We start from the raw sequence: 110501 nt of genomic DNA, 5'->3' as shown, positions 1-110501 counted from the left end.
GCCTCCTCCGCCAGCTCCGCCTGGACCTGCCGCTGGGCCGTCTCGTCCTTCTGCAGGCCGTCGAGGAAGCTGTTGAGCTTGTCCTCCTGCAGGCGCAGCGCGGCCTGGAGCTGGGCGGCCTCCTGCTCTTCCCGCGCCAGCCGGGCCAGCACCTCCTTGAGGGACTTCTCCTTGGCGGCGAGGTCGCCCTGCAGACGGTGGATCTGGTCCAGGCGCTTCCGCTCCTGCAATCGCGCCCAGGTCAGGAGGCGGCCGCGCTCCAGCCAGGCGTCGGGGTCCTTGAAGGTGGTGTAGACGCCCAGGTCGCCCAGGGGCCCCAGCGCCTGCATCCAGCGCACCTGCTTGCGGAGGTCGCCCTGGAGCTTCAGCACCTCGCCCTGGATGCGGGCCTGCTCGCGGCCGATGATCTGGACTTCGCTCTGGGCCTGGTCCCGGCGCAGCCGCGCGCCATCCACCTGGGCCTTGGCCCGGTCGCGCTGGAGCGCGATACCCTGCATCTCCACCAGCACACCCTTGCGCCGCTTCTTCAGGGCCTCGAGCTGCTGGTCCACCTGGCCCAGGCGCCCCTGGATGGCCGCCAGTTTCTGGCGCAGCTCCGCCGGATTCTGGGTCCCCTGGGCCGCCAGCACCGGCGGCAGGAGCAGCAATCCGACGGCGGTGCGCATCCGCTTACTTCCGCCCCCCGGCCGGCAGCAGCATGGCCAGCGCGCCCAGCACCAGCGGGCCGCCGATGGACAGGGGCAGCGCCAGCGGCGAGAAGGGGTCCGAGGGGAGCTGGGCCATGGGCAGTAGCCGCACGAAGACCTCCAGCACCTTCACCTGACCCGCGCTCCAGCCCAGGTCCTGGCCGAAGTCCAGGAAGAAGCTCAGGCGCGGGCCCAGCTCGCGGAGCAGCAGCGTGAGCAGCAGGGCCAGTCCGGCGCTGGACTTCAGGAGCCGCGACAGGAGCACCGCCCACAGCAGCATCTGGAGGCCCAGCAGGAGGCCGTGGAGATCCGCCCGAAGCAGCTCTGGCGGCCAGGCCTGGCCGATGAGCCGCCAGCTCAGGGCCCACACGGGGAGGAGCGCCACCTGGGAGAGGAACAGCCCGTGGGCGAAGCCCAGGCCCGTGCCCGCGAAGAAGCCCTTCAGCCGCTCGCCGCGGGAGGCGGCGGCGGTCCACTGGCTCACGGGACCGAAGGCGCCCAGCAGCACCACCAGGGACACCAGCCAGTACATGACGCCCTGCAGGCCGCCCAGCGCGTAGTCCTTCAGTGACTCCGCCCCCAGGGGGACCGCCGTGCCGAAGACCACTACCTGCGACCCGTCGGGCCCCTGCTGCCCGCGGATCGCCATGAACACCAGCCCCGCGAGGAACAGGCAGACCAGCGTCCAGCCGATGCGCAGCTTCGAACTTCCGAAACGGTCCATGCGAACTCCCGGGATGGGACGATCATACCGGGGCCGACGGAGACCCCGCCGCCGGGATGGCCTTCGGCACGGCGATTCAGGTCCGTGGGTTCCAGCCGGGGACAAGCCTTCCCCGTTTTCATCTCCGTGGATCTCCGTTCATCTCCGGCCAGACTTCTTTTCTTCAGCCGGAGATGAACGGAGATGAGCAGAGATAGGCAGAGATGAACAGGAATGGCTTCGTGCCGGAAGCCCCCAGGCCTACCGCGCCGCTGCCACCCGCGCCAGGTGCGCCTTCACCTCGGCCAGGCGCTCGGGCAGCACGGCCACGAACACGGTGTCATCGCCGGCGAGGGTGCCCATCTGGCCCGGGGCGGGATCCGCGTCGAGGCTGAGGCCCAGGGCCTGGGCGTAGCCGGGGGCGGTGTTCAGCACCAGGAGGTTGGGCGGGACTTCGTGGATCGTCACCTCGGGGAGGATCTGGGCTGTCGCCTCCACGCGCCGGTAGCGGCCCTGGACCTTCTGCACCCCCAGCCGCTTGAGGCGGCGGGACAGGGTCGACTGGGTGAGCTCGTGGCCCTCGGCGGACAGCCGATCCAGCAGATCGCTCTGATCCGCGATGGGATGGGCCTCCAGGAGCTGCAGGATGAGCTGATCCAAGTCCATGCATGGAGATTGCATGAAATTGCATGGAATTTCAAGCACAGAGACCTCTCGTCACACAAAATCAAGAAATATCACTTGCATCGCGGGTTCCAAGCTGTGCATATTATGCAATCGTTCGCATGGTTATGCACACCCATGCACGCATATGCACGAGGTCCCCCGCATGTCCGCTCCCGCCGTCCCGGCCCTGCTCCCCACCTACGCCCCCTATCCCTTCCCGCTGGTGAAGGGCGAGGGCGACCGGGTCTTCGACGACCGGGGCCAGGCCTGGTGGGACTTCTACGGCGGCCACTGCGTGTGCGCCACGGGCCACAGCCACCCCAAGGTGGTGAAGGCCGTGGCCGACCAGGCCGCCTCGCTGCTCTTCTACTCCGCCGCCGCGGCCCTGCCCGTGCGGGACGCCGCCGCCACGCGGATCACCGCCTTCTCGGGCATGGACTCGGTCTTCTTCTGCAACAGCGGCGCCGAGGCCAACGAGAACGCGCTCAAGGTGGCGCTACTGCTGACGGGCCGGAAGACGCTTGCCGCCTTCGACGGCGGCTGGCACGGCCGGACCACCCTGGCCCTCTCGGTGACGGACGACCCCAAGATCACCCAGCCCTTCGCGGACAGCCTCACGCCCTGCCTGCGACTTCCCTTCGGCGACCTGGAGGCCCTGGCCGCCGCCGACTTCTCCGAGGTGGCCGGCGTCATCCTCGAGCCCATCCAGAGCATGGCCGGCATCAAGACCGCTTCGAAGGCCTGGTTCCAGGCCCTGCGGGCCAAGTGCGACGCCAGCGGCACCCTGCTTATCTTCGACGAGATCCAGACGGGCATGGGCCGCATGGGCACGCCCTTCGCCGCCCAGTTCTATGGCATGCGGCCCGACCTCATGACCTCCGCCAAGGGCCTGGCCTCCGGCGTGCCCATGGCGGCGCTCCTCATGACCGCCGCCGTGGCCTCCAAGCTCAAGGGCGGCGACCTGGGCAGCACCTTCGGCGGCGGCCCCCTGGCCTGCGCGGCCCTGCTGGCCACCGTGGACGTCATCGAATCGGAAGGGTTGATGACGCAGGCCTCCGAATCCGCCACGCGGCTTCGGAAGGAATTGAAGGGCTCTGTGGTCGAGACCGTCCAAGGCGAGGGTCTGTTGCTGGGCCTCCGTACGCCCCACGCCGCGGCCCTCAAGAAGCACCTCATGGCGCAGAACATCCTCCTGGGCGGCTCCGGCGATCCCCAGGTGCTGCGCCTCATGCCGCCCCTCAACGTCAGCGGCGAAGCCCTCACCGCCCTCGTCGCCGCGATCCAGTCCTTCCAGCCGCAGTAAAGGCTGGCAACCGCGAAAAGGGCGAAAGGACACGAAAGGGAAACGCCATGCAGCCGCCAGTCCGCCACTAGCCCACCCTCTTTTTTCGCGTGCCCGCAGGGCTTCGCGCCTTTCGCGGTTCCTGTTTCCTTCTCCCGCTTTCGCCGTTCCCGTTTTCCCGAGGTTTCCATGAAGCACTTCACCCGCATCGCCGACCTGGGCCCCGAGGGCGTCCAGCAGATCCTGGCCAAGGCCGCAGCCTGGAAGAAGACCCGGCCCGGCGCCATCTTCGCGGACCGCATCCTGGGCATGGTCTTCTTCAACCCCAGCCTGCGGACCCGGGCCAGCTTCGAGGCGGCCATGCTGCGGCACGGCGGCCACGCCATCGTGCTCGAGGTGGGTGCCGGAACCTGGAAGCTGGAGGACCGGGACGGCGCCGTGATGGATCAGGACCGGGCCGAGCACGTCCGCGAGGGCGTGCCCGTGCTGGGCCGCTACGTGGACGCCCTGGCCGTGCGGACCTTCAGCCACGGCGACGGCGACGACATCGACGAGTTGGATCCCGTCATCAACGCCTTCCGGCGCTTCAGCACCGTGCCCGTGCTCAGCATGGAGAGCGCCCGGGAGCACCCCCACCAGGGCCTCGCCGACCTCCTCACCATCCAGGAGGCCCATGGCACGACGAAGGTGCCCGTCACCCTCACCTGGGCGCCCCACATGAAGCCCCTGCCCAAGGCCGTGCCCAACTCCTTCCTGCTGACGGCCGCCGCCTGTGGCGCCGAGATCCGCGTGGCCAACCCCAAGGGCTACGAGCTGGCGCCGGAAGTGCGGGCGGAGGCCGAGAAGTACGCAGCGGCCACCGGAGGGAAGATCGTCTACACCACGGACCAGGACGCCGCCCTCGAAGGCAGCGCCGCCGTCTACGCCAAGGCCTGGGGCCCCTCCACCACCTCTGGCATTCCCGCCGCCCCCATGGCCGACCTCGCCACCTGGATGCCCACCGCCGCCCACATGCAGAAGGCCGCCAAGGAGGCGATCTTCACCCACTGCCTGCCCGTGCGCCGCAACCTCGAAGTCCACGACAGCGTCCTGGACGGCCCCTGGAGCCGCGTGGTGGACGAGGCCGAGAACCGCTTCCACGTGCAGCGGGCCACCATCCACCACCTTCTTAACGCCTGATCTTCCGTCCGATCCTGGAGTTTCTGATGCCGCTCTCCCCCAATCCCTACGCCGCCCTCAAGGAAGCCTCCCGCTACGTCCGCCTGTTCCGCGGGAAGACCTTCGTGGTGAAGGTGGGCGGCGAGGTCATCGCCGAGCCCAAGATCCGCAAGGCCTTCTGCGAGCAGATCGCCCTGCTGTGGTCCTTCTCCATCCGGGTGGTGGTGGTGCACGGCGGCGGCGCCGAGCTGGACGCCGTCTGCGAGGCCATGGACATCCCCGTGCAGAAGGTGGCGGGCCGACGGGTGACGAGCCCTGAGGTGCTGGACGCCGCCAAGATGGTCTTCGCGGGCCAGGTGCACATGGACCTTCTGGCGGAACTGCAGGCCGCCGGCGTGCCCGCCGTGGGCCTCACGGGCCTCGACGCCGGCCTGCTGAAGGCCACCAAGCGGCCCCCCGTGCCCGTGGTGCCCGACGGCGCCACCGAGCCCCAGCTGGTGGACTACGGCCTGGTGGGCGACATCGACACCGTGGATCCCCACGTGCTCAGCCACCTGCTCGAAGGGGGCTTCGTGCCCGTGGTGGCGCCGCTTTCCGGAGGGGAGGACGGCGCCATCTACAACACGAACGCAGACACCATCGCCGCCAGCCTGGCCACGGCCCTGGGCGCCGAGAAGCTCTTCTTCCTGCTCTCCGTGCCGGGCCTGCTGAAGGACGTGGCCAAGTCGTCCTCGCTGATCCCCCACGCCACCGTCGGGGAGCTCGCCTCCCTTGAGGCCAAGGGCATCATCAGCGGTGGCATGCGGCCCAAGCTCGCGGCCGTGAAGGCGGCCCTCCAGGGCGGCGTCTCCAGCGCCCACCTGGTGAGCGGCACCACGCCGGACGGCCTGCTGGCGGAGATCTTCACCAACGAGGGCAGCGGGACGATGATCGTCCCCGACGCCCCCACGGCCGGAACCAAGCCATGAGCCCCGCCGAGCTGCTCACGCTCCTGGTCGGCACGCCCAGCGTGTCCGGCGAGGAGGGCCCCCTCGCGGATCTGGTCCAGAACCTCCTGGCCACCCAGGGCTTCAAGGTCCAGCGCCAGGGGAACAACCTCTGGTTCAGCTTCGGAAAGCCGGGCGGTGCCCGGCTGCTGCTCAACTCCCACCTGGATACCGTTCCGCCCTGCGCCGGCTGGGAGGGCGATCCCTTCACGCCCGTCTGGCACGGCTCGCGGCTCCAGGGCCTGGGCGCCAACGATGCCAAGGGCTGCGTGACGGCCATCCTGCTGACCGCCTTCGATCTGGCCCAGACCCACCTCGATGGCGAGGTGGTCGTGGCCCTCACGGCCGAAGAGGAGACCGGCGGCCAGGGCATCGCCACCATCCTCGACCAGCTCGGTCCCTTCGATGGCGCCGTGGTGGGCGAGCCCACGGGGTTGCGGATCTGCGCCGCCCAACGGGGCATGCTCCTCCTGAAGTGCACGGCCCGGGGCCAGAGCGGCCACGTGGCCAACGCCCAGATGCTGGGCGCCGAGAACGCCATCCACAAGGCCGCCCGGGACATCGCCAAGGTCGCGGCCATGGAGTTCCCGGCCCACCCCCTGCTGGGCAGCCAGAAGGCCCAGGTCACCCAGATCAGCGGCGGCCTGCGGCGCAACCAGGTGCCCGACGCCTGCGAGTTCTTCATCGACCTCCGCACGGGCCCGGACCAGGACCACGACGCCCTGTGCGCCGACTTCCAGCGGCAGCTGGAGAGCGAGGTCGCCATCCACTCCAAGCGCTACCTGCCCAAGGGCACGGATCCCCAGCACGCCATCGTCCGCGCCGCCCTCCAGGCCGCGAAGAAGGCAGGCCCCGTGGGCTCCGGCACCACGTCCGACTGGGCCTTCCTCGGCGGCATCCCGGCGGTGAAGGCCGGCCCCGGCGACACCTTCCGCAGCCACAGCCCCAACGAGTACCTGACCATCCAGGAACTCGAGGCCGGCGCGGATTTCTATGCCAAGCTCGTTCCCGCGTTCTTCAAGATGCAGGTGCAGCCATGAGGCCGGAAGCCACCACCCTCTGGGCGAAGGACATCCCCCTTGATGCGGCCATCCACCGCTTCACCGTGGGCGAGGATCCCGAGACCGACCTGGCCCTCCTGGCCTGGGACGCCCTGGGCAGCGCCGCCCACGCGAAGATGCTGGCCGCCACGGGCCTCATCCCCGAGGCCGATGCCGTCTCGCTGGTCCGGGGCCTTAGGCGCATCGCCAACCTCGCCAAGCAGGGGGCCTTCCCCATCCCGCCCCACATGGAGGACGGCCACACGGCCATCGAAGCGGACCTCACGCGGCACCTGGGGCCCGTGGGCGGACGCATCCACCTGGCCCGCTCCCGCAACGACCAGGTGATCCTGGCCCTGCGCCTCTACCTCCGGGACAAGCTGGTGCGCCTGGGCCTGCGCGTGGCGGACCTGGCCGAGGGCTTCCTGGCCTTCGCCAAGGCCCACCAGGACACGCCTCTGCCGGGCTACACCCACCTGCGCCGGGCCATGCCCAGCACCTTCGGCCTCTGGGCCACGGCCTTCGCCGAGGGCCTGCTGGAGGAGCTGGAGGCCCTGCAGGGCGTCTACGGCCGCCTGGACCGCTGCCCCCTGGGATCCGCCGCCGGTTTCGGCGTGCCCCTGCCCATCGACCGGGCGCTCACGGCGAAGCTGCTGGGCTTCTCGAAGGTGCAGCGCAGCCCCATCGACGTGCAGAACAGCCGGGGCCGCCACGAGGCCACCGTCCTCCAGTGGGCCGCCTCCGTGGGCGGCGTGCTGGAGAAGTTCCTGTGGGACGTCTCCCTCTACAGCACCGAGGAGTTCGGCTTCCTCAAGCTGCCGGACGCCTTCACCACGGGGTCGAGCATCATGCCCCAGAAGAAGAACCCGGACGTCGTCGAGCTGGCGCGCGGCCGCTGCCGGGAGCTGCGGGGCGCCGCGGGCCTGGTGGAGCAGCTGGCCTCGGGCCTGCCCTCCAGCTACCACCGCGACTTCCAGCTGCTGAAGCAGCCGCTCATCACTGCCCTGCGCCACGCCGAGGACCTCTTCACCGTGTTGACGCCCCTGCTGCCCGCCCTCCAGGTGAAGGCCGAGGCCGCGACCCAGGCCTCCAGCGACGAGCTCTACGCCGCCCACCAGGCCTACGTCCTCGTGCAGGGGGGCCTGCCCTTCCGCGAGGCCTACCGCAAGGTGGCGCAGCAGATCCAGGACGGCACCTTCGCCCCGGACCGCAGCGCCCTCACCGCCACCCACCTGGGCGGCGCCGGCAACCTGGCCCTGGACGCCCTCGACGCCGACCTCCAGGCCGCTCGCGGCTGGATCGAAGCCAAGCAGAAGCAGCACGCCGACGCCGAAACCGCCCTCTGGACCGCCTGAAAGGATTCCCCATGAGCCAGCTCGCCGTTCTCGCCTTCTCCGGCGGTCTCGACACCTCCTTCTGCGTGCTCTACCTCAAGGAGCAGGGCTACGACGTGGCCACGGTCACGGTGAACACGGGCGGCTTCTCACCCGACGAGCTGGCCCGCATCGAGGCGGCCTCGCCGAAGCTGGGCGCCGTGAGCCACACCACGGTGGACGCCCGGGCCGGGCTCTTCGACGGCTACCTGCGCTACCTGGTCTACGGCAACGTGCTGCGGGGCCAGATGTATCCGCTGTCCGTCTCCGCCGAGCGGGTCTGCCAGGCCAAGGCCGTGGCGGAGCTGGCCAAGGACATGGGCGCCGCTGCCATCGCCCACGGCTCCACGGGCGCCGGCAACGACCAGGTGCGCTTTGACGTGGCCTTCCGCGCCCTGGCACCCGAGCTGGGCCTGCTCACCCCCATCCGCGACCTGGCCCTCTCCCGGGCCGAGGAGATGGCCTACTGCGCCGACCGGGGCGTGATCTTCCCCCCGAAGACGAAGGACTACTCCATCAACGAGGGCATGTGGGGCACCAGCGTGGGCGGCCGCGAGACCCTCGACCCGTGGACCTCCCTGCCCGAGGCGGCCTTCCCCGGCGGCGTCATCGGCACCCTGGCCCCCAAGTCGCTCGTCATCGGCTTCGAGCAGGGCGTGCCCGTCTCCCTGGACGGCAACAGCATGGACCCCGTCAACCTCATCGCCCAGCTCAACGCCGTGGGCCGCCCCTACGGCATCGGCCGGGGCGTGCACCTGGGCGACACCATCCTGGGCATCAAGGGCCGCGTGGGCTTCGAGGCCCCGGCGGCGCACCTGCTCATCGGCGCCCACCGGGAGCTGGAGAAGCTGGTGCTCAGCGGCAAGCAGCTGTTCTGGAAGGAGAGCCTGGGCAACCTCTACGGCTCCCTCCTCCACGAAGGGCACTTCTTCGACCCCCTGGCCCGCGACCTGGAGGCCTTCCTCACGTCCAGCCAGGACCGCGTGAGCGGCGAGGTGCGCCTCACCCTGCACCCCCGCGCCTTCGTGGTGGAGGGCGTGCAGTCCCCCTACTCCCTGATGGACCCCCGCATCGCCACCTACGGCGAAGCCAACAAGCTCTGGACCGGCGAAGAAGCCGCCGGCTTCGCCAAGCTGTTCGGGGTACAGCAAGTTTTGACGCTTAAGGCAAAAAGCAACTGATTCACGACTAGGACAGATTTTTCAGGAACAACTCACGCGGAGGGTCGCAGAGAAAACAGAGAACGCGGAAAAAGACAGGGACTCATTCCTCCGCGCCCTCCGCTGTCTCTTCTTTTCTCTGCGAGCGTTTTTCTTTCTTCGCCGTATCGTGGCCATTTTTGAAAGGCCCCCCATGCGCATCCACGTCGACAAGCTCGCCTCGGTCACCCGCAACCTGCGGCTGGGCCGGACCCTCACCCTCGGGCCGGAGATCCTGCTGGAGGAGGGCTCCGTCATCGCCTGCCGCATCCGCGGCGAGAAGACCACGTACAACCAGCTGGAGGATCCCCACGGGCGCATGAGCACCCTGCACGACGGGGACATCGTCGTGGGGGCCCTGGGCCACCGCAACGCGCTGCAGGGCTACGAGGGCGTCATGCCCGAGTCCCTGAAGCCCGGCGACACGGTGAACCTGCTCAACATGGGCGGCGTGCTCGGCAAGTGCCTCTCCCACAACCCAGACGTGGGCAAGCCCTTCGAGCTGGAGGTGCTGGGCCAGGTGCTCGTCTTCCCCGAGTTCCAGTCCCGGGCCGGCCAGCCCGCCCACATCCGCATGGGCGCCCTCAAGGGCACCAGCCTCTCGCTCCACTGCCCCGTGGTGTACGTGGCGGGCACCTGCATGAACGCGGGCAAGACCGCCGCGGCCTGCGCCAGCATCCGCGTGCTCAGCCGGGCGGGCTACCGCGTGGGCGCCTGCAAGCTCACGGGCGTGTCGCTCATGCGCGATGCCCTGGCCATGCGCGACTACGGCGCGGAGGTGGCCCTGGACTTCACCGACGCCGGCAGCGTCTGCACGGATGCCGGCAGCGCCGCCGCCATGTCGCGCATCATCTTCTCGGAGCTGGCCACGCACGGCGTGGACGTCATCGTGGCCGAGACCGGCGACGGCATCATGGGCGAGTACGGCGTCCAGTCCATCCTCGCGGACCCGGACCTGAAGGCCCTGGGCGGCGCCTTCCTTCTCTGCGCCAACGACCCCGTGGGCGCGGCGGGCGGCGTCCACTACCTGAAGTCCGCCTTCGGCATCCAGACGGACCTGGTGGCCGGCCCCGCCACGGACAACCGCGTGGGCGAGCGCTTCATCGCCACCCTCGGCCTCCCCGCCCGCAACGCCCGCGCCGACGCCGAGGCTCTCGGCAAGTTCGTCCTCGGCCTCGTCGAGCCCAAGATCTCGGCCAAGGTTTGATCGGCCATCCCACCGCGATTGGCGTTCTTCTTCTCCAGGATTGGCCATGACCTCAGTTGATGTCCTCATCCTCGGCGCGTCGGGCTACGGCGGGGGGGAGCTGCTGCGCTGGCTCTCCATGCACCCGTCAGTGGCCACCCTGCGGGGCACGGCCCGCAGCCACGCGGGCAAGCCCTTCCACGCCCAGCACCCGAATCTGCGGGGGCTGGCGGAGGGCACCTTCGAGGCCGCACCCGACTGGGCGGCCCTGGCCCAGAGCCCGAAACCCGTTCTCTTCTCGGCCCTGCCCCATGGCGAGCTGGGGAAGCTCTGGCCGGAGATCGAGGCGGCGGGGAAGGATCACGACCTCCTGGAGCGGCTCACGGTCATCGATCTCTCCACGGACTTCCGGCTGGATCCCACCTGGGTCTACGGCCTGGTGGACTGGAAGCCCGGGCGCATGAAGGGCGCGAAGCGCATCGCCAACCCGGGCTGTTTCGCCACGGCCCTGCAGCTGGCCCTGCTGCCTCTGGCCCAGTGGAAGCCCGCCTTCGTGGCCGTCACGGCAGCCACGGGATCCTCGGGATCGGGCGCCGCGCCCAGCGAGACCACCCACCACCCCACGCGGGCCACGGACTTCCGCGCCTACAAGATGCTCAGCCACCAGCACGAGGCCGAGGTGCTGCGCACCTTGGCGGCCGAAGGCTGGGAGGCGCCCCTCAGCTTCGTGCCGCAGAGCGCGCCCATGGTCCGGGGGATCTTCGCCACGGCGCAGTTCCCGCTGCCCGCGGGAATCGAGCCCTCGGCCCTGCGGGCCCACTACGAGGCCTTCTACCAGGACCGGTTCTTCGTGCGGATCGTGGACGGATCGCCCCGCGTGGCGGCCACCACGGGGAGCGCCTTCGCGGACCTCGCGGTGGCGGCCAAGGGTGGCCACGGGGCCGTGATGGTGGCCCTCGACAACCTCGGCAAGGGCATGGCCGCCCAGGCCGTGCAGAACCTCAACCTGGCCCTGGGACTGCCGGAGTGGACCGGGCTGAAGGTGGCCGGAGGCTATCCGGGATAAAGCGGGTTCCCCTGCAAGAGGCGGGACCCGCGCTAATCCAAGAGCGAGGCGCGCACCCCGGCAGCGATCGCGTCCACGACCTTGGCCATCCCCTGCAGGTACGGGGAGCGCTTGACCGTGACCGCGAGCTGGAGATCGAGCCCCACGACCTCCACTTCAACGATGCCCGCGGGCCGGGTCCGCGCGAGCAGGCGGCGGGGCATCAGGCTCAAGCCGACCCCCTCTTTCACCAAGGCGAGCTGAAGCCGCGCATCCTGCACTTCCGCCGCGAGGTCCAGGTGGCCGCCCTGGCGCGCCACCTCAGCCACGAGCCGCCGACGCGCGTCGCAGGGTTCCGGGTTCAGGATCCATGCCTGGCGATCGAGGCCCTCGGAAAGCCTCCCCTCGGCGACGAGCCGTGAGGAGGCGATGACGGCCAGGCGCTCATGACAGAGGGTGCCCGCATCCTCCCCTGCGGTCTCTCCCGACAGCAGGATCGCGGCATCCAGCCGCCCACGCCGGAACTGCTCCGAGAGGTCATCGCTCCATCCGGTCGCCAGCAGGATCGACACCCGCGGGAAGCGCTTCCGGAGGTCCTTGATGATCCGGGCGAGGCCGTCATCGGCCAGGCCGTTCGTGACCCCCAGCCGAAGACGGCCCTCGGGTTCGGAGTGCCCCAGCCGGCTCTTCATCCCGGCATACGCCGCGAGAATCTCGCGGCAACGGGCCAGCGCCTCGACGCCGGCGGGGGTGAGCCCGGACGGTTTCAGACGGCGATCGAGCAAGGCTACCCCGAGTTCCTGTTCGAGCCGCTGGATCTGCCGGGTGACGGCGGGCTGGGTCAGCGGCAACCGTTCCGCCACCTTCTGGATCGATCCCTCCTCGGCCAGGAGGACGAACGTGCGCATCTCATCGAGCATCATTCCATCCATGCATAATTATTTTAAATATAATGAATTTGAACAACATGCAAGCCAATGCCATCTTTGCCGTGGAAGTCGCATAAGGAGAAGCAGATGAAAGCGATCCTGCTCCACGGCGAACCGGGTGCTGCCCGTTTGCAACTGGTCGACCGGCCGGTCCCTGAACCGAAGCGGCACGAGGTCATCGTGCGGGTCAGGGCCAGCGCGCTGAACTACCGCGACCTGGAGATCGTGCGTGGCACGTACCACACCTCATTCGCGCTTCCGCTGATTCCCCTTTCCGATGGCGTGGGGGAAGTCGTGTCCGTGGGAGAGGGCGTGACGCGCGTCAAGATCGGGGATCGCGTGTGCAGCGCCTTCTGGCAGCGCTGGGTCGCCGGAGGCTTCGATATGGCGGAGCCCTCGTACCAGCTCGGCGGCCCGATTGATGGGATGCTGGCGGAATACGCGAGGTTGGACGAGCAGGCGGTCGTGCTCGCGCCAAGGCATCTGAGCGATGCGGAGGCAGCCACGCTGCCGTGCGCGGCCGTCACCGCCTGGCACGCCCTGGTCACCGAGGGTGCCCTGAAGCCCGGCGAGACGGTTCTGACGCTGGGAACAGGAGGCGTCTCGCTCTTCGCGCTCCAGTTCGCGAGGAGCGCGGGTGCCCGGGTCATCGTGACATCGAGCAGCGATGAGAAGATCGAGCGCGCCAAGGCGCTGGGAGCCTTCGCCGGCGTCAACTACCGGCGCCACGAGGACTGGGCCGGAGAGGTGCTGCGCCTGACGGACGGGCGAGGCGTGGATCACGTCCTGGAGGTCGGCGGACCAGGAAGCTTCGCCCAATCCCTGCGGGCCGTGCGGCTGGGCGGGCAGATCAACGTCATCGGCTATCTCGGCGGAACAGAAGGCACCATCAATCCGCTGGACATCTTCCGGCGGCAGGCCCGGGTGCGGGGCATCCCCGTCGGATCCCGAGCCTCCTTCGAAGCCCTGGCCCGCGCGATGGAAGCGCAGGAGCTCCGACCCGTCATCGACCGGATCTTCCCGTGGACGGAAGCCGCCGATGCCTTCCGGTACCTCGCAAGCGGCGCCCACTTCGGAAAGGTCGTCCTGCAACACGACGCCCCGTCTTCCTGAAGGGTGGGGCCCCGGGCCCGGACCATCGATCATGATCGACCTCTGCGTCCATTTATAGACATCCCTGGGCCTTGTGGGATGATGATTGACCCTTTCCGGAGCGTCTATGAATCCGTCCCTTCTCACCCGTGAAGCCCTGGGGCAGTTCGCCAGCGCGAGCCGTGCGGCCTTCGAAGCGGAGCTGAAGACCCTGGTGGAGATCCCCTCCATCAGCGCCGATCCGGCCCGGCAGGGCGACGTGCGGCGCGTGGCCGAGGCCGCCCGGGCGCTCTTCGAGCGGCACGGGGGCAAGGCCGAGATCCTGGAGACCAGCGGCAATCCGCTCATCCACGGCTGGTTCGGGGAGGATCCCAACTGCCCGACGATCACGGTCTACAACCACATGGACGTGCAGCCCGCCAATGAGCCCGAGTGGACGGCAGAGCCCTTCACCTTCGTGGTGGACGGCGACACCTACCGGGGCCGTGGCAGCACGGACGACAAGGGCCCGGCGGTGACGGCCTTCTTCGGGGCCCTGGCCGCCCGCAAGGCGGGCGTGCCCCTCAACATCCACTTCCTGTGGGAGACCGAGGAGGAGATCGGCTCCCCCAGCTTCGAGGGCGGCCTGAACCGCCACAGGGACCGCCTGAAGACCGACGCCATCGTGGTGAGCGACACGGTCTGGATCACCCGCGGCAAGCCCAGCACGCCCGCGGGTCTCCGCGGCCTCAAGGGCTTCCGCCTCACGCTGGAGACCGCGGACCACGACCTGCACAGCGGCGTGGTGGGCGGCGCGGCCCGCAACCCCCTGGCCGAGCTCATCAAGGTGGTCGCCGCCATGATGGACGGCGAGACCGGCAAGGTGAAGATCCCCGGCTTCTACGACGAGGTGGTGAAGCCCTCCAAGCAGGAGCTGGAGGAGTGGGCCCACGCGGGCTTCAGCGTGGAGACCTTCAAGAAGGACCACATGATCACTGGCATGCGCACGGAGGATCCCATCAAGGTCATGAAGCGCGTGTGGGGCCGGCCCACCATGGAGGTCCACGGCGTCGTGGGCGGCTACACGGGCCCCGGCATCAAGAGCGCCGTGCCGCCCCGGGCCGAGGTGAAGCTCTCCTGCCGCCTGGTGCCGGACATGGACGAGGCGAAGACCATCGAGCGCGTCCGGGCCTTCGTCAACGAGCACTTCCCCGATGTGCAGTTCCACGAGGAGCACGGCCTGGCCCCCTTCAAGGGCCACGTCACCGGCCCCTACGCCGAGGCCATCAAGGACGCCTACCGCTTCGCCTTCGACGCGCCCTGCTCCTTCACCCGCGAGGGCGGCAGCATCGGCGCCGTGAAGACCATGGAGGACATCCTCGGCTGCGAGGTGTTCTTCCTGGGCCTCAGCCTCCCCAGCCACGGCTACCACGCCCCCAACGAGAACTACGACTGGGAGCAGGCCTCAGGCGGCATCGCCGCCTTCGCCCACTACTTCGAGACGGTGAGCGGGATCAAGGGCTGAGCGCCCTTCCTTGCGAAAATCGCCGGCCGAATGGCCGGCGATTTTCGTCAGAAGGTGCCCTGCACCAGCCCCCCGTCCACCAGCAGGCTCTGGCCGGTGACGTAGCTCGCGGGGGTTCCGCAGAGGAAGGCGATGACGGCGCCGACCTCGCCGGGGTCGCCCAGGCGGGCGGCGGGGATGGCGGCGGCGGTGCGGGCGTAGTACTCGTCCATGGAGATGCCCTCGGCGGCGGAGCGCAGCTCGGCCAGGTGGACCTGGCGGTCGGTCATCACGTGGCCGGGCAGGACGGCGTTCACCGTGATCCCGTCCGCGGCGGCCTCCTGGGCCAAGGTGCGGGTGAGGCCGGAGAGGCCGGCTCGCAGCGTCGAGCTGATGGTGAGCAGGGGCGTGGGCTGCTTGGCCACCAGGCTGGTGATGTGGACGATGCGCCCCCACCGGGCCGCCCGCATGCCGGGCAGCACGAGGCGCGAGAGGCGCACCACGTTCATGAGCGTGGACTCCACCCCGGCGGCCCAGTCGTCATCGGAAAGTCCGGAGAACCCGGCCGCCTTGGGCCCGCCGGTGTTGGTCACGAGGATCTCCACGGGGCCCAGGGCCACCGCCGTGGCCTGGTGCCAGCGGGCCAGGTCTTCGGCCTTCGCCACGTCCGCGGCCAGGGCCAGGGCGGGCACGCCCAGGGCTTCCAGCTCGGCCTTCACCGCCGCCAGGGCCTCGCCGCCCCGGCCGCAGACCGACACCGCGCAGCCCTCCGCCGCCAGGGCCAGGGCCGTGGCGCGGCCCAGCCCCTTGCTGCCGGCCGCCACCATGGCCACCTTGCCGCGAATGCCGAGATCCATGGGTTCCTCCTGGACTACCGGGATGGGGGTGGCGTCGGGTTTCCGGGAAGCAGAGGGGCGGACGCGGCCGGCTCCGCGCGCCGGGGCGCGGCGGGCGGCGGGCAGCCCTGGGCCTGGCCCAGGCCCTTGAGGTAGGCCCGCCGGGTCAGGCCCGCGGCCACGGCCTCGGCCACCAGCCGGGAGTGGCGCTCGGCCCCGCTCAGCTTCCGCACCCAGCCCCGGAAGGGGATGAGGCCCTCGGTGGTGTGGCGCACGGCGCCCACGGCCGCGCCGCTGGCCTCGGCCCGCCCGCGTTCACCCAGGCTCGGATCCGCCGTCGGAGGGGCGTCCAGGTCCGGCGGCAGGGCCGCGTCCAGCTGCCGCACCTCCGCCACCAGGCCGGCGCAGGTGGGATCCGTCGGTGGTCCGTAGGGGGCCTTCTGGGCCGCCAGCAGGATCGGCGGGATCTTGGCGCGCACCAGGTTGAGGTCGCCCAGGGGCGCCGTGGCGGCGCCGGAGAGGCCCCCGGTTTCGGGCTTGGCGCAGCCGGAGAGCGCCAGCATGGCTGGAAGGACCAGCAGGGCGACGACCGGGAAGAGGGCGGGCTTCATGGCGCCCAGCATACCGGCTCAGCGATTCGGATGCCCCCTGATGGCCCCCGATGGCTCTCGGCACGCCACTGCTACCCTCGGAGGATGCCCGCCCTGGAACTGGCCTCCCTCACCAAGCGCTTCGGCGACAAGACGGCCGTCGAAGACCTCAGCCTGTCGCTGGAACCCGGCGCCTTCCTGGGCCTGCTGGGCCGCAACGGCGCCGGGAAGAGCACCACGCTGAAGATGGTCACGGGCCTGCTGAAGCCCACGTCGGGCCGCATCCGCGTGCTGGGCCTGGACCTCGAGGCCGATCCCCTGGCCGTGAAGCGCCAGATCGGCGCCATGCCCGAGGACATGGCCCTGCTGGACATGCTCACGGGCCCCCAGTACCTGCGCTTCGTGGGGCGGATGTACGGGATGCCGGACGCCCTCATCGACGGCCGCCGGGAGGAGCTGTTCGACGCCCTGGACCTGGCGCCCGGCCCCAAGACCCTCATCGCGGACTACAGCTTCGGCATGAAGAAGAAGGTGGCCCTCTGCGCGGCGCTCATCCACGGACCCCAGGTCGTCTTCCTCGACGAGCCCTTCGAGGGCATCGACCCGGTCACCAGCCGCACCATCAAGGACATCCTCCAGAGCCTGCAGCAGCGGGGCGTGACGCTGGTGCTCACCAGCCACATCCTCGAGGTGGTGGAGAAGCTCTGCCCCCTCATCGCCATCCTGGACGAGGGCCGGCTCAAGGGCTTCGGCCCCCTGGACGAGCTGCGCCGCGGCGGCGAGAGCCTGGAGCAGCTCTTCGTCGATCTGGTGGGCGGCGGGCAGAAGGGGGCGCTCTCGTGGCTGTGAGCCCTTTCCGCGCCCTGCTGGCGGCCCATGGGCAGGCCACCTGGAACCGCTCCGCCCAGGAGCTGGGCCGCCAGGGGGCGTGGGTGCTGGCCCTGGTGGTGGGGATCCTCGCCGCCTTCGCGGCCGTGAGCCTGATCCTGGGCGGCGGGGCCCTGGGCTGGCTGCTGGGCAGCCGCCTGGATCGGCCCATCGCCGCCACCCTCCTGGGTGCCGTGCTCGCCTTCTTCGGCTTCGGCGGCGGCCTCATCGGCGGCGTGCTGGGCGGGGCCCGGGAGCTGGCCTGGGAGGCCTACCGGGGCTTCCCCCTGCGGCTGCGGACCCTCTATCTGGCGGAGCTGACGGCGGGCCTCGTGGACATGCTGCCGCTGACCATGAGTCTGGCCCTGACCGGCCTGCTGCTGGGCCTCGGCCTGGCCGCGCCCCGGACCCTGGTCCTCGTGCCCCTGGTCCTCGTCGAGACGCTGCTGATGATGCTGGCCCTCCAGCTCCTCGTGGGCGGCCTGGCCTCGGCCCTGGTGAAGCGCCTCCGCGTGGCCCTGACGGCCCTGGCCGTCCTGGCCTGGCTGGGCTCCACCCTGATGTCCCCGGGCCTGCCGAAACGTGGATCGGGTGCCGCTGCCGGGTCGGCGGCCCGGCCCGTCCAGGCCGCCCAGATCGAGCAGGTCCAAGCCCTGGGGCGGGGCGCGGCCCGGGTGCTGGAGGCCCTGCCCACCCACGGCGCCGCCCGGAGCCTGGCGGAGGCGCGGGCGGGGCACTGGGGCGCGGCCCTGGCCCTGCACCTCTACCCGCTGGCCCTGCTGGCGCTGGTGATGGTGCTGGGCGCCCGCCTCATGGCGCGGGAAACCAGCGGGGCCCCGGCCGCCGCCCCGCAGACTCGCGGCCCCGACCGCCTCTGGAGCTTCCGCCATCCCGCAGAGGGCCTCGGGCGGCTTCACTTCCAGACGATCATGCGCAGCCACCTGGGCCGCTTCGCCTTCCTCATGCCCCTCATGACCGTGGTGCTGCTGAAGGGGCCCTTCGCCCAGTTCAAGGCCAACCCGCTCTGGACCGTGCCCGCCGCCTTCGCCTACCTGTCCCTGGTGGCCAACAACTTCGTGTTCAACCAGTTCGGCCTGGACCGGCACGGCGTGAAGGGCCTCCTGCTCCTGCCCGTGGGCCCGGAGGACCTGCTCAAGGGGAAGCTGCTGGGCCTGGCCGCCCACCAGGGGCTCCAGGCCCTGGTCCTCGCCGGCCTGCTGATGCTGCTGGACCACGCGGGCCCCATCCCGCTCCTGGGCGGCATGCTGCTCATGGGCTGCATCTTCCTGGCCCAGACCGCCGTGGGGCAGTGGACCTCCACCTGGGCGCCGCGGCCCATGGCCATGGACAGCCTCAAGAACAACAGCATGCCCTTCGCCCTGGGCCTGCTGAGCATGGGCACTTCGGCCGTCTGGGCCGGCCTCTTCGGCGGCGCCTACGCGCTGCTGGCCTGGATCTCGCCGCGGCTGCTGGTGCCGGGCATGGCGCTGCTCTTCGGGCTGGTGCTCACGGCCCACCTGCTCCTGCTGCCCGCCGCGGCCGCGGCCCTGGACCGCCGCCGGGAGAAGCTGGTGGAGGCCCTGGGATGAACCCCGAGGCGCTGCGTCTCGCCGCGGAGCTGGGTGGGACTGTGCTCTCGGCGCCCAGCGCTTCCGGGGGCGGCAGCCTCATCCTCGTGGAGCGGATCCAGGCCCACGGCCTGCCCCAGGTGCTGGTGCTGGGCCGGACGGCGGAGGATCTGCGCGCGCCGCTGGAAGCCGCCGATGCCGTCCAGGCCCGGGGCTTGGCGGTGAACGTGCTGGGCCTCGTACCCGCGCCCGGCTGCGACCTGGCCGCTGCCCTGGACCTGCATCGCCGCCGCCTTGGCGCCCTGGTCTGCGCGCTGGACGCGGGCCTGCCCTGGCTGGACGGCAAACCCATGCTGGTGCGCCGCCTGCCGGGCCGCATCGCCCGCGATCTTCCCGTCGCCCTGCCCAAGGCGCCCATGGGCCCCCTGGAGAAGGCCGAATTGAAGGGCTTCCTGGCGGACTGGGACAAGGATCGCCGCAAGATGACCTTCCGCCGGCCCGAGTGGCGGGAGGCGCCGGATCACGAACTGCACGGCGGCTTCGAGACGGACCTCTGGCCCGGCGTGCCCCTGCCCGAGGGGGCCGAGCTGCGCGTGCCGCCCCTGGTGCTGCCCGAGGCCACGGCCCTCACGAACGCCCTGCGCGCGGCCCTGCGCGAGGCCACCGGCCAGCCCGTCCCCTTCCTGCCCCTGCCCGGCGATCCCGCGCCCCTCCACGCCCTGCGCGCGCTCACACCCGAGGCCACGGCCTTCCGCGGCCCCGTCCGCGCCTGGGAGCTCGCCTTCGAAGGCCTCTCCCGCCTGCCCGCGCCACCCCACTTCTGCGCCCGCTGCTGATCGGGGAGAATCAGCCCGAAAGATCGAACCGCGAAAGACGCGAATCGCCCTGCGGGCGCGCGAAAGGCGGACGATCCGGCTTCCGCCTCCACGCGCGGGGCGGGTCTGGCGGCCTTCAGGAGCCGGCAGTCCCGCCCCGCGTGTGGCCAGACGCGCCTCGCGCGCCTGGGGGCCGGAGGCCCAGGCGGCCCATCCTCGCCGCGTTTCGCGCCCTTTCGCGTCTTTCGCGGTTCCTTGCTTTTCTGGCCGAGTCGGGCCCATCACCAGGAAGATGTTCTGGGCACCGATTGCGGTGATGAAATCCCAGGCGCAAAGGCCTTCACTCTAGAATCCAGGGAAGCCTTCCCCCCGCAGCCCCATCCCCGGAAGCCCCATGCCCGACCGCATCGGCAAGTTCGAGATCCTCCGCACCCTGGGCCAGGGGGCCATGGGCGAGGTGTTCCTGGCGCGGGACACGACGCTGGGGCGCGAGGTAGCCCTCAAGACCATCCGGCCCCAGGCGGACGCCGAGGCCCTGGGCGACCTGAAGGCCCGCTTCGCGCGGGAGGCCCAGTCCGCCGCCGGGCTGCACCACCCGAACGTGGTGACCATCTACGAGTTCGGCGAGGCGGACGGCCTGCTCTACTTCGCCATGGAGGTGGTGGAGGGCCCCAGCCTGGAGAGCCTCCTGCGCCGCCAGGCCCTGGCGCCCCGGGCCTTCCTGGAGGCCATGGCCCAGGTCTGCGACGGCCTCCAGGCCGCCCACCAGAAGGGCATCGTCCACCGCGACATCAAGCCGGCCAACATCATGATCGCCCGCGAAGGCGAGCGGCCCGTGGCCAAGATCCTGGACTTCGGCGTGGCGAAGTCCCTGGGCCAGGAGGCCACCCAGACGGGCATGGTGGTGGGCACCCTGGCCTACATGGCCCCCGAGTACCTGAGCCGGGGCCAGGCCACGCCCTCCGCCGACCTCTTCGCCGTGGGCGTCATCCTCTACGAGGGCCTGGCGGGGCACCGCCCCTTCCAGGGCGACACCAACGGCTCGCTCATCTACTGCATCCTCAACGAGCCCACCCCCGACCTGGACATCGAGGCCCTCGACGGCCTGAACCCCGCCCTGCGGGACCTGGTGGCCCGGGCCCTGGCCAAGGATCCCCTGGAACGCTTCGGCTCCGCGAAGGAGCTGGGCGAGGCCCTGCGCGCCGCCCTGGATCCCGCCTGGCGGCCTCAAGATCAACCGACTGTCGCCCTTCCCCATCCGGCCAAGGCCGCCCCCCGGCGCCGTGGGACCTGGGCCCTGGGGCTGGCGGGCCTGCTGGCCGCGGGGGGCGTCGCCTGGTGGGCCCTGCGCCCGGCCCCGCCGAGGAACGCCGCCCTGGACGATGCCGCCTTGAAGGGAGCCGAGGCCCTGGTGGACAGCGACCCCCTCAGCGCCCTGCGCATCATCCGCGACGTGCTGGCCCAGGCCCCGCCCGGCCAGCGGGTGGACCCCGACGCCCTGGCCCTCCTGCTGGTGGTCCAGTACCGCGCCAAGGACCTGGAAGGCTTCCTCGCCACCCTCAAGGACGCCGAGGCCCGGGGCGTCCCCGCCGCCGACCTCCTCCAGAACCGCCGCTACAAAGCCATGCTCACCCAAGACCGCAAGGCCGGGCGACTGCCGGCGGAGCTGAGGGCGCGGCTGCTGAAGGGGGATTACGGGGCGTGAGGGCCGGATGGGCCGGTCTACCGTTCAGGGCTAGATTTCGACCGTCCGGACGATTTTCTTGAAGTTACAGGACAAGCATGTCTACATGATGAGAACTGAAAGATTCGCTCCCCACAGATTACTCAACCTTCCGTTTCAGCAGCTTCGCTGCCTATTCCTGCTTATTCATCTCAACACTATGACATTCAGTCAGCAGTTACTACCCGACCAACTTCAAGAGTTGCACAAGCTTTGCCTTATCGTAGAAAGATTTGCCATTCCATCACAATTATTTGGAGATTAATTCATGGAATTCCCAACCAGACCAGGAGATAAACTAGAATCCGTCGATTTTCAAGACACCATAATTAATAAAGATTTTTCTAATTTTAGGATTGAATGGTGTCGAGGTAAATCCATTAAATTCCAAAATTGCAATTTCCATTCCGCACTCTTTCGTTTATGTTATTTTCACAAAGCCAGTTTTGTAAACTGTGATTTCACGGGTTCTATTTTCGTTGATTCGAATCTTAGAGGCGCCACCTTCGAGCAATGCAAATTCCATTATTCTCAATTTAAATCAACACAAGTAGACCTTTCTCAAATCGAAAAGAATCTTCCAGAGTGGGAGAATTGCAGGAGAGAACTGCTTCGCAATTTAAGGAAGAATGCTGAATCTATCGGTGAGGTAGATGATGTTCGAAGGGCCTTCGCTTTAGAAATGGAAAGTGCACACGAACATTGGAGGAATGCTTGCAAACAGCCCAGCCAATATTATAAATCCCACTACAAGGGCTTTCAGGGCAAATTTTATGCTTGGAAAAATCGGATTTCATTGTTAACCCAAAAATATTATTGGGGTTATGGCGAGTCCCCTCTTCGGCTCATGTTTTTTACTGTATTAATTTTACTAATTTTCTCATTAATGTTGCGACCAGTTAATGTCGTAGAAAAAGAGCTTAATTTTTATACCAAGTTTACATCATTGTTTTTAAGCACACTTGGTGGAAAATCTTCAATTCTTGAAAATCGTAGTCAAATCTTTTTGTGTTTATTCTCGCTTTTCAGGCTTGCATCTATAGGCCTTTTTGCTGCGACGGTTGTTCGTCGCTTGGCTCGGCGTTAACCAATGCAAGTCGCAATTTTTGGATCAGGAGCTCGTGGCACAAGCGATAAATTAAGTGATTTTGATATAATAGCTGTTCTTGACGAAAATGAAATCACCCATAAAGATCACGCGATCAGTCTTCTTAAATCGCAAATAGTAGAGAATGCTAGTATCTCCGTCTATGGAAAGCTCAGATACAGACAAATGCTAGAATCAGGATCCCCATTCGTTTGGCATATTTTTCTCGAACATAAGCCACTCCAACCTTATTCTAACGATATTTTTAAATTAACTCCAAACCCATACATAACAGCGCATCAAGATGTTGAAAAAATGTTCTGCATTCTAAAAGCATCACGAAAGTCTCTAATTAATACAAGACATAGCACAATTTATGAAGCAGGCCTGCATTATGTTTGCGCTCGAAACATCGCAATGTTTGCTTCAAAGATATTGATTGAAAAATTTGATTTCTCTAGAAAATCTCCATTTTCTCTAAATCCAGTTATCACCTTTCCGCTTTCCGAGGAGGAATACAACGAAATCCTTCTAGCACGCCTCGCATCAACTCGTGGTTTTGCACCGCCAATTCTTGATCATTCCTTAACAGTTCATTGGAGCAATTTATTAATTAAATGGGCTGATTTCATTTTAACTTCTATTCGACGGGAGGATAATCTTGTTAGACCCATTTCAGCATCGAGTTGCCACTGAACGGCGTATTATTGCTACAATCAATGCTTCCAACAAATTCCCAGCCGAACTCTCCGGCCTCACTTCGGCGGCCATTGAAAATTGGCGAGACTCCATTTCCCACTCACCTAATCCTGCATTAGATCAAATCACAGACACTTTATACTCACTAGCGACAGCCACGCACTCCATCGTAAATGTCAGTGACGAGATTTTCGAAGAATTTGAACCAGCAATTATAGATCACCAGATTTCCCTTCTATCTTCCATGGTTAGAGAACTGACCTTCCCCTCGGATCAGCCTTGACCAAGGCCCTTGCTTGAACACGCGCACCCCTCTGCCTCGGACCTTAGCTGCATTGTTTTCCCATCTCTCTCAACGTCTTGCTTCTCCAGGCCCTGCTTGCCACCTCACTGCTTGAGGGTCGCTTAGCTTTATTATCACCCCTCACACACATACCAAAAACCGCCCGAATGGGCGGTTTTTGGTATGTCCACGCCCTAACGGGCGCGATTCGAACCCTACATATTCAACGCCCGCCCATACACCGCCCGCGCCGCCTCAGGGAACACTTCGTTCAGGCTGGGGTGGGGATACATGGTGTTGATCAGCTCGTCCACGGTGAACTCGCCGCCCATGAGGGCCACACTGGAGGCGACGAGCTCGGTGGCCTTGGGGCCGAGGATGTGGATGCCGAGGATCTCGCCGTACTTCTTGTCGGCCACGATCTTGATGAAGCCGTGGGGCTCGCCCACGATGTTGGCCTTGGCCATGGGGGCGAAGGGGAAGGTGCCCACCTGCACGTCGTAGCCCTTGGCCCGGGCGGCCTTCTCGTTGAGGCCGATGGTGCCCACCTCGGGATCGCAGTAGGTGCAGGCGGGGAAGCGGTCGTAGCGCACGGGGTGGGGATGCACGTCCTTGCCCAGGCTCTGGGCGGCGTGCTCGGCGGCCACGATGCCCTCGTCGCTGGCCACGTGGGCCAGCCAGGGGGTGCGCACGATGTCGCCGATGGCGTAGAGGCCGGGCTCGCCGGTCTGCATGAACTTGTCGATGACGACGCAGCCGCGGTCCACCTGGGCCTTGGTGGCCTCCAGGCCGATGCCCTCCACCATGGGCGCGCGGCCCACGGCCACCAGCAGGTGGCTGCCCACCACCTCGCCGGGGGTCTCGCCTTCGAGGAAGCACACCACGCCGTCGTCCCGCTTCTCGATGCGGGTGATCTTGGTCTTGGTGCGCACATCCATCTTGTAGGTCTTCTTGAAGATCTTGGCCAGCTCCAGGCCGATCTCCTCGTCTTCGAGGGGCAGGATGGTGTCCATGAACTCCACCAGGGTCACCTTGGAGCCCAGGCGGCTGAACACGGAGGCGAACTCCACGCCGATGGCGCCGGCGCCCAGGATGACCAGGTGGCTCGGCAGCTCGGTGAGGTCCAGGATGTGGTCGCTGTTGAGCACGCGGGCGCCATCCGTTTCCAGGCCGGGGATGGGCTTGGGGGCGGAACCCGTGGCCAGGATGATGCGCTTGGCCTCGTGCACCTCGCCCGCCACATCCACGCGCCCGCCGCCCAGGAGCTTGCCGAAGCCCTTGAGCACGGTCACCTTGTTCTTCTTCATGAGGAACTCGATGCCCTTGGCGTTCTTCAGGACGATGCGGCCCTTGCGCTTGACGATGGTGGCGAGGTTGGCCTTCAGGCTCTTGGCGTCCACGCCGTCGATGCCGTAGTCGTCGGCCACCTGCATCTGCTCGAAGCGGTGGGCGCTCTCCAGCCAGGTCTTGGCGGGGATGCAGCCGCGGTGGAGGCAGGTGCCGCCCAGGCCCGCATCCTTCTCCACCAGGGCCGTGTTCAGGCCCAGCTGGGCGCCGCGGATGGCGGCGATGTAGCCGCCGGGGCCGGAGCCGATGACGATGAGGTCGAAGGAAGCCATGCTGCGCTCCAAAGAACGGGGTTCCAGAACGGAACCCCATGATCCCACATTGCCTGGACTAGGTCGGCCCTAGGCGTACACCAGCGCAGACCGCACTTCCAGGCGGGCGGCCTTCCACTCGGCCCAGGCGGCCCGCAGCTCGGCGCGGTGCAGGGCCAGGGCGGCCTTCCGCTCGGCCTTGGCCTCGCGCCAGGCCTCGGCCCGGGCGTGGCCCTTGGCCTTCCACTCGGCCTTCCACTCGACCTTTCGGGCCTGCCAGGCCTCGTGCCGGTCGTGCAGGGCGGCCAGGGCGGCGTCCAGCTTCTGGTGGGCGGCGGCCAGGCGGTCGCGCATGGGGTGGGCGCTGCCGGGGCTGGCGAGGGCCAGGCGCTCGCGCAGGCGCTTCTCCTCCATGTGCAGGCGGGCCCGGGTCATGGCCGCGGCGGACACGCGGCGGAACTGGCCCACGAGGCCGAACCAGCCGAGGACGTTCAGCAGCCACTTGGTGGTGTCCCACTGGTACCAGAGGGCGCCGTTGCGGTAGTCCCACTGCCAGAGGTGGTGGAAGTTGTGGTAGCCCTCGCCGTAGGTGAGGGGCGCCAGGATCCAGTTGTCGCGGGCGGTGTTGGCGTCCGTGTAGGGCCGGCTGCCGAACATGTGGGCGGCGCTGTTGATGAAGAAGGTGGTGTGGTGCGTCACCACGATGCGCAGCGCCACGCCGAAGACCAGGTGGCCCAGGACATTGCCCGTGGCCAGGCCGATCACGAGGGGGATGCATGTCACCACGGCCCCGATGAGGAAGTGGTGCCGGTGCTGCCAGCGCACGAGGGGATCCTTCTCCAGGTCGGCCACGCCGGCCAGGGGCAGGCCCTTGGCCTCCATCACCCAGGTCCAGTGGGCGTACCAGAAGCCCTTGCCGATCTGGTAGGGGTCCTTCTCGGTGTCCACGTGCTGGTGGTGCACCCGGTGGTCGCTGGCCCACTTGAGGGCCGAGTTCTCAAAGGCGGCGGCGCCGAAGCAGAGGAAGAGGAAGCGCACGGGCCAGGTGGCCTTGTAGGCCCGGTGGCTGAAGAGCCGGTGGTAGCCGCCGCTGATGGCGGTGCCCACGGCGGTGATCATGGCGAGGAAGACCAGCCCTTCGCTCCACCGCAGGCCGGACGTGGCCAGCCGCCAGGGCACCAGCACCGCGGCCAGGGCCAAGGTGCCCGTGAGGAAGAGCGTGTTGAGCAGGTTCCAGCGCTTGGATGGGTTCATTCCATAGACTCCAAAAAGAAGCTCAATTCTACCGGAGGACTGTCACAGGAACCCCATGCCAAACTGGCTTTTCCCCCATGAGGTTTCTGTGACCGTCAAACGACCCTGGTACCGCTCCAGCACCTTCTGGATCTTCATGGGCCTGATTCTGGGCGTGATCCTGGGCGGCTCCCTGCCCCAGGACCAGTACCCTTGGGCCTACGACACCTTCCGCTTCCTCTCCAAGGCCTTCATCAGCCTCATCAAGGGCCTCATCGTCCCCCTGCTGATCTCCACCATCATCGTGGGCATCGCCCAGACCGGGGACATCCGGGCCGTGGGCCGCATGGGCGCCAAGGCCCTCATCTATTTCGAGGTGATCACCACCCTGGCCCTCTTCATCGGGCTCTTCGTGGCCAACTGGCTGAAGCCCGGGGCCCACCTGCCCATGGACATGGGCGCCCACACGGCCGTGGCCGCCGCCAAGGCCAAGACGGGCTGGGAGATCGCCCTCCACATGTTCCCGTCGAACCTCATCCAGCACGCGGCGGACGGGGACATCCTGCCCGTGGTGATCTTCGCGACGATCTTCGGCATCGCCCTCACCAAGGTGGGCGAGCGCGGCCAGCCCGTCCTGGCCTTCTTCGACGGCGTGGCCCAGACCATGTTCAAGTACACGGACTTCGTCATGACGCTCACGCCCCTGGGGGTGTTCGGCGCCATGGCCTACAACGTGAGCCACATGGCCGCGGGCCACACGGTGAACGGCGCCCTCATCAAGGGCTGGCCCGCGGTCTTCCACCTGCTCAAGCAGTACAGCCTGCTGGTGGGCAGCCTCTACCTGGCCCTCACCCTGCTGTTCGTGCTGGTCTTCGCGCCGGTGGCCTGGATGGCGGGGGTGCGCATCCTGGGCTTCGTGAAGGCCATCAAGGATCCGGCGCTCACGGCCTTCAGCACCGCCAGCAGCGAGGCGGCCCTGCCCAAGCTGCTCGAGGAGGTGGTGCGCTTCGGCGTGCCGCGCCAGGTGGCCAGCTTCGTCATCCCCACGGGCTACAGCTTCAACCTGGACGGCTCCACCCTCTACCTGGTGCTGGCCAGCCTCACCATCGCCCAGGCCGCGGGCATCCACATGAGCCTGGGCCAGCAGCTGCTCATGGTCTTCACCTTCATGCTCACCAGCAAGGGCGTGGCGGGCGTGCCCCGAGCGACGCTGGTGATCATCGCCGGCACCTGCGGCAGCTTCGGCCTGCCGGGCGAAGCGGGCATCGCCATGCTGCTGGCCGTGGACGAGATCATGGACATGGCCCGCACCACCGTGAACGTCATCGGCAACGGACTGGCCAGTGTGGTGGTGGCTCGGTGGGAGGGTGTCTTCGGCACGGACCCGGAGCTGCTGCCGGACCAGGAGGGATAGCCCTCTCCTACCCGGAGTAGCGCCCGATTCCTTGTCTTGAAAGCCTTTCGCCGGTACCCTGGTGGATTCCCAATGCGGCGCTGCATCAGGATCCGACCGGGGGCTCCATGAAGATCATCGTGACCGACGAGGTGACCGGCGAAGGCCTAGCCATGCTCCAGCGGGATCCCCGCGTGGCGCTCGACGTGCGCCTGGGCCTCTCCAAGGAGGCGCTGCTGGCCCGCATCGGCGAGTACGACGCCATCATCACCCGCAGCGGCACCACGGTGGACAAGGCCCTGCTGGACGCGGCCACCCGCCTGAAGATCGTCGCGCGGGCCGGGGTCGGCATCGACAACGTGGACGTGGACTACGCCAGCTCCAAGGGCGTCATCGTGGTGAACGCGCCGTTCGGCAACACCAACAGCGCCGCGGAGCACACCCTGGCGCTGCTCCTCTCGGCCTGCCGGCACGTGCCCGCCGCCAATGCCAGCCTCAAGGCCGGCGAGTGGAAGCGGGCGAAGTTCACGGGCGTGGAGCTGAAGGGCAAGACCGCCGGCGTCATCGGCCTGGGGAAGGTGGGAGGCCGCGTCGCCACGCGGCTGAAGGCCTTCGAGTGCGAGGTGCTGGGCTGCGATCCCTACATCAGCGCCAAGCGCGCCCAGGACCTGGGCGTGCGGCTGACGAGCCTGGACGAGCTCTGCCGCACCTGCGACATCCTCACCGTGCACACGCCGCTCAACGACGAGACCCGCGGCATGATCGGGCCCGACCAGCTGGCCCTCATGAAGGAAGGCGTCATCCTGCTCAACGTGGCCCGGGGCGGCATCCTGGACGAGCCGGCCCTGCTGGCGGCCCTCGATGCCGGCAAGGTGGCCCTGGCGGCCGTGGACGTGTGGTCAGAAGAGCCGCCCAAGACCGACGTGCTCACGCGCCTCATCGGCCACGACCGGGTGGTGGTGACCCCGCACCTGGGCGCCAACACCCAGGAGGCCCAGGTCAACGTGGCCATCGACGTGTCGCGGGAGATCCTCAACTACCTGGACCGCGCCCCGCTGGAGAACGCCGTGAACCTGCCCCGCTTCGACCCGGCGGTGATGGACCAGATGCGCCCCTACTTCAAGCTCGTGGCCGTCCTCAGCGAGTTCGGCCTCCAGCTCCTGAAGGGCAGCCTGGATCGGGTGACCTTCGGCTTCGCCGGCGCCATCGCCCAGCACGACTGCTCGCCCCTCACCGTGAGCGGCCTGGCGGCCCTGCTGAGCCGGGCCACGGACCAGCCGGTCAACATGGTCAACGCGAACCTGGTGGCCGAGCGCATCGGCCTGGTGGTGGAGGAGCGCAAGTCCACGGACGGCGGCGCCTTCTCCAACCTCCTGACCCTCACGCTGGAGGGCAGCGGGAAGACCCGCGTGCTGTCCGGCACCCTCTTCGAAGGCACCCCCCGCATCGTCCGGCTCCGCGACTACACCATGGACTTCATGCCCGAGGAGCACATGCTCCTCCTGAGCTACATGGACCGCCCCGGCATGATCGGCAAGATCGGCACGGTGCTCGGCCAGCACGACGTCAACATCGCCTTCATGAACCTGGGCCGCCGCGAGCGGAAGGGCGAGGCCATGGTGGTGCTCTCCGTCGACTCGCCGGTGCCGCCCGCCGTGATCGCCCAGCTCCAGCAGGCCACGGAGGCCACCTTCGTCCGGGCGCTGCACCTGCCCTCGGCCGCGCAGGCCTAGGCGGGAGGATGCGATGATGGAGGGCTGGAGGCCTCTTTGAAACTCATCGCCTGGGACTTCGACGGCACGCTGGTGGACAGCCGCCCCCTCATCGAGGCCGGCATGGCCCACGCCCTGGACGCCCTGGGCCAGCCGCGCTCGGTCATGCAGGAATGGCTCAAGTACGTGGGCCTGCCCGTGGAGGCGGGCATCCGGAACACCTTCGGCCCCCTGTGCCTGGACAACGACACGGTGCTCAAGGCCTACCGCAGCTTCGGCCACGCGGACCACGAGCACCTGATGCAGCCCTTCGACGGCATCCCCGAGCTGCTCGAGGAACTGCGGGGGCGTGGCCAGCGCATGGCGGTGGCCACCTCCAAGCGCCGGGTCCCCCTGCTGCGCCAGATGGCCCGCTGGGGCTGGGAGGCCTACTTCGACCCCATCATCACCCCCGACGAGGTCACCCATGGCAAGCCGCACCCCGAGAGCCTGGAGAAGATGCAGGCCCTGACCGGCCTGGCCCCGGAGGACATCCTCATGGTGGGCGACACCCCCTTCGACCTGGACATGGCCCGGGACGCCGGGGTGCCGAGCGTGGCCGTGGGCCACGGCTTCTACTCCCAGGAGGCCCTGGCCGCCTGCGGCCCCCGGGCCTACGCGCCGGACACGGCGGCCCTGCGGGACATCCTCCTGGCCTATCTATGATCCGGGGGGGACCGCCTGCTCGCTGCGCTCGCGATGTCCCCCCGGACCCCCGGGCCTTCAGCAGGCCGGGCCTGCTGAAAGCCCCCACTTCGGAGACATCATGGCCAAGCTGACCCACCTGGATCCCGAAGGCCGCCCTGTGATGGTGGACGTCTCCGCCAAGGCCGTGACCCGGCGCATCGCCGTGGCCGCGGGCTACCTGGAGCTGGACGTCCCCGCCGCCGAGGCCCTGGCGAAGGGCGGCGGCCCCAAGGGCGATCCCTGGTCCGTGGCCAGGATCGGCGCCGTGGGAGGCGTGAAGCGCGCCTCGGACCTGATCCCCCTGGCCCATCCCCTGGCCATCGAGGCCGTGGACGTCGTCCACCACTGGGATCCGGCCACGCGGCGGGCCTGGCTCCGGGTGGCCGTGAGTTGCGAGGGGCGCACGGGCATCGAGATGGAGGCCCTGGCCGGCGTGACCGTGGGCCTGCTGGTGCTCTACGACATGCTCAAGGCCGTGAGTCACGGCATGGCCATCGGGCCGGCCCGTCTCCTCCGCAAGGAAGGGGGGCGGCGGGGCACCGTGACCCTGCCCTGGGATGGGTGTCCCTGGGCGCCCTGAGCCCGCCACGCCAGTTGGAAAACATTTGCATATGCAAGGTTCCAGGACCCCGGTAGGATTGGGGACTGGACTGTTCCTTATTCCATCGCGACCGGGGTCACGACCCCCCCAAGGAGGCCTAGCGAAGCAGGCTTTTCCGTTCCAGCCGGGAGTTTCTCCATGCGTCTTGCCGTCTTGACCCTTGTTCTCGCGTCCCTCAGCCTCGGCCTCCAGGCCGCTCCGAAGCGGACCTCCAAGAAGACCTCCTCCAGGCCCGCCGATGATGGTGCCGTCCACATCGTGCGCAAAGGCGAGACCGCGGCCGCGATCGCCCGCGCCCGTGGCATGAGCCTGGCCGACCTGGCCGCTCTGAACCCCGGACGGAAGCTGTCCAAGCTGTCGCTGGGCATGAAGCTGAAGGTGCGCGCGTCCAAGGCCGAGACCCGGGCGGAGACCCGGGCCGCGGCGCCGGAAGCGGAAGAATCGGCCGTCCAGCCTCTCCCGGCCGTGCCCCGGCCCGCCCTCGCCGCCCTGCCCGCGCCCGCCGTCGTGCCCCCGGCCCCCATGCCCCACCTGGAGCGCCTGCTGCCCTATCAGGTGCGTGCCGTGGCCCCCGAGGCCCGGGCTGGCGCGACCTCCGGCCACCTCGAGGCGCACCTGCCTCCCGACAACCCCTCCCAGCTCCTGGCCCGGATGCAGCCGGTCATGCCGCCCGTCAGCGAGGCCGAGCTGAACGCCCTGCTCCCCACCTTCACGCCGGCCGACCCGGGTCATCTCGACCTGCTCTGGCCCGTGGAGACCCGGACCATCAGCTCCGCCTGGGGCCCCCGCATGCGCACCAAGACGGTGCGGGTGAAGAACCAGCGCAAGAAGCGGGTCCGTTATAAGGGCCGGCACCGCGGCATCGACCTCAACGCCCCCGCCGGCACGGCCGTGTTCGCGGCCATGGACGGGCAGGTGGTGATGGCCGGGAAGCACAAGCAGTACGGCAACTTCGTGGTGGTGGATCACGGGAACGGCGTGGCCACCCTCTACGCCCACCACCAGCTGAACCTGGTCCACGAGGGGGACATCGTCCGCCGGGGCCAGAAGATCGCCGAGGTGGGCCGCACGGGCAACGCCACGGGTCCGCACCTCCACTTCGAGCTCAAGATCGACGGAGTTCAGCAGAATCCCCTGCCGGTCCTCAACGACGAGGAAGAGGTCTCCGCCGAACTCGCGGCCCAGAACGCCCTGCTGGGGACCGGCGCCAAGCGTTAAGCGCGCCGATCGGTACTCTGAACCTCCGCGCCACCCGCGGCACTGGAAGGAAGCGCCCCACCGTGTCCCGGCGCGGGACCGGCCGCGGACGCCATGCTAGACTTGATCCTTTCGCCGTTCTGAGGTGGTCATGCCGTTGTACCGAGCTACCCTTCGGGCCCTGGGGGCCGTCGTGCTTCTGGCCTCGGCGCTGGCCTGCGGGGGGAAGAAGGGCGGGGACAGTGTCGCCGCCACCAAGATCACCGTCTCGGGCACCGTCACCTACACCCGCGTGCCCCTCGCCACGGACGCCAATGGCGTGCCCACGGGACTGGTGGACAGCACCGTGGCGACGAACCTCAAGTCTCTGCCCGCCCGGTACGTCAAGATCCGGGTCTACCAGCGCTGGGACCAGCTCAACCCCGATGGGGTGACCAAGTCCACCTCCTGGATCCAGGTCTCCTCCAAGGACGATTCGACCTACACCGACGCCAACGGGGCCTACAGCGTGACGGTCCTCAAGGACAAGCCCCTGATGGTCGAGCTCCTGAGCACCTTCGACGGGGGCGGAACCCCGGTGAACCTGATCGGAGACCCGGCCGGCATCAACAGCACCATCCCCCAGGCCACCCGCCTCCGCTACGCGATGCGCAAGGCCGTGGACGGCACCACCCCCTCGGGAGACCCGACACCCTCGGCCCTCCCGGCCGGAGACAGCGTCGTCAACTTCACGGTCGGGCTCTCGGATGCCTGGTGGCTGGTCGATCCGACCCTGATCTCCGGCTACCTCATGGGTCCCGAAGGGGCCCACCCCATCCTTGAGACCAACCTGTCCGGCAGGACGACGGGCACCGGCAGCCGCGTCCTCGCCATCGGCGACACCATCGCCAGCTACCGGACCGCCTTCGGGACCGCCACCCCGGGCGGCGTCCTCGACCTCCACTACGCTCCGGGCGTGTCGGAACCCCGCGGCTCCTTCGTGGAATTCGACCATTCCGTCTACCCCCTGGCCTACGACTACCTCCGCCAGACCTTTCACTATTTCGGATCCATCCAGGGCGGTCCGACCAACGACGATGCGTGGGACGAAGGCGTCATTCTGCCCCTGATCGCCCGCGGCGCCCTCTATGCCAGCGGATCCGGCCGGACCTTCTCCATCCCCCGGGCCCCCATGCTCCCCACCTATGCGGCCCTCGCGGACCTGAGCCCGGACATGGCGCGCATCGAAGGCCTGGCCGGGGCCATGGCCGCCGATGTCCTGAAGTCCCCCTACCTGGCCGACACCCAGGGCACCGGCCTGGCCGCCCCCGTCACCGACATCCGCGATCTGAGCGGGCTGACCTCCGCCCAGCTCACGCCCTACGCCGCCCCCGCCCTCCGCGCCCTCGCCTGGGAGATCATCCTCAAGGCCAACAGCCTCGCCAGCCCGGGGACGTCCACCGATTGGGCCAAGATCAATCCCCTGGCCGCGGCCAGGCTCTTCCTGGCCCCCGGCAGGACGAACTCTGACGGCCTCCGGGATGCGGAGCCGCTCAACATCTATTCCCAGGTCGCCCGGCTCAAGGAGTCCAAGACCTCGGCCGAGCCGGTCGACCTCACGACGATCTTCACGGATGCGACCCTGAGCGCCATCACGACACCCTTCGGCGTGCCCTGGCCGCGGCCTACCACGGGGCCCCTGGCCTCCTTCGTGGTGGATTGGGGCACGGATCCCAACGCGCTCACCACCCCGCTGGCCCCCTTCACCCTCAGCATGGCCAAGGCCGTCCAGGTGGGAGGCAGCTACCCGAACCAGTCCGAAGGCGAGGTGTTCTACAGCGGCTTCAACATCAGCGCCGACCGGCGCTATGTGATCGGCGTGAGCATCTCCCCGGCCCTGGCGGCCGGGAGCGAGGTGGATCTGGACCTGCCCCTCATCGACCGGAGCTTCGCCTTCACCGGCGCCGGCAGCACCACGGAGGTCGTCACCCTCACCGCCTACCGGGCCTTTCCGTCCTACCATCCGGTGCGGGTGCGGCTGAAGAGTCCGGGTGCCATCCAGCCCGACGTGATCGTGACCGTGAGCTTCACGCCCAGCCTCTAGCCCTCCGCCCAGGAGACGCCATGACCGCCTCGTCCGCCCTCCAGGCCCTGCAGGCCCGGGCGCCCTTCATCCCGGATCTCGCCATCGTCCTGGGTTCAGGCCTGGGCGCCCTGGCGGAAAGCCGCGAGGCGAAGGCCGGCGTGGCCGTTCCCTTCACCGACCTTCCGGGCTTCCCGGCCCCCACGGTGGCCGGCCACGGCGGCAAGCTGGTCTTCTGCGAGTTCGAGGGCCGGAAGATCGTCCTCCAGGCGGGGCGCTTCCACTTCTACGAGGGCCATCCCATGCCCCTCGTGGTCACGCCCATGCGCCTCTACGGGCGCCTCGGCGTGAAGGCCGTCCTCCTCACCAACGCCGCCGGGGCCCTCAACCCCGCGTTCGGCGTGGGCGAGCTGATGGCCCTCACGGACCACATCAACCTGTTCGGCACCAACCCCCTCATCGGCCCCAACGTGGAGCCCGGTCCGCGCTTCCCGGACATGACGGCGGTCTACGACCCGGCCTTCCGGGCCCACCTCGCCACCTGTGCCGCCCGGCTGGGGCAGACCCTGCGTGAGGGCGTCTACCTGGGCCTGACGGGCCCCAGCTACGAGACCCCCGCCGAGATTCGCGCCTTCCGGGTGATGGGCGCCGACGCCGTGGGCATGAGCACCGTCCCCGAGGCCATCGTGGCCCGGCACGAGGGCATGCGCGTGGCCGGAATCTCCTGCCTCTGCAACATGGCCGCCGGCCTCCTGCCTCAGCCCCTCACCCACCAGGAAGTGCTCGAGGCCGGTGCCGCCGCCGCAGGCCGGTTCGAGGCGCTGGTTCGGGCGTTCGTGCGGGACCTTCCGCTGTAGCGCCCATTGCAGCCGTCATTCCGCTGGAACTGACAAGAAGAAGCCCGGCTCTGCCGGGCTTCTTCGCGGGGGCCTGGGGGGAGGCTCCGCCTCCACGAGCACGCGAGTGGGAGCACGCAAAGCGTGCGTCAGGCGGAGGCGCGCAGCGAGCCCTTAGATCCCTGCCACGCACGCGTGGCAGGGAGAACCCCCAGACTAATTCTGACTCTTCTGATGTTCCTCCACGAGCCGGCTGACCACGTCCGGCTCCGCCAGGGTGGAGATGTCGCCCATGCCGTCGTACTCGCTGGAGGCGATCTTGCGGAGGATGCGCCGCATGATCTTGCCGCTGCGGGTCTTGGGCAGGCCCGAGGCGATGTGGATGACGTCGGGCGAGGCGAAGGCGCCGATGACCTGGCGCACCTGCTCCTTGAGGGCGCCGACGAGCTGCTGGTTGTCGGCGAATCCCGTGTTGAGCAGCACGTAGCAGTAGATGCCCTGGCCCTTGATGGGGTGCGGGTAGCCCACCACCGCGGCTTCCGCCACCGCCTCGTGGGCCACAAGCGCGCTCTCCACCTCGGCGGTGCCGAGGCGGTGGCCGCTCACGTTGATCACGTCGTCGATGCGGCCAGTGATCCAGTAGTAGCCGTCCTCATCCCGCCGGGCGCCGTCCCCGGTGAAGTAGTAGCCCGGGTACTGGGTGAAGTAGGTCTCTCGGAACCGCTTGTGGTCGCCGTGGACCGTCCGGGCCTGGCCCGGCCAGGGGGCGCCCAGGCAGAGGGCCCCCTCCACGCCGTTGCCCTCGATGGGCACCCCTGTGGAGGGATCCACGATGACGGGCTTCACGCCGAAGAAGGGCAGGGTCGCCGAGCCGGGCTTGGTGGGCGTCACGCCCGGCAGCGGGGTGATGAGGATGCCGCCGGTCTCGGTCTGCCACCAGGTGTCCACCACCGTGCAGCGGCCCTCGCCCACCACGTCGTGGTACCAGCGCCAGACCTCGGGGTTGATGGGCTCGCCCACGGTGCCGAGGATGCGCAGCGACTTGCGGCTGTACTTGTGGATCCAGCTGTCGCCGGCCTGGGCCAGGGCGCGCAGGGCCGTGGGGGCCGTGTAGAGGATGTTCACGCCCAGGTCGTCGACGACCTGCCAGTAGCGGCCCGCGTCCGGATAGAGCGGCGTGGACTCGAAGATCACCGTGGTGGCGCCGTTGGCCAGGGGGCCATAGACGATGTAGCTGTGCCCCGTGACCCAGCCGATGTCGGCGGCGCACAGGTAGATGTCGTCGGGGTGGTAGTCGAAGACCAGCTTGTGGGTGAAGGCCGCGTAGGTGAGGTAGCCGCCGGTGGTGTGCAGCAGGCCCTTGGGCTTCCCCGTGCTGCCGGAGGTGTAGAGGATGAAGAGGGGGTCCTCGGCGCCCATCCACTCGTTGGTGCAGGTGGAGCGTTGCTTGGCGGCCTCCTCGTCCAGCCACAGGTCGCGGCCGGGCTGCATGGGCACGTCGCTGTCCGTGCGCCGGGCCACCAGGACGGTCTCCACCAGGGACATGCCTTCGATGGCGCGGTCCACGGTCTTCTTGAGGGGGACCTTCTTCCCGCCGCGCAGGCCCTCGTTGGCGGTCACCACGACCTTGCAGCGGGCATCCACGATGCGATCCCGAAGGGATTCCGCCGAGAACCCGCCGAAGACCACGGAATGCACCGCGCCGATGCGGGCGCAGGCGAGCATGGTGTAGACCAGCTCGGGGATCATGGTCATGTAGACGCAGACCCGGTCGCCCTTCTTCACGCCGTTGTGCAGAAGGACGTTCGCCACGCGGGCCACGTGGTGCTTGAGGTCGCGGTAGGTGATGTGGGTGTAGACGCCGGGCTCGTCCTGGGCCCAGATGATGGCGTCCTTGTCACCCAGGTGCGGCAGGTGGCGATCCACGCAGTTGAAGCAGGCATTGAGGCGCCCGCCCAGGAACCAGGAGAAGTCCACCTCGTTGTAGTCCGCGTCGAAGACGGACTGCCAGGGATGGAACCAGGTGAGGGACTTGGCCTGTTCCCCCCAGAACCACTCCGGGTTGTCCAGGGACAGTCGGTACAGGCGGTGGTACTCCTCCATGGTCTTGATGTGGGCCCGCTCCCGGATGTGGGGCTTCACGGGGTAGAGGTCTTCGGACATGGGTCGGCTCCGTGCCAGAGGGTGGGATGAAGGCGGGAAATGGCGGAGGAGCGTGTGGATGCCGGTGGAGGCCTGGATCTCCACGCAGGTCCGTCAGGCTGTGAAAGACGTTGGAAGGGGGGAGGAGGCGATCATTCTCCGGCCCGCCCCGCCCCTTGTCCAGCACTCGTTACCTCGGGTAGAGCCTCCAGTCCGGTGCCCAGAACCCAAGAGGTGGGGTCGGGCGAAGTCCCCTCCGCCCGACCCCTTCTGCCCTCCCGGCGGCCCAGCCGCCGGGAAGTCCGATCAATGCTGGTAGGTGGTGATGTCGCGGTCCTTGGTCTCCTTCAGGAAGAGGGCCCCGATCACCACGGTCATGAGGGCCACGACGACGGGATACCAGAGCCCGAAGTAGATGTTGCCCTTCAGGGCCACGATGGCCGTCGCGATGAGGGGCAGCATGCCGCCGAACCAGCCGTTGCCGATGTGGTAGGGCAGCGACATGGAGGTGTAGCGGATGTTCGTGGGGAAGAGCTCCACCAGGAAGGCGGCGATGGGCCCGTAGACCATGGTCACGTAGATGAGGAAGACGAACAGGATCAGGAGGGTCATGGGGTAGTTGACCTTGGACTTGTCGGCTTCCTTGGGATAGCCGAGGTCGGTCAGGGCCTTCTTGAGGGCGCCTTCCGAGGCCGCGCTCCAGCCTTCCACGCGGGTGGTGGTGACCTGGCCCGTCGCGGCATTCTTGCCCTGGATGGTGGCGACCACCATCTTGCCGGCCTCGGGCGCGACCTTGGTGAAGTTGAGGCCCTGCTTGCCGAAGAAGTCGTTCACGCGATCCAGCTCGGTGAACTTGCTCCAGGGGCCGACGAAGAGGTTGAAGGTCTCGTCCTTGGGATTGCCGGCCACCGTGATCACGGTGCTGTTCTGGAAGGTCTCCAGGGCCGGGTTCACGTAGTGGGTCAGCTGCTTGAACAGGGGGAAGAAGGTGACGGCGGCGATGAGGCAGCCCGCCAGGATGATCTTCAGGCGGCCGATCTTGTCCGACAGCCAGCCGAAGAAGATGAAGAAGGGCGTGCCGAGCAGCAGCGACGCGCCGATGAGCATGTAGGTGGTCTGGTAGTCCAGCTTCAGCGTGATCTGCATGAAGAACAGCGCGTAGAACTGGCCGGTGTACCACACCACGCCCTGGCCGGCGGTGGCGCCGAGGAGGGCGAGCAGCGCGTACTTGTTGTTGGGGTACTTCAGGAAGCTGTCGCTGAGGGGGGCCTTGGAGGTCTTGCCCTCGGCCTTCATCTTGGTGAAGATCGGCGACTCGTGCAGCTTCAGGCGGATCCAGACGGACACGCCGAGCAGGATGATGGACACCAGGAAGGGAATGCGCCAGCCCCAGAGGGCGAAGGCTTCCTTCGTCATGCCGCCGCGGCAGGCCATGATGATGCCGAGGCAGAGGAAGAAGCCCACAGTGGCCGTGGTCTGGATCCAGCTGGTGTTGTAGCCGCGGCGGTCGTGCGCGGAGTGCTCCGCCACGTAGGTGGCCGCCCCGCCGTACTCACCGCCGAGGGCCAGGCCCTGCAGGAGGCGCAGCGTCACCATGATGATGGGCGCCAGCCAGCCCACCGTCTCGAAGGTGGGCAGAAGGCCCACGCCGAAGGTGGAGAGGCCCATGACCATGATGGTCACGAGGAACGTGTACTTGCGGCCGATGAGGTCGCCGATGCGGCCAAAGACCAGGGCGCCGAAGGGGCGGACCAGGAAGCCCGCCGCGTAGGCCGCGAAGGCGGACAGCAGGGCGGCCGTGTCATTCCCCTTGGGGAAGAACAGGTGGGCGAAGAACGGCGCCAGCGTGGCGTAGAGGTAGAAGTCGTACCACTCGAACACCGTCCCCACGGACGAGGCGACGATCACCATGCGTTCTTCTTTGGTGAGCGGGGTCTTGGTGGCGATTTGCTCGGTTGCGATTGCCATGTTGTGTTGCCTCCTTGAATGTTCCTTGGGTTGAAGCTGGGCGTTCAGTGGTCCTTCTCGTGGTCGAGCCGGATGGCAGCTCAGGTGCGGAACCTTTCGAAATCCCCTTTCGTGAGGCCGGCCTGAGCCGGGATGGTGGTCTGAGTACGCCTGGATGGCTCCAGGCCCGAAAGCGACGGATCGTTATGGGGTTCGCGGTGGGCACGCCCCGCGGAACAGGTTGGATTGGGTTGGCTGATCACTAGCTAACGCACTCCTTTCCTCCGGGTCAAGCAAGTCCATGTCCGGAGAGCCATTTTTTTTGGGGCGGGAAAATTTGCCGTAATTCCCGCTCTAAAGTGACCTTGTGATCGTCTTCTGACCGCGAGTCGAGCCCGGGAAGGCGCCACACGCGACCCTGCCGACAGGGCTTGTCAGATTCCGCGCCTCCGCGCCTTCGTGCCCCGGCATGCGCTCGTGGGACGAGAGAACCGGACTCTGGCGCGCTCAAGCCCCTATCATGGTTTCTGACCCTCCACCCCTTCCGGATGCCCCCATGCGCATCGCCCTCCTGGCGGATATCCATGCCAACCGGCTCGCGCTGGAGGCCTGCCTGGAGCACGCCCATGCGCGGGGCGCGGAGCGGCTCGTCTTTCTCGGCGACTACGTGGGCTACGGTGCCCAGCCGAATGAAGTGCTGGAGCGCATCCAGGCCGAGGTGCGCCGGGGCGCCATCGCGGTGGCAGGCAACCATGATCAGGCCGTGGCTGATGAGCGGGAATCGATGACTTCGGACGCCGAGACCGCCATGGCCTGGACCCGGGGCCAGCTCGGACAGGAAGCCCGCGAGTTCCTGGCCAGCCTGCCCCTGCGCTTCGAGGACGGCCCCCGCCTCTACGTGCACGCCAGCCCTCAGACCTACCCCCCGTGGCTCTACATCCGCGAGGGCCGCGACGCCCGCCGCGCGCTGGAGGCCAGCCGGGCCCAGGTGGTCTTCTGCGGGCACACCCATGTTCCCGCCCTGCATGGCATCACCGCCACGGGGCAATTGGTCTCCTTCAAGCCCGTCCCCGCCGTGCCCATCCCCCTGCCGATCCACCGCCGCTGGCTGACCGTGATCGGCTCGGTGGGCCAGCCCCGCGACGGCCATCCGGGGGCGGCCTACGCCATGCTGGACACAGCCTCGTCCGAGCTCACCCATTTCCGGGTAGCCTACGACATCCAGGCCACCGCGACCTCCATCCTGCAAGCGGGCCTCCCGCGCGCCCTTGCAGCCCGGCTCCGGAAAGGGCTCTGACCATGCCGCAGACGGCCATCGCACCCGGAACCAACCTCGACGGCTTCCTCGTCGGAGAGCGGATCCACCAGGGCGGCATGGCCTCGCTCTGGGCCGCCTCCCATCCCGGCTTCGACTTCCCCCTGCTGGTCAAGGCGCCCGTGCTTTCGGAGGGCACGGATCCCGCCGCCATCGTCGGTTTCGAGATGGAGCAGATGATCCTTCCCCGGCTGTCGGGTCCGCACGTGCCCAGGTTCATCGCCACGGGCTCCACCGGCTTCCAGCCCTACCTGGTCATGGAGCGGATCCCCGGTCCCAGCCTCCTGCCCATGCTGACCCGGCTCCCCCTGGCCTGCCCGGAGGTGGCGGCCCTGGGCGCCCGCATCGCCACGGCTCTGGACGATCTGCATCGCCAGCGGGTGGTCCACCTGGACGTGAAGCCCTCCAACCTCCTCACGCGGCCCACCGGGGAGATGGTGCTCATCGACTACGGGCTCTCCCACCACGAGGAGCTGCCCGACCTGATGGGCGAGGAGTTCCGCCTTCCCTACGGCACGGCGCCCTACATGGCGCCGGAGCAAGTGCTCGGCCTGCGCCGCGACCCCCGCAGCGACCAGTTCGCCCTGGGCGTGCTCCTGTATTTCTTCCTCACGGACGTGCGGCCCTTCGGCGATCCCCAGCGCCTCTCCGGCCTGAAGCGCCGGATCTGGCGCGATCCGGTGCCGCCCCGCCAGCTCCGCCCGGACTGCCCGCCCTGGCTTCAGGAGATCATCCTGCGCTGCCTGGAGGTGCATCCGGCCTGGCGGTACCCCACCGCGGCCCACCTGGCCCTGGCCCTCCGCCATCCGGACCAGGTGAAGCTCACGGCGCGCTCGGAGAAGCTTCGGCAGGACCCTTTCACCACCGTGCTCCGGCGCCGCTTCACCGATCGCGAGCTGGTGCTTCCCGGCGGGAAGACGCCCAGCCGGAACGACGGCGATGCGCCGATCCTCGCCGTGGCCGTCGATCTCTCCCCCGAGGCCGCCCCCATCGCCGGCATTCTGCGCAGCATGGTGGCCCACATGCTCCCCGCCCTTCCCGGCGCGCGGGTGGCCTGCCTGAACGTATTCAAGCTGGGGCGCATCACCCTGGACGAGCAGGTAGACGCCGAAGGTCGGAACCGCCACCTGCAGCGGCTCGTGGAGCTGCGCCACTGGGCCGAGCCCCTGGGCCTCGAGGAGGGCCGGATCAGCTTCCATGTCCTGCAGTCGCCGGACCCCGCGGGGGCCATCCTCCAGTACGTGAACGCCAACCACGTGGATCACGTGGTCATCGGCGCCCGCGCCAGCTCCCTGCGGCGGACGCTCCTGGGCAGCGTGTCCAGCCAGGTGGCCGCGCAGGCGCCCTGCTCCGTGACGGTGGTGCGGGCCCGGCGGCTGCGGGGGTCCGATTTCAAGGACGAACCCGAGGACAAGGGCGAGGGCACCTGGACCGTGGGCTGAGGCCGTACATGGGAACGCCCCGGCGGGCCGGGGCGTTCCCATGGCTGCGGCAGAATCCTACTCCGCGTCCTCGGCCTTCGGCTCGGGGAGGGTGTAGTCCACGAACTCGATGAGGGCCATGTCGGCCGCGTCGCCGAGGCGATGGGCCATCTTGAGGATGCGGGTGTAGCCGCCGGGACGGCTCTCGAACCGCTTGCGGAAGTCGGCGCCGAAGAGCTTCTGCACGGCGTCCTTGCTTCCGAGGCGGGCCATCGCCAAGCGGCGGTTGGCGACCGAGTCGGTCTTCGCGAGGGTGATGAAGGGTTCCACGAAGCTGCGGAGCTCCTTGGCCTTCACCAGGGTGGTTTCGATGCGCTCGCTCTGGATCAGGGCGGTCGCGAGGTTCTTCATGAGGGCCTTGCGCTGGTTGGTGGTGCGGCCCAGGCGCTTGCCGGAAACGTTGTGACGCATGGGGGCTCCTTACACTTCCTGCTCGAGGCGCATGCCGAGGGAGAGGCCGATGCGAGCGAGCTCGTCCTTGATCTCCTGGAGCGACTTCTTGCCGAAGTTCTTGGTTTTCATCAGTTCAGCCTCGGTCCGCTGGACCAGCTCGCCGATGGTGGTGATATTGGCGTTGCGGAGGCAGTTGTTGGCGCGCACGGAGAGCTCGAGCTCCTCGACGGACTTGCCCAGCCAGGTGTTGGCGGCCTCGGCCCCGAGGGTGGCGGCGCCCATCTCCATCTCGGTGAAGTCCTCGTCCTGGCGGGCGAACACGAGGAAGTGGTCGCGCAGGATGAGGGCCGCGTCGGAGACGGCTTCCTTGGGGTTGACCGCGCCGTTGGTCCAGACCTGGAGCGTGAGCTTCTCGTAGTCGGTGCTCTGGCCCACGCGGGCGGGTTCGACGATGTAGTTCACGCGGATGATGGGGCTGTGGTTGGCATCCATGGGGATGAAGCCCAGGCCCAGGCTCTCGTCGTGGTTGTGGTCCGCGGTCACGAACCCGCGGCCCAGACGCACCACCATCTCGATCTCCAGCTCGCCCTCTTCGCCCAGGGTGGCGATGTGGATGTTGGGATCCACGACCTCCACGTTCTGGTTGCAGCGGATGGCGGCCGAGGTCACCGTGCCCTCGCCCTTGGCGGAGATGGTCACCGTCTGGGGCTCGGGGCTGTGCAGCTTGAACGGCACTTCCTTGAGGTTCAGGAGGACATGGGTGATGTCCTCCCAGACGCCCGGAAGGGTGGTGAACTCGTGCATGACGCCCTTGATGCGGACGTTGGTGACAGCCGCCCCCTGGATGCTGCTGAGCAGCACCCGGCGGAGGCTGTGCCCCACGGTCGTGGCGAAGCCACGCTCGAAGGGGTAGGCCACGAATTCTCCGTAGGAGTCCGTGAGGGACCCGGGAGTCACCTCCGCGAATCGCGGCCTCTGGAAATCGCTGAGGTTCAGCATCCTGCCCCCTTACTTGGAATACAGTTCAACGATCAGCTGCTCGTTGATGTCCAGGGTGATGTCCTCGCGGGTCGGCGCGGCGAGCACCTGGCCCTTGAAGGCGGCGGCGTCCAGGGAAAGCCACTTGGGAATGCCACGGCCAGCGGAGGTTTCGACGGAGGTCTTGACGCCGTCGTTCTCGCGGGCGCGCTTGCCCAGCTCCACCGCCTGGCCAGGCTTCACCTGGAAGGAGGGGATGTCCACCCGCTTGCCGTTGACCAGCACGTGGCCGTGCATGACCATCTGGCGCGCGGAGGTGCGGCTGGGCGCGAAACCCAGGCGGTAGACCACGTTGTCCAGGCGGCTCTCGAGGAACCCGAGCAGGTTGTGGCCGGTGACACCCTTCTTGGCGTCGGCCTTCTCGAAGTAGTGGCGGAACTGCTTCTCGAGCACACCGTAGATGCGCTTCACCTTCTGCTTCTCGCGGAGCTGCAGGGCGTAGCCGGTGGGCTTCTTGATCTTCCCCGCGCCGTGCTGGCCGGGGATCTTGCCCTTGCGGGTCTCGAAGGAGCACTTCTCCTTGAAGCAGCGCTCGCCCTTGAGATAAAGCTTCATGCCCTCGCGGCGGCAGAGGCGGCAAACGGCGTCTGTGTAACGTGCCATGTCTCTCCTCCTCTCTTAAACCCGGCGCCGCTTGGGCGGCCGGCAGCCGTTGTGGGGGATGGGGGTGACGTCGCGGATGCTGGTCACCTGGATGCCGGCGGCGTTGAGGGCGCGAATGGCGCTCTCACGGCCCGCACCGGGGCCCTTGACGCGGACGTCCACCGAGCGGACGCCCTGCTCCTTGGCGGCCTCGGCGCAGACGCCGGCGGCCACCTGGGCTGCGAAGGGCGTGCCCTTGCGGGTACCGCGGAAGTTCTGGTTGCCGCTGGAAGCCCAGCAGAGCATGTTCCCCATCGGATCGGAGATGGAGATGATGGTGTTGTTGAAGGACGCCTGGACGTGAGCCACGCCGTGGGGGACGTTCTTCTTTTCCTTCTTCTTGACCACCTTCTTGCCGGCGGTCCGGGTCTGGGTCTTGGCCATGGTCTCCTCGCCTTACTTCTTCTTGCCGGCCACGGTGCGCCGCTTGCCCTTGCGGGTGCGGGCGTTGGTGTGCGTGCGCTGGCCACGGACGGGCAGACCCTTCCGGTGGCGCAGGCCGCGGTAGCAGCCGATGTCCATGAGCCGCTTGATGTCGAGCGCGATGTTCTTGCGGAGGTCGCCCTCCACAGTCTCCTCGGCGGTGATGACGCGGCGGATGCGGCCGACCTCATCCTCGGTCAGGTCGCGCACCTTCGTGCCGAAGTCGACCTTCGCGCGGGTCAGGATGCTGTGCGCCTTGGCGCGGCCGATGCCGTAGATGTAGGTGAGCGCGATCTCGATGCGCTTTCCGATGGGCAGATCAATGCCAGCGATGCGTGCCATCGTGTCTCCTTAACCCTGACGCTGCTTGTGCTTCGGGTTCTTCTTGCAGATGACCCGGTTGATGCCTTCGCGGCGCACCACTTTGCAGTGCTCGCAGAGCTTCTTGATGGAGGGCCGGACTTTCATGGTTTCCTCTCGTTTCGGTTACTTGAATCGGTAGATGATGCGGCCGCGGGTCAGGTCGTATGGGGTGACCTCGACGAGGACCCTGTCGCCGGGAAGGATGCGGATGAAGTTCTTGCGCATCTTCCCGCTGATGTGCGCCAGCACCTGGTGCTTGTTTTCCAGTTCGACCCGGAATACCGCGTTGGGCAAGGCCTCGACCACTGTGGCTTCGAGCTCAATGGCTTCTTCTTTGCTCAAGCGCGTTCTCCGAAGACGTGACGCAGCGAATCAAACACCAGCTCCGGGGCGCGATTGCCATCCACGCTCCGGAAGGTCGGCCGATGCTTGTAGAAACCCAGGAGCGGCTGGAAGGTCGAGTGGAACTCGCCCATCCGGCTCCGGAAGGCTTCAGCGGTGTCGTCGGAACGGTGCTTCAGGGGACTTCCGCACAGATCGCAGACACCGGCCTGCTTGGGTGGCTTGGATTCCAGGTGGTAGATGGCGCCGCAGGCGTTGTTGCTGCAGACGCGCCGGCCCACCACGCGGGCTTCCAGCACATCCTGGGGGACATCGACCAGCACCACGTGACCCGTCTTCATGCCCTTGGAGGAGAGGAAGTCTTCCAGGGCTTGAGCTTGCTGAAGGGTGCGTGGGTAGCCGTCGAACAGCACGTCGGAGGTCTCGTCCAGCAGCCGCGCGAAGACAAGGCCGTTGACGGTGTCGTCGTCCACCAGTTTTCCCTCGGCCATGATGGCTTTCGCCCTCAGGCCGATCTCCGTCCCTTTCGAGACGGCATCTCTCAGAATGTCACCGGTTGAGAGGTGAGTCAAAGAGAATGTTTCCACCAGGCGCTTGGCCTGGGTGCCCTTCCCGGAGCCCGGGGCCCCGAGGAGGATGTTCGCGACAAGGTTGGCATTGGCACTCATGCCTCACCCCTGCGGGTGGAACGGCCGCGGATGCGGCCCTTCTCGAGGAATCCGTCGTAGCGGCGCATGACCAGCAGGCTTTCCAGCTGGGCCGCGCTGTCCATGGCCACGCCCACCACGATCAGCAGGCTGGTGCCGCCGAAGTAGAAGTTGAGGCCCTGGATGTTGTTGGTGATGAGCAGGGGCACGATGGAGACCAGGGCCAGGTAGATGGCGCCCACGAAGGTCAGCTTGGACAGGATGCTGTCCATGAAGACGCTGGTCTCCTTGCCGGGGCGGATGCCCGGGATGTAGCCCCCGGACCGCTTCATGTTCTCGGCGGTCTCATCAGGATTGAAGACGATGCTGGTGTAGAAGAACGAGAAGAAGACCGTCACTCCCACGAAGACCGGCGTGTAGATCCAGAAGTGGGTCTGGGGGCTGAGGTAGGCGGCCGCCTTGGCCAGCCACTCCCAGCGGGTGAACTGGGCGATGGTGGCGGGGAAGAAGATGACGGAGCTGGCGAAGATGACGGGCATCACGCCGGCGGTGTTCACCTTCAGGGGCATGTAGGAGCTGCGCTGGCTGGACATGCCGGCCGAGTCGGCCCGGCGGGCGTAGTGGATGGGGATGCGCCGGTAGGCGTTCTCCACCAGGACCACGGCCAGCAGCACCACGGTCATGGCGCCCAGCAGCAGGATGAAGATGCCCGGGGGCGGGACGTTCGGGGCGTTCTTCAGGGACTGGGTGATCATCACGGTCAGGGTGGTGAGGCCCTGGGGCAGGCCCGCCACGATGCCCGCGAAGATCAGCAGGCTGATGCCGTTGCCGATGCCTCGCTCGGTGATCTGCTCGCCGATCCACATGACGAAGATCGTGCCCACAGACAGCGTGAAGGCCGCCAGGAACCGGAAGGCGGTCGGCGAGATGGCGTTGGTCACCACCTCGAGGCCGGGCGCGTTCTGGCTCTGGGCCAGGGAGGCGATGCCCATGCCCTGGACGAAGGCCAGGAGCACGGTAAGGTAACGGGTCCACTGGGTGATCTTCTGCCGGCCGGCCTCGCCTTCCTTCTTCTGGAGGTTCTCCAGGTAGGGCACCACGGCCCCCATCAGCTGCAGCACGATGCTGGCCGTGATGTAGGGGGCGATGCCGAGGGCGAAGACCGAGAACTTCTTGAACGCACCACCGGAGAACAGGTCGACAACGTCGAAGAGCCCGCCGCCGCCGCGCTTGAGCGCGGCAGCCAGGTTCTCGGCGTTCACCCCCGGCACGCTGACGTGCACCCCCAGGCGGTAGATGGCCAGGAGGATGAGGGTGAAGAGGAGCCGCTTGCGCAGCTCCGGGATTGCGAAGAGGTTCTTGAGGCGGTTCATCGGCCGTTACTCGGCAGACTTCGCGCAGGGCTCCTGGATCGTGCCACCCTTGGCCAGGATGGCTTCACGGGCGCCCTTGGTGATGCGGTCGGCCACGACGTTCACCTTGGCGGTGAGCTCGCCGCTGGCCAGCACCACGATCTTCTCGACGCGGGAGTTGACGAGCTTCTTGTCCCGCAGGGCATCCAGACAGACCGTCTCGCCATCCTTGAAGTGGATGGAGATGAGGCTGAGGGTGATCTCCTTGGTCTCGGGAGCGAAGATGTTGGTGAAACCGCGCTTGGGCAGGCGGCGGACGAGGGGCATCTGGCCGCCCTCGAAACCGCGCTTGCTGCGATAGCCGGACCGGGACTTCTGGCCCTTCTCGCCGCGGCCGGACGTCTTGCCGAGGCCGGAGCCCTTGCCGCGGCCCAGGCGCTTGCGGGTCTTGGTGGCGCCCTCAGCGGGCTTGAGTTCGTTGAGCTTCATGACCTACCCCTTCACCTGAACGTCGATGAGATGCGGGACGAGCTTGACCATCCCGTGGACGTTGGGGGTGTATTCGCATTCGCGGGTGTCGCCGGGGCGCTTCAGACCGAGGGTCTGCATGAAGGCCCGGTGCTTGGGAGTGGTGCAGATGATGGAGCGCTTGAGGGTCAGCACCACCTGCTTGCCGATGAACTGCGACATGTTAAACCTCCGCCTGGTCCAGGCCCCGGTTGGTCAGGACCGTGTAGGGATCCATGAGGTCCTTCAGCCCTTCGAACGTGGCGCGGACCACGTTGTGGGGGTTGGAGGAGCCCAGGCTCTTCGTCAGCACGTTGTGGACGCCGGCGGCCTCCATGATGGCGCGCACCGCGGCGCCGGCGATGATGCCGGTGCCCTCGGGGGCCGGCTTCAGCAGCACACTGCCGGAGCCGAAGATGCCCGTCACCGGGTGCGGCAGGCTGCCGTTCGAGGTGAGGGGAACCTTGATCATGTTGCGCTTGGCGCTCTCGATGCCCTTCTTGATGGCGGAGGGCACTTCCAGGGCCTTGCCGAGACCGAAGCCGACCTTGCCGTTGCCGTCGCCCACGACCACCAGCGCGGAGAAGGAGAAGTTCTTGCCCCCCTTCACCACCTTGGTGACGCGGCCCACGTAGATGACCTGGTCCTTGAATTCCCCGGCTTCGGGGTTGTTGCGGGTTTCCTTGTTGTCCTTGAGCTCTGCAGTCGCCATGGTGATCCCCTAGAACTGGAGCCCGGCTTCGCGGGCGCTGTCAGCCAGCGCCTTGACGCGGCCGTGATAGACGTAACCGTTCCGGTCGAACACCACTGCGGTGATGCCCTTCTCCTTCAGCCGGGCGGCGATGCTGGCGCCGACGGCCTTGGCGGCCTCGATGTTGGCGCCGTTCTTGAGCTTCTCGCGCAGGTCCTTCTCGAGGCTGCTGGCGGAGGCCAGGGTGATGCCCTTGCTGTCGTCCACCGCCTGCACGTAGATGCGCTTCAGGCTCTTGTAGATGGTGAGACGGGGCCGCTCGGGCGTGCCGCTCACGCGGCCGCGGATGCGCGCCTTGGTCTTGTCACGCCGAATGTTGATATCGTTCGCCATGGATTCCCCTTACTTCCCGGTCTTGCCGGCCTTGCGGCGGATGACTTCGCCGGTGTACATGACACCCTTGCCCTTGTAGGGCTCGGGCTTGCGGAACTTCCGGATGTCGGCGGCGACCTGGCCCACCAGCTGCCGGTCGATGCCGGTCACGACGATGTGGGTGGCCTTCTCGACGGCCATCTGGATGCCCGCGGGAGCCTCGTACTTGATGGGATGGCTGTAGCCCAGCTCGAGGTTGAGCTTGGCGCCGTCCATGGCGGCCTTGTAGCCGACGCCGACGATGTCCAGCTCCTTCTTCCAGCCCTCGGTCACGCCGGTGACGGCGTTGCCGAGCAGGGCGCGGGTCAGGCCGTGGTAGGCACGGGTCTGGGGCTCATCGTTGACGCGGGTGAGGTTCACGGAGTCGGCCTGGACTTCGAGGGTGATCCCGGCGGGGATCGGGCAGGTGAGCTTGCCCTTGGCGCCCTCGACGACGGCCTCGGACCCGGTGACTGTGACCTTCACGCCCTTGGGCAGCGTCACGGGCTTCTTTCCGATTCGAGACATGGTGGATTCCTTAGATGAGGGCGGAGAATCCGCCCATTTCAGGATGGGTTACCAGACGTGGGCGAGGACTTCGCCGCCGACGTTCTGCTTCTTGGCGTCCTTGCCCGTCAGGAGGCCCTTCGGGGTGGACAGGATCGCGATGCCGAGGCCGCCGTGGACCTCGGGGATCTCCTGGGCGCCGGAGTAGATGCGCAGGCCAGGGCGGGACACGCGGCGCAGGCCGTGGATCACGTTCTCCTTGTCCTTCACGTACTTGAGGTTGAGGATGAGGTACGCGCGGCCCTCGTGCTCCACCTGCTTGAAGGAATGGATGTAGCCCTCCTGCTTCAGGATGCCGCAGAGGCCGGCCTTGATCTTGGAGGCGGGCACCACCACGGCATCGTGACCGGCCATGATGCCGTTGCGGATGCGGGTGAGGTAGTCAGCGATGGGATCGGTATGCATGGTCCCCTCTCCTTACCAGCTGGACTTCTGGACGCCCGGCAGCTCGCCGTTGAGGGCGAACTTGCGGAAGCACAGACGGCAGAGTTCAAACTTGCGCATGAAGCCCCGGGGCCGGCCGCAGCACTTGCAGCGGTTGCGGTGCTGGGTCGAGAACTTCGGCTTGCGCGAATCCTTGACGATTTTGGAAATCTTGGCCATCGGTATGATCTCCTTAGCCTATTTGCGGAAGGGCATACCGAGGTGGGCCAGCAGGGCCCGCGCTTCGGCGTCGTTCTTGGCGGTGGTCACGAAGGTGATGTTCATGCCCTTCATCTTGTCCACCTTGGCGTAGTCGATCTCCTGGAAGATCAGCTGATCCTTGAGGCCCAGCGTGTAGTTGCCGCGGCCGTCGAAGGACTTGGTGGGCACGCCGCGGAAGTCGCGGACGCGGGGAAGGGACAGGGTCACCAGGCGGTCGAAGAACTCCCACATGCGGGGACCGCGCAGGGTCACCATGCAGGCGATGGGCATGCCGGCGCGCAGCTTGAACTGGGCGACGCTCTTCTTGGCCTTGCGCACGACGGCCTTCTGGCCGGCGATGGCGGTCAGCTCGTCAACAGCCACGTCCAGGACCTTGATGTTCTGGATGGCGTCGCCCACGCCCATGTTGATGACGATCTTCTGCAGGCGGGGCACCTGCATGGCGGAGGAGAAGGCGAACTCCTCCTTGAGCTTCGACACCACCTCCTGGTGGTAGCGAGCCTTGACGCGGGGCTCCGCGTGGTCCTGCTTGGCAGTCATGGATGCCTCCATTTCCGTGGGGCGGCTATGCCCCAGGGGTTCGGGAGGGCGGGGGGGCTTGGGACAGCGGTCCGGCCCGTTTCCCCCCAACCTCAGTTGTCATGGCGCGGGATGCGCCGTGGATTCCCACCCCGCGCACGGGGCAGAACGAAGATCTTCCCATGAACGAAGGCCCCTGGGAAGGCAAAAGCTTGTATTTCAAAGGCGGTGCGGTGGTTCCAGGGTCCCGGAACACCCGATCAGGTAAGTCCGAGGAGGCTCAGCCTCCGAGGACGCGGGGGCCCGGGGGTGTGCGCGCAGCGCAGCGAAGCGCGGAACCCCCGGAGAACGTTAGGCCCTCTTGCGGGTGCCCTTGCCCGTCTTGGCGTCGAGCAGCATGACATTGGAGGCATGGATGGAAGCCTCCTTCTCGACGATGCCGCCGCCCTCCCCGGTCTGGGGATTGGGCTTGGTGGCCTTCTTGATCATGTTGACGCCGGCGACGACCACTCGGTTGGTGGCGGGGCTGACCTTGGAGATGGTCCCGGTCTTGCCCTTCTCCTTGCCGGCGATGACGACGACCTGGTCGCCCTTCTTGAGCTTCATCTTGGTGGTGGTGGCTTCCATTACAGCACCTCAGGGGCGAGGGAGACGATCTTCATGTACTTCCGCTCGCGCAGCTCGCGGGCCACAGGGCCGAACACGCGGGTGCCGACGGGCTCGCCATCCTTCTTGATGATGACGGCGGCGTTCTCGTCGAAGCGGATGTAGGAGCCGTCCTTGCGGCGGTAGGCCTTGCGCTGGCGGACGATCACGGCCTGGACGACGGCCTTCTTCTTGACCGTGCCGCCCGGGATCGCTTCCTTGACGGAGGCGGTGATCACGTCGCCGAGCTGGGCGATCTTGCCCACACCGCCGCCCAGGGGCAGGATGCAGCAGATCTTCTTGGCGCCGGAGTTGTCGGCGACGGTGAGCATGGTTCCCATCTGGATCATGTGAGCTCCTTACTCGCCGGCCTTCTGGACGATCTCGAGGACCGTCCAGCGCTTGCGCTTGGAAAGGGGGCGGGTCTCCACGATCTTGACCACGTCGCCGATGCCGCAGGCGTTGGTCTCGTCGTGGGCCATGAACTTGGCGGTCTGCTTGACCGTGCGGTGGTAGAGCGGGTGCTGGAACTTGCGCTCCACCTTCACCACCACGGTCTTGTCGGCCTTGTTGGAGACCACGACGCCGTTGCGAATCATCTTGTTTTCGAGGCTCATGGGATCTCCTAGGCCAGCTTGGTCGCCAGGGCGGTTTTGACGCGGGCGAGCTCACGGCGAGTCTTGCGGATCTCGGCGGTGTTCTCGACCTGGCCCACGGCGTGCTGGAAGCGGAGGGTGAAGCGCTTGGCGGCCAGTTCGGCCTCCAGCTGCGCCAGCTCCTCGACGCTCTTGCCGGTCAAATCGGAAAAGGGATTCTTCTTGGTCATGGCGATCACTCCTCCGGCGGCGTGCGGGTGACGATTTCAGACGCCACGGACAGCTTCATCTGGGCCAGGCGCAGGGCTTCACGCGCCACCTCGTCGGTCACCCCCTCCATCTCGAAGAGGATGCGACCGGGGCGGATCACCGCCACCCAGCCGTCCGGAGCCCCCTTGCCGGAGCCCATGCGGGTCTCCGCGGGCTTCGAGGTGGTGGGACGGTCCGGGAAGATGCGGATCCAGATCTTGCCGCCGCGCTTGATGTGGCGGGTCATGGCGATACGGGCGGCCTCGATCTGGCGGTTGGTCAGCCAGCAGTGCTCCGTCGCCTTGAGGCCGAAATCGCCGAAGGCGAGATCGTTGCCGCGGGTGGCGACGCCGCGGGTGCGGCCCTTCTGGGTTTTGCGGTTCTTGACCTTCTTGGGCATCAGCATGGGGTCACCTCAGCGCTTCACGGTCTCGGCAACCTGGTCGCCCAGGTTCACCCAAACCTTGATGCCGATGATCCCGTAGGTCGTGCGGGCCTCGGCGAAACCGTAATCCACGCCCGCGCGAATGGTCTGCAGGGGCATCTGACCGGAGAGGTAGTCCTCGGTCCGGGCGATCTCGGCGCCGTTCAGGCGGCCGGAGACCTTGATCTTGAAACCCTTGGCGCCGAAGCGGATCGCGGCCTCCTCCGCCTTGCGCATGGCGCGGCGGAAGGCGATGCGGCGCTCGAGCTGCTGGGCCACGCCCTCGGCCACGAGCTGGGCATCGACCTCAGGCTTCTTGATCTCCTGGATGTCGACGGACACGGGGCGGTTCAGGCGCTTCTGGAGATCCTCGCGCAGCTTGTCGATCTCGGCGCCCTTGCGGCCGATGACGATGCCAGGGCGGGCGGTGAAGATGCGAACGGTGACCTTGTCGGCGGCGCGCTCGATGTCGATCTTCGAGATCATCGCGTTCAGGCTGTGCAGCTGCTTCTTGAGCTCGCGGCGCAGCTTGATGTCCTCGTGCAGGAGGGTGGAGTACTCGCGCTTGGAGAACCACTTGCTGTGCCAGTTCTTCTGGTGGACGAGGCGGAACCCGTAGGGGTGGACCTTCTGACCCATGACTACTCCTCCCCGGCCGCAGAAAGCTGGATGGTGATGTGGCAGGTGCGCTTCTGGACGCGGTAGGCGCGGCCCATGGGCGCAGGGCGGACGCGCTTCATGCGGAAGCCCTCGTCCACGAAGGCGGTCTTGACCATCAGCTCGTCCGGGTTGACGGACGGGTTCTTGTCGATGGCGTTGGCCACGGCGGAATCCAGGAGCTTGCGGATGGGAGCGGCGGCGTACTTCTTGGCCTGGGCGAGCACCCACTGGGCCTCGCCGACGTGCTTGCCGCGGATCATGTCCACCACGAGGCGGGCCTTCTGGGCCGAACCGCGCAGGTGGCGAACGGTGGCGCTGGAAACGATCTCAGCCATCGCTACTTCCCCTTCGCCTTGGTGTCGGCCTTGCCAGCGTGACCCTTGAAGGTGCGGGTCAGGGCGAACTCGCCCAGCTTGTGGCCGATCATGTTCTCGGTGACATAGACAGGAATGAACTTGTTGCCGTTGTGCACGGCGAGGGTCAGTCCGATCATCTGCGGGACCACGGTGGAGCGGCGGGACCAGGTCTTGATCACGCGCTTGTCGTTGGCCGCCTGGGCGACTTCCACCTTCTTCTGGAGGTGGGCGTCAATGAACGGGCCTTTTTTCAGGGAACGTGCCATTGTCGGGCCTCCTAGTTGATCCGCTTGACGATGAACTTGTCCGTGCGACGGTTGCCACGGGTCTTGTAGCCACGGGTCGGCTGGCCCCAGGGCGTCACGGGGTGACGGCCACCGGAGGTGCGACCCTCGCCGCCACCGTGCGGGTGGTCGACGGGGTTCATGACCACGCCGCGGACGGTCGGACGGATGCCCTTCCAGCGGGTCCGACCGGCCTTGCCGATCTGGATGTTCTCGTGCTGCAGGTTGCCGACGGTGCCGATGGTCGCGTAGCAGTCCAGGTGGATCTTGCGGATCTCGCCGGAGGGCATGCGGAGCTGGGCGTAGTCGTCCTCCTTCGCCACGAGCTGGGCGAAGGTGCCGGCGGCGCGGGCGATCTGGCCGCCCTTGCCGGGCTTCATCTCGATGTTGTGCACCGTGTTGCCCACGGGGATGTTCCGCAGGGGCAGCGCGTTGCCCACCAGGATGTCGGCGTTCTTGCCGGCCACCACGGTGCGGCCCACTTCCAGGCCATCGGGGGCCAGGATGTAGCGCTTCTCGCCGTCCGCGTAGACCAGGAGGGCGATGCGGGCGGTGCGGTTGGGATCGTATTCGATGGTCGCGACCTTGGCCGGGACTTCGAGCTTGTTGCGCTTGAAGTCGATGATGCGGTACTGGCGCTTGTGGCCGCCGCCGATGTGGCGGGTGGTGACCCGACCGGTGTTGGACCGGCCGCCAGTGCGGTTCTTCTTGGCAATCAGGGAACGCTCAGGCGTATCCGTCGTGATTTCCTCGAAGCCGAACTTGGACATGCCGCGCTGACCGGGGGTCGTGGGCTTGAGCTGCTTGATGCTCATGGGTGTCCTCTTGCCTCAGGGTTGAAAGGGGCGGGCGATAGTGGGCAAAGCTTGTCCGTCCGCCATGGATCGCCTACTCGGACGCGGGTGCGCCCTCGGCGAGTTCGACATAGGCCTTCTTCCGGGGGCTGGAGGTCCCCACGAAACGGCCGAGGCGCTTGGTCCGGCTGGGAATCCGCACGGTGCGGACGCTCTTCACCTTGGACTGGAGCAGGAGCTCCACGGCCTCCTGGATCTGGTGCTTGGTGGCCCAGGTGGCCACCTCGAACACCTGGATGTTCTTCTCCCGCAGGATCTGGCCCTTCTCCGTGAGGAGGGGCTTGCGGATCACGTCGAAGATCTTGGTCATGGCTTCACCACCTCCTGGAGGGCCAGGACGGCTTCCTTGGAGAAGATCACCTGGTCGTACTTGAGGAGCTCATAGACGTTCACGCCCAGGCTCTCGACGGTCTGCAGCTTCGGGTTGTTGCCGGCGGCGCGGGAGAGCTTCTCGCTGGCCTCGGTACCCACCAGGAGGGCGGAGCCGGTGACACCGAGCTTGCCGAGGGTCTGGATCAGGGCCTTGGTCTTGTGGGACTCGACCTCCCAGCTCTCGACCACCAGCATCTGGCCGCTGGCCAGCTTGGCGGACAGCGCGTTGCGCAGGGCGGCGCGCCGGGCCTTCTTGGGGAACGCGTAATCATAGGAACGCGGGTGGGGGCCATGGACCGTGGCGCCGCCCTTCCACAGCGGGCTGCGGATGGAGCCCACGCGGGCGCGGCCGGTGCCCTTCTGCTTCCAGAGCTTCTTGCCGGAGCCGCTGACTTCCCACTTGTCCTTGGTCTTGGCGGTGCCGGAGCGGCGCTTGGCCAGGAAGTGGCGCACCGCTTCCCAGATCAGGTGCTCGTTCAGGTCCTCGAGCTTGAACACCTCGGGCAGGAGATCGACGGTGCCGACCTGCTTGTTGTCGAGGTTGACGACGGGGTGCTGGAACGCTGCCATCCTAGGCCTCCTGCTTGATGACGATGTACCCACCCTTGGGGCCGGGGACGGCGCCCTTGATGAGCAGCAGGTTGTTCTCGGCGTCCACCTTGGCGATCTCCAGGTTGCGCACGGTCACCTGGGCATCGCCCATGTGGCCGGCCATGCGCATGCCGGGGAAGACGCGGCTGGGGTAGCTCGACCCGCCGATGGAACCGGGGGCGCGGTGGAACATGGAGCCGTGGGTCGCACGACCGCCGGCGAAGTGGTGCCGCTTGATGACGCCGGCGAAGCCCTTGCCCTTGCTGATGCCGGTGACGTTCACCTTGGTCTTCGCCTCGAAGGCGCTGGCCAGGACGCTGTCGCCGGGCTTGGACGTGTCGGCCGCGTCCACCTTGATCTCGCGCAGCACGCGGACCGGGGCGACGCCCTGCTTCTCGCAGTGGCCCTTCTCGGCCTTGCTGGCGCGCTTCCCGCCATTGGGGTCCACGTAGCCGATCTGCACGGCCTCGTAGCCATCCTTGGCGGAGGTCTTGCGCATCACGACCACGCAGGGGCCGGCCTGGATGACAGTCACAGGGACGATCTGGCCCTGCTCATTGAAGATCTGGGTCATCCCCAGCTTCTTGCCGATAATTCCTTTGGACATGTTCTCTCCCCCCTCTACCGGTTGCCCTGGCGGCTGAAGACCTTGATCTCCACGTCGACGCCAGCAGGCAGGTCGAGACGCATGAGCGTGTCCACGGTGTTCTGGGTCGGGTTCAGGATGTCGAGCAGCCGCTTGTGCGTGCGGATCTCAAACTGGTCCCGGCTCTTCTTGTCCACGTGGGGGGAACGGTTCACGGTGTACTTGTTCGTCCGGGTGGGGAGGGGAATCGGTCCCGCCACCTGGGCGCCCGTGCGCTTGGCGGTGTCCACGATCTCGCGGGTGCTCTGATCGAGCAGACGGTGGTCGAAGGCACGCAAACGGATGCGGATGTTGTCTTTCATGCTCACTCCATTGGGACGGGAACCGTCCATAGACGTGGGGCGCTGACCGCCCATGTAAATCCGTCCCAACGACAGGGACAGGGCTGATCAGCATAACAAAAGCCGCTGCAAATTCAACGGCTTTTTGAGAGAACGCACGACCTCCCGGGGGAGGAAGCGGGTGGATCAAGAGGCCCGGCAACCCGAAGGTTCGAAGGACGGCCTCACCCCGGGAAGGGGCTAAGACTGCAGATAAAGCAAGTTACTGATGTTGGTGCAATGGGAGGCAACGAGGGCTGGCTTCGCCAGGCCGAGTTGCGGGGGTCCGGGGGTGTCTGCGAAGCACGGAACCCCCGGAGAACATCGACCTACTTGGCACCCTTGACCTTGGCGATGATTTCTTCCGCCACGTTCCGGGGAGCCTCTTCGTAGTGCGAGAACTGCATGGTGTAGGTGCCGCGGCCCTGGGTCATGGAACGCAGGGTCGTGGAGTAGGCGAACATCTCGGCCAGGGGCACCTTGGACGTGATGACCTTGGAGCCCGAGCGCTCCTCCATGTTCTCGATGCGGCCACGGCGGCTGTTCAGGTTGCCGATGACGTCGCCCATGTAGTCCTCGGGGGTCTCGACTTCGACCGCCATGATGGGCTCGAGGATCACGGGGCTAGCCTTCTCGCAGCCGGCCTTGAAGCCCATGGAGCCGGCGATCTTGAACGCCATTTCGTTCGAGTCCACCTCGTGGAAGCTGCCGTCGTAGATGGTCACCTTGATGTCCACCACGGGGTAGCCCGCGAGGACGCCGGAGTGCATGGCCTCCTGGATGCCTTCGTCGGTGGGCTTGATGTATTCCTTGGGAACCACGCCGCCCTTGATCTCGTTGATGAACTCGTAGCCCTTGCCGACCTCGTTGGGTTCGACGATGAGCTTGACGTGGCCGTACTGGCCGCGACCACCGGACTGGCGGACGAACTTGCCCTCGGATTCCACCCGCTTGCGGATGGTCTCGCGGTAGGCCACCTGGGGCTTGCCCACGTTGGCCTCGACCTTGAACTCGCGCATCATGCGGTCGACGATGATCTCGAGGTGCAGCTCGCCCATGCCGGCGATGATGGTCTGGTTGGTCTCGGGATCAGTCTTCACCTTGAAGGTGGGATCCTCCTGGGCCAGGCGGGCCAGGGCGATGCCCATCTTCTCCTGGTCGGCCTTGGTCTTGGGCTCGATGGCGACCTGGATCACGGGATCCGGGAAGTCCATGGACTCGAGCACCACGGGGTTGTTCTCGTCGCAGATGGTCTGACCCGTGAGGACGTCCTTGAGGCCCACGGCGGCGCCGATGTCACCCGTGCGGACTTCCTCGATGTCCTCACGCTTGTTGGCGTGCATCTGGAGGAGGCGCCCGATGCGCTCGCGGCGGCCCTTGTTGGCGTTGTAGACGCCGGAGCCGGCCGGCAGGATGCCGGAGTAGACGCGCAGGAAGGCCAGGGAGCCCACGAAGGGATCGGCCATGATCTTGAAGATGAGGGCGCTGAAGGGCTCGTTGTCGTCAGCCTTGCGCTCCACCTCGTTGCCGTCGCTGTCCATGCCCTTGATGGCGGGAATGTCCAGGGGCGAGGGCATGTAGCTCACGACCGCGTCGAGCATGGGCTGGACGCCCTTGTTCTTGAAGGCGGAGCCGCAGGTCATGGGGGTGAAGGCCAGCGACACGCAGCCCTTGCGGATACCCTCGCGCAGCTCGGCCTCGGTCAGCTCTTCGCCGCCCAGGTACTTTTCCATGAGGTGCTCGTCGGTCTCGGCGACCATCTCGACCATCTTCTCGCGCCACTCCTTGGCGGTCTCCACCAGGTCGGCGGGGATCTCGCCGTAGAGGGTCTTGAAGCCCTTGTCGGCATCATCGAAGGTGACGGCCTTCATGAGGATCAGGTCCACCACGCCCTTGAAGTTCTCCTCGGCGCCGATGGGGATCTGGATGGGACAGGGACGCGCCTTCAGGCGGTCCTGCATCATCTTGACGACGCGGAAGAAGTCCGCGCCGGTGCGGTCCATCTTGTTCACGAAGGCCAGGCGGGGCACGCCGTACTTGTCGGCCTGGCGCCACACGGTCTCGGACTGGGGCTGCACGCCGCCCACGGCGCAGAACACGGCCACGGCGCCGTCGAGCACGCGGAGGCTGCGCTCCACCTCGGCCGTGAAGTCCACGTGGCCAGGGGTGTCGATGATGTTGATGCGGTGCTCCACGCCCTTCAGCTGGCCGGTCTGGGGCGTCCAGGCGGCCGTGATGGCGGCGGAGGTGATGGTGATGCCCCGCTCCTGCTCCTGCACCATCCAGTCGGTGGTCGCGGCACCCTCATGCACCTCGCCGATCTTGTGGATCTTGCCGGTGTAGTAGAGGATGCGCTCCGTCGTGGTGGTCTTGCCGGCATCGATGTGCGCCATGATGCCGATGTTCCGGTAGCGCTCGAGGGGGGTCTGGCGGGCCACAGCGGCCTCCTGAAAGGATCAATGCAGAATCGGAGTCGGGAAATGCTTCAAAGACCTTCGCGGAAGGAGCCGCCGGGTCGGCGGCTCCTTCCGGTCGGATGGGCTGCTACCAGCGGAAGTGCGCGAAGGCCTTGTTGGCCTCGGCCATCTTGTGGACGTCGTCCTTCTTCTTGATGGCGGCGCCGCGGAAGTTCATGGCGTCCAGGATCTCGCCAGCCAGCTTGTCGCGCATGGTGCGCTCGCCGCGGGAGGCGGAGTAGATCTTCAGCCAGCGCATGGCCAGGGACTGGCGGCGGTTCTGGGGAACCTCCACGGGCACCTGGTAGGTGGCGCCGCCCACGCGGCGGGACTTCACTTCCACCGAGGGCTTGATGTTGTTGAGGGCCTTCTGGAAGGCCTCCAGGGCCTCCTCGCCGCTCTTCTTGGCGACGATCTCCAGCGCCCCGTAGAGGATGCGCTCGGCGGTGGCCTTCTTGCCGCGCTCCATGAGGATGTTCACGAACTTGGAGACGACGAGGCTGTTGTAGACGGGATCCGGGAGGATCTCACGCTTGGCGGGTGCGGAACGACGGGCCATGTGTCACCTCCCCTACTTCTTCTTGGCCGGCGCGGCGCCAGCCTTGGGGCGCTTGGCGCCGTACTTGGAACGGGACTGGTTGCGGCCCGCGACGCCGGTGGCGTCCAGGGTGCCGCGGACGACGTGGTAGCGCACGCCCGGCAGGTCCTTCACGCGGCCGCCGCGGATGAGCACGATGCTGTGCTCCTGCAGGTTGTGGCCCACGCCCGGGATGTAGGTCGTGCACTCGATGCCGTTGGTGAGGCGCACGCGGGCCACCTTGCGAAGCGCGGAGTTCGGCTTCTTGGGGGTGGTGGTGAACACGCGGGTGCACACGCCACGCTTCTGCGGGCAGGCGTCGAGCGCGGGGCTCTTCGTCTTGTTCTGGAACGTCTTCCGCCCGAGGCGGATCAGCTGATTGATGGTAGGCACACCATCCTCCAAGGAAGGCGCCGGTGGATCCGGGCCTGGGCCCGAGAGGTTCGCCGCGGTGGAGGCTCCGGAGAACGTCGGACGGATGAAATCCTGCGCCGGCCCACGGGGCCGGAACCATCTAGGTTATCGGAATGGCCATGGAAGTCAACGCACCAGGCGTAAACCCATGGAGACGGGCCTCACCCGGCGAGGGGGCACCCGCAGCCGCCCGCGGCGCAGCCGTGACCGCCCTTGGAGGCCTCCGGGGCCGAAGCGGAGGCCGTGGCGGGCGCGGGGGCGGCGCCCTTGTACCACCCCCCACCGGTCAGGGCGAAGGCCGATACGGACACCTGCCGCCTCATGCCGCCGGGCTCGCCGCAGGCCGGGCACGCATGCGTGTCGGGGGCGGACATGCTCTCCAGCTTCTCCTCGGGCTGGCCACAAGCTTCACAACGGTATTCATAGAGCGGCATGGCAGACTTCTCCTGGGACTTCTCCCTGAACCTTCCATTTTATCCCGGTCTCTTAGATGCCGTCACTGACCCGTTTCTTCCAGAGCCCTGAAGCCTTCCTCGAGGCTGTCCCCCGTCCGGGAACGCTGTGCTTCACCAACGGCTGCTTCGACCTGATCCACCCCGGCCACGTGCAGTACCTGGCCGAGGCCCGCGCCCTGGGCGACTTCCTCGTGGTGGGCCTCAACAGCGATGCCTCCGTGGCGCGCCTGAAGGGGCCGGGCCGGCCGCTGCAGGACGAGGCCGCCCGGGCGGCCATCCTGCTGGCCTTGCGCAGCGTGGATGCGGTCGTGCTCTTCAGGGAGGACACGCCGCTGGAACTCATCCGCGCCCTCCAGCCGGACGTGCTGGTGAAGGGCGGGGACTACACCCCGGACAACGTGGTGGGCCGCGAGATCGTGGAAACCCGCGGCGGCAGGCTCGTCCTCCTGCCCTTCCTCCCGGGCCACAGCACCTCGCGCATCGAGCAGCGGATCCGCAGTGGGCGCGGCGTCACGCTCGAGCCCCGCGTATAGATCCTTCGGATGATCCAATTGTGACAGTACCTCGCTAGGCTTGGGACCGGCCTCACACCGGGGCCCGTCATTGTCGGAGGTCTCATGCGTCACCGCGTTGCCCTTGCCCTCGCCCTTCTGGGCCTGCCCCTCGCCGCCCAGGACATCACTGGCGGACTGCAGACGGGGCTCTCTCTGCCGGTCGGGGACCTGAAGGACAAGACCGATTTCGGCACCAACCAGTTCTTCGGTGCCCACATCGGCGGTCACCTGGACTTCAACATCACCTCCCACCACCAGGTCCGCGCCCAACTGACCTACCACAGCCTTCCCGGCTCCGGCTGGGGCGGCCCGGCTGATGTCAACAACGACTTCAAGATCCTGCAGGTGGGTGCCGACTGGGTCTACAACTTCCAGAGCCCGAACCAGGGCTGGTACACCATCGCCGGTGCCTCCCTCAACAGCGTCAAGGACGACTACAGCGGAAACGGCTTCAGCGGCAGCGCCAGCCAGAGCGGCAAGCTCGGCCTGCGCGGCGGCGGCGGCTACACCTTCAACAAGATGTTCTCGCTCGAAGGCTCCCTGAACCAGGTCTTCGTGGACAAGAACGGCAACGATGGCTTCGGCTTCGACACCGCCACCTGGGTCCAGGTGAGCGCCGTGTTCCGCTTCGGCCGGTAACCTCCATCCCCCTCACGAAAAACGGGCCGCGATCGCGGCCCGTTTTCGTGAGAACCGGAACCAGCTAGAGCAGGGGCGACAGCAGCTGCCAGTACTTGGGCAGGGGCCAGAGGTCGGCATCGCAGGCCTCTTCCAGGAGGTCGAGCACCTCCCTCAGAGCGTGCTTGGCCTCGTTCACCTTCTGCCCGAAGGCTTCGGTCCGTGCATGCAGGTCCTCGATGGCATCCGCGTCGGCCAGGGCGGCCTTCATGGCGGAAAGGCGCGACTGGGCCTCGCCCGCGAGGGTGGCCTGGGCCTGGAGCGAGGCCTTCAGGGTCTCGGGCACCGCGATGCCCGCGGCGGCCAGCCGGCCAAGGCTCTTGGCCCGGGCTCCCAGGTCCGCCGTGATGGAGGGCAGGATCTGGGTCTCCGCCATCTCGCGCAGGACCTGCGTTTCGATGGCGATGGCCTTCTGGTACTGCTCGTGGCGGATGTGGATGCGCGATTCCAGCTCGCCCTCGGACAGGATGCCCGGCTTGGAGAACACGGACTTGGCCGCGGGGTTCTCCCAGATGTGCAGGGCCGCCACCGTGTCCTTCGCGTGGGGAAGGCCGCGGCGCTCGGCCTCCGCCTTCCACTCGTCGGAGTAGCCGTTGCCCTCGAAGCGGATGGACTTGGTCTCGATGATGGCTTCGCGCACCACGGACAGGACGGCGGCGCGGTGTTCCTTGCCGGCCTTGATCTCGGCGTCCAGCTTGGCGTTCAGCCCTTCCAGCGCTTCGGCCACGGCGGCGTTGATCACCGTCAGCGGCAGGGCGATGGGCTGGCTGGAACCCACGGCGCGGAACTCGAATTTGTTGCCCGTGAAGGCGAAGGGGCTGGTGCGGTTGCGGTCCGTGGCGTCCTTCTCAATGCGGGGCAGGTTGCCGATGCCGAGATCCAGGATCCGCTGGGAAGAGGCGTCGGCGGCGGCGCCCTTCTCGATGGCGTCGAGGATGTGGCTGAGCTGGGCGCCCAGGAACACGGACATGATGGCCGGCGGCGCCTCGTTGGCGCCCAGGCGGTGGTCGTTGCCGGCGCTGGCGATGGCGGCGCGGAGCAGGCCGCCGTGGGTGTGGATGGCCTTCAGGGTGGCGCTGAGGAAGTAGAGGAACTGCAGGTTCTCCTCGGGGGTCTGGCCGGGCTCCAGCAGGTTCTGCCCCTCGTCCGTGGCCAGGCTCCAGTTCACGTGCTTTCCGCTGCCGTTGACGCCGGCGAAGGGCTTCTCGTGCAGGAGGATGGCCAGGCCGTGACGCTCGCCCACGGACTTGAGGATCTCCATGAGCAGCTGGTTATGGTCGCTCGCGATGTTGGCGGCCTCGTAGATGGGCGCGATCTCGAACTGGTTGGGGGCCACCTCGTTGTGGCGGGTCTTGGCGGGGATGCCGAGCTTGAAGCACTCCAGCTCGACCTCCTGCATGAAGCCGAGGACCCGCTCCTTGATGCTGCCGAAGTAGTGGTCCTCCAGCTCCTGGCCCTTGGGCGGCTTGGCGCCCTGGAGGGTGCGGTTGGCGAACATGAGGTCCGGCCGCTGCTGGGCCAGCTCCAGGTCCACGGCGAAGTACTCCTGCTCGGGGCCGCACTGGGCCACCACCGCGTCGGCGGCCACGCCGAAGTGGGCCAGGCCCTCGCTGGCGCGCCGGGAGACCACCTCCATGGACCGCAGCAGGGGCACCTTGTGGTCCAGGGCCTCGCCGTGGTACCCCACGAAGGCCGTGGGGATGCAGAGGGTCTTGCCGATGGGGCCTTCGATGAGGAAGGCCGGGCTGGCCGGATCCCAGGCCGTGTAGCCGCGGGCCTCGAAGGTGGCGCGCAGGCCGCCGCTGGGGAAGGAACTGGCGTCGGGCTCGCCCTGGATGAGCTGGCTGCCGCTGAAGCGCTCGATGACCTGGCCCGGCTCGTCCCAGGAGATGAAGGCATCGTGCTTCTCGGCGGTGGCGCCGGTCATGGGCAGGAACCAGTGGGTGAAGTGCGTGCAGCCCTGCTCCAGAGCCCAGTCCTTCATGGCCTGGGCCACGCTCTTGGCCACCTCGGGCGACAGGGCCTCACCGCGCTTCAGCGCCTGGCGGTAGGCCTTGTAGACATCCTTCTGCAGGCGGTCGCGCATGGTCCGCTCGCTGAAGGTGTTGCAGCCGAAGTACTGGCTGATCTTGGTCTGGTCCAGCCGTGAGATGCTGGAAGTGTCTGGCGCCGGCGCCTTGGCCATGTGTCCCCCCTTTGGACGGTGGTGAAAGATGACTGTAAATACAAAAGGACCGATGTCCGCCCCTCGGGGGCAGCCATCGGATTCCCATGTCCACCTGGATCCTGCGATCCATCCCCAGGGTAGCGGAATCCCCCTTGTGGCGACAGATTTTCCCGTCTGCGAGCGGGCTCTTTTTCTCTTGGCGGATCTCCAGGGGCGGCAGGAAGGGATCCCCCGCCCCGCCGCCCTGGCCTGGGAACGGGCGGCCTTCGCCGCCGTCTTCGACGACCCGGGTCCGGGACAGCGGATCCGCCGGTTCCTTGAGAAGGCCTAGAATGGAGTCATGGACCTGACCGCCCCCTACGTCCCCGACCTCGAGAGCATCCCCGCGGGCCTCGACCTGCCCGCCGAGATCCGGCGGCTGAAGGCCGAGCGGCGAGCCGTCCTCCTGGCGCACTACTACCAGGAACCCGAGATCCAGGATCTGGCGGACTTCGTGGGGGACAGCCTCCAGCTCAGCCAGCAGGCGGCCAAGGCCGATGCCGACGTCATCGCCTTCTGCGGCGTCCACTTCATGGCTGAGACCGCCAAGATCCTCAACCCCGGCAAGACGGTCGTGATCCCCGACATGGATGCCGGCTGCAGCCTGGCGGACCGCTGCCCGGCGGATTACTTCGCCGAGTGGCTGAAGCAGTACCCGGATCACGACGTGGTGAGCTACATCAACTGCTCCGCTGGCGTGAAGGCCCTCAGCACCGTCATCTGCACCAGCAGCAACGCCGTGCGCGTGGTGGAGAGCCTGCCGAAGGACCGCAAGATCGTCTTCGCCCCCGACCGCCACCTGGGCAAGTGGGTGATGCAGCAGACGGGTCGCGAGATGGTGCTCTTCCCTGGTTTCTGCATTGTCCACGAGCAGTTCACGGCCAAGCGCCTGGCGGCCTTGAAGGCCCAGCACCCCGAGGCCAAGCTCATCGCCCACCCCGAGTGCGACGCCACCGTCAGCCAGCTGGCAGACTTCGTGGGTTCCACGGCGGCCCTGCTCAACTTCGTGGCCAAGGACAGCGCCAAGGCCTTCATCGTGGCCACGGAAGCCGGCATTCTCCACCAGATGCGCCAGCGCCGCCCCGACGCCGAGCTGATCCCCGCCCCGGCCGACAGTGGCTGCAACTGCAGCCTCTGCCCCTACATGAAGCTCAACAGCCTCGAAAAGCTCTATCTCTGCCTGCGGGACCTGCAGCCTGAGATCCGCCTGGACGAGGCCATCCGCCTGAAGGCCCTGAAACCCCTGGAGCGGATGCTGGCCCTGGGTTAGGAGACCGGCGGCCGCTAAGCTGGCTGTCACCCCCTTCCCGTCGAGCCCCCCATGCCCCGCCATCGCACCTCCCGCTTCCGTGTCCTCCATCCCGGCTTCGGAACCTCCCGGTGGCAGCGCCTCCAGCAGCAGAGCGGCATCGTCCTCCTGGTCCTGGCGGGCCTGTTGACGGCGGGTGTGCTGTATTTCGCCCCCCGGTACTACCTGATGGATCAGATCGGCAACGCCCAACAGGCCTACATGGAGGCCCACTGGGTAGACTTCGAGGCGGTGGAGCGGCACTGGAAGAGCCTGCCGATCCTCCACAGCATCCAGCGGGGCGATGAGGAGGACGTCCGCCGCTTTCTCGCCGACCAGCCCCTGGTGGTGGCCCTGCTGGACCGCTTCGAGGGCCGCCACCTCTGGGTCCGCGAGGGCGACCACCTGGTTCCCGCCCGGGACCCCGCCCAGACCCAGCAGTACCTGGGATGGATGACCCACGCCGAGATGGCCCAGCGCTTCGAGTGGAACCCGCCGCGAGAGCAGGATCCCGACTTCGGGAAGGTGGCCACGGTGGTCCTGCTGTCGGACCGCTGGCTGGTGATCAAGCGCTGGCGGCCCGGGTCCCCGGACGTGGAGCGCGAGCTGGGCATCGCCCTGGCCCCGCGCCGGGCCCTGCGCATGGGGCTCCTCCGGGAATCGGACGCCACGCGGAAGGACCTGAAACCCCAGCCCTGGGGGGCCCAGCCCAACCTCCAGGCCGACCCCCAGCGGCTCATCGTCCTGCCCCTGGGCTCCATCACCAAGACCAACGCCTTCGGAGAGGGCTGGTCCCTGGGCGGCGTGGCCTTCGATGACGACCAGGCGGCTTTCCGCCGGACGCTCAAGTCCCAGCGGCGCCTGGTCTCTGGCGTGGCCCTCTCCGTGGGGCTGGCCATGCTGCTGGGCCTGTGGCTGCGGCACCGGACCCGGCGCAAGGCCGAGCTGGACGCCGATCGCATGGCCTCCATGACCCACAGCCTCAAGACGCCCCTGGCCATCCTCAAGTTCCGCTGCGACTCTCTGCGCCTGGGCCGCCTCAGCCCCGAGCGGGCCGACGAGGAGCTGCTCAAGATCGGCGAGGAGGTGGACCACCTCACCACCATCATCGAGACCGGCCTGCGGGTCATCCGGGGCGGCGGTGCCTCCGGTCCCCACGGCCTGGCCACGCCCGCCTGGATCCGCGACGTGGTGGAGGATCTGCGCCCGGGATTCGAAGTCGAGAACCGGCCCCTGGAGATCCAGCTGGCGGAGGCATCGGGACGGGCCCCACTGCCCTCCTTGCGCTCGGCCCTGCTCACCCTGGTGGAGAACGCCCTGACCCACGGGCGGGGCCGGGTCACCCTGGAATCCTGGCGGACCCGGCGCCGCCTCTGCCTCCGGGTCTCCGACGAGGGGGACGGCTTGGAGCCTCACCAGCTCAAGGCCCTGGGCAAGCCCTTCCAGCGCCTGCGCTCCAAGGGGAAGGAGGGCTTCATGCGGGAAGGCCAGGGGCTCGGCCTGAGCCTCCTGGTGCAGGTGGCGGAGCAGGAAGGCTGGGGCCTCTCCTTCACCTCCGCTCCAGGCGAGGGCCTCTCGGCCCTTCTGGAGGTGCCGGTCGCCTGACCCGAAGGCCCCATCCCCGCTCGGTTTCCACCCACCTGGCACCTTCAGAGATGACCAGGATCACGGGGCACGGCCCCTGCCCGGACCTACCATCAGGGCGGGCGACGCCCGCCCGATGGGGGAAGTCATGACGCGTTCATGGATGGGCCTCGTGGTTCTCAGCCTGGGCATGGTGGCCGCCGAGCCGCCGAAGCCCGTCCAAGTGCCCCTGAAGGCGCCCCAGGAGGCGACCATTCCCCCGGGACCCGTCGGCGAGGCGATCCGCATGGGCCAGAAGATCTTCACGAACACCCCCAAGTACGCTCCGGCGTATTCCGGGAATGCGCTCAGCTGCAGTAGCTGCCACCTGGACGCCGGGAAGGCGCCCCACGCCGCGCCCATGGTGGGCCTCTGGGCCGTCTTCCCCACCTACCTGCCCCGGGCCGGGCGCGTGGGAACCATGGAGGACCGCATCAACGGCTGCTTCCTGCGCTCCATGAACGGCAAGCCCCTGCCGACCAACAGCGAGGAGATGCGCGGCCTGCTCGCCTATGTCTGGTGGCTGTCCAAGGATGTCCCCGTGGGAGCCGAGGTGGTGGGCCGGGGAAATCCCCCCCTGCAGGCCCCCGCGCCCGCGGATCCGGAACGCGGCAAGGCGGTTTACGCCCGGGCCTGCGTGGTCTGCCACGGGGAGGACGGCCAGGGCTCCGCGGACATTCCGCCGCTCTGGGGCCCCCGGTCCTTCAACCTCGGGGCCGGCATGGCCCGCACCAGCAAGGCCGCGGCCTTCGTGAAGGCCAACATGAGCGGGCTGGGCGGAACGGAGCCCCTCACGGCCCAGGAGGCTTACGACGTGTCCGCCTACTTCACCCATCAACCCCGGCCGGATTTCCCCGGGAAGGTGAACGATTGGCCCCGGGGCGGGAAGCCCGCGGACAGCCGGTACTGAAGGAATACCCGCACTAGGAAATTGCAGCCGATCCAACTTGCCTTTCCAAGGCAATGCTCGCATCGTGGATGAAGCACGATCCTTGAGCGAGATGCCGTGATCCACATCCTCGTGGTGGAGGATGAGCCCTCCCTCTGCCAACTCCTCGTCAACAACCTGAGCTTCGAAGGCTACTCCGTGGAGGCCGTGGAGGATGGTGTGCCCGCCCTGGCGGCCCACACGGCCCGAGCCGCGGATCTCATCGTGCTGGACCTGATGCTGCCCCAGCTGGACGGATTCGAGGTCCTCCGCACCCTCCGGGACCGGCGGGACCACGTGCCCGTGCTCCTCCTCACGGCTCGGGGCGAGGAGGCGGACCGGGTGAAGGGCCTGAGCCTGGGGGCTGACGACTACCTGGTGAAGCCCTTCTCCGTGCTGGAGCTCGTCGCCCGGGTGAAGGCGATCCTGCGCCGGACCCGCCCCGTGGACCGCCCGACCCTGCTGCGGTCCGGCCCCTTCCGCTTCAACCTCCCGCGCCTGGAGGCCCGGCGGGAAGGGAAGCCCCTGGAGCTGACCCCTCGCGAGTTCCGCCTGCTGGAGATCCTCATCACCCACGCGGGCCGGACCCACAGCCGCAAGGAGCTGTTGCAGCTGGCCTGGGAGCCGGACGCCCGCCCCAGCGCCCGCACGGTGGACGTCCACATCGCCAACCTGCGCCGCAAGCTCGGGGAGGAGCTCGGTTCACCCTGGATCACCACGGTGGGCGGCGAAGGCTACCGGTGGATCACCCCCGTGGAACCGGAGGCCGGCGGGGCCGCGTCGAACGGGTAGACTGGACCTTCGTCCCCGAGGTCCGATGGCGCCCTGGAACCCCCATAGCTGGCAGCGCTTCCCCGCCGCGCAGCAGCCGACCTATGACGACCCTTCCGAGCTGGAGGGCGTCCTGGCGCGGCTGCGCCGTATGCCTCCCCTGGTGGTGCCCCAGGAGGTGGACCGGCTCCGCGGCCTGCTGGCCGAGGCCGCTGCGGGACGGCGCTTCCTCCTCCAGGGCGGCGACTGCGCCGAGCAGTTCAAGGACTGCACGGCGGAATCCATCGCAGGCAAGCTGCGGGTGCTGCTCCAGATGTCCGTGGCCCTCACCCACGGCGGGCGGAAGCCTGTGGTGCGCGTGGGCCGCATCGCCGGCCAGTTCGCCAAGCCCCGGAGCAAGCCCACGGAGATGGTCCGGGACCGGGAGCTGCCCAGCTACCGCGGCGACCTCGTGAACAGCCTGGAGGCGGACGAGGCCGCCCGCCGCCCGGACCCGGGCCGCATGCTGGAGGCCTACTTCCACGCCTCCGCCACCCTGAACCACCTGCGGGCCCTGGCGGCTGGCGGCTACGCGGACCTGCACCACCCCGAGCGCTGGGAGCTGCCCGGCGAGGCGGGCCGGGTGCCCGAGTACCGGCGCACCCTGGACCAGGTGCGCGAGTCCCTGGATTTCCTGGAGGCCCTGGGCGGCGTGCAACGGGACGCCCTGGAGCGCATCGACTTCTACACCAGCCACGAGGCCCTGCTGCTGCCCTACGAGGAGGCCCTCACCCGCTGGGTGGGCGAGACGTCCGCCTACTACAACCTGGGAGCCCACACCCTCTGGGTGGGCGAGCGCACCCGCCAATTGGACGGTGCCCACATCGAGTACCTGCGGGGCCTCCGCAACCCCATCGGCGTGAAGGTGGGCCCCAGCGCCACGCCCGAGCACCTGGCGGCCCTGCTGGACCGCCTAGACCCGGACCGGGAGCCCGGGCGCCTCACCCTCATCTCCCGCTTCGGCGCCACGAAGATCCAGGCGGCCCTGCCGCCGCTCCTGAAGGCCGTCCAGGCCACGGACCATCCGGTGCTCTGGAGCTGCGATCCCATGCACGGCAACGGCGCGGAGAGCGCCCAGGGCCTCAAGACCCGCGACTTCGGGGCCATCCTCTCGGAGCTGCGTCAGGCCTTCGAGATCCACCGGGCCCACGGCTCCCACCTGGGCGGCGTCCACATCGAGCTCACGGGCGAGGCTGTCACCGAGTGCACCGGCGGCAGCGAGGGCCTCTCCGAGGCGGACCTGGCCAAGGCCTACGAGACCGGCTGCGACCCGCGGCTGAACGGCACCCAGAGCCTGGAGATGGCCTTCCTCATCGCCGAGATGATGCGAGGCTAGGCCCCATCCGGAATCTCAGGCTCCACCAGCTGCGCCAGCAGTGTGAGCGACTCCTGCCAGCCCAGGTGGCAGGCCTCCGGCGGGATCACGCCGGGGATGCCCGCCTGCACGATGTCCACCTCGGTGCCGACGGAGACGGCCTTCAGGGTGATGGTCGTCTCCATGGCCCCGGGCAGGTTCGGATCGTCGAAGGTGTCCGTGTGCCGGATGCGCGCGCCGGGCACCAGCTCGAGGTATTCGCCTCCGAAGCTGTGGCTGCTGCCCGTGCCGAAGTTCGTGAAGGACATCCGGTAGGTGCCGCCGACCTTTGCCTCCAGGTGGTGGACCTTCCCCGTGAAACCGTGTGGCGGGAGCCACTTGGCCATGGCGTCCGGATCGAGGAAGGCCCGGTAGATCCGGTCGGGCGTGGCCCGGAGCACACGATGGAGACGGATGGTGTTCGTGGTGGACATGGCGGCCTGGCCTTTCGAGGTGGGTTGGAGAGGAGAGCGCGGGAGGGCTGCACCATAGCACCGCCAGACCTGTCACGACATCCACCTTTGGATGGACCCGCCACAGCTCGCATCCACGCGGCCTAGTGGACCGTCGGGTGGATCCCTTCCGGTCCGGCCCGGAGGATCAGGGTTTCGAAGGCCGTGCCCACCAGGACCTCGGCTCCCGGCAGCAGTTCCTGCAGGGGCTTGAGCTTCGGCACCGGCAGCAGCAGAGCCTCGCCCGGGCGGAGGGTCGGCAACTCCAGGCCCTCCCAGGCCCCGAGGGGCGTGCTGCGGCGGGCGGCGCCGGCCCGCAGTTCCAGGCTTCCCTCCGGCCAGGCATCCACCATCCAGGCTCCCAGCAGGACGCTTCCCCCGTCCTCCAGGGCCAGGCAGAATCCCGCGGCGCCGCCACCCGCCAGGCCCAGGACCGCCAGGCCGGGACGGGGCAGTTCCATCAGCTCCGCCCCGGGCCCCCTCACCTGGAAGCGGTCGAGGGCGGTTCCGTCGGCCCGGTGCAGCGCCGCGGGCCGGGGCAGGCAGGGCAGCAGGTTCGCGGATTCCGGGAACGGAGCCAGGGACTCCGGCAGGGTGCCGCGGCGGTCCCATTTCTCGGCGTAGGCCAGGGTCTGCTTGGCCCGGGCCAGGGCTCGGGCTCCGCCTTCCAGCAGGCGCCGGAGGCTTCCGGGGACCAGGGCCTCGGCCAGCCGCTCCGGATCGCCCTCTCCCAGCTTGCGGAGGCGCATGGCCTCGATGCGGTTCAGGTCCGCCAGACGGCCCGACGCCAGCCGGCCCACGAGCGTCCGGCGTTCCAGGGGCCCCTCGGCCCAGGCGGCGGTACCCAGCAGCATCCGCGGATCAGACCTGGGCTTCGAGCCAGGCTCGGGTGGCGGGCGAGAGCGGCTTGGGCCGGTTGGTGGCGAAGTCCAGCATCACCTGCACGCTCTTCCCCTCGGCGAAGACCGGGCCGCCCAGCCCCTTGGTGAGGCGATAGCCCAGGTCGAAGGAGCTGTTGCCCACCCGGGCGCAGTGGAGCTCCACCCGGACGTCGTCGCCCAGGAGGATCGGCATGCGGTAGTCCACCTCGATGCGCGCGATGAGGAAGCCTTCGTCCGTGAAGGCCCGACCGCCCAGGAAGCTGCGCCACCACTGGAAGCGCCCCTGCTCCATGAAGCTCACCACCACCGCGTTGTTCACGTGGCCCATGGCGTCCAGATCGCTGAACCGCACCTCGATGGGATGGGAGAAGGGCATGGCGCCTCCGGACCCTCAACCTTACCGCCAACCGTGGCATGATGCGTCCCGATGCCCGCGCCCCTGCTCATCGCCTACGATCCGGCCTGCACCCTCTGCTGCCGCATGGCTCTCTGGCTGGCCCGGCGGGATCGCCGGGGGCTCCTGCACATCGCCTCCCTGCGCGATCCGGACCTGCTGGCCCTGGGCCCCGAGCTGGCCGGGCGTCCCCTGGAGGCGGAGATCCACGGTCTCGACCTGGGCACCCGCCAGGTCTGGGCGGGGGCGGACCTCCTCCGGCCCATCGCCCGGCGGCTGCCGGGCTGGCGCTGGGCCTCGCCGCTGCTGGCGATCCCGGGCCTGCCCCGGCTGCTGAACCGGGTCTACCTGTGGGTGGCGGTCCGCCGCTTCCGCCGCACCGGCCGGCCGCCCTTCGCGTAGCCTGGGAACCATGGATTCCACCCCTCCAAGCCCCTGGCACCCGGACCGCCGCTGGGCCGATCCCCTCATCGCCTTCCTGGCCCTCCTCGCCCTGATGGCCGCGGATCTCACCCTCCGCGTCCGCCAGGAGGGGAACCACCGCCCCTCGGGCCGGACCACCCTCCAGGGCCAGATCCTCGAAGCCGGCCTGGCCGGATCCCACCTGCTGCGGGGCACCCCCATCCCACCCCAGGAATGGACCAGGGCGCGCGGCGGAGTGACGGATCCGTGGGACCGGTCCCTGCTCGCGGTGCTCATGGCGGAACTGGGCGACCCGGCCGGAGCGCGGGAGATCGTCCAGAGCAGCCTCCCCGCCGGCGCCGCGGGAGCGCGCTTCCGGCAGACTTTCGAGGCCGCCTACGAAGGCGCGCCGGTTCCGGACGCCGCCACGCGCGCAGAGGTCCAGCGGCGGCTGGGGAACGGCTACACGGCCCGTCTGCTGGAGGCCCGGCTCCGGGACCGGGAAGGGGGGCCAGGCGCCGGCGAGCCCCTGCGCGCCCAGGCCCGCGGCCTGCTGATCACCCGCCTCGCAACCCTGGGAGGCCTCGGGCTGCTGGTGACGGCCTTCGCCGCTGGGGGCCTCGCGGTGGGCATCTACCTCTGGGCCACACGCCGGCAGCCGCCGGCCCGGCCCCTGCCCGCCTGGGGCCTGTCGGGACGGGCGGCGGCCTTGGTTTTCCTGGGCTGGTTCATGGCCTTCTTCGCGGCGGGCAACCTGGCCGGGCTGCTCCTCATGCCCTGGCCCTCCCTGCGCTGGGCCGTCGTGCCCCTGGGCACCCTCCTCCATGCCGGGGTGGGCCTGCGGTTGCTGGGCTGGGCCGAAGGCCTCTCCTTCTCCGGACTGTGGCGACGGGTGGGGCCCTCACCGACCCGCCGGGACCTGGCCTGGGCCGCGGCCTTCCTCGCCCTGGCCGTGTTCCTGGTGCTGGCGGTGGCCATGGCCACGAGCCAGGTACTGAGGCCGGAGCAGAACCCCCAGCGGGACCTGCAGGAGCTGCTGCGGGGGCTGACGGGCTGGGGTCCCACCCTGGCCATGTTCCTCGTGGTGGCGGGCGTGGCCCCCTTTTTCGAGGAGTTCCTCTTCCGCGGGTTCCTGTTTCCCGTGCTGGCGCGGGGAGGCCGCGTCACCCTCGCCCTGGTGGCCTCGGCCCTGCTCTTCGGAGCCATCCACCTGCAGCCCGCGGGTCTGCCCATCCTCAGCACCCTGGGCCTGGTGCTCGCCCTGGCCGTGCGGCGCACCGGCAGCCTCTGGCCCGCCATCCTCGTCCATGCCTGCTGGAACGGGTCGCTCTTCCTGCTGATGCGGGCCTTCTCCTGAGCCCGTCCTGAACTGTTCCTGACGCCGTCCGGGGCCGTCCTCTCAGAACTGGAGCCGCGACAGCGCGGGCGCCAGCCACCAGAAGAGCTGGAGAACGATGAAGGCCAGGACGATCCACTTCAGTACCTGCCCCCAGTTGGTGCCCGGGCCATCGGAACCGGCCTGGCGGCCGGCGCGCTTCCGGGTGGAGAGGTAGGATTCCACCGGATCCTCGGCCAGGGCGATCTTGAGGGGCGCCGTGCCCCGGGCGCGGGATTCGTGGGATCCGGATTCCACCGACGGCGTGGGCTCGATCTGCCGGAACCGCGCCGTGGAGACGCTGCCGGTGCCATCCTCATCCTGCCCAAGGAACGTGAACAGGCGGGCCCGCATGCTGACGGGGCCGGGCAAGGCGTCGATCAGCTCTTCCATGAACTCGGGCAGCGTGGTGTAGCGGTCGTCCGGATCCGCCGCCAGGGCCCGCCGGAACACGGCGGCCATGCGGGGAGACACGTCCGCCGGGATGGCCACGGGCTCCTGGAGGATGTGGAGGATGATCTCGGCGAGGCCGCTCCCCGGATGCGGCAGCTTGCCGGTGAGGAGCTCGAAGGCCGTGGCGGCGAAGCTGTAGCGGTCCGAGGCCGGCGTGCCCTCGCTGCCCCGGAGCACTTCCGGAGGCGCGTAGGCCGGGGAGCCCAGGAAGTCGCCGGAGGAGGTCAACCGGAGCGCCAGCGTCTGAGCCAGCGCGGCGCCATCCCCCTCCATGAGGGGCATGTCCAGGGATTGGTCGGAACCCGGGCCCAGGTGGCCCAGGGTGCGCGCGATACCGAAGTCCATGAGCTTGGCCCGGCCCTCTTCGCTCAGCAGGATGTTGTCCGGCTTCACGTCGCGGTGCACGATGGCGCGGCGATGGGCGGCCCGCAGGGCGCGGGCGGTCTGGATCAGGACGCGGGCGCTGGTTTCCGTGTCCAGGTCCCTGTCCTTGATGTGGCGGCCGAGGCTCTTCCCTTCCACGTACTCCATGGCGAGGAAGGGACCCAGGTCCTCCTCCACGCCCACGTCGAAGACCGTCACAAGGTTCGGATGGTTCAGCTGGGCGCTGATCTCCGCCTCGCGCCGGAAGCGCAGGGTGGCCTGGTGCCGCGCGGCGCCCGCGACCCGCACCACCTTGATGGCCACGCGCCGCTTGAGCAGCGGATCCTCCGCCAGATAGACAGTCCCCATGCCGCCCTGTCCGAGGGGCCGCAGGACCTGGTACCTGCCGATGGTTCTTGGATCTGCCATGGAACTGAAATTCTAACCACGAGACCCCTCTCCGAAGCCGGGCTAGAATGGAGGATTCGACATTCTGGAGTGCCCATGGCCGCCCTGCTCGAAGCCATCGAAATCAAGCGCAAGATGTTCTTCGAACTCGAAGACACGCCCTACCACTGCCTGGATGTGGAAATTTCGACCCCCACAGCCCGGGGCGGCCAGACGCTGGTGCGCATCAAGATGCGCAACCTTCTCACCCGCGCCGTCTTCGACAAGACCTTCAAGGCCGGGGACAAGTTCAAGGAGCCGGACCTCGTCCTCACGCCCGCCAGCTACCTCTACAGCGACGGCGAAGGCTCCCACTTCATGGACCAGGAGACCTACGAGACCCACACGCTGGGCACCAGCCTCATGGGCGACGCCCTCGACTACCTCACCGAGGGTCTCATCGTCCAGATCCAGAAGTTCAACGGCAACCCCATCGGCCTGCAGATGCCCGGCCAGGTGGAGCTGTCCGTCACCTACACGGAGCCCGGCGCCCGCGGCGACACGGCCAGCGGCAACGTCACCAAGCCCGCCAAGCTGGAGACCGGCATCGAGATCAAGGTGCCCCTCTTCATCAAGGAGGGCGAGAAGGTGAAGGTGAGCACCGAGACCGGCGAGTTCGCAGGCAGGGCATGACCCGCAAGTTCCGCCTCGGCCAGAGCCGGGAGGCCCAGGACCTGGACCACCGGGAGGCCTATTCCCGCGAGCGGGCGGCGGACAGCAAGCGGCGCCAGCGCCACGCCGAGCGCCTGGAGACCGGCATCGAGGCCCACGATCCCGAGGCCCTGCTGCGGCTGCCGGATCCCGCGCCCTGGATGCACCTGCCCGAGGCCACGCTCATCCAGCGGCACAGCCAGTGGGTGGACCTGGAGCTGGCGGACCGCACGGTGATGCGGGCCACCCTGAGCGGCAAACTCAAGGGCGTTCGCCTGGTCTGCGGCGACCGGGTGCGCTATTCGGCCGTTCCCGTCGAGCTCGATGAGCCCAGGGCCCCCGCCTCCCCGCCCGTCCGCGGCGACGGGGGCTCCCCCGAGGCCCAGGTGGTGGCGGTGATGCCGCGCAAGAGCCTGCTCAAGCGGGGCGGCATCGACGATCGCGAGCCCTGGCAGCTCATCTGCGCCAATGCCGACGAGCTCTGGATCTGCGCCGCCGTGGTGGATCCGCCCCTGCGCCCCGGTCTCCTGGAGCGGGCCCAGGTGCTGGCCCTGGATGCGGGCCTCGCCTTCCGCGTCATCGTCACCAAGCGGGACCGCGCCTCGAAGAAGGACACCCTGCCCGAGCTGGATCCGCTGCGCGGACAGCAGGTCTCCATCCATGAGACGTCCGCCCTCAAGGGCGAAGGGCTGGAGGCCCTGCGCGACCTCCTGCAGGGCAAGGTGGTGGTGCTGCTGGGCCACAGCGGCGTGGGCAAGAGCACCCTCGTGAACGCCCTGCACCCGCAGGCGGCCCTGAAGATCGGCGGCCTCACGAAGTTCGGCACCGGCAAGCAGACCACCACGGCCGCCCGCTGGCTGGCCCTGGAGGGGGGCACCCTGGTGGACACACCGGGCATCCGCACCCTCAGCGTGCGCGGCTTCGACCGGGCCCTGCTCGCGGAGGTGTTCCCCGAGTTCCCCGCCGAGGTGCTGGAGGATCCCTGCGCCTTCGACGCCGAGGACGACGCGACGCTGGACCGCCTCGACCTCGAGTACCCCGAGCGCCTCCAGAGCCTCCAGCGCCTGTGGCTGGAGATGGAGGACCGCAATCCCAACCAGAACGTGTGGCGCTAGGAGGCTGGGGATGCAGGACCGGATGCAGTCCGACTCCAGGCTCCTGGGCCTCGCCTACGGGGCGGTCTTCGGCTCGCTGTTCCCCCTGTTCCACTTCGCGGCCCGCTCCTTCTCGCGGCGCGAGCGGGGCCATGAGATCGCCGACCAGATCGCCCACGCCTTCGTGACGCTGCGCCCCAAGTACCTGGAGGCCATCCTGGGCAACACGGCCCAGATGCTGGGGCTGCGCCCCACCCACCCGGAGGTGGACCGGATCGCCCGGGACATGGTGCGCCAGCACGCCCGCGCCTGGGTGGACTTCTTCTACTACGGCCAGCGCGCCCCGGAGGAGGCCCTGGCGCAGTTCGCCTCCCTGGAGGGCCTGGAGCACCTGGACGCAGCCATGGCCGAAGGGCGGGGCGTCATCCTCCTCACGGCCCACGCGGGGAACTACGAGCTGGGCGGGCTGCTGCTGCGGGCCCGGAACCTGAAGATCCACACGGTCTACAAGCCCGACCGCTTCGAGGCGGTGGAGCGGCTGCGGGAGCAGATGCGCGCCCAGGGCGGCGTAGTGGGCGTCCCCGTGGATGGCGTCGGCTTCTCCACCCTGCCCCTGGTCAAGCTATTGCGAGAGGGGGCCCTAGTGGGCATGCAGGGGGACCGGGACTTCAGCCTGAACGGACTGCCCATCCTCTTCTTCGGCCGGGAGGCGCCCTTCCCCCGCGGCCCCTGGGAGCTGGCGGCCATGACCGGCGCGTCCATCGTCACCAGCTTCTTCTACACGGACGAGGCCCGGCGCTTCCATGCCCGGTTCGGCGAGCCCATCCAGGTCCTGGGCCGCCGGGGGGAGCGGCAGGCCGCCATCGAGGCGGGGATGCGGACCTATGTCTCCACCCTGGAACAGTTGATCCGCGAGCATCCCAGCCAGTGGTACTGCTTCTATCCCTTCTGGGACGACCCGATCCGGGCCTCCGGCCCCGGGGGTCCGGGGCAGACCACCCCCGCGGAGCCTTTGTCGACGGTCATAGGTGTTTGACCGTAAGCTTCAGGGTCCCGTGGCCTCTTCCCGGTTCCTACAAGGAGTCCCATCCATGCGCAGCGCCCTTCCCGTCCTGCTCATCGCCGCGGCCATCATCGGCTGCAATTCCAACAAGTCCCAGGCGCCCGTGGTCGCCGCCCCCATCCAGGGCCAGACCGCCGCGCCCGGTGCCGCGCCGGCCGCCGCGCCTTCCGCGGGCCTGTCCGTCACTGGGAAGCTCCTGGAGCGCATCGCCGCCTCGCCCTATTCCTACCTGCGCATCCAGACTGCCCAGGGCGAAGTCTGGGCCGCCGTGCCAGAGACCAAGGTCGAGAAGGGCGCCGAGGTCACGGTGACCGGCGCCATGATCATGCGGGACTTCGAATCCAAGACGCTGAAGCGGACCTTCGCCCAGATCTATTTCGGCACCCTGGCCGGCAGCGGCCCGGCCGCGGCCCCCGCTGGCGATCCCCATGCCTCCGCAGGCCAGGCTGCGGCCGTGGAGGTGGGCAAGGTCGAGAAGGCCTCGGGGGCGGATGCCCGCACCGTCGCCGAAGTCTGGGCCCAGAAGGGCGCCCTCAAAGGGAAGACCGTCACCGTGCGTGGCAAGGTCGTGAAGTACAACGCCGGCATCATGGGCAAGAACTGGCTGCACCTGCAGGATGGCAGCGGCGATGCGAAGGCCGGCAGCAACGACATCACCGTCACCAGCAACGACCCGGCCGCCAAGGGCGACACGGTCACCGTCACCGGCGTGGTGCGCACGGACAAGGACTTCGGCTCCGGCTATTCCTACCCGGTCCTCATCGAGGATGCCAAGGTGAAGAAGTAGGCTCCAGTCCTCAGCCCTCGGTTCTCAGGCTTCAACTTTCGGCAAGCGGGCGCCCCCAGGCGCCCGCTTTTTCAGGTGGGGCCAAGTTGACCTTCAGCACCTCGAAGTTGGCGCTCAGGTCGAAATCCCGGGGCATGATGTAGCTCGGGTGCCGCGCGATCACCTGGCGCGAATGGGAGGCGGACGCGTCGCCGACCAGGGGTTGCACGGGAAAACCCACCCGGTAGAAGGCCTTGGCGATGAGGGCGGAGCAGATCACCTCGCGGCTGCTGGAGCTGCCCAGGTACAGGGGGCGCCGCCGCCACCGGGCCGGCAGCAGGTGGACGGGCGTGAGGTAGCGCCCCAGGTCGAAGATGTTGCGCCGGTCGTAGCGCAGGCCCAGGTGCCGGAGCATCTCGGCCACCACCTGCTCCAGGTCCCCGGGCGAGAGCCCTTGGGGGCGGCAGACCCTCAGGTTGTGGTCCGCGTACCAGGCCACGGGGAACACCCGCACGCCTTCGGCCATGTCGCTCTCCAGGACCAGGTGGGCAGCCTCGGCCCCGAAGCGATCCAGCGCCGACTCGGCATGGGGGCCGCCCCGGCGCAGCAGGGCATCGCCGATGTACATGGCGGCGTGGCTCCACGAGCTCTGGCTAAGGCTCATGATCATGCGGCTGATGCGGGACTTGCCCTCCACCAGCACCACATCGCCGGGGCGGAGCCCGGCCCGGAGCCGTTCCACATCGTTGGGCACCCGCCGCTGGTAGCTGGGCAGCTCCGCCGTGAGGTAGCGGACGAGGCCCTTGGTCAGCGCGTCATGGAGGAACATGGGTTCCCCCCTTTCCTCCGCTAGACGGCGGCGGGAACGGCGGCCAGCTCCTTCACCCAGGCGGGCAGGGTGCGGACGCCCTTGGGCGCCTGCAGGGCCTTCTGGTAGCGGCGGAGCTCGCCGTCGTGGTTGACGATGAAGTCGCTCTCTTCGGTGTAGCTGGTGATGGGCAGCCAGGCGGTGGCGGCGCGGCCCAGGTCCGAGGCCTCCACCTCGAAGGCCAGGCTGAACGCCGTGGCCTTGAGGATCTGGCCCAGCAGTTCGGTCTCCTTGGGGCTGGTGAAGGCGGCGTCGTGCAGGATCACCACGGCCTTGACCTCGCCCTTCTGGACCTTGGCCAGCAGCTCCTCCAGCGCGCCGAAGCGGTAGCCGCGCTCGGTGAAGCCCCGGCGATTGAGGATGCCGTCCTCGCTGGTCTGGTACTTGGGCAGCACGGCGGGAATGGTCTTGTCGCCGCTGCCGTAGCGCAGGCCTTCGGAGGCTGCCAGGTCGCCCAGGCGCTGGGCGGTGTCGCAGCCGAAGGTGCCCTGCCCGATGACCGCCACGGGGCCCGCGGCCTGGAGGGCCTCGCGGATGGCGTCGAGCGAGGCCGGTGCGCCCTTCAGCAGGGGCGCGGGGGTCCCGCCCTGCCGGTTGTAGTGCACGTAGGCGTAGCGCTCCGCGTCACTGATGAAGTGCGTGGTTTCCTTGCCCTCCAGGGGCCGGGGGCGGAAGCGGTGGATCTGGTTGCCCTCATGGTCGATCCAGATGGGGCTGCCCAGCGCGGAGTGACGGCTGATGGAGGGCGTGTTCTTGAGGTACCAGACCCGCTTGCGGAAGCGGAAGTCGCGGCTGGTGAGGGCGCCCACGGGGCAGAGGTCCACCACGTTGCCCGCGTAGGGATTCTGGTCCAGGCTCTTGCCCGTGTAGGTGGTGACCTCCAGGTGGGCGCCGCGCTGGGCCACGGTGAGTTCGTAGCCGCCGCTGATCTCCTTGGTGAAGCGGACGCAGCGGGTGCAGTGGATGCAGCGGTTCTTGTCGATGACGATCTTGGCGCCCAGGTCCTCGTAGCGGTATCGACGCTTCACTTCGACCATGCGGGAGTCGCCGCTGCCGTAGCTGTACGAGTAGTCCTGGAGCTTGCACTCGCCCGCCTGGTCACAGATGGGGCAATCCAGCGGGTGGTTCATGAGGAGGAAGTCCATCACGCCGGCCCGGGCATCGGCCACGGCGGGCGTGTTGGTGAAGACTTCCATCACCACGGCCTCGGGGTTGTCCTTGGGCGCGGGCGGCACGGTGGTGGTGCAGCTGGTGGCGAGCTTAGGCTGGCCCTTGATCTCCACCAGGCACATGCGGCAGGTGGCCACGGGCGTGAGCGCCGGGTGGTAGCAGTAGTGGGGGATGTCGATGCCCACGGTGCGGCAGGCATCCAGCACCAGGGTGCCGGGGTTCACGCTCAGTTCAACGTCGTTGATCTTGATCGTCGGCATGGGCCCACTCCAGGCCTTCCAGGATGGGGCTTGGGGCGCTGGAGGTAAAGGTGGACGCCCCAACCCCTTCCGGCGGCCGGGGTCTTCCCGGGAGCCCGGAAGTCCAGGAAACCCGCCAGATCCGGCCGGCGGCGGCCTCCTGTGGCGGGAGTCACATTCGGGACGGCCGCCGGCTGCCGGTGCCCTGGAACCCGGAAGGGCCGGACCTCGGGACCACCGGGGACATCCAGACCTTCCGGATGGGGCCACGACATGAAAAAATCAAGGGTTCAGGGGGCGGACATGCCTACGGCATTGATCTCGGTGTACGACAAGACGGGGCTGCTGCCCCTGGCCAAGGGACTGCTGGCGCAGGGCTGGCGCATCCTGGCCACGGGCGGGACCCTCCGCGCCCTGCAGGAAGCCAAGCTGGAGGCCCAGGAAGTGGCCGCCTACACGGGCGCCCCGGAGTGCTTCGACGGCCGGGTGAAGACCCTGCACCCCCGCATCCACGGGGGCCTGCTCTACCGCCGCGACCTGCCGGAGCATGTGGCCGACGCCAAGGCCCAGGGCATCGACCCCATCGACCTGGTGGTGATCAACCTCTACCCCTTCGAAGCGACCATCGCCCGAGAAGGAACCACTCCCGCCGAGGCCATCGAGCAGATCGACATCGGCGGCCCCAGCATGATCCGCAGCGCCTCCAAGAACCACGCTTCGGTCACCGTGCTCACCGGCCCCGACCAGTACGAGCCCTTCCTCGCGAAGCTCAAGGCCGGCACCTGGGGGCTGGAGGACCGCCGCCGCTGCGCCCTGGAGGCCTTCCGCCGCACGGCCGCCTACGATGCCGCCATCGCCGGCTGGATGGAGCGAGAGCTGGCCCACGGCAAGGCCGCGGAACTTCCCCACCACCTCTGCCTGAACCTGGTGCAGAAGCAGGGTCTGCGCTACGGCGAGAACCCGCACCAACCCGCAGCCTTCTACGTGGAGCCCGGCCGCAAGGTGGAGGGCATGGCCGCCTGCCACCAGCACCAGGGCAAGGAGCTCAGCTTCAACAACCTGCTGGACGCCGACGCCTGCGCCAAGCTGGTCTGGCAGTTCCCCGCCCCGGCCTGCGTCATCGTCAAGCACAACAACCCCTGCGGCGTGGGCCAGGGGCCCCATGCGCTGGAGGCCTTCATGCGGGCCCAGGCCGGCGATCCCGTCAGCGCCTTCGGCGGCATCGTGGCCTTCAACCGCCCCGTGGGCGTCGAAGTGGCCCGCGTCATGGCCCAGACCTTCTGGGAGGTGATCCTCGCGCCGGCCTTCACCGGCGAGGCCCTGGAAGTCTTTGCGGCCAAGAAGCAGCTCCGCATCCTGCAGACCCCGGATCACTGGCCCCAGGCCGCCGAGGGTCTGGACACCCGTTCCATCGGCGGCGGCTACCTGGTCCAGCACGCCGACGACGGCTTCGTGCCCTTCGAGGACTGGGAGGTCAAGGCCAGCGGGTCCGGCACCAAACCCCGGGCCGAGGACCTCATGCTGGCCCAGCGCGTGGCCAAGGCCGTGAAGTCCAACGCCATCGTGCTGGTGAAGGACGGCGCCACCGTGGGCATCGGCGCGGGCCAGATGAGCCGCGTGGACTCCGTGGAGATCGCGTGCCGCAAGGCCGGCACCAAATCCCGAGGGTCCGTGCTGGGCAGCGATGCCTTCTTCCCCTTCGCCGACGGCCTGGAACTCGCCGCCAGCCACGGCGTCACAGCCTTCGTGGAGCCCGGCGGCAGCCTGCGCGACAACGAGGTCATCACCGCCGCCCAGAAGCTGGGTGTGTGGCTCTTCTTCACAGGCATGCGGCACTTCAGACATTGAAACCGCGAAAGACGCTAAATGACGCCAAAGGAAACGCCAGCCGCTGACCTGATCCTTCCGGAGGAAAGCTACGCGCTCATGGGCGCCGCGTTTGAGGTCTACAAGGAATTGGGACCCGGATTCCTTGAGGCGGTTTATGAGGAGGCCCTCGCCCGTGAACTGGCATCACGAGGTATTCCCTTCCGTCGACAGGTTCCTTTGGCCATTCACTACAAGGGTTCCCCACTCGACAAGCATTACGTATGCGATCTCGTCGTGTTTGACCAGATCATCGTGGAATTGAAAGCCATTCAGCGCATCACAGACATAGAAATGGCCCAAACCCTCAACTACCTCAAGGCTGCGGGTTACTCATTGGCGCTGATCCTCAACTTCAGCGCCACAGGCAAACTCGAATGGAAGCGGATCGCCCGCACCAATGCCTGATAGTTTTTAATTTCGCGATCTTTCGCGCTTTTCGCGGTTCCCAATGAAAACCTCTGAACTCCGTCAGCGATTCCTGCAGTACTTCGAGCGCCAGGGGCACCGTCGGGTGGCCTCCAGCGCGGTCATCGGGCCGGCGGACGATCCCACGGTGATGTGGACGAACTCGGGCATGATCCAGTTCAAGGACGTGTTCCTGGGCAAGGAGAAGCGCGACTACAGCCGCGCCACCACCAGCCAGAAGTGCCTGCGGGCCGGCGGCAAGCACAACGACCTGGACCAGGTGGGCTTCACGGCCCGCCATCACACCTTCTTCGAGATGCTGGGCAACTTCAGCTTCGGGGACTACTTCAAGGCCGACGCCATCCGCTACGCGTGGGAGTTCGTCACAGGCCCCGTGGCCGAGGGCAACCTGGGCCTGGATCCCGCCCACCTCTGGATCACGGTCTTCGAGGGCGCCGACGGCGTGCCCGCGGACACCGAGGCTGAGGAGCTGTGGAAGGCCGCCGGCGTGCGGCCCGACCGCATCATGCGCTTCGGCAAGAAGGACAACTTCTGGCAGATGGGCGACACCGGCCCCTGCGGCCCCTGCTCCGAGATGCACTACGACCGCGGCGCGCACATCCCCGGCGACGCCACGCCCAACGGCGAGGGCGATCGCGTCATGGAGATCTGGAACCTGGTCTTCATGCAGTACGAGCGGGACGCCCAGGGCGTGCTCGCTCCGCTGCCGCGCCCCAGCATCGACACGGGCATGGGCCTGGAGCGCACCGCCAGCATCCTCCAGGGCGTCGACACCAACTACGAGATCGATCTCTTCGAGCCCATCTTCGAGGCCATCTGGAAGGTGGCGAAGGTCAAGGCCGACGAGCGCCGGGAGCACGCGAACCGCACGGCCTCCCAGGTCATCGCCGACCACATCCGCGCCGCCACCTTCATGTGCTACGACGGCGTGGTGCCCAGCAACGAGGGACGCGGCTACGTCCTGCGCAAGATCGTGCGTCGGGCCCTGCGCTTCGGCCGCAAGCTGGGCATCGAGGGGCTCTTCTTCGCAGACCTGGCGCCCGCCGTGGCCCAGGCCATGGGCGATCAGTACCCCGAGCTGCTGGGCGAGCTGCCGCGAATCCAGAAGTCCCTGCGCCACGAAGAGCGGCAGTTCAGCCAAACGCTCTCCACGGGCCTGAAGATCCTCGAGTCCAGCGCCATCGCGGACGGCGCCCTCGCGGGCTCCGACATCTTCCGCCTCTACGACACCTACGGCTTCCCCGTGGACCTGGTGGAGGACTGGTGCCGGGAGCGCGGCATCCGCGCCGATCTCGACGGCTTCCAGCAGGAGCTGAACGCCCAGCGCCACCGGGCCCGGGCCGCCATGAAGTCCCACGACCTGCGCCTGGCCGGCGACCTGGCCGCGCTGGCGGATCTGCCGCCTACCTCCTTCACGGGCTACGACCACCTGGATGGCCAGGCCCATGTGGTGGCGCTCTTCGACGCCGCCAACCGGCGCGTGAAGCAGCTCACGGGCGCCGGCTCCGTGCTGCTGGACCACACCCCCTTCTACGCCCAGTCCGGCGGACAGGTGGGCGACACGGGCCAGCTCCGCTTCGAGGGTGGCCTCGCCGAGGTGCTGGACTGCACGGCCCCCGCCCAGAAGCGCCACCTCCACAAGGTCGAGGTGACGGGCACCCTGCTGGAGAACATGGCCGTCACCGCCCACGTGCACCCCATCCGGCGCCGCCGCGTCCGGGCCCACCACACGGCCACGCACCTGCTGCATGCCGCCCTGCGTGAGGTCCTCGGCACCCACGTGAAGCAGGCCGGCAGCGTGGTGGACGAACACCGCCTGCGCTTCGACTTCACCCACTTCGCGCCTCTGGAGGCCGAGCAGATCGCCGAGATCGAGCGCCTGGCCACCCGGGAGGCCCTGAAGGCCCTGCCCACCGCCATCCAGGAGATGGACATCGAGGCGGCGCTCGCTTCCGGGGCCATGGCCCTCTTCGGCGAGAAGTACGGGGACGTGGTCCGCGTGGTGCAGGTGCCGGGCTTCTCCACCGAACTCTGCGGCGGCACCCACGTGGGGAACACCGGCGAGATCGGCGTGGTGAAGGTCCTCTCGGAAGGGGCCGTCAGCGCCGGCGTGCGCCGCATCGAGGCCGTGGCCGGCGAGCTGGCCCTGGAGCTTCTCCAGGCCGACGAGGCCATGATCCATGGGCTCTCCCGCCAGGCCAACGCGGCCCGCGAGGTCCTGCCGGACCTACTCACGGCCAAGGATCAGCGCATCACCCAGCTGGAGCGCGACCTCAAGGAGGCCAAGCTCAAGGCCGCCAGCGGCGGCGGCAGCGCCGAACAGACCGAGCAGGTGAAGGGCACCACCCTGGTCACGGCCGCCGTGGAGGGGCTTGAAGGCAACGCCCTGCGCGAGTTCATGGACCAGGTCCGCACGCGCCACCCCAGCGCCGTCATCGTCCTGGCCTCGAAGACCGCCGAGGACAAGGTGGCCGCCCTGGTCTCCGTGTCCCCGGATCTGCCCTACGACGCCGGCGCCCTCTTCAAGACCATGCTGCCGGCCCTGAACGGCCGGGGCGGCGGGAAGAAGGACCTGGCCCAGGGCGGCGGATCCAACCCTGCCGGCCTGCCCGAGGCCTTCGCGGCCCTGCGTTCGGCGCTCTGATCCGGCCAAGGGTTACCTTCCGCCCTGCAGGTCCGACAAGATGGAGGTAGCACTCCCCCGGAGGCGTCCCACCCATGCTTCCCATCCGTCGCCTGCTGCTGCGGGATCACCTGATCCTCATGACGGGTCTGTTCACGCTGCTCCTGGGCCTGGCTTGGTGGGGCCAGCAGCGGGCGCTGGAGCGGCAGGCGGGCGCGCGAGCCAAGACGGCGCTGCGCCACCTCGACGAGCTGCTCCGGATCGATCTCCAGTCCTCCCAGTCCCTCGGCCAGGTGGTCCGTGACTGGTGGGCGGACGGGACCCTGGATCCGGCCCAGCCCGAGCAGGCCGCCCGGATGATCCTGCCGGCGCTGACGGCCCAGCACAGCATCACCAGCCTCAACCTGGCCACCGTGGAGGGGCGATCCCTGCTCTTCCTGAGAATCGGCCAGGTCTGGTCCCTCCGGGAACTGGAGAACGCCGGGCCCGGGGCCCGGATCCGCTGGCGGCGTCTGGAACTGGCGGGACCGGCGGCGCCGGGGCCATGGACCCCCATGCCCTACGACCCCCGCACCCGGCCCTGGTACGTCGCCGGAGCGGCGGCTTCGGCTCCCGCCTGGACCGAGCCATACACCTTCTACACCACCCAGGATCCCGGCATCACGTACACCCTGCCCCTCCGCGACGGGGCCGGCCTCCGGGGCGTGGTGGCCCTCGACTTCCTGCTGGACGACCTCACCCGCCGCGTCTGGTCCGCCCAACCCACGCCCGGCAGCCAATCCCTCGTGGTGGACCCCCGGGGACGGGCCCTGATCCTTCCGCGGGACGCGGCCTACGAATCCCCCGAGCACCGCCGCCAGGCCTTCCTCAAGACCCCGGAAGCCCGCTTCCTGAATCCGGGGATCCACCTGGAGGACGACGCGAAGGATGGGGCGCCCCGCCGCATCCGCCTGGGGGGCCGGACGGCCATGGGGCTGTCCCGCTCCTTCGAGGGCCTCCCGGGCCTCCACTGGTCGCTGATGCTGGCCATTCCCGAGGACGACCTGCTGGGCCCGCTGGGATTCCGGGTGGCGGGCCTGTTCGGCCTGGTCGTCATCGGCCTCGGCCTGGCGGCCTGGCGCATCCACCACATCGCCCGCCGGGTGGCCGAACCCATCACCGCCCTCGGAACCATGGCGGAAACCCTGGGGCAGGGCGGACCCGCCCCCACCGTCCACTCGGACATCCAGGAGATCCGCAGCCTGGAGCGCGCCCTCCTCCAGGCGGACGAGAGCCTCGCGGACCGCGCCCGCCTGCAGAGCCAGCTGGAGCACAGCCAGCGCATGGAGACCGTGGGCACTCTGGCGGGGGGCATCGCCCACGACGTCAACAACCAGCTGGCCGCGATCCTGGGTCAGCTCCACCTGAGCCGGGAGCTGCTGCCCGAGGGGCATCCAGTGATCAACCGGATCCTCCGCGCCGAGGAGGCCACGAAGCGCTGTGCCCAGACCACCAAGGCCCTGCTGTCCTTCAGCCACCAGTCGCGGCCGGAGCTGAAGCCCCTCGACCTCAACGCGCTCATCCGCGACACGGCGGCCCTCATGGAGCGCCTGCTGGGGGGCCTGATCCGGCTGCACCTGGCCCTTGACCCGGGCCTCCCCCGCGTGGAAGGCGACTCAGTGCAGCTGGAGCAGGTGCTCATGAACCTGGTGGTGAACGCGCGGGATGCCATGCCGGCGGGGGGCAGCCTCACCCTCCGGACCTTCCTGGGCGAGGAAGGGCAGGTCTGCATGGAGGTCCAGGACACGGGCACGGGCATCCCGGACCACCTCCTGCCGCACATCTTCGAGCCCTTCGTCACCACCAAGGATTCGACCAAGGGCACCGGCCTGGGCCTGGCCATGGTCTTCGGCATCGTGAGGGCCCACCAGGGACAGGTCTGGGCGGAGAACGCCCCGGGCGGCGGGGCCTGTTTCCGGATGTGTCTCCCGCCGGTCCCCACGGACGCGCCGCAGGAAGCCCCGGTCCCGGCCGATCCCGCCGGAGCTCCGGGAACCCTGGCCGGACGGCGGATCCTGGTGGCCGAGGATGAAGCCCTCCTGCGCGACATGCTGGCGGACGCCCTGACCCTGGCCCGGGCGCAGGTCACGGCGACTCCTGACGGGAGCGTGGCGTGGCAGGCCTGGCAGACGGGCCGCTTCGATCTGGTGCTGAGCGACCATCGCATGCCCGACTGCACGGGTCTGGAGCTGCTGGAGCGGATCCGCGCCACGGGCTCGACGGTGCCCTTCATCCTGGTGAGCGGCCAGGGGCTGGAGGGCATGGAAGCCAAGCTGGCCAAGGTGCCCCGGGTGCGGCTCCTGCCCAAGCCCTTCGAGCTGTCGCGATTGCTGGGCCTGATGGCGGAGATGCTGGGCGCCTCTGGGGCCCGCTAGATCAGCGCGTCTCCAGATCTTCGCCGACCTCCACCTGGATCGTCCCCGTGGCCTTCGCCGAGCCCCGGGTCACGGTGACCGTGTAGAGGCCGGGCTTGACGAACTTCGAGCCTTCGCCGCGGTAGGACGAGACCAGGTCCGAGGTGGGCTTCAGATCCCAGGCGATGCGCTGGAGGCCCGCCCGCCCCGGCGCCTTGAGGTTGGCCACCGGCCGTCCGTCCGGAGCCTTGATGGCCAGGCTCAGGTCCTCCCCGGTGTCGGCCTTGAGGTAGATCTGGAAGGTGGCGCCCAGGGGCGGGTTGGTCCCCCGGAAGGCCCCGGCCTTCCCCTCCTCGCTGGCGTTTCCGGGCAGGAGCTGGCGGGCCAGGACGGGCCGGGGCGCGAAGAGGTGCAGCTCCCCGCCCAGCACCTCCGGAGACAGGCCCTGCAGCACGGAGAGGTCGTCCAGCACGTAGAGGCTGCGGCCGTGGGTGGCGATGACGAGGTTATTCTCCCGGGCCTGGATGGCCAGGTCGTCCACGGGCACCGGTGGCAGATCGCCCAGGGGCAGCCAGCGCTGGCCCTGGTCCAGGCTCACGAACAGGCCGCCCTCGGTGCCGCAGTAGAGGACCTTCGGGTTGACCGGATCCTCCTTCACCACGTGGGCCGGCTGGTCCTGGGCCAGGCCCGCACCAAGCCCCTGCCAGGTCTTCCCGCCGTCCGCCGTGCGGTAGACCAGCGGCGCGTAAGAGCCGGTGCGGTAGGCCTGGGCCACCAGGTAGGCCACGCCGGGCTCCCGGCCGGCCTCGAGGCGCTGGACCCACCGGCCCTTCACGGTCACCGGCAGGTTCGGGGTGAGGTCGGTCCAGGTGGCGCCCTCGTCCTCGGTACGCCAGACCTTGCCGTCGTCCGTGCCGGCCCAGAGCAGCCCGGCCTTGGAGGGGGACTCGGCCAAGGTGTAGATCACGCCGAAGGTCTCGGCGCCGCTGCCGCTGGTGCGGGTGCGCTGGGGATCCTGGGTGGTGAGGTCGGGGCTGATGGGCTTCCAGCGCTCGCCCCGGTCCGTCAGCTTGAACACGCGGTTGCCCGCCAGGTAGAGCACGTCCTTGGCGTGGCGGCTGCGGAGGAAGGGGCTGGCCCAGTGGAAGCGGTAGGCCTCCTGGCCCTCGGCGGGCTCGGGCCGCAGGAACTTGATGGCCCCGCTGCGGAGGTTCACCCGGAAGATGGATCCGCCCTGGCTCTCCGCGAACAGGATCCCGGCGTCGGCAGGATCGAACAGCACGTGGAAGCCGTCGCCGCCCCCCAGGTTCGTCCAGTCCTGGTTGAGGATGCCGTCCTTGCTGAAGGTTCGGCCGGGGCCCACCCAGTTCCGGTTGTCCTGGAGGCCGCCCGCCACCCGGTAGGGCGTGCCGTCGTCGACGGCGATGCGGTAGTACTCGCCGGAAGGAAAGCGGTTCAGCGCCTCCCAGGAGGCGCCGGCGGAGTGGCTCTGGTACAGCCCGCCGTCCGTCCCCAGCAGGAGATGCTTCGGCGCCTTCGGGTCGAAGGCCAGGGCGTGCAGATCCGGGTGCACCTTCTCGGAGCGGTCCTCCCGCCAGGTGGCGCCGCCGTCCTCGGAGACGTGCAGGCCGAAGCCCAGGACGTAGACGCGGCGGTCGTCGTCCGGGGCGATGCGGATCTGGCTGAAGTAGAAGGGGCGGGGGTTCAGGGGGCTGGTGCGGGTCCAGGTGTCGCCGCCATCCTCGGAGCGGAAGGTGCCGCCGGCCTTACTCATGATGTCCATGATGGGGACGGTGCCGCCCTCGTCGCTCTGCACCACGGCCATCACCACGCCGGGCTTCGAGGCACTGACCGCCAGGCCGATGCGCCCCGTGCCCGCCGGCAGGCCCTTCGTGAGCTTGGTCCAGGTGGCCCCGCCGTCGGTGCTGCGGAAGATCCCGCCCAGGTCACGCCCCTCCGTGGCCGCCGGTCCCGCCTGGAAGGCCCAGGGGAAGCGGCGCCGCGCGTAGAGGACGGCGTAGACGGTGTCAGGATTCCGGGGGTCCAGGACCACGTCCCCGCACCCCACCCGGTCGCCGAAGGGCGCGGGGGCCGTGAGCACGGCCTTCCAGGTCTTCCCACCGTCGGTGGTCTTGTAGAGGCCCCGCTGGCCGCCCGGGGTCCACAGATCGCCCATGGCCGCCGCGTAGGCCACAGCCTCGTCCTTGGGATGGACGGCCAGGCGCGCGATGCAGCGGCTGGCCTCCAGGCCCGCAGCCGTCCAGGTGGTCCCGCCGTCCGTGCTGCGGAACACACCCTTCCCCCAGCCGGAGCTGTTGCGGTCGTTGGCCTCCCCCGTGCCGGCCCACACCACCTTGGGGTTGGCCGGCGAGACAGCCAGGGCGCCGATGGAGGCCACGCCCGTCTTGTCGAAGACCGGCTGGAAGCTGCCGCCCGCGTCCGTGCTCTTCATCACCCCGCCGTGGGCGAGACCCACGTAGCAGGTGAAGGGATCCGAGGGGTCCACGGCCACGTCGGAGATGCGCCCGCCCATGACCGCGGGCCCGATGGCCCTGGCCTTCAGAGGCTTCAGGAGGGTGGCATCCACCGGGAGGGCCGGTACCGTCGGCGCGGCGGGCTCGGCCTTCCGGGGGCGGCCCGCGGCGGCCAGCGGCGAAGCCAGGCAGATCGACAGGGCCAGGGGGCTCAGAGTCATCGGGCGCATGGGGGACCTCAGGCACGACGGTGTCAGCCTCGTGTCTTGAGGTCAACCCATGGGCGATCCTATTTCGGGGCCGCCCTGGGTTTCCCGTGGCAGTCCACGCAGGCCGCCAGATGCGGATCGGGGCTCCGCCAGTAGACCCCGTCCTGGCCTCCTACCTCCCCGCGCCGGGCTTCCGGCACACGGGGCCAGTAGAAGGCGAAGGCGCTGCTGCCGTCGGCCTTCGTCTCCTTCATGAAAAGCGGACCCGGCTCGCTCCCAGGCCGGCCGTGGTCGTCTTCGTAGGTGGAGAGCACCGCGTAGGCCCCGGGGGGAAGCGGTTGGCCGGCGCGGTAGGCGTCGATCCCCGAGGCGGTGATCCAGGCGCGCTGCCAGCGGTCGCCGTGGGCCCTGCTCCGCACCGGCGCTGGCGTGGCCGGCTCCAGGCTCGCGTAATCCAGGGCCCGGATGGGCAGGTCCGCCTCGGCGTCGGCCCGCTTGGCGGCATCCGCCTCGGCTGCGGCCCGGTTGGTCTCCTCGTTGCCGAAGACCATGATGCCACCCAGCTTCCCGCTGAGGCCCCAGCACCCCAGCCAGATGACGCCTATCAGGAGCGAGCCTGCTCCCACGCCTCGTTCCCAGAACCGGCGGCCCCCCCGCCGGGGATGGCCCAGCGCCACGGGGGCGTCGAGCCGGCGCCAGGCGCGCCAGAGCAGCCAGAGGCAGAGGCCGCCCACCAGGAACCCGCTGAGGGCCGCCAGCTCGTGGAGCTGCAGGATCCGCTGCAGGACCTGTTTCTCGGTGGCGGCCCGCGGAAGGAAGGCCCCAGGCGGGATGAGCGCGATCTGGCGCCCCCACAGGAGGCCGCTGGCCAGGGCCACGGTGCTGCCCAGCCAGCCCACGAGGGCCAGGAAGAACGAGGTGCCCGTCCACAGCCGGGCGTGCCTCGGGTGGAAGGAGGCCAGCATGGCCAGCGGCAGCACGGCGATCAGGCCCAGGGGGATGTGGACGAAGGCCGGGTGCTCCCGGGCGATGAACTCGAGCAGGGGGGTGGTGGACACGGGCGAGGGACCTCAGAACACGCGGACGACGTTGAAGCCGATGGACCACTGGGAGGAGGACCGCGGCCCGCCCCCGTAGTCCCCGCTGAGGACCTGGTTCGCCGTGGTGCCCGGAACGTTCGTGCCGATGAGGGTGAACCGGTGCTTGAAGGTCCGGTAGGAGACGCCGGCGGCGAAGCCCGGCCGGTAGGTGCTGCCGTCGGTCACGACGCCGGGCGTGGCGTGGGCGAACTTGGACGGCCGCGGATAGTACTCGCCCATGAAGGAGAACTTCTCCGTGAATCCGATGCGCAGGCCCAGGCCCACGTTGAACACGCCCCCCGTGTTGGGCGAGGTGTTGGGCGTGGCCCCGGGCGGCACCGCCAGGATCGTGTCGGTGGTGGTGGTCTTGGTGATGTAGGTGGGCACCACCGAGAAGATGATGTCGTCCGTGAGGAAGATCTCGGTGGGCACCTGGAAGACACCGCCGACGACACCCACCCGCCCGATGGGCGTCGTGGTGGCCTGCACCACCTCGTCGAACCGCTCGGCCCGCACGGCCATGCGCACGTGATCCAGGTCCAGCACCTGCTGCTGCAGGCCGAAGGTGAAGGTCTTGTTGTCCGCCGTGCGGTAGATGAACGCGTTGAGGCCCGGCACCGGCTTGATCCCGAACGTGAACCCCAGTCCGGCATAGGCGTAGCCGTCCAGGCCGTAGACATCCTTGCCGTGGTCCTTCACCGGGGTGACGAAGCGGTGGGTGAAGGCGAGGCCGATGTCCCAGAACTGCATCCGCTCGGCCGTGGGAAGGTTGATGGCCAGGGGATAGTCCGAGGATTCGGCATGGAGGGCACCCGCGGCCCCGAGGGCGCAGGCGAGCGAGAGGAGCTTCCGTGGCATCCTGCCTCCACTCAGCGCTTGGCGGCGAACTTGCGGACGATGTCCGTGATCATCTTCTGGGCGTCGGCCTCGGACATCTTGTCCTTGAAGGCCGGCATCTTGTCCTTGCCCTGCATGGTGACCTTCACCCAGTCGCTGTCCTTCTTCTTGTTGGCCTTGCGGCTGTCGGTGAAGTCGAAGCCGGCATCGGGGAGCGGCTTGCCGCTGTTGTCGCGGCCGTTGCCGTTGACGCCGTGGCAGCGGGCGCAGGCATCGGTCCAGTACTTCTGGAGATCGCCCTGGAACTTGGGCAGGTCCTTGGCGGGGTCCCCGGCGGACAGCGTGGCGCTGGCGAGCAGCAGGAGGGGCAGGATGGCACGGCTCATGGAGAAATCTCCTATGGGGAGGGTTGAAAGGCGGTAGGCGTCAGTTCCAGGTGTTTCCGGAGGTGGTGTGGGTCTGGCCGTGGCAGCTGAGCGCACAGCCACCCTGCCCCTGGGTGCTGGACGTGACGGTGTAGGTGAGCGCGCCGGTGGCCGGCTGCGAGCCGCCTCCGAACCGGATGGTGTCACTGGGGAACTGGTCGGCGGGTGAGCCGGTGACGGCTCCGCTGACCGCGGTGGTGTCGAGGTACTTGAAGTGGTTCTGGGCGCCCGGCTTGGCCTGCGTCATGTCATGGCAGTAGTCGCAGGTCTGGTTGTGGTCGGTTGGGTTGTTGTGCCGGCCCGTGGCGTCGTTGTACTGCGTGGGCGTGGAGGCGATCTTGTGGCAGGCCAGGCAGTAGGTGGTGGCATTCACGGCGAGCGTCCCCGTCTGCCAGCTGGGGGTTGCCTGGCCGCCATGGCAGCTCACGTTGGAGCAGGTCAGCGCGGCGGCGCTGAACCCGGCTGTGCCGGACTGGGCGTTGAAGGTGGCCACCATGGCCACCGGGGCCGGGGAGGTCGGCTGCGAGACGCGCGCGTTGGCGGCGTTGTAGTGCGTGAGGCTGCCTGCGCCGACACCGTTGTGACAGGTGTTGCAGCTTAAGAAGGTCCGCAGGCCCATGTGCTTGGCGTGAGCTCCGGCCAGGCTGGGGAAGGCCGTGCCCGTGGGGCCGGCGGGCAGGCCGGCCGCGCCCACGTGGCAGGAGAGGCAAGTCCCCGGGCCCTTCCCGGCGTCCAGGGGGGAGGCGGCCTGGTGGCACACGCTGCAAAGCGGCGCCCCCGACACGGGAGAGGTTCCGGCCACCGCGTGGCAGGAGGCGCAGTCCGCCGTGAACTGGGCCTGGGTCGCCGTCGTGTGGGTCGTGCCCGTGAACGGGACGGGATGGTTCGGCGCGGCGGGGCCGTTGGCATGGCATCCGACCGTGCCGTGGACGCCGTTGTCGAACGAGGCCGAGTAGCAGCTCGGAGCCGCGGGCAGGGGCGCGGTCCGGCCCTGGACGAGACCGTCATGGCAGGCCTGGCAGGCCGCGAGGTTGCCCGCGTTGCGATGCGAAGGCACATAGCCCGGGAAGGTCTGGACCGGATCCTGGTACCAGGTCGTGGAATGGGCGAAGGCCGCCGTGTGACAGGCGGAGCAGGCCGTCGACGCGGTGCCGCCATCGAACTTCGGAGTGCCGGGCGTGCCGTGGCAGCTCTGGCAGTAGAGCAGGTCCTGCTTGGCCTGGATCCCATGGAACGAGGGGCTCGTGGCATCCGTCCAGATGGGGCCGAGCGGATGGGGCGCGCCGGCGTTCGCGTGGCACAGGGTGGCGTTGTAGCAGCCGGGCTGCGTGCCCGCTGGGGCCGGCGCGGCCGGGTGCCCCGCGGGGTTGTTGGGGGAGCCCGGGTAGTGGCACTGGGCGCAGACCGCGGCGTTGGAGGGATCCGTGGTGGTGTGCGTGTGGAGCGATCCGGCGGAGAGGCGCCAGGGCTTGGCGGGGTGCGGCGCCTGGACCCCGTGGCAGGTCGCGCAGGCGTTCGCCGAACCGCCCCCGGAGAAGTCCTTCCCGTGGCAGATCTGGCAGGAGGCGAAGCTTCCGCCCGAAGGGCCCGCCGCCAGCTTTGCCCGCAGCCCGTGGAGATCCGCGTTCGCCCAGCCGGGCTGGGTGCCGTGGTGACAGGCTGAGGTCATGCAAGACGGCACGCCGCTGCCGACCTTCAGGACCGTCAGTTCGTGGCACTTGGCGCAGCTGCCCACATCGGCCATGGCCTTGCCGGCGTGCTCATTGATCCAGCCGGCCGGGTGGTAGTAGCCGTAGTACGTCACCGGATCGGTGGCCCCCTTTCCGCAACCGATCAGGGCGGCGGTCACCAGGAGAAGGACCACGCAAAGGCTCGTCCAGGCTGGGATCCTGCTCATGCTGGCACCTCCGGCGGCGGCCTGCGCCGCACGGAAGCCGGCGGCGGGAGGCTCAGAAAGAGGACAGGGGGAGGCTCGGATGGCCGGCTTCCCTGCCCGGGGATCCCCAGTGCCCCGGTCATGCGGGGATCCCGGGAAGGATTTGGATGATGAGGAACGATCTCCCGATCGCGGACCCATGTCGATACATCCAACGAATGTTGTTGTTAGGTCTTTAGATGTAAGACCGCCGCCGCGACTCGGACATCCCGAGATGGTCGCCGGATCTCCCGACGCTGGCTGTCGACATCCGCAGGAGCCTTCGAGATCCCTGGTTGCCCGCGCCTCGGGGATGGCCTAACCTGCTGCTTCCATGATCATGGGCTGGGCAGGTTTTCAGGGCTTCCGCAGAGGCTGGGCCGGATGGTGCGCCGCCGCCCTGTCGCTGGGGATCGCGATGCCCATGATGCTCATGGTGTCGATGATGCTCGTGGCGCCCACGCCCCTCGCAGCCCGCGACTCCGTCCGCGCCCAGCCTCCGGCCCAGGGCCATCGGCTCTGGCGGAACCAGCCGGGACTGGCCCAGGACACCGCCACGGCCCTGCTGGAGAGCCGGGACGGGTTCCTGTGGGTGGGCACCGAAGATGGTCTGGCCCGCTTCGATGGGGCCCGGTTCGATCGCCTGTCCCGCCGCGAGGCGCCCGCCTTCTCCCACAACGATGTGCGATGCTTGGCCGAAACCCCGGACGGCAGCCTCTGGATCGGCACCTCGCAACCAGGCCTCTTCCGCCTGAAGCAGGGCGTCTTCAGCGCCCTTGGTCCCGCGGAGGGCCTGCCCGACAGCCCCATCCTCCGTCTGGCCACGGACCCCCAGGGCGGCCTCTGGGCGGCCCCGGCCGAAGGCCCGCTGCTGCAACGGGTCGGGGAGCGGTTCCAGCCGGTCGCCTGTGATGCTGTCCACCTGCGGATCCAGGCCATGGCGACGGACTCCGGGGGCACGCTCTGGGTGGGGACGGCGGGATCGGGTCTCTGGCGAGTCCGGGACCGGCGACTGGAGCTGGTCGCCCTCTCGGCCGGCGACATCACGGCCCTCGAGCAGGACGCCGCCGGGACGCTGTGGGTGGGGACGCGGACCCAGGGACTGCTCACCTTCGCGGACGGTCGCCTGGGGCCTTCCAGCGGCCTGGGCGGCCTCCCCGCGCGAGCCATCACCACCCTCCGGGCAGACCGGGGCGGCGGCCTCTGGATCGGCACCGAACAGGCGGGTCTGTACCACCGGATGCGGGACGGCCGGCTGGAGACCGCGCCCGACGGGCCGCAGATCCGGTGGACCGTGCTCTGCCTGCTGGAAGACCGCGCCGGCACCCTGTGGGTGGGAAGCGAAGACCGCGGCCTCCGCGCGGCGGTCGCCGTCCCCTTCCAGGCCGTGCCGGTGAGGGGGCCCGAGCCCGAAGAGGCGGCCAGGATGGTCTGCCAGGACGCCTCGGGCACCGTCTGGTGCCTCACGGGAGACCAGGCCCTCGGCCAAGTCCGCGACGGCCGCATCGAACCGGTCGTCCTGACCGGGACCGTGGGGCCCGGGTCCATCTCCGCGCTGTGGCCCCGCACGAGTGGCGGCCTCTGGATGGGCACCCGGAAGGGGGGGCTGTTCATCCTCGAGGAAGGAAAGGCCCGGGCGGTGCCCTGGCAAGGCGGGCCGGAGCCTGACGAGATCCTCACCCTCTACGAAGACCCCGCCGGCGACCTGTGGATCGCCACGCCCCGTCAGGGGCTGCTGAGGCTCCAGTCCGGCGGAGCGCACCAGATCTTCCCGCTGGCCCGGGGCGTGGTGGCCATGGCCGGAGGCGGCCCGGAGCCGCTGTACGTGGCCAGTCCGTCCCAGGGGGTCGGGATCCTGGACACCGAGGGCCTCCACTGGTTCGGGGCCGCCCAGGGCCTGGCCTCCGCCGGCGCCCAGGCCCTGCACCTGGATGCCGCGGGCTCCCTCTGGGTGGGCACCCCGGACGGCCTGCGCCTCTTCCGCCATGACGCCTTCCAGGCGTTCACCGGTCCCGAGGGACTCCTGAAGACGGCCATCCACGCCATCCTCGAGGACGCGGACCAGAACCTATGGCTCAGCACCAGCCAAGGCGTGCTCCGCGTTCCCCGGCCAACCCTGAGCCGGGGTCTGCCTGCCTCCGGCCCCTCCTCCCTCGCCACCTTCGATCACTGGGACGGCCTGCCCGCCCGGGAGACCCACGGAGGCCCCCAGCCCGCCGCCTGGCTCACCCGTGAAGGCGAACTCTGGGTTCCCACCAGCCGGGGCATGGCCCATGCGGACACCCGCCGGCTGCCGCCGCCCCGGCCCCCCCTCCGCCTGTGCCTGGCGAAGGTGCTGAGCGACGAGTCGGCTCAGCCGGTCCAGGGGCCCCTGGTCCTGGCCCCGGGAAGCCATCGGCTGGAGATCCACTACACGGGCATCAGCCTCACGGGCGCCGAGAAGTTGCGGTTCCGGTACCGCATGGAGGGGATCGACCCCGGCTGGAACGAAGTGGGCGACCGGCGCTTCGCGGTGTACTCGAACCTGCCACCGGGCACGCGGCGCTTCCGTCTCCAGGCCTGGCGGCCCGGGGAGGAGGGTGCGCCGCAGGAGGTCTCCCTCGAGGTGAGGGTCCAGCCCTTCTTCCACCAGCGTCCTGTGTTCTGGGCCCTGTGCGCCCTGGCGGCCGGCCTCTTCGGATGGTGGCTGCTGCGCCTCCGCCTCCAGCAGGTGGAGGCCCGCTCCGCCGTGCTGGACGAGCGCAACCGCATGGCCCGGGAGATCCACGACCACCTGGCCCAGGGCTTCACGGGCGTGCTGCTCCAGCTCGAGGCCGCCGAGGCTGGCCTGAACCGCCTGGCAGGCGATCCCACCCCGGTGCTCACGCGCCTCGACCGGGCCCGCGAGCTGGCGGCCGCCAGCCTCCAGGAGGCGCGCCGATCGGTCATGGCCCTGAGTCCCCGCAAGCCCGAGGGAACCGACCTGCTGGGCGCCTTGCGCATCCTTTCCGATCGCCTCCTCGCGGGCACGGGGATCCGGGTGGAGTTGGCCCACACCGGAGAGCCGAGGCGCCTGGATGCCAAGCTGGAAGAGGAACTGCTGCGCATGGCCCAGGAGGCCCTCACCAACGCCCTCCGCCATGGCAAGGCCAAATGGGTCCGGGTGACTGTCCACTACAAGCGGCGGGAGGTGGGGCTGCGCGTCGAGGATGACGGCAAGGGCTTCGATCCCGCCGCCGGGGCCGCGGGCTATGGCCTCCGCAGCATTCGTGAAACCCTGGGCAAGCTCCGGGGCCACATTGATATCGACAGTGGACCGGGACGGGGCACCCGCATCACCATCATCCTGCCCCTCCGGAGATGGCGCCCATGACCATGACCTCTTCCGATCCCATCCGCCTGCTCATCGTGGACGACCATCCGGTGGTCCGCGACGGCCTGGTCGCCATCCTGCACCACGGGGAACCCGATCTCGAAGTGGTCGGCGAGGCCGGTGACGGCAAGGAGGCCGTGGCGGCCTGGCGCACCCTGCGTCCCACGGTCATCATCATGGACCTCCAGCTTCCCGGCCAGACGGGCGTGGAGGCCATCTCGGCCATCCGACGCGAGGATCCGGACGCGCGGATCCTGGTCCTCACCACCTTCGACGGCGATGCCGACATCCAGCGCGCCCTGGAGGCCGGAGCCCGGGGCTACCTGCTGAAGAGCATGCGGCGCGGCACGCTCATCGAGGCCGTCCGCGCCGTGGCCGCCGGGCAGCGGTACCTGCCTCCCGCCACGGCCGCCCGCCTGGTGGAGGGCATGGAATCCGAGCGTCTCACCGCCCGGGAGCTGGATGTGCTGCGCCTGCTGGCCCAGGGCCAGCGGAACCGCGAGATCGCGGATTCCCTCGGCCTGGCGGAACCCACGGTGAAGATCCACGTGAACAACCTGCTGCGCAAGCTCCAGGTGAAGGACCGCACCGAGGCGGCCATGGTGGCCCTCAAGCGCGGCATCATCCACCTGGATGGCTGACGCCTACTTCCGGAAGGTGAAGAACACGGCCCCCACGAGGCACAGCCCCGCCCAGAGGTGGTTGAGGTGCAGCCGTTCCCGCATCCAGGCCACCGTGAACACGGCGAACACCATCAACGTCACCACCTCCTGGATCACCTTCAGCTGGGGGAGGCTGAAGCGCCCGTAGCCGTAGCGGTTGGCGGGAACCATGAGGCAGTACTCGAAGAACGCGATGCCCCAGCTCGCCAGGATGGCGATCCAGAGCGGGCTGTCGCGGTGGTGCTTCAGGTGCCCGTACCAGGCGAAGGTCATGAAGATGTTGCTGAGGACGAGCAGGATGACCGTTCTCATCGGCCACCCTCCGAAGCCGCAACAATCGGGCTTGAGGTCTGAGCCCGCAGGGCGAAGAAGATGTTGCTGAGGACGAGCAGGAGGACGGTCCGCATGGCTCAAGCTTCAAGCACGCTCTGGATCTTGGCCAGCAGCTCTTTGGGGCCGTACGGCTTCTGGATGAAGCCCCGGAGCCCCTTGCCCACGAAGCGGCCCATGGCTTCGCTCTCGTTGTATCCCGAGCTCAGGATGACGCGGATGTCGGGCTGGAGGCGCCGCATCTCCCGGAAGGCATCCTCGCCGCCCATGCGGGGCATGGTCATGTCCAGGAGGACCACGCCGATGTCGGTTCCCCGGGTGCGCACCAGATCCACGGCCTCCTGGCCATCCTGGGCCTCCAGCACCTGGAGCCCCCGCTTCTCCAGGATCTGCCGGGCCACGATCCGCACGGTCTCGTCATCGTCCACGACCAGCACGAGGCCGTGGCCGGCCCAGGGGGCCTCTTCCACCATCACGGTGGCCTCGGTCTCCAGGTCGAGAGCCGGCAGGAGCACCTTGAACGTGGTGCCGTGCCCCACCTCGGAGTAGACGCGCAGGGCGCCCTTGTGGCCCCGGACGATGCCCATGATCGCTGAAAGCCCCAGGCCCCGGCCCGTGAACTTGGTGGTGAAGAAGGGCTCGAAGATCCGGCCCTGGGTTTCCGGGTCCATCCCGCAGCCCGTGTCGGCCACCTCCAGGTAGACGTAGGGGCCCGGCGCCACATCCTGCCCCACCAGCATGGTCTGGGCGGAGGTCGCGTCCAGGCGCTGGAGCCCCGTGGCGAGGGTGATCGTGCCGGAGGCCTCGCCGATGGCCTCGGCCGCGTTGATCACCAGGTTCATGATCACCTGCTGGATCTGGGAGGCGTCCGCGGAGACCGCCGGGAGGCCCTTCTTCAGGCTGAGGCTGAGCACCACGGTCTTGGGCAGGCTCACTTCCAGGAGGTGGAGCATCTCCTCCACCTGGACGCTGAGATCCAGGTTCCGGACCTCGAACCGCCCGCGGCCGGAGTAGGCGAGCATCTGGCGGGTCAGGTCCGCGGCCCGCTGCCCCGCTTTCTGGATGGCCTCGATGTTCCGCTTGGCGGGGTGCAGCGGGTTGAGCTGGTCCAGGGCCAGGCCCGCGTGCCCAAGGACGCCCATGAGCAGGTTGTTGAAGTCGTGGGCGATGCCGCCCGCCAGTACGCCCAGGCTTTCCATCTTCTGGGCCTGGAACAGCTGCCGCTCCAGGGTCCCGCGCTCCGTTTCGGCCCGCTTCTGCTCCGTGAGGTCCCGGAGGACAGCGTGGTAGATGTGCTGAGTCCCCAGGCGGTACTGGGTAATGGCCACGTCGCAGGGGATCTCCCGGCCGCTCGCGTGGAGCAGCACCCACTCGAAGCGGTTGCGGGTGCCGGCCTTCACCTCGGCCAGGAGCTCCAGCGCCGCCTCGCGGCTGGGCAGGCCCGAAGGTTGCCGGGCCGGGCTCAGCCGAGTGGGGTCCTGGCCGAGCAGGGCGGAACCAGGCCGCCCGAGCAGGTCCGTCGAGGCTCGGTTCACATCCTGGATCACGCCGTGGACCAGGAGGATGATGGGATCGGGCGATTGCTCGAACAGCCGGCGGAACCGCGCCTCCTCAGCCTCCAGGGCCTTCCGGGCCTGGAGCTGGTTCAGCACCAGGCCGGCGGTCTCCGCCAGGCTCTGCAGGGCCTCGAACTGTTCCTCGGAGAGTGCCACGTGGCCCTGATTCCCGAGGGAACCGCCGCTGAGCGACCCCACCACCGTGCCCTCATGGGCCAGAGGGAGGCCCACCCAGGTATGCAGGGGTCCCGGCCAGCCGGACCGGTTCGGCTCGACCGGGAGATCCTCCCACCGGCGGATGTGGACGGCCTTCTGCCGGAGGTAGACCCGCTCCAGGATGCGATCCCCATCCACCGGATCGGGTCGGCGGATGCTTTCCACCGTGCCATGGGCCTCGAGGCCGTGGGTCCAATGGGTGGTGCGGCACACCCGGGCCGAGGCGTCGAAGCGGTTGAACCACCACTCGGGAAGGGGGGCCAGCCGCCCGGCCCACTGGAACAGCTGGGCCACCAGGGTGTCCTCGTCCGCCGCTTCGGCCAGATCATGCGCGGCGCGGGCCAGGTCCCGGAAAAGAAGGGCCGTTTCCGCGAGCCGCGCCTCCGCCTGGATGCGCTCCAGCACCAGGGCGCTGACCCGGGCCAGGCCCTGGAGGGTCGCCAGCTCGCCCTCGCCGGGGTGGGCGGCCTCCTCGTGTCCGGGGCCGACACCGAAGAGCATCCCTCCAAGACGCCCCTCGTGGACCAGGGGAACGCCGACCAGGCTGCCCAGGCCCGCGGCCTCCACGAACCCGGGCGGCACCTTCCCGGGGATGGCGGCCGCATGCGCCAGGAAGACCGGGCGATGATGGTCGCAGATCTCCCGCATCAGGCCGGTTTCGAGAAGCGACAGGCGGGCCTCCCGGAGGGCGGCTTCGAGGCGCGGATCCAGGGGTGGGAGGGAGGCCGCCACGACCAGGGTCCGCTGGCCTTCCCGCTCCTCGATCTGGCCGACGAACCACTGGATGCGGGGCTGGATCTCCAGCGCCCGGCCGAGGAGCACCCGGAACACGTCCTCCCGGGTGCGGGCCAGGCTCAGGGAATAGCTGCCTTCCGCCAGGTGCCGGCGCAGCCCTGCGACACCCGCCTCCTCATCGATAGGGAGGGGATCGGAAGGGTTGGGCGGGAAAACGTCCAAGAGGAATCCGGCCTGTGGGTATGGTCTGCCAGGACTCTATCAGACGCCGTGCTCCCTACCGCGCGATTTCCACCGCGCGCAGCTCCCGCATGACCGTGACCTTGATCTGGCCGGGGTACTGCATCTCCGATTCGATGCGGCGGCTGACGTCCTTGGCGATCCAGTAGGCCTGGTCGTCGTTGACGGAGCCCGCGTCCACGAGGATGCGGATCTCGCGGCCCGCCTGCATGGCGTAGCTCTTCTGCACGCCCTTGTAGCTACCGGCGATCTCCTCGAGCTTCTCGAGGCGCTTCACGTAGGTCTCGAGCATCTCGCGGCGGGCGCCGGGGCGGGCGGCCGAGAGCGCATCCGCGGCGGTGATGAGCATGGCCTCCACCGTCCTGGGCTCGAAGTCGCCGTGGTGGCAGCTCATGGCGTGGATGACCTCCTCCTTCTCGCCGTAGCGCTGCATGAGCTGCATACCGATCTCGATGTGGGTGCCCTCCACCTCGCGGTCGATGGCCTTGCCGATGTCGTGGAAGAGGCCGGCCCGGCGGGCCAGCTTGGCGTTGGCCCCCATCTCGCCGGCCATGTACTCGGCGATGCGGGCCACCTCCTTGGTGTGCTCCAGCACGTTCTGGCCGTACGAGGTGCGGTAGTTCAGGCGGCCCACCAGCTTGTGCAGCTTGGGGTGGACATCGGGGAAGCCCAGCTCGATGCAGGCGGCCTCGCCGATCTCCTTGAGGTGCTGGTCCATGTCCACCTTGACCTTCTCCACCACCTCCTCGATACGGGCGGGATGGATGCGGCCGTCGGCCAGAAGCTTGAGGATGGCCTGGCGGGCCACCTCGCGGCGGATGGGATCGAAGCTGGAGACGACGATGCTCTCGGGCGTGTCGTCCACGATGAGGTCGCAGCCGGTGGCCTTCTCCAGGGCCCGGATGTTGCGGCCCTCGCGGCCGATGATGCGGCCCTTGAGGTCGTCGCTGGGCAGCTGCACGGAGCTCACGGCCTGCTCGGCCACCACGTCGGAGGCCACGCGCTGGATGGCGGCGCCGATGGTCCAGCGCGCCTTCTTGGCGGCCTCCTCCTGGGCCTCCTCCTCAATGCGGCGCACCAGCTTGGCGGCGTCCATCTTGGCGGCGTATTCGAGCTGGGCCGTCAGCTCCTTCTTGGCGTCCTCGCGGGTGAGGCCGGCGATCTCCTCCAGGCGCTGGGCCTGGGCCTCCACCAGCTGCTTGGCCTCGGCCTGCTTGGCCTCCAGCTTCTCCAGCTCGGCCTTGCGCTTCTCGTTGAGGGCGTCGAGATCCTTCGTCTTCTGGTCCACCTGCTGGAGCTTCTTGTCGAGCCCCTCCTCCTTGGTCTGGAGGCCGGTCTCCTTCGTGTGGAGCCGCTGCTCCTGCTTCTCCAGGTTGGCCTGGCGCTCGGCCAGCAGCTTTTCGGCCTCCTGGCGGGCCTGGAGGGCCTGCTCCTTGGCCTTCAGGGCGGATTCCTTGCGGAGGGCCTCGGCCTCCTGCTCGCCCCGCTCCCGGAGGCGCTGGGCCTCGCGGGCCGCCTCCTCCAGCAGCTTCTCGCGCTGGGCCTTCGTGTCGGCCTCCGCCCGGGCCTGGGCCTGGGAAGCCTCCTCCGTGGCCTTCTGGGCCCGCAGGGCCATCAGGAGCCCCACGCCGGCCGCGGCGAAGAAGAGGAAGAGGAATATCCAGCTGATCAGGTTCATGGGCGACTCCAGGGAATTGGGATCCGAAGAGCCACCAGCACCAGATGTGAAAGAAAATCCCCGCTCAGTCGTGGAGGCTTGCCGAGTTCCCTAGCTGGTAGGGGGGAAACCAGAGTCCCTGGCTAAGGCGCGCCGACGCGCGGAACGCACAGGACAGGGGGAAGGTCTCCCAGGTCGACTTACGGAACAAGCGCTTGGCCATGATCACGGGCCTCGCAGGGAAATCAGTCTCCGTCCTCGTCGAGGAAGGGCACGGGGGCGGAAGGTTCGTCCGGAACATCGTTCAGCAGCTTTGACAGAGTCTGTTCCAGGTTCTGGGTGTGCTGGTTGGCTTCCTGCTCGAGGCGCGCCACGCGGTGCGCCAGGTTCAGGGCGCCCAGGAGGTACCAGGACGGAGTGTCGAGGCCCTTCGGGACGCTTCCCCATCTTAGCTGGCATTGCGAGTCCATGTCTCGGAAGGTGTCCTCCAGGATCCGCACCGCCGCCGCCAGGGTCTCGGGCCGGTCCGTCTGGACCTGGAGCTCCCGCCCCAGGACCGACACCGTGGCGGCCCGGATCCCCGGCAGGGGCGGCTGGGACTTCATCCCAGGGCCTCCAGGGCCTGCAGGATGGCGGCCACCTGCGTCTTCACTGCCTCGCGGTCCTTCTCCAGGGCGGTCTTCTCGGCCAGGGCCTCCTCCAGCCGGGCCCGGAGGGACTGCAGCTCCTGCTCCCCGGCCGAGCCGGCGGTCTTCAGCGCATCCAGCTCTTCCTTCAGCTGGTTGCGCTGCTGCACCAGGGCATGCATCTTCGATTCGAGCTGTTTGAGCAGATCCATGGAGTCCTCTAGGGGGATTCTACGCCCGGAGCCTCTAGGCCCGCAGCTTGGCGCCGAGGGCCTCGGCGGCGGCCAGGGCCGAGGCCATCCAGCCGTCCACCTCGGAGCCCACCAAGGTGCGGTCCGCCTGGAAGCGCAGGCGCATCAGCCAGGCCTGACGGCCTTCGGGCAGGCTCTTGTGGCGGAAGACGTCCACGCAGCGCAGATCCTGGAGCACCTCTGCCGGGAGGACGCTCCGCATGGCCGCGGCCAGAGCCTCGTAGGACTGGCCCAGATCCACCAGGAGGGACAGGTCCCGCTCCACGGAGGGGAAGCGACTGAAGGGACGGAAGGCCGGGACGATCCGCTCCCCGGGCCGGGGCAGGTTCGCCACGGGAACCTCGAAGCCGAAGAGGCCTTCGCCCAGCATGCGCACCTCCGGCAGCGCCGCCAGCCCCAGGTCCCGGGCGATGCCGCTGAGGTCCGCCTCCCGTACGGGTCGGGCGGGGCTCAGGTAGTCCTCGCCCCCCAGGGTGCCGCCCCAGGCGAGGCCCAGGGTGAAGCGCTCCTCGGGCCCCTGGGAGCCGCTGATGTAGGTAGGCGCCACCTCGAAGAGGCGCACCTCCCGGGCTCCCCGGCGGAGGTTCTGCTCCGCCGCGTCCTTCAGGCTGAACAGGAGGGTCCCCCGCAGCACGGAGTACTCCTGTCCCAGCGGGTTGACCAGGGTGCGACCTTCGGGGGCGTTGTCCGGCGCCGCGAAGGCGGCATCGGCCTCGGGGCTGATGAAGCCGTAGGTGACGGTCTGGTGGAAGCCCAGGTGGGCCAGACGCCGGGCCAGGGCTTGGCGCAGGCGGTAGTCCGGCGACAGCCGCTGGGGCGGACCCTCCAGAGGCGGCAGCACCGAGGGGATGTGCTCGTAGCCCCGGAGGCGCAGCACCTCCTCCGCCAAGTCGTCGGGGATGGCCATGTCGTGACGCCAGGTGGGGGGCTGGACGGTCAGGGTGTCGGAACCGGCCTTCACGACGCAGCCCAGGCGCGTCAGCGCCTCGGCCGCCTCGGCCAGGGTCAGCGGTTCGCCAGCCACACGCACGAGCATGGCCTCGGACAGGGCCACGGATGAAGCGTGAGCCGGCAGGGCGCCGGCGGTCCAGGCCCCCTCCAGGGTGGCCCCGGCCCAGGTGCGGAGGCGGTCCACCAGGAGGTCCCGGGCCACGGTGGCCATGGCTGGATCCGCCCCGCGGCCGAAGCGGTGGGAGGCGTCCGTGTGCAGGCTGTGGCGGCGGGCCGTGGCCCGCACGGTCTTGGGATCGAACCAGGCGCTCTCCAGCAGCACGCGGCGGGTGGCTTCGGTCACCTTGGTGCCGTCGCCGCCCATGACCCCCGCCAGGGCGATGGGACCGGCCTCGTCGGCGATGACGAGGTCCTGGGCCAGGAGAGTGCGGGTCACGCCATCCAGCGTCACCAGCTTCTCTCCGGAGATGGCCCAGCGCACGGAGACGGCGCCCTGGATGCGGTCCGCGTCGAAGGCGTGGGTGGGATGGCCGTAGCGGTGCAGCAGCTCGTTGGAGGCGTCCACCGCGGGCAGGCCCTTGGCGGAGGCGTCGAGAGCCCGCAGGAAGGCCTGCGCGTCGGCCGGGGTTCCGCCCGTCCCCAGGCTCAACAAGGCCGTGGCGTACAGGGGGCAGGCCGGGCTCTCCAGGCGCACGGGGACCTGCGGCGCGCCTTCCGCCACCGGGGGCGGGGCCAAGGGCGCCAGGGGCTGGCGCAGCTTCGCCGCCACCTCGCGGGCCATGCCGCGGTGGGACATGGCGTCGCCGCGGTTGGCGGTGATGTCCACGTCCAGCACGTCCGTGCCTTCACGGGAGGCCACGCCATCCACGGGGAAGCCGAGGGAGGCCAGCAGCTCGCAGAGCTGGCGCGTGTCCAGGGCCGCGGCTGCGGGAATTTCAGCGGCGAGGGCCTTGCGTTCGATCCACATCAGTCGAGCCCTCCCATGGCCCCGAGGAAGCGCTGGTCGTTCTCGAAGAACAGCCGCAGGTCCGGCGTCTGGCTCAGCATCATGGCCATACGCTCCACGCCCATGCCGAAGGCCCAACCTGACCATTCCTCGGGGTCGATGCCCGCGTACTTGAGCACGTTCGGATGGAGGAGGCCCGCTCCCAGGATCTCCACCCAGCCCGAGCCCTTGCACACGCGGCAGCCCTTGGCGTCGCAGAGCGGGCAGCTCACGTCCACCTCGCAGCCCGGCTCCACGAAGGGGAAGTACGAAGGCCGCAGGCGGATCTCCGTGTGGGAGCCGAACAGCGCCCGCAGCGCGTATTCCAGCGTGCCCTTGAGGTGCTGCATGCCGATGCCGTGACCCACGAGCATGCCCTCCACCTGGTGGAACATGGGGCTGTGGGTGGGATCGATCTCGTCCTTGCGGTAGACGCGACCGGGGGCCAGGAAGCGGATGCCGCCGAGCTTCTGGAGGTCCGGCGCCGCGCGCAGGAGCGTACGCACCTGCACGGGGCTGGTGTGCGTGCGGAGCAGCAGCTCCGGGTGGGCCGCGAGGTAGAAGGTGTCAGCGCTGCCGCGGGCCGGGTGGTCCTCGGGGATGTTCAGGCCGTCGAAGTTGTGGGCCTCGGTCTCGACCTCCGGGCCCTCCTCCACATGAAAGCCCAGGGGGCGGAAGACCTCCACCAGGCGGTCCATGAGGCGGTTCAGGGGATGCAGCGCCCCGCGGGCGGGCACGGGTGGCGGAAGGGCGGGATCCCAGCTCGAGGCCAGCGCGTTCAGGTTCTTCTTCGCGGCCTCCAGGCCCGTCTGGCGGACCTTCAGCCCTTCCTCCCAGCGCTGCTTGAGGCCGTTGATGGCGGCGCCCAGGTCGCGCTTCTGCTCCTTGGGCGCGGCCTTCAGCAGGTCCATGAGGCGCGCGGCGTGGCTGCCCTCGCGGCCCACGTAGGCGCCTTTCAGGCGCAGGAGGGCATCCAGGTCGGCGCAGGCGGCCAGGGCCACCGGGAAGGCGCGGTCCGCCTCGAGAATCTCGGCTGGAAGCAGGTGGTCCATGGATCCCTCGGGAGAGGTGTCTCAAAACAAGGGAAGGCCGCTCGCGCGGCCTTCCGGGTGTCTGCGATGGATGTTCGCGATCAGCCCTTGGCCACGGCCACGAGCTTAGTAAACGCTTCAGGGTTGCGCACGGCGAGATCCGCGAGGATCTTGCGGTCCAGATCCACGGAGGCCTTCTTCAGGCCGCCCATGAACTTGGAGTAGCTGGTGCCGTTCTGCGTGCAGGCGGCGCTGATGCGCACCACCCACAGGCGGCGGAAGTCGCGCTTCTTGACCTTGCGGTCGCGGTAGCCGTAACCGAGGGCCTTCTCGACGGCTTCCTTGGCGGAGCGGTACAGCCGCGACTTGGCGCCGTAGAAGCCCTTCGCGAACTTCATCATCCGCTTGCGGCGCTGGGCCCGCTTAAAACCACGCTTTACACGAGTCATCTTGATTCCTTTCCTCGAGGCAGCTCAGAACGAGCGTTTGAAGGCCTCATCGGGGGTGGCCTCAGCCACCGGGTTGAACTGACGATTCTAGAACCGCCAGGGTGGAAATCCAAGCTCCAAGCAGGCTGCGCCTGCGCGGAGCGTGGGGGCCAGGAGGTGTGCGCGCAGCGCGGAACCCCCTGACAACATCAATCACGCGTAGGGCAGCATCGCCGCGACGGCCTTCTGGTCGGCCTTGGCCACCATCCCGCCCATGTCCAGCTGACGCTTCCGCTTGGCGGTCTTCTTCGTCAGGATGTGGCGCTGGTGCGAGCAGCCGCGCTTGAACTTGCCGCCGGCGGTCTTCTTGAAACGCTTCTGGGCGCCCTTGTGGCTCTTGATCTTGTAGCTCATGGCTTCCTCACTGGATCTTGGCTTCGGTTTCAGGGGTTTCCGGCTGGGCCGGCTTGGGCTTCTTGGGGGCCTTGGGGACTTCGATGATCCGGGGGGCGAGGATGGCGTGCATGTCGCGTCCATCGATGCCGGCGCCTTTCTCGACGATGGCCTTGTCGCCGACCCGGCGGATGACTTCCTCGATGATCCGGTAGCCGATGTCGCGATGGACGACTTCACGTCCGCGGAACATGACCACCACCTTGACTTTGTCTTCTTCCTCCAGGAACCGCAGGATGTGCTTCATCTTGAAGTCGAAGTCGTGGTCGTCGGTCTTGGGGCGGAACTTCACTTCCTTGACCACGATGTTCTTCTGCTTGGCCCGGGCCGCGTGCTCCCGCTTCGCCTCCATGAACTTGTACTTGCCGTAGTCCATGATCCTGCAGACGGGCGGATTCGCGTTCCCGGCCACTTCCACCAGGTCAAGGCCGCGCTCTTCCGCGATCCGGATGGCCTGGTGAGGGGGCATCACGCCGAGCTGTTCGCCATCTTCGGAAATGACGCGGACCTCGGGGGCCCGGATGCCGTCGTTGATGCGGGTCTCGTTCGGACGAATGGTTCCTCCCCTAGTTGCACAAGGACAAAAAGTCTATCACTTGGATGGATTCGTGCCAAGCAAGGAAAACCGGCTCAGCGCTGTCGCTCCTGGACTTCGGTGGCGAGCCCCTTGAGGAAGCCCTCCAGGGGCTGGACACCCAGGTCCCCCCGGTGGCGATGCCGCACGGACACCGTGCCGGCTTCCGCCTCGCGATCCCCGATGACCAGCATGTAGGGCACCTTGGCCAGCTGGGCCTCGCGGATCTTGGCCTTCAGGCTCTCGTTGCGGAGGTCGACTTCGGCCCGGAGGCCCAGGGCCTTCGCCTGCGCCGCGGCCTCTGTGGAGAAGGCGTGGGCCCGGTCAGTGATGGGCAGGATGGTCACCTGCACAGGCGCGAGCCACGCGGGGAAGGCACCGGCAGTGTGCTCCACCAGGATGCCCATGAAGCGCTCCAGGCTGCCCAGGATGGCGCGATGCAGCATGACGGGACGCCCCTCGGCACCGTCGGCCTTCGTGTACTTCAGGTCGAAGCGCTCCGGCAGCATGTAGTCCACCTGGAGGGTGCCCAGCTGCCAGGGCCGCTTGAGGGCATCCAGGATCTGGAACTCGATCTTGGGACCGTAGAAAGCCCCCTCGCCGGGGTTCAGTGTGTAGGGCATGCCCGCCTCATCCAGGGCCTCGCCCAGGGCCTTCTCGGCCGCATCCCAGATCTCGTCCGAGCCCAGGCGCTTCTCAGGCCGGGTGGAGAGGGCCACGCGCATCCCCTCGAAGCCGAAGGTGTCATAGACCTCCTTCAGCAGCGCCAGGAAGGCGGCCATCTCCTCCTTGATCTGCTCGGGGGCGCAGTAGATGTGGGCGTCATCCTGGCAGAAGGTGCGCACACGGGTGAGGCCATGGGTCACGCCGCTGCGCTCGTAGCGGTGCAGGCGGCCGAAGTCCGCGTAGCGGATGGGCAGGTCCCGGTAGCTGTGCTTGTGGCTGCCGAACATGATGCAGTGGCCCGGGCAGTTCATGGGCTTCAGCGCGTACTCCCGCTCCTCGGCGGTGGTGAAGTACATGTTCTCGGCGTAGTTCTCGTAGTGGCCACTGGTCTTCCAGAGGGCCACGTCCAGCACCTGTGGGGTGATCACCTCGTCGTACCCGTACTTGAAGTACAGCTCGCGCATGTAGGTCACCAGCTCGTTGTAGACCTGGGCGCCCTTGGGATGGAAGAAAGGCGAGGCCGGTGCCTCCGGATGGAATGAGTAGAGGCCCAGCTCCTTGCCCAGCTTGCGATGGTCGCGTGCCTTGGCCTCCTCCAGGCGCTTCAGGTGTTCGTCGAGCTCCTTCTGGGTGTGGAAGGCGGTGCCGTAGATGCGGCTGAGCATCTGGTTCTTCTCGTCGCCCTTCCAGTAGGCGCCCGCGATACTGAGCAGCTTGAAGGCCTTCAGCTTCGAGGTGTTGGGCACGTGGGGGCCTCGGCAGAGGTCGTAGAAGTCACCCTGCTTGTAGCCGCTGATGATGTCGCCTGCGGGAATGCCCGAGACGACCTCGACCTTGAGGGGTTCGCCCATGGCCTGGAACCGGGCCACGGCGGCATCCCGGCCGAGATCCTCGCGCTCGACCTCGACGCCCTCGGCCACGATCTTCCGCATCTCCGCCTCGATGACCGGCAGGTCCTCGGGGGTGAAGGGCTTGTCCACCCAGAAGTCATAGTAGAAGCCGTCCTCGATGACGGGGCCGATGCCCACCCGTGCCCCAGGGTAGAGGCGCTTCACGGCGTGGGCCAGGAGGTGGGCGGTGGAGTGACGAATCAGCTCCAGGCTCTCGGGACTCTTGCTGGTGACGATCTCGACCTTCGCCCCGTTCGCCAGGGGCGCCTTCAGGTCCACTAGGCGGCCGTCCATCTTGATGGCCAGGGCCGCGTCCAGCAGGCGGGCCCCGATGCCGGCGGCCAGCTCGGTCCCGGTGGCCCCCTCGGGCAGCTGCCGGAGGGAGTCGTCAGGAAGGCGGACCTCGATGGACATGGATGCCTCGAAATAGGAGAAGAATTTTATCAGTAAAACGGCTCCGGGCCATCAATTGTGATGGCCCGGAGGGGATTTAACGTCGCAGCGACCTACTTTTCCACTCCTGTGGGGAGCAGTATCATCGGCCCTCCAGGTCTTAACGGCCGTGTTCGGGATGGGAACGGGTGTGACCCCTGGGGAAAAGCCGCGACGAA

112 protein-coding genes and 1 rRNA gene (1 of these 113 running past the window's edge) are annotated in these 110501 nt (G+C 68.4%); 45 read left to right on the top strand and 68 right to left on the bottom strand.

Annotated features, from left to right (window positions below; translation table 11 throughout):
* The 3 genes from MLG87_RS12800 to MLG87_RS12790 all read right to left on the bottom strand — a co-directional run.
* Nucleotides 1-665, bottom strand: partial view of a murein hydrolase activator EnvC family protein gene (locus MLG87_RS12800; protein WP_243295542.1) — the 5' portion only. It extends 478 nt beyond the left edge of the window; 665 of the gene's 1143 nt are visible here — the first part of the coding sequence; its start codon is at nt 663-665; the stop codon falls past the left edge of the window.
* 4 nt (nt 666-669) lie between these two features.
* On the bottom strand, nt 670-1410 hold the full coding sequence (locus MLG87_RS12795) for a hypothetical protein (RefSeq protein WP_243295541.1): 741 nt from the start codon (nt 1408-1410) through the stop codon (nt 670-672).
* A gap of 240 nt (nt 1411-1650) precedes the next feature.
* Nucleotides 1651-2055 (bottom strand): arginine repressor, encoded by a 405-nt coding sequence (locus tag MLG87_RS12790; protein ID WP_425250895.1) that lies wholly within the window; start codon nt 2053-2055, stop codon nt 1651-1653.
* Between the two features lie 163 nt (nt 2056-2218).
* On the opposite strand from MLG87_RS12790, the gene MLG87_RS12785 reads away from it, so the two are divergent.
* The 8 genes from MLG87_RS12785 to argC all read left to right on the top strand — a co-directional run bounded on the left by MLG87_RS12785 (nt 2219) and on the right by argC (nt 11345).
* Nucleotides 2219-3358 carry an aspartate aminotransferase family protein gene (locus MLG87_RS12785; protein ID WP_243295539.1) on the top strand — a complete coding sequence of 380 codons (1140 nt, stop codon included), beginning with the start codon at nt 2219-2221 and terminating at the stop codon, nt 3356-3358.
* A 168-nt stretch (nt 3359-3526) separates the two neighbouring features.
* Nucleotides 3527-4516, top strand: a complete 990-nt coding sequence (locus tag MLG87_RS12780) for an N-acetylornithine carbamoyltransferase (RefSeq protein WP_243295538.1) — start codon at nt 3527-3529, stop codon at nt 4514-4516.
* Between the two features lie 26 nt (nt 4517-4542).
* Nucleotides 4543-5463, top strand: coding sequence for an acetylglutamate kinase (gene argB, locus MLG87_RS12775; RefSeq protein ID WP_243295537.1), 921 nt, complete (start codon nt 4543-4545; stop codon nt 5461-5463).
* Nucleotides 5460-6521, top strand: a complete 1062-nt coding sequence (locus MLG87_RS12770) for a M20/M25/M40 family metallo-hydrolase (RefSeq protein ID WP_243295536.1) — start codon at nt 5460-5462, stop codon at nt 6519-6521. Before argB ends, MLG87_RS12770 begins: the two co-directional genes overlap by 4 nt.
* A complete protein-coding gene (gene argH, locus MLG87_RS12765; RefSeq protein WP_243295535.1) occupies nt 6518-7876 on the top strand; it encodes an argininosuccinate lyase in 1359 nt (452 codons plus the stop codon). The genes MLG87_RS12770 and argH overlap by 4 nt, the downstream gene beginning before the upstream one ends.
* Nucleotides 7877-7887: 11 nt before the next feature.
* A complete protein-coding gene (gene argG / locus MLG87_RS12760) occupies nt 7888-9075 on the top strand; it encodes an argininosuccinate synthase (RefSeq protein WP_243295534.1) in 1188 nt (395 codons plus the stop codon).
* A gap of 172 nt (nt 9076-9247) precedes the next feature.
* On the top strand, nt 9248-10300 hold the full coding sequence (locus tag MLG87_RS12755) for a folylpolyglutamate synthase/dihydrofolate synthase family protein (protein ID WP_243295533.1): 1053 nt from the start codon (nt 9248-9250) through the stop codon (nt 10298-10300).
* A gap of 46 nt (nt 10301-10346) precedes the next feature.
* Complete coding sequence (gene argC, locus MLG87_RS12750) at nt 10347-11345, top strand: N-acetyl-gamma-glutamyl-phosphate reductase (RefSeq protein WP_243295532.1); 999 nt, start codon at nt 10347-10349, stop codon at nt 11343-11345.
* Nucleotides 11346-11377: 32 nt separating this feature from the next.
* Here the strand turns inward: argC and MLG87_RS12745 are convergent, their stop codons facing one another.
* The gene (locus tag MLG87_RS12745) at nt 11378-12244 is read right to left on the bottom strand and encodes a LysR family transcriptional regulator (RefSeq protein WP_243295531.1); all 867 of its coding nucleotides are present in this window, start codon (nt 12242-12244) and stop codon (nt 11378-11380) included.
* A 96-nt stretch (nt 12245-12340) separates the two neighbouring features.
* Here MLG87_RS12745 and MLG87_RS12740 point away from each other — a divergent pair, with 96 nt between their 5' ends.
* Nucleotides 12341-13366 (top strand): zinc-dependent alcohol dehydrogenase family protein, encoded by a 1026-nt coding sequence (locus MLG87_RS12740; RefSeq protein ID WP_243295530.1) that lies wholly within the window; start codon nt 12341-12343, stop codon nt 13364-13366.
* A gap of 106 nt (nt 13367-13472) precedes the next feature.
* Nucleotides 13473-14849 (top strand): M20/M25/M40 family metallo-hydrolase, encoded by a 1377-nt coding sequence (locus MLG87_RS12735; protein ID WP_243295529.1) that lies wholly within the window; start codon nt 13473-13475, stop codon nt 14847-14849.
* Nucleotides 14850-14896: 47 nt separating this feature from the next.
* Here MLG87_RS12735 and MLG87_RS12730 read toward each other — a convergent pair whose 3' ends face one another.
* Both MLG87_RS12730 and MLG87_RS12725 read right to left on the bottom strand, forming a co-directional pair.
* On the bottom strand, nt 14897-15685 hold the full coding sequence (locus MLG87_RS12730) for an SDR family oxidoreductase (RefSeq protein WP_243295528.1): 789 nt from the start codon (nt 15683-15685) through the stop codon (nt 14897-14899).
* A gap of 14 nt (nt 15686-15699) precedes the next feature.
* Entirely contained in the window at nt 15700-16287 is a 588-nt protein-coding gene (locus MLG87_RS12725; protein WP_243295527.1) for a hypothetical protein, read from the bottom strand.
* Between the two features lie 72 nt (nt 16288-16359).
* Here MLG87_RS12725 and MLG87_RS12720 point away from each other — a divergent pair, with 72 nt between their 5' ends.
* From MLG87_RS12720 to MLG87_RS12695, 6 genes are all read left to right on the top strand, one after another.
* Nucleotides 16360-17103, top strand: a complete 744-nt coding sequence (locus MLG87_RS12720; protein WP_243295526.1) for an ABC transporter ATP-binding protein — start codon at nt 16360-16362, stop codon at nt 17101-17103.
* Entirely contained in the window at nt 17094-18710 is a 1617-nt protein-coding gene (locus tag MLG87_RS12715; RefSeq protein ID WP_243295525.1) for a hypothetical protein, read from the top strand. Before MLG87_RS12720 ends, MLG87_RS12715 begins: the two co-directional genes overlap by 10 nt.
* Nucleotides 18707-19525, top strand: coding sequence for a hypothetical protein (locus MLG87_RS12710; RefSeq protein WP_243295524.1), 819 nt, complete (start codon nt 18707-18709; stop codon nt 19523-19525). Before MLG87_RS12715 ends, MLG87_RS12710 begins: the two co-directional genes overlap by 4 nt.
* Before the next feature lie 373 nt (nt 19526-19898).
* Nucleotides 19899-21209, top strand: coding sequence for a serine/threonine-protein kinase (locus tag MLG87_RS12705; RefSeq protein ID WP_243295523.1), 1311 nt, complete (start codon nt 19899-19901; stop codon nt 21207-21209).
* Nucleotides 21210-21495: 286 nt separating this feature from the next.
* Nucleotides 21496-22314 carry a pentapeptide repeat-containing protein gene (locus MLG87_RS12700; protein ID WP_243295522.1) on the top strand — a complete coding sequence of 273 codons (819 nt, stop codon included), beginning with the start codon at nt 21496-21498 and terminating at the stop codon, nt 22312-22314.
* A gap of 3 nt (nt 22315-22317) precedes the next feature.
* Nucleotides 22318-23010 carry a nucleotidyltransferase domain-containing protein gene (locus MLG87_RS12695; protein WP_243295521.1) on the top strand — a complete coding sequence of 231 codons (693 nt, stop codon included), beginning with the start codon at nt 22318-22320 and terminating at the stop codon, nt 23008-23010.
* A 501-nt stretch (nt 23011-23511) separates the two neighbouring features.
* Here the strand turns inward: MLG87_RS12695 and lpdA are convergent.
* Together lpdA and MLG87_RS12685 are read right to left on the bottom strand one after the other, a co-directional pair.
* Nucleotides 23512-24915 (bottom strand): dihydrolipoyl dehydrogenase, encoded by a 1404-nt coding sequence (gene lpdA / locus MLG87_RS12690; RefSeq protein ID WP_243295520.1) that lies wholly within the window; start codon nt 24913-24915, stop codon nt 23512-23514.
* A 69-nt stretch (nt 24916-24984) separates the two neighbouring features.
* Nucleotides 24985-26148, bottom strand: a complete 1164-nt coding sequence (locus MLG87_RS12685; protein ID WP_243295519.1) for a fatty acid desaturase — start codon at nt 26146-26148, stop codon at nt 24985-24987.
* Between the two features lie 88 nt (nt 26149-26236).
* Between MLG87_RS12685 and MLG87_RS12680 the strand changes: the two genes are divergently transcribed.
* The 7 genes from MLG87_RS12680 to MLG87_RS12650 all read left to right on the top strand — a co-directional run bounded on the left by MLG87_RS12680 (nt 26237) and on the right by MLG87_RS12650 (nt 34675).
* Nucleotides 26237-27541 (top strand): dicarboxylate/amino acid:cation symporter, encoded by a 1305-nt coding sequence (locus MLG87_RS12680; protein ID WP_243295518.1) that lies wholly within the window; start codon nt 26237-26239, stop codon nt 27539-27541.
* Between the two features lie 107 nt (nt 27542-27648).
* On the top strand, nt 27649-29253 hold the full coding sequence (gene serA, locus MLG87_RS12675) for a phosphoglycerate dehydrogenase (RefSeq protein ID WP_243295517.1): 1605 nt from the start codon (nt 27649-27651) through the stop codon (nt 29251-29253).
* Between the two features lie 36 nt (nt 29254-29289).
* Nucleotides 29290-29937, top strand: coding sequence for an HAD family hydrolase (locus MLG87_RS12670; RefSeq protein ID WP_243295516.1), 648 nt, complete (start codon nt 29290-29292; stop codon nt 29935-29937).
* Nucleotides 29938-30037: 100 nt separating this feature from the next.
* Nucleotides 30038-30538, top strand: a complete 501-nt coding sequence (gene moaC / locus MLG87_RS12665) for a cyclic pyranopterin monophosphate synthase MoaC (protein ID WP_243295515.1) — start codon at nt 30038-30040, stop codon at nt 30536-30538.
* A gap of 159 nt (nt 30539-30697) precedes the next feature.
* The gene (locus tag MLG87_RS12660) at nt 30698-31777 is read left to right on the top strand and encodes a LysM peptidoglycan-binding domain-containing M23 family metallopeptidase (RefSeq protein WP_243295514.1); all 1080 of its coding nucleotides are present in this window, start codon (nt 30698-30700) and stop codon (nt 31775-31777) included.
* 130 nt (nt 31778-31907) lie between these two features.
* Complete coding sequence (locus MLG87_RS12655) at nt 31908-33839, top strand: hypothetical protein (protein ID WP_243295513.1); 1932 nt, start codon at nt 31908-31910, stop codon at nt 33837-33839.
* A gap of 20 nt (nt 33840-33859) precedes the next feature.
* Nucleotides 33860-34675 carry a purine-nucleoside phosphorylase gene (locus MLG87_RS12650; RefSeq protein WP_243295512.1) on the top strand — a complete coding sequence of 272 codons (816 nt, stop codon included), beginning with the start codon at nt 33860-33862 and terminating at the stop codon, nt 34673-34675.
* A 195-nt stretch (nt 34676-34870) separates the two neighbouring features.
* Here the strand turns inward: MLG87_RS12650 and acs are convergent, their stop codons facing one another.
* Together acs and MLG87_RS12640 are read right to left on the bottom strand one after the other, a co-directional pair.
* Nucleotides 34871-36817, bottom strand: a complete 1947-nt coding sequence (gene acs, locus MLG87_RS12645; RefSeq protein WP_243295511.1) for an acetate--CoA ligase — start codon at nt 36815-36817, stop codon at nt 34871-34873.
* A 285-nt stretch (nt 36818-37102) separates the two neighbouring features.
* Nucleotides 37103-38764, bottom strand: a complete 1662-nt coding sequence (locus tag MLG87_RS12640; RefSeq protein WP_243295510.1) for an MFS transporter — start codon at nt 38762-38764, stop codon at nt 37103-37105.
* Between the two features lie 535 nt (nt 38765-39299).
* Here MLG87_RS12640 and MLG87_RS12635 point away from each other — a divergent pair.
* A complete protein-coding gene (locus tag MLG87_RS12635; protein ID WP_243295509.1) occupies nt 39300-40040 on the top strand; it encodes a metallophosphoesterase family protein in 741 nt (246 codons plus the stop codon).
* Between the two features lie 2 nt (nt 40041-40042).
* Nucleotides 40043-41500, top strand: a complete 1458-nt coding sequence (locus MLG87_RS12630; RefSeq protein WP_243295508.1) for a serine/threonine protein kinase — start codon at nt 40043-40045, stop codon at nt 41498-41500.
* Between the two features lie 57 nt (nt 41501-41557).
* Here the strand turns inward: MLG87_RS12630 and rplQ are convergent, their stop codons facing one another.
* The 34 genes from rplQ to MLG87_RS12460 form a co-directional block, all read right to left on the bottom strand.
* Nucleotides 41558-41950, bottom strand: a complete 393-nt coding sequence (rplQ, locus tag MLG87_RS12625; protein ID WP_243288421.1) for a 50S ribosomal protein L17 — start codon at nt 41948-41950, stop codon at nt 41558-41560.
* A gap of 9 nt (nt 41951-41959) precedes the next feature.
* Nucleotides 41960-42931: a DNA-directed RNA polymerase subunit alpha gene (locus tag MLG87_RS12620; protein WP_243288422.1), complete on the bottom strand. Its 972-nt coding sequence runs from the start codon at nt 42929-42931 to the stop codon at nt 41960-41962.
* 9 nt (nt 42932-42940) lie between these two features.
* Nucleotides 42941-43573 carry a 30S ribosomal protein S4 gene (gene rpsD / locus MLG87_RS12615; protein ID WP_243295507.1) on the bottom strand — a complete coding sequence of 211 codons (633 nt, stop codon included), beginning with the start codon at nt 43571-43573 and terminating at the stop codon, nt 42941-42943.
* Nucleotides 43574-43588: 15 nt separating this feature from the next.
* Entirely contained in the window at nt 43589-43996 is a 408-nt protein-coding gene (gene rpsK, locus MLG87_RS12610; RefSeq protein ID WP_026852731.1) for a 30S ribosomal protein S11, read from the bottom strand.
* A 12-nt stretch (nt 43997-44008) separates the two neighbouring features.
* Nucleotides 44009-44377 carry a 30S ribosomal protein S13 gene (gene rpsM / locus MLG87_RS12605; protein ID WP_026852732.1) on the bottom strand — a complete coding sequence of 123 codons (369 nt, stop codon included), beginning with the start codon at nt 44375-44377 and terminating at the stop codon, nt 44009-44011.
* 9 nt (nt 44378-44386) lie between these two features.
* Nucleotides 44387-44503 carry a 50S ribosomal protein L36 gene (rpmJ, locus tag MLG87_RS12600; protein WP_026852733.1) on the bottom strand — a complete coding sequence of 39 codons (117 nt, stop codon included), beginning with the start codon at nt 44501-44503 and terminating at the stop codon, nt 44387-44389.
* An 18-nt stretch (nt 44504-44521) separates the two neighbouring features.
* Entirely contained in the window at nt 44522-44740 is a 219-nt protein-coding gene (gene infA, locus MLG87_RS12595; protein WP_026852734.1) for a translation initiation factor IF-1, read from the bottom strand.
* A complete protein-coding gene (locus MLG87_RS12590) occupies nt 44737-45408 on the bottom strand; it encodes an adenylate kinase (protein ID WP_243295506.1) in 672 nt (223 codons plus the stop codon). The genes infA and MLG87_RS12590 overlap by 4 nt, the downstream gene beginning before the upstream one ends.
* Entirely contained in the window at nt 45405-46760 is a 1356-nt protein-coding gene (gene secY / locus MLG87_RS12585) for a preprotein translocase subunit SecY (protein WP_243295505.1), read from the bottom strand. Before secY ends, MLG87_RS12590 begins: the two co-directional genes overlap by 4 nt.
* Nucleotides 46761-46766: 6 nt before the next feature.
* Complete coding sequence (gene rplO / locus MLG87_RS12580; RefSeq protein WP_243295504.1) at nt 46767-47228, bottom strand: 50S ribosomal protein L15; 462 nt, start codon at nt 47226-47228, stop codon at nt 46767-46769.
* Nucleotides 47229-47231: 3 nt separating this feature from the next.
* Nucleotides 47232-47429, bottom strand: coding sequence for a 50S ribosomal protein L30 (rpmD, locus tag MLG87_RS12575; protein WP_043483639.1), 198 nt, complete (start codon nt 47427-47429; stop codon nt 47232-47234).
* A gap of 1 nt (nt 47430) precedes the next feature.
* Nucleotides 47431-47958 carry a 30S ribosomal protein S5 gene (rpsE, locus tag MLG87_RS12570; protein ID WP_243288429.1) on the bottom strand — a complete coding sequence of 176 codons (528 nt, stop codon included), beginning with the start codon at nt 47956-47958 and terminating at the stop codon, nt 47431-47433.
* Between the two features lie 9 nt (nt 47959-47967).
* Nucleotides 47968-48330 (bottom strand): 50S ribosomal protein L18, encoded by a 363-nt coding sequence (gene rplR / locus MLG87_RS12565; protein WP_243288430.1) that lies wholly within the window; start codon nt 48328-48330, stop codon nt 47968-47970.
* 9 nt (nt 48331-48339) lie between these two features.
* Nucleotides 48340-48876 (bottom strand): 50S ribosomal protein L6, encoded by a 537-nt coding sequence (gene rplF, locus MLG87_RS12560; RefSeq protein WP_243288431.1) that lies wholly within the window; start codon nt 48874-48876, stop codon nt 48340-48342.
* Nucleotides 48877-48924: 48 nt separating this feature from the next.
* On the bottom strand, nt 48925-49320 hold the full coding sequence (rpsH, locus tag MLG87_RS12555) for a 30S ribosomal protein S8 (RefSeq protein WP_243288432.1): 396 nt from the start codon (nt 49318-49320) through the stop codon (nt 48925-48927).
* A gap of 12 nt (nt 49321-49332) precedes the next feature.
* Nucleotides 49333-49518: a type Z 30S ribosomal protein S14 gene (locus tag MLG87_RS12550; protein WP_026852743.1), complete on the bottom strand. Its 186-nt coding sequence runs from the start codon at nt 49516-49518 to the stop codon at nt 49333-49335.
* 18 nt (nt 49519-49536) lie between these two features.
* Complete coding sequence (rplE, locus tag MLG87_RS12545) at nt 49537-50100, bottom strand: 50S ribosomal protein L5 (protein ID WP_243295503.1); 564 nt, start codon at nt 50098-50100, stop codon at nt 49537-49539.
* A 330-nt stretch (nt 50101-50430) separates the two neighbouring features.
* Nucleotides 50431-50706 (bottom strand): 50S ribosomal protein L24, encoded by a 276-nt coding sequence (gene rplX / locus MLG87_RS12540; protein WP_243295502.1) that lies wholly within the window; start codon nt 50704-50706, stop codon nt 50431-50433.
* Complete coding sequence (gene rplN / locus MLG87_RS12535) at nt 50706-51074, bottom strand: 50S ribosomal protein L14 (RefSeq protein ID WP_026852746.1); 369 nt, start codon at nt 51072-51074, stop codon at nt 50706-50708. The genes rplX and rplN overlap by 1 nt, the downstream gene beginning before the upstream one ends.
* Before the next feature lie 9 nt (nt 51075-51083).
* Entirely contained in the window at nt 51084-51341 is a 258-nt protein-coding gene (rpsQ, locus tag MLG87_RS12530; RefSeq protein ID WP_026852747.1) for a 30S ribosomal protein S17, read from the bottom strand.
* 8 nt (nt 51342-51349) lie between these two features.
* A complete protein-coding gene (rpmC, locus tag MLG87_RS12525) occupies nt 51350-51550 on the bottom strand; it encodes a 50S ribosomal protein L29 (RefSeq protein ID WP_026852748.1) in 201 nt (66 codons plus the stop codon).
* A 5-nt stretch (nt 51551-51555) separates the two neighbouring features.
* The gene (gene rplP / locus MLG87_RS12520; RefSeq protein WP_243295501.1) at nt 51556-51975 is read right to left on the bottom strand and encodes a 50S ribosomal protein L16; all 420 of its coding nucleotides are present in this window, start codon (nt 51973-51975) and stop codon (nt 51556-51558) included.
* Nucleotides 51976-51984: 9 nt separating this feature from the next.
* A complete protein-coding gene (rpsC, locus tag MLG87_RS12515) occupies nt 51985-52632 on the bottom strand; it encodes a 30S ribosomal protein S3 (protein WP_243288436.1) in 648 nt (215 codons plus the stop codon).
* A 2-nt stretch (nt 52633-52634) separates the two neighbouring features.
* Entirely contained in the window at nt 52635-52988 is a 354-nt protein-coding gene (gene rplV, locus MLG87_RS12510; RefSeq protein ID WP_043483641.1) for a 50S ribosomal protein L22, read from the bottom strand.
* A 2-nt stretch (nt 52989-52990) separates the two neighbouring features.
* A complete protein-coding gene (rpsS, locus tag MLG87_RS12505) occupies nt 52991-53275 on the bottom strand; it encodes a 30S ribosomal protein S19 (protein ID WP_026852752.1) in 285 nt (94 codons plus the stop codon).
* Between the two features lie 11 nt (nt 53276-53286).
* On the bottom strand, nt 53287-54108 hold the full coding sequence (gene rplB / locus MLG87_RS12500; RefSeq protein WP_243295500.1) for a 50S ribosomal protein L2: 822 nt from the start codon (nt 54106-54108) through the stop codon (nt 53287-53289).
* Nucleotides 54109-54181: 73 nt separating this feature from the next.
* Nucleotides 54182-54457, bottom strand: coding sequence for a 50S ribosomal protein L23 (locus MLG87_RS12495; protein WP_026852754.1), 276 nt, complete (start codon nt 54455-54457; stop codon nt 54182-54184).
* Nucleotides 54454-55089: a 50S ribosomal protein L4 gene (gene rplD, locus MLG87_RS12490; RefSeq protein WP_243288438.1), complete on the bottom strand. Its 636-nt coding sequence runs from the start codon at nt 55087-55089 to the stop codon at nt 54454-54456. Before rplD ends, MLG87_RS12495 begins: the two co-directional genes overlap by 4 nt.
* Nucleotide 55090: 1 nt before the next feature.
* Entirely contained in the window at nt 55091-55717 is a 627-nt protein-coding gene (rplC, locus tag MLG87_RS12485) for a 50S ribosomal protein L3 (RefSeq protein WP_243288439.1), read from the bottom strand.
* 14 nt (nt 55718-55731) lie between these two features.
* Nucleotides 55732-56058: a 30S ribosomal protein S10 gene (rpsJ, locus tag MLG87_RS12480; protein ID WP_043483643.1), complete on the bottom strand. Its 327-nt coding sequence runs from the start codon at nt 56056-56058 to the stop codon at nt 55732-55734.
* Between the two features lie 347 nt (nt 56059-56405).
* Nucleotides 56406-58514, bottom strand: coding sequence for an elongation factor G (gene fusA, locus MLG87_RS12475; protein WP_243295499.1), 2109 nt, complete (start codon nt 58512-58514; stop codon nt 56406-56408).
* 106 nt (nt 58515-58620) lie between these two features.
* Nucleotides 58621-59091, bottom strand: a complete 471-nt coding sequence (rpsG, locus tag MLG87_RS12470) for a 30S ribosomal protein S7 (protein ID WP_243288441.1) — start codon at nt 59089-59091, stop codon at nt 58621-58623.
* Nucleotides 59092-59103: 12 nt separating this feature from the next.
* Nucleotides 59104-59502 carry a 30S ribosomal protein S12 gene (rpsL, locus tag MLG87_RS12465; RefSeq protein ID WP_026852760.1) on the bottom strand — a complete coding sequence of 133 codons (399 nt, stop codon included), beginning with the start codon at nt 59500-59502 and terminating at the stop codon, nt 59104-59106.
* Nucleotides 59503-59684: 182 nt separating this feature from the next.
* Nucleotides 59685-59957 carry an FmdB family zinc ribbon protein gene (locus MLG87_RS12460; protein ID WP_243295498.1) on the bottom strand — a complete coding sequence of 91 codons (273 nt, stop codon included), beginning with the start codon at nt 59955-59957 and terminating at the stop codon, nt 59685-59687.
* A gap of 56 nt (nt 59958-60013) precedes the next feature.
* Between MLG87_RS12460 and rfaE2 the strand changes: the two genes are divergently transcribed.
* Both rfaE2 and MLG87_RS12450 read left to right on the top strand, forming a co-directional pair.
* Nucleotides 60014-60511 carry a D-glycero-beta-D-manno-heptose 1-phosphate adenylyltransferase gene (rfaE2, locus tag MLG87_RS12455; protein ID WP_243295497.1) on the top strand — a complete coding sequence of 166 codons (498 nt, stop codon included), beginning with the start codon at nt 60014-60016 and terminating at the stop codon, nt 60509-60511.
* An 84-nt stretch (nt 60512-60595) separates the two neighbouring features.
* Nucleotides 60596-61171, top strand: coding sequence for an outer membrane beta-barrel protein (locus MLG87_RS12450; protein WP_243295496.1), 576 nt, complete (start codon nt 60596-60598; stop codon nt 61169-61171).
* A 64-nt stretch (nt 61172-61235) separates the two neighbouring features.
* Here the strand turns inward: MLG87_RS12450 and MLG87_RS12445 are convergent, their stop codons facing one another.
* Nucleotides 61236-63395 (bottom strand): glutamine synthetase III family protein, encoded by a 2160-nt coding sequence (locus tag MLG87_RS12445; RefSeq protein WP_243295495.1) that lies wholly within the window; start codon nt 63393-63395, stop codon nt 61236-61238.
* A gap of 136 nt (nt 63396-63531) precedes the next feature.
* On the opposite strand from MLG87_RS12445, the gene MLG87_RS12440 reads away from it, so the two are divergent.
* The 6 genes from MLG87_RS12440 (at nt 63532) to MLG87_RS12415 (ending at nt 69401) form a co-directional block, all read left to right on the top strand.
* On the top strand, nt 63532-63708 hold the full coding sequence (locus tag MLG87_RS12440) for a hypothetical protein (protein WP_243295494.1): 177 nt from the start codon (nt 63532-63534) through the stop codon (nt 63706-63708).
* A 9-nt stretch (nt 63709-63717) separates the two neighbouring features.
* Nucleotides 63718-64686, top strand: a complete 969-nt coding sequence (gene nadA, locus MLG87_RS12435; RefSeq protein ID WP_243295493.1) for a quinolinate synthase NadA — start codon at nt 63718-63720, stop codon at nt 64684-64686.
* Between the two features lie 51 nt (nt 64687-64737).
* On the top strand, nt 64738-66309 hold the full coding sequence (locus MLG87_RS12430; protein WP_243295492.1) for a sensor histidine kinase: 1572 nt from the start codon (nt 64738-64740) through the stop codon (nt 66307-66309).
* 127 nt (nt 66310-66436) lie between these two features.
* Nucleotides 66437-67237 carry a c-type cytochrome gene (locus tag MLG87_RS12425; protein WP_243295491.1) on the top strand — a complete coding sequence of 267 codons (801 nt, stop codon included), beginning with the start codon at nt 66437-66439 and terminating at the stop codon, nt 67235-67237.
* 96 nt (nt 67238-67333) lie between these two features.
* Entirely contained in the window at nt 67334-68047 is a 714-nt protein-coding gene (locus tag MLG87_RS16320) for a response regulator transcription factor (RefSeq protein ID WP_243295490.1), read from the top strand.
* Between the two features lie 25 nt (nt 68048-68072).
* Nucleotides 68073-69401: a class II 3-deoxy-7-phosphoheptulonate synthase gene (locus MLG87_RS12415; protein WP_243295489.1), complete on the top strand. Its 1329-nt coding sequence runs from the start codon at nt 68073-68075 to the stop codon at nt 69399-69401.
* Here MLG87_RS12415 and MLG87_RS12410 read toward each other — a convergent pair.
* From MLG87_RS12410 to MLG87_RS12400, 3 genes are all read right to left on the bottom strand, one after another.
* Complete coding sequence (locus MLG87_RS12410; protein ID WP_243295488.1) at nt 69398-69853, bottom strand: SRPBCC family protein; 456 nt, start codon at nt 69851-69853, stop codon at nt 69398-69400. The two genes, MLG87_RS12415 and MLG87_RS12410, sit on opposite strands and share 4 nt — an antisense overlap.
* 122 nt (nt 69854-69975) lie before the next feature.
* On the bottom strand, nt 69976-70725 hold the full coding sequence (locus tag MLG87_RS12405; protein ID WP_243295487.1) for a hypothetical protein: 750 nt from the start codon (nt 70723-70725) through the stop codon (nt 69976-69978).
* A 7-nt stretch (nt 70726-70732) separates the two neighbouring features.
* Nucleotides 70733-71128 carry an acyl-CoA thioesterase gene (locus tag MLG87_RS12400; RefSeq protein WP_243295486.1) on the bottom strand — a complete coding sequence of 132 codons (396 nt, stop codon included), beginning with the start codon at nt 71126-71128 and terminating at the stop codon, nt 70733-70735.
* A 51-nt stretch (nt 71129-71179) separates the two neighbouring features.
* Here MLG87_RS12400 and MLG87_RS12395 point away from each other — a divergent pair, with 51 nt between their 5' ends.
* Nucleotides 71180-71548, top strand: a complete 369-nt coding sequence (locus tag MLG87_RS12395; RefSeq protein WP_243295485.1) for a thiol-disulfide oxidoreductase DCC family protein — start codon at nt 71180-71182, stop codon at nt 71546-71548.
* Nucleotides 71549-71558: 10 nt separating this feature from the next.
* Nucleotides 71559-72905, top strand: coding sequence for a CPBP family glutamic-type intramembrane protease (locus MLG87_RS16190; protein WP_279341286.1), 1347 nt, complete (start codon nt 71559-71561; stop codon nt 72903-72905).
* Between the two features lie 42 nt (nt 72906-72947).
* On the opposite strand, the gene MLG87_RS12380 is transcribed toward MLG87_RS16190, so the two are convergent.
* Nucleotides 72948-74168, bottom strand: a complete 1221-nt coding sequence (locus MLG87_RS12380) for a serine/threonine-protein kinase (RefSeq protein WP_243295484.1) — start codon at nt 74166-74168, stop codon at nt 72948-72950.
* 75 nt (nt 74169-74243) lie between these two features.
* On the opposite strand from MLG87_RS12380, the gene efp reads away from it, so the two are divergent.
* From efp to MLG87_RS12360, 4 genes are read left to right on the top strand one after another with little or no spacing between them, the layout of a single operon-like run.
* Nucleotides 74244-74819: an elongation factor P gene (efp, locus tag MLG87_RS12375; RefSeq protein WP_243295483.1), complete on the top strand. Its 576-nt coding sequence runs from the start codon at nt 74244-74246 to the stop codon at nt 74817-74819.
* Nucleotides 74816-75952, top strand: coding sequence for a ribosome small subunit-dependent GTPase A (gene rsgA, locus MLG87_RS12370; RefSeq protein WP_243295482.1), 1137 nt, complete (start codon nt 74816-74818; stop codon nt 75950-75952). The genes efp and rsgA overlap by 4 nt, the downstream gene beginning before the upstream one ends.
* A 10-nt stretch (nt 75953-75962) precedes the next feature.
* The gene (locus MLG87_RS12365; protein WP_243295481.1) at nt 75963-76967 is read left to right on the top strand and encodes a lysophospholipid acyltransferase family protein; all 1005 of its coding nucleotides are present in this window, start codon (nt 75963-75965) and stop codon (nt 76965-76967) included.
* A 55-nt stretch (nt 76968-77022) separates the two neighbouring features.
* On the top strand, nt 77023-77781 hold the full coding sequence (locus MLG87_RS12360) for a hypothetical protein (protein WP_243295480.1): 759 nt from the start codon (nt 77023-77025) through the stop codon (nt 77779-77781).
* A 31-nt stretch (nt 77782-77812) separates the two neighbouring features.
* Here MLG87_RS12360 and MLG87_RS12355 read toward each other — a convergent pair whose 3' ends face one another.
* Nucleotides 77813-78589 carry a YiiX/YebB-like N1pC/P60 family cysteine hydrolase gene (locus MLG87_RS12355; protein ID WP_243295479.1) on the bottom strand — a complete coding sequence of 259 codons (777 nt, stop codon included), beginning with the start codon at nt 78587-78589 and terminating at the stop codon, nt 77813-77815.
* Nucleotides 78590-78609: 20 nt separating this feature from the next.
* The gene (locus MLG87_RS12350) at nt 78610-80058 is read right to left on the bottom strand and encodes an NADH-quinone oxidoreductase subunit G (RefSeq protein WP_243295478.1); all 1449 of its coding nucleotides are present in this window, start codon (nt 80056-80058) and stop codon (nt 78610-78612) included.
* Between the two features lie 282 nt (nt 80059-80340).
* On the opposite strand from MLG87_RS12350, the gene purH reads away from it, so the two are divergent.
* From purH to MLG87_RS12330, 4 genes are all read left to right on the top strand, one after another.
* Nucleotides 80341-81885: a bifunctional phosphoribosylaminoimidazolecarboxamide formyltransferase/IMP cyclohydrolase gene (gene purH, locus MLG87_RS12345; protein WP_243295477.1), complete on the top strand. Its 1545-nt coding sequence runs from the start codon at nt 80341-80343 to the stop codon at nt 81883-81885.
* 18 nt (nt 81886-81903) lie between these two features.
* On the top strand, nt 81904-82311 hold the full coding sequence (locus tag MLG87_RS12340; RefSeq protein ID WP_243295476.1) for a GxxExxY protein: 408 nt from the start codon (nt 81904-81906) through the stop codon (nt 82309-82311).
* A gap of 43 nt (nt 82312-82354) precedes the next feature.
* A complete protein-coding gene (gene alaS / locus MLG87_RS12335; protein ID WP_243295475.1) occupies nt 82355-84976 on the top strand; it encodes an alanine--tRNA ligase in 2622 nt (873 codons plus the stop codon).
* A 74-nt stretch (nt 84977-85050) separates the two neighbouring features.
* Complete coding sequence (locus MLG87_RS12330) at nt 85051-87369, top strand: ATP-binding protein (RefSeq protein WP_243295474.1); 2319 nt, start codon at nt 85051-85053, stop codon at nt 87367-87369.
* Between the two features lies 1 nt (nt 87370).
* Here the strand turns inward: MLG87_RS12330 and MLG87_RS12325 are convergent, their stop codons facing one another.
* From MLG87_RS12325 to MLG87_RS12305, 5 genes are read right to left on the bottom strand one after another with little or no spacing between them, the layout of a single operon-like run.
* Complete coding sequence (locus MLG87_RS12325) at nt 87371-90052, bottom strand: WD40/YVTN/BNR-like repeat-containing protein (protein WP_243295473.1); 2682 nt, start codon at nt 90050-90052, stop codon at nt 87371-87373.
* Nucleotides 90053-90111: 59 nt separating this feature from the next.
* Entirely contained in the window at nt 90112-91089 is a 978-nt protein-coding gene (locus MLG87_RS12320) for a hypothetical protein (protein WP_243295472.1), read from the bottom strand.
* Nucleotides 91090-91101: 12 nt separating this feature from the next.
* The gene (locus MLG87_RS12315) at nt 91102-91968 is read right to left on the bottom strand and encodes a DUF5777 family beta-barrel protein (protein WP_243295471.1); all 867 of its coding nucleotides are present in this window, start codon (nt 91966-91968) and stop codon (nt 91102-91104) included.
* Nucleotides 91969-91979: 11 nt separating this feature from the next.
* Complete coding sequence (locus MLG87_RS12310; protein ID WP_243295470.1) at nt 91980-92333, bottom strand: c-type cytochrome; 354 nt, start codon at nt 92331-92333, stop codon at nt 91980-91982.
* 40 nt (nt 92334-92373) lie between these two features.
* The gene (locus tag MLG87_RS12305; RefSeq protein ID WP_243295469.1) at nt 92374-94269 is read right to left on the bottom strand and encodes a CxxxxCH/CxxCH domain-containing protein; all 1896 of its coding nucleotides are present in this window, start codon (nt 94267-94269) and stop codon (nt 92374-92376) included.
* A 436-nt stretch (nt 94270-94705) separates the two neighbouring features.
* Here MLG87_RS12305 and MLG87_RS12300 point away from each other — a divergent pair, with 436 nt between their 5' ends.
* Both MLG87_RS12300 and MLG87_RS12295 read left to right on the top strand, forming a co-directional pair.
* Nucleotides 94706-97639, top strand: coding sequence for a sensor histidine kinase (locus tag MLG87_RS12300; RefSeq protein ID WP_243295468.1), 2934 nt, complete (start codon nt 94706-94708; stop codon nt 97637-97639).
* Nucleotides 97636-98280 (top strand): response regulator, encoded by a 645-nt coding sequence (locus MLG87_RS12295; protein ID WP_243295467.1) that lies wholly within the window; start codon nt 97636-97638, stop codon nt 98278-98280. The genes MLG87_RS12300 and MLG87_RS12295 overlap by 4 nt, the downstream gene beginning before the upstream one ends.
* A 3-nt stretch (nt 98281-98283) precedes the next feature.
* On the opposite strand, the gene MLG87_RS12290 is transcribed toward MLG87_RS12295, so the two are convergent.
* The 12 genes from MLG87_RS12290 to rrf form a co-directional block, all read right to left on the bottom strand.
* Nucleotides 98284-98613 carry a DMT family protein gene (locus tag MLG87_RS12290; RefSeq protein WP_243295466.1) on the bottom strand — a complete coding sequence of 110 codons (330 nt, stop codon included), beginning with the start codon at nt 98611-98613 and terminating at the stop codon, nt 98284-98286.
* Nucleotides 98614-98711: 98 nt separating this feature from the next.
* A complete protein-coding gene (locus MLG87_RS12285; protein ID WP_243295465.1) occupies nt 98712-101360 on the bottom strand; it encodes a response regulator in 2649 nt (882 codons plus the stop codon).
* Between the two features lie 55 nt (nt 101361-101415).
* The gene (gene rny / locus MLG87_RS12280; RefSeq protein ID WP_243295464.1) at nt 101416-103056 is read right to left on the bottom strand and encodes a ribonuclease Y; all 1641 of its coding nucleotides are present in this window, start codon (nt 103054-103056) and stop codon (nt 101416-101418) included.
* 224 nt (nt 103057-103280) lie between these two features.
* Nucleotides 103281-103640, bottom strand: a complete 360-nt coding sequence (locus tag MLG87_RS12275; RefSeq protein WP_243295463.1) for a cell division protein ZapA — start codon at nt 103638-103640, stop codon at nt 103281-103283.
* Nucleotides 103637-103873, bottom strand: coding sequence for a cell division protein ZapB (gene zapB / locus MLG87_RS12270; protein WP_243295462.1), 237 nt, complete (start codon nt 103871-103873; stop codon nt 103637-103639). Before zapB ends, MLG87_RS12275 begins: the two co-directional genes overlap by 4 nt.
* 34 nt (nt 103874-103907) lie before the next feature.
* The gene (locus tag MLG87_RS12265; protein WP_243295461.1) at nt 103908-105830 is read right to left on the bottom strand and encodes a phenylalanine--tRNA ligase subunit beta; all 1923 of its coding nucleotides are present in this window, start codon (nt 105828-105830) and stop codon (nt 103908-103910) included.
* Complete coding sequence (gene pheS / locus MLG87_RS12260) at nt 105830-106900, bottom strand: phenylalanine--tRNA ligase subunit alpha (protein WP_243295460.1); 1071 nt, start codon at nt 106898-106900, stop codon at nt 105830-105832. Before pheS ends, MLG87_RS12265 begins: the two co-directional genes overlap by 1 nt.
* A gap of 80 nt (nt 106901-106980) precedes the next feature.
* Entirely contained in the window at nt 106981-107328 is a 348-nt protein-coding gene (gene rplT, locus MLG87_RS12255) for a 50S ribosomal protein L20 (RefSeq protein ID WP_026853513.1), read from the bottom strand.
* A 192-nt stretch (nt 107329-107520) separates the two neighbouring features.
* On the bottom strand, nt 107521-107721 hold the full coding sequence (rpmI, locus tag MLG87_RS12250; protein ID WP_026853512.1) for a 50S ribosomal protein L35: 201 nt from the start codon (nt 107719-107721) through the stop codon (nt 107521-107523).
* 7 nt (nt 107722-107728) lie between these two features.
* On the bottom strand, nt 107729-108295 hold the full coding sequence (infC, locus tag MLG87_RS12245) for a translation initiation factor IF-3 (RefSeq protein ID WP_341482279.1): 567 nt from the start codon (nt 108293-108295) through the stop codon (nt 107729-107731).
* Between the two features lie 95 nt (nt 108296-108390).
* Complete coding sequence (gene thrS, locus MLG87_RS12240; RefSeq protein WP_243295459.1) at nt 108391-110304, bottom strand: threonine--tRNA ligase; 1914 nt, start codon at nt 110302-110304, stop codon at nt 108391-108393.
* A 79-nt stretch (nt 110305-110383) separates the two neighbouring features.
* Nucleotides 110384-110499 (bottom strand): 5S ribosomal RNA (rrf, locus tag MLG87_RS12235).
* Between the last annotated feature and the right edge of the window lie 2 nt (nt 110500-110501).

This window comes from Geothrix mesophila (assembly GCF_022808835.1).
GTDB lineage: Bacteria > Acidobacteriota > Holophagae > Holophagales > Holophagaceae > Geothrix > Geothrix paludis.
Note: the sequence above shows the minus strand (reverse complement) of the source record. Positions and strands in the feature narration are given on the sequence as shown.

Excerpts from the sequence above, each read along its gene's own strand:
- MLG87_RS12325 (WP_243295473.1), bottom strand. The coding sequence starts at position 90,052 with ATGCGCCCGATGACTCTGAGCCCCCTGGCCCTGTCGATCTGCCTGGCT.
- MLG87_RS12745 (WP_243295531.1), bottom strand. The coding sequence starts at position 12,244 with ATGCTCGATGAGATGCGCACGTTCGTCCTCCTGGCCGAGGAGGGATCG.
- purH (WP_243295477.1), top strand. The coding sequence starts at position 80,341 with ATGCCTACGGCATTGATCTCGGTGTACGACAAGACGGGGCTGCTGCCC.
- zapB (WP_243295462.1), bottom strand. The coding sequence starts at position 103,873 with ATGGATCTGCTCAAACAGCTCGAATCGAAGATGCATGCCCTGGTGCAG.
- MLG87_RS12300 (WP_243295468.1), top strand. The coding sequence starts at position 94,706 with ATGCCCATGATGCTCATGGTGTCGATGATGCTCGTGGCGCCCACGCCC.
- MLG87_RS12360 (WP_243295480.1), top strand. The coding sequence starts at position 77,023 with ATGCGCAGCGCCCTTCCCGTCCTGCTCATCGCCGCGGCCATCATCGGC.
- rplX (WP_243295502.1), bottom strand. The coding sequence starts at position 50,706 with ATGGAAGCCACCACCACCAAGATGAAGCTCAAGAAGGGCGACCAGGTC.
- rsgA (WP_243295482.1), top strand. The coding sequence starts at position 74,816 with ATGACCCGCAAGTTCCGCCTCGGCCAGAGCCGGGAGGCCCAGGACCTG.
- MLG87_RS12705 (WP_243295523.1), top strand. The coding sequence starts at position 19,899 with ATGCCCGACCGCATCGGCAAGTTCGAGATCCTCCGCACCCTGGGCCAG.
- MLG87_RS12305 (WP_243295469.1), bottom strand. The coding sequence starts at position 94,269 with ATGAGCAGGATCCCAGCCTGGACGAGCCTTTGCGTGGTCCTTCTCCTG.
- argH (WP_243295535.1), top strand. The coding sequence starts at position 6,518 with ATGAGGCCGGAAGCCACCACCCTCTGGGCGAAGGACATCCCCCTTGAT.
- MLG87_RS12735 (WP_243295529.1), top strand. The coding sequence starts at position 13,473 with ATGAATCCGTCCCTTCTCACCCGTGAAGCCCTGGGGCAGTTCGCCAGC.
- rplR (WP_243288430.1), bottom strand. The coding sequence starts at position 48,330 with ATGGCGAACGATATCAACATTCGGCGTGACAAGACCAAGGCGCGCATC.
- rpmC (WP_026852748.1), bottom strand. The coding sequence starts at position 51,550 with ATGACCAAGAAGAATCCCTTTTCCGATTTGACCGGCAAGAGCGTCGAG.
- nadA (WP_243295493.1), top strand. The coding sequence starts at position 63,718 with ATGGACCTGACCGCCCCCTACGTCCCCGACCTCGAGAGCATCCCCGCG.
- MLG87_RS12460 (WP_243295498.1), bottom strand. The coding sequence starts at position 59,957 with ATGCCGCTCTATGAATACCGTTGTGAAGCTTGTGGCCAGCCCGAGGAG.
- rny (WP_243295464.1), bottom strand. The coding sequence starts at position 103,056 with ATGAACCTGATCAGCTGGATATTCCTCTTCCTCTTCTTCGCCGCGGCC.
- MLG87_RS12785 (WP_243295539.1), top strand. The coding sequence starts at position 2,219 with ATGTCCGCTCCCGCCGTCCCGGCCCTGCTCCCCACCTACGCCCCCTAT.
- MLG87_RS12310 (WP_243295470.1), bottom strand. The coding sequence starts at position 92,333 with ATGAGCCGTGCCATCCTGCCCCTCCTGCTGCTCGCCAGCGCCACGCTG.
- MLG87_RS12790 (WP_425250895.1), bottom strand. The coding sequence starts at position 2,055 with ATGGACTTGGATCAGCTCATCCTGCAGCTCCTGGAGGCCCATCCCATC.
- rpsE (WP_243288429.1), bottom strand. The coding sequence starts at position 47,958 with ATGGCGACTGCAGAGCTCAAGGACAACAAGGAAACCCGCAACAACCCC.
- argB (WP_243295537.1), top strand. The coding sequence starts at position 4,543 with ATGCCGCTCTCCCCCAATCCCTACGCCGCCCTCAAGGAAGCCTCCCGC.
- rplC (WP_243288439.1), bottom strand. The coding sequence starts at position 55,717 with ATGTCCAAAGGAATTATCGGCAAGAAGCTGGGGATGACCCAGATCTTC.
- rpsJ (WP_043483643.1), bottom strand. The coding sequence starts at position 56,058 with ATGAAAGACAACATCCGCATCCGTTTGCGTGCCTTCGACCACCGTCTG.
- rpsQ (WP_026852747.1), bottom strand. The coding sequence starts at position 51,341 with ATGAGCCTCGAAAACAAGATGATTCGCAACGGCGTCGTGGTCTCCAAC.
- rplT (WP_026853513.1), bottom strand. The coding sequence starts at position 107,328 with ATGACTCGTGTAAAGCGTGGTTTTAAGCGGGCCCAGCGCCGCAAGCGG.
- rplE (WP_243295503.1), bottom strand. The coding sequence starts at position 50,100 with ATGACTGCCAAGCAGGACCACGCGGAGCCCCGCGTCAAGGCTCGCTAC.
- MLG87_RS12400 (WP_243295486.1), bottom strand. The coding sequence starts at position 71,128 with ATGCCCTTCTCCCATCCCATCGAGGTGCGGTTCAGCGATCTGGACGCC.
- MLG87_RS12635 (WP_243295509.1), top strand. The coding sequence starts at position 39,300 with ATGCGCATCGCCCTCCTGGCGGATATCCATGCCAACCGGCTCGCGCTG.
- MLG87_RS12650 (WP_243295512.1), top strand. The coding sequence starts at position 33,860 with ATGACCGCCTCGTCCGCCCTCCAGGCCCTGCAGGCCCGGGCGCCCTTC.
- serA (WP_243295517.1), top strand. The coding sequence starts at position 27,649 with ATGAAGATCATCGTGACCGACGAGGTGACCGGCGAAGGCCTAGCCATG.
- acs (WP_243295511.1), bottom strand. The coding sequence starts at position 36,817 with ATGTCCGAAGACCTCTACCCCGTGAAGCCCCACATCCGGGAGCGGGCC.
- MLG87_RS12350 (WP_243295478.1), bottom strand. The coding sequence starts at position 80,058 with ATGCCGACGATCAAGATCAACGACGTTGAACTGAGCGTGAACCCCGGC.
- MLG87_RS12340 (WP_243295476.1), top strand. The coding sequence starts at position 81,904 with ATGACGCCAAAGGAAACGCCAGCCGCTGACCTGATCCTTCCGGAGGAA.
- rplB (WP_243295500.1), bottom strand. The coding sequence starts at position 54,108 with ATGAGCATCAAGCAGCTCAAGCCCACGACCCCCGGTCAGCGCGGCATG.
- MLG87_RS12410 (WP_243295488.1), bottom strand. The coding sequence starts at position 69,853 with ATGTCCACCACGAACACCATCCGTCTCCATCGTGTGCTCCGGGCCACG.
- argG (WP_243295534.1), top strand. The coding sequence starts at position 7,888 with ATGAGCCAGCTCGCCGTTCTCGCCTTCTCCGGCGGTCTCGACACCTCC.
- MLG87_RS12380 (WP_243295484.1), bottom strand. The coding sequence starts at position 74,168 with ATGGCAGATCCAAGAACCATCGGCAGGTACCAGGTCCTGCGGCCCCTC.
- rpsM (WP_026852732.1), bottom strand. The coding sequence starts at position 44,377 with ATGGCACGCATCGCTGGCATTGATCTGCCCATCGGAAAGCGCATCGAG.
- pheS (WP_243295460.1), bottom strand. The coding sequence starts at position 106,900 with ATGGACCACCTGCTTCCAGCCGAGATTCTCGAGGCGGACCGCGCCTTC.
- MLG87_RS12405 (WP_243295487.1), bottom strand. The coding sequence starts at position 70,725 with ATGCTGCTGGGTACCGCCGCCTGGGCCGAGGGGCCCCTGGAACGCCGG.
- moaC (WP_243295515.1), top strand. The coding sequence starts at position 30,038 with ATGGCCAAGCTGACCCACCTGGATCCCGAAGGCCGCCCTGTGATGGTG.
- MLG87_RS12445 (WP_243295495.1), bottom strand. The coding sequence starts at position 63,395 with ATGGCCAAGGCGCCGGCGCCAGACACTTCCAGCATCTCACGGCTGGAC.
- MLG87_RS12770 (WP_243295536.1), top strand. The coding sequence starts at position 5,460 with ATGAGCCCCGCCGAGCTGCTCACGCTCCTGGTCGGCACGCCCAGCGTG.
- MLG87_RS12290 (WP_243295466.1), bottom strand. The coding sequence starts at position 98,613 with ATGAGAACGGTCATCCTGCTCGTCCTCAGCAACATCTTCATGACCTTC.
- rpsC (WP_243288436.1), bottom strand. The coding sequence starts at position 52,632 with ATGGGTCAGAAGGTCCACCCCTACGGGTTCCGCCTCGTCCACCAGAAG.
- MLG87_RS12720 (WP_243295526.1), top strand. The coding sequence starts at position 16,360 with ATGCCCGCCCTGGAACTGGCCTCCCTCACCAAGCGCTTCGGCGACAAG.
- efp (WP_243295483.1), top strand. The coding sequence starts at position 74,244 with ATGGCCGCCCTGCTCGAAGCCATCGAAATCAAGCGCAAGATGTTCTTC.
- rplD (WP_243288438.1), bottom strand. The coding sequence starts at position 55,089 with ATGGCAGCGTTCCAGCACCCCGTCGTCAACCTCGACAACAAGCAGGTC.
- MLG87_RS12695 (WP_243295521.1), top strand. The coding sequence starts at position 22,318 with ATGCAAGTCGCAATTTTTGGATCAGGAGCTCGTGGCACAAGCGATAAA.
- MLG87_RS12660 (WP_243295514.1), top strand. The coding sequence starts at position 30,698 with ATGCGTCTTGCCGTCTTGACCCTTGTTCTCGCGTCCCTCAGCCTCGGC.
- MLG87_RS12395 (WP_243295485.1), top strand. The coding sequence starts at position 71,180 with ATGCCCGCGCCCCTGCTCATCGCCTACGATCCGGCCTGCACCCTCTGC.
- MLG87_RS12730 (WP_243295528.1), bottom strand. The coding sequence starts at position 15,685 with ATGGATCTCGGCATTCGCGGCAAGGTGGCCATGGTGGCGGCCGGCAGC.
- MLG87_RS12495 (WP_026852754.1), bottom strand. The coding sequence starts at position 54,457 with ATGACCAAGATCTTCGACGTGATCCGCAAGCCCCTCCTCACGGAGAAG.
- MLG87_RS16190 (WP_279341286.1), top strand. The coding sequence starts at position 71,559 with ATGGATTCCACCCCTCCAAGCCCCTGGCACCCGGACCGCCGCTGGGCC.
- MLG87_RS12710 (WP_243295524.1), top strand. The coding sequence starts at position 18,707 with ATGAACCCCGAGGCGCTGCGTCTCGCCGCGGAGCTGGGTGGGACTGTG.
- MLG87_RS12415 (WP_243295489.1), top strand. The coding sequence starts at position 68,073 with ATGGCGCCCTGGAACCCCCATAGCTGGCAGCGCTTCCCCGCCGCGCAG.
- rpsH (WP_243288432.1), bottom strand. The coding sequence starts at position 49,320 with ATGCATACCGATCCCATCGCTGACTACCTCACCCGCATCCGCAACGGC.
- argC (WP_243295532.1), top strand. The coding sequence starts at position 10,347 with ATGACCTCAGTTGATGTCCTCATCCTCGGCGCGTCGGGCTACGGCGGG.
- MLG87_RS12355 (WP_243295479.1), bottom strand. The coding sequence starts at position 78,589 with ATGTTCCTCCATGACGCGCTGACCAAGGGCCTCGTCCGCTACCTCACG.
- MLG87_RS12725 (WP_243295527.1), bottom strand. The coding sequence starts at position 16,287 with ATGCTGGGCGCCATGAAGCCCGCCCTCTTCCCGGTCGTCGCCCTGCTG.
- rpsG (WP_243288441.1), bottom strand. The coding sequence starts at position 59,091 with ATGGCCCGTCGTTCCGCACCCGCCAAGCGTGAGATCCTCCCGGATCCC.
- MLG87_RS12550 (WP_026852743.1), bottom strand. The coding sequence starts at position 49,518 with ATGGCCAAGATTTCCAAAATCGTCAAGGATTCGCGCAAGCCGAAGTTC.
- MLG87_RS12265 (WP_243295461.1), bottom strand. The coding sequence starts at position 105,830 with ATGTGGATCGAACGCAAGGCCCTCGCCGCTGAAATTCCCGCAGCCGCG.
- alaS (WP_243295475.1), top strand. The coding sequence starts at position 82,355 with ATGAAAACCTCTGAACTCCGTCAGCGATTCCTGCAGTACTTCGAGCGC.
- MLG87_RS12795 (WP_243295541.1), bottom strand. The coding sequence starts at position 1,410 with ATGGACCGTTTCGGAAGTTCGAAGCTGCGCATCGGCTGGACGCTGGTC.
- MLG87_RS12365 (WP_243295481.1), top strand. The coding sequence starts at position 75,963 with ATGCAGGACCGGATGCAGTCCGACTCCAGGCTCCTGGGCCTCGCCTAC.
- MLG87_RS12315 (WP_243295471.1), bottom strand. The coding sequence starts at position 91,968 with ATGCCACGGAAGCTCCTCTCGCTCGCCTGCGCCCTCGGGGCCGCGGGT.
- rplN (WP_026852746.1), bottom strand. The coding sequence starts at position 51,074 with ATGATCCAGATGGGAACCATGCTCACCGTCGCCGACAACTCCGGCGCC.
- rpsS (WP_026852752.1), bottom strand. The coding sequence starts at position 53,275 with ATGGCACGTTCCCTGAAAAAAGGCCCGTTCATTGACGCCCACCTCCAG.
- rplO (WP_243295504.1), bottom strand. The coding sequence starts at position 47,228 with ATGAAGCTCAACGAACTCAAGCCCGCTGAGGGCGCCACCAAGACCCGC.
- MLG87_RS12450 (WP_243295496.1), top strand. The coding sequence starts at position 60,596 with ATGCGTCACCGCGTTGCCCTTGCCCTCGCCCTTCTGGGCCTGCCCCTC.
- MLG87_RS12620 (WP_243288422.1), bottom strand. The coding sequence starts at position 42,931 with ATGCTGAACCTCAGCGATTTCCAGAGGCCGCGATTCGCGGAGGTGACT.
- MLG87_RS12630 (WP_243295508.1), top strand. The coding sequence starts at position 40,043 with ATGCCGCAGACGGCCATCGCACCCGGAACCAACCTCGACGGCTTCCTC.
- rplQ (WP_243288421.1), bottom strand. The coding sequence starts at position 41,950 with ATGCGTCACAACGTTTCCGGCAAGCGCCTGGGCCGCACCACCAACCAG.
- thrS (WP_243295459.1), bottom strand. The coding sequence starts at position 110,304 with ATGTCCATCGAGGTCCGCCTTCCTGACGACTCCCTCCGGCAGCTGCCC.
- rpmD (WP_043483639.1), bottom strand. The coding sequence starts at position 47,429 with ATGTCGCAGTTCATCGGCAAGCAGGTGGTGCTGACCCTCAAGCGCTCC.
- rplV (WP_043483641.1), bottom strand. The coding sequence starts at position 52,988 with ATGGCTGAGATCGTTTCCAGCGCCACCGTTCGCCACCTGCGCGGTTCG.
- MLG87_RS12275 (WP_243295463.1), bottom strand. The coding sequence starts at position 103,640 with ATGAAGTCCCAGCCGCCCCTGCCGGGGATCCGGGCCGCCACGGTGTCG.
- rplP (WP_243295501.1), bottom strand. The coding sequence starts at position 51,975 with ATGCTGATGCCCAAGAAGGTCAAGAACCGCAAAACCCAGAAGGGCCGC.
- rfaE2 (WP_243295497.1), top strand. The coding sequence starts at position 60,014 with ATGCCGTCACTGACCCGTTTCTTCCAGAGCCCTGAAGCCTTCCTCGAG.
- MLG87_RS12330 (WP_243295474.1), top strand. The coding sequence starts at position 85,051 with ATGCTTCCCATCCGTCGCCTGCTGCTGCGGGATCACCTGATCCTCATG.
- MLG87_RS12740 (WP_243295530.1), top strand. The coding sequence starts at position 12,341 with ATGAAAGCGATCCTGCTCCACGGCGAACCGGGTGCTGCCCGTTTGCAA.
- MLG87_RS12780 (WP_243295538.1), top strand. The coding sequence starts at position 3,527 with ATGAAGCACTTCACCCGCATCGCCGACCTGGGCCCCGAGGGCGTCCAG.
- lpdA (WP_243295520.1), bottom strand. The coding sequence starts at position 24,915 with ATGGCTTCCTTCGACCTCATCGTCATCGGCTCCGGCCCCGGCGGCTAC.
- rpsD (WP_243295507.1), bottom strand. The coding sequence starts at position 43,573 with ATGGCACGTTACACAGACGCCGTTTGCCGCCTCTGCCGCCGCGAGGGC.
- secY (WP_243295505.1), bottom strand. The coding sequence starts at position 46,760 with ATGAACCGCCTCAAGAACCTCTTCGCAATCCCGGAGCTGCGCAAGCGG.
- MLG87_RS12640 (WP_243295510.1), bottom strand. The coding sequence starts at position 38,764 with ATGGCAATCGCAACCGAGCAAATCGCCACCAAGACCCCGCTCACCAAA.
- MLG87_RS12425 (WP_243295491.1), top strand. The coding sequence starts at position 66,437 with ATGACGCGTTCATGGATGGGCCTCGTGGTTCTCAGCCTGGGCATGGTG.
- rpsK (WP_026852731.1), bottom strand. The coding sequence starts at position 43,996 with ATGGCCAAGACCCAGACCCGGACCGCCGGCAAGAAGGTGGTCAAGAAG.
- MLG87_RS12655 (WP_243295513.1), top strand. The coding sequence starts at position 31,908 with ATGCCGTTGTACCGAGCTACCCTTCGGGCCCTGGGGGCCGTCGTGCTT.
- MLG87_RS12590 (WP_243295506.1), bottom strand. The coding sequence starts at position 45,408 with ATGAGTGCCAATGCCAACCTTGTCGCGAACATCCTCCTCGGGGCCCCG.
- MLG87_RS12430 (WP_243295492.1), top strand. The coding sequence starts at position 64,738 with ATGCCCCGCCATCGCACCTCCCGCTTCCGTGTCCTCCATCCCGGCTTC.
- MLG87_RS12700 (WP_243295522.1), top strand. The coding sequence starts at position 21,496 with ATGGAATTCCCAACCAGACCAGGAGATAAACTAGAATCCGTCGATTTT.
- rpmJ (WP_026852733.1), bottom strand. The coding sequence starts at position 44,503 with ATGAAAGTCCGGCCCTCCATCAAGAAGCTCTGCGAGCACTGCAAAGTG.
- MLG87_RS12685 (WP_243295519.1), bottom strand. The coding sequence starts at position 26,148 with ATGAACCCATCCAAGCGCTGGAACCTGCTCAACACGCTCTTCCTCACG.
- MLG87_RS12755 (WP_243295533.1), top strand. The coding sequence starts at position 9,248 with ATGCGCATCCACGTCGACAAGCTCGCCTCGGTCACCCGCAACCTGCGG.
- rplF (WP_243288431.1), bottom strand. The coding sequence starts at position 48,876 with ATGTCTCGAATCGGAAAGAAGCCCGTGACGCTGCCCAAGGGCGTGAAG.
- rpmI (WP_026853512.1), bottom strand. The coding sequence starts at position 107,721 with ATGAGCTACAAGATCAAGAGCCACAAGGGCGCCCAGAAGCGTTTCAAG.
- MLG87_RS12295 (WP_243295467.1), top strand. The coding sequence starts at position 97,636 with ATGACCATGACCTCTTCCGATCCCATCCGCCTGCTCATCGTGGACGAC.